The 115,343-nt window shown below is 66.8% G+C and carries 88 protein-coding genes and 2 pseudogenes (1 of these 90 running past the window's edge); 40 read left to right on the top strand and 50 right to left on the bottom strand.

What is annotated here, in order from left to right; genetic code table 11:
• The 3 genes from ACZ60G_RS32225 to ACZ60G_RS32215 form a co-directional block, all read right to left on the bottom strand.
• On the bottom strand, positions 1-16 hold the 5' portion of the coding sequence (locus tag ACZ60G_RS32225) for a hypothetical protein (protein ID WP_465814948.1). The gene continues 1,091 nt to the left of window position 1, outside the view; only the first 16 of its 1,107 coding nucleotides appear in the window; its start codon is at positions 14-16; the stop codon falls past the left edge of the window.
• 514 nt (positions 17-530) lie between these two features.
• A complete protein-coding gene (locus ACZ60G_RS32220) occupies positions 531-1,442 on the bottom strand; it encodes an SDR family oxidoreductase (RefSeq protein ID WP_465814946.1) in 912 nt (303 codons plus the stop codon).
• Positions 1,443-1,478: 36 nt separating this feature from the next.
• Positions 1,479-2,276 carry an SDR family oxidoreductase gene (locus ACZ60G_RS32215; RefSeq protein ID WP_465814945.1) on the bottom strand — a complete coding sequence of 266 codons (798 nt, stop codon included), beginning with the start codon at positions 2,274-2,276 and terminating at the stop codon, positions 1,479-1,481.
• Between the two features lie 60 nt (positions 2,277-2,336).
• Between ACZ60G_RS32215 and ACZ60G_RS32210 the strand changes: the two genes are divergently transcribed.
• From ACZ60G_RS32210 to ACZ60G_RS32195, 4 genes are read left to right on the top strand one after another with little or no spacing between them, the layout of a single operon-like run.
• The gene (locus tag ACZ60G_RS32210; RefSeq protein WP_063047705.1) at positions 2,337-3,110 is read left to right on the top strand and encodes an enoyl-CoA hydratase family protein; all 774 of its coding nucleotides are present in this window, start codon (positions 2,337-2,339) and stop codon (positions 3,108-3,110) included.
• Positions 3,110-3,994, top strand: a complete 885-nt coding sequence (locus ACZ60G_RS32205; RefSeq protein WP_465814943.1) for a CoA transferase subunit A — start codon at positions 3,110-3,112, stop codon at positions 3,992-3,994. Before ACZ60G_RS32210 ends, ACZ60G_RS32205 begins: the two co-directional genes overlap by 1 nt.
• The gene (locus tag ACZ60G_RS32200; protein WP_465814941.1) at positions 3,991-4,749 is read left to right on the top strand and encodes a CoA-transferase subunit beta; all 759 of its coding nucleotides are present in this window, start codon (positions 3,991-3,993) and stop codon (positions 4,747-4,749) included. Before ACZ60G_RS32205 ends, ACZ60G_RS32200 begins: the two co-directional genes overlap by 4 nt.
• Positions 4,746-5,810, top strand: a complete 1,065-nt coding sequence (locus tag ACZ60G_RS32195; protein ID WP_465814939.1) for an NAD(P)H-dependent flavin oxidoreductase — start codon at positions 4,746-4,748, stop codon at positions 5,808-5,810. Before ACZ60G_RS32200 ends, ACZ60G_RS32195 begins: the two co-directional genes overlap by 4 nt.
• Before the next feature lie 382 nt (positions 5,811-6,192).
• Here the strand turns inward: ACZ60G_RS32195 and ACZ60G_RS32190 are convergent, their stop codons facing one another.
• From ACZ60G_RS32190 to ACZ60G_RS32170, 5 genes are all read right to left on the bottom strand, one after another.
• Complete coding sequence (locus ACZ60G_RS32190; protein ID WP_465814937.1) at positions 6,193-7,380, bottom strand: acetyl-CoA C-acetyltransferase; 1,188 nt, start codon at positions 7,378-7,380, stop codon at positions 6,193-6,195.
• Positions 7,381-7,474: 94 nt separating this feature from the next.
• Positions 7,475-8,080: a TetR/AcrR family transcriptional regulator gene (locus tag ACZ60G_RS32185; protein WP_063047702.1), complete on the bottom strand. Its 606-nt coding sequence runs from the start codon at positions 8,078-8,080 to the stop codon at positions 7,475-7,477.
• A 45-nt stretch (positions 8,081-8,125) separates the two neighbouring features.
• Positions 8,126-8,854 (bottom strand): hypothetical protein, encoded by a 729-nt coding sequence (locus ACZ60G_RS32180; protein WP_465814935.1) that lies wholly within the window; start codon positions 8,852-8,854, stop codon positions 8,126-8,128.
• 444 nt (positions 8,855-9,298) lie between these two features.
• Positions 9,299-10,096 carry an SDR family oxidoreductase gene (locus ACZ60G_RS32175; protein ID WP_465814933.1) on the bottom strand — a complete coding sequence of 266 codons (798 nt, stop codon included), beginning with the start codon at positions 10,094-10,096 and terminating at the stop codon, positions 9,299-9,301.
• Positions 10,093-11,322 (bottom strand): acyl-CoA dehydrogenase family protein, encoded by a 1,230-nt coding sequence (locus ACZ60G_RS32170; RefSeq protein WP_465814931.1) that lies wholly within the window; start codon positions 11,320-11,322, stop codon positions 10,093-10,095. Before ACZ60G_RS32170 ends, ACZ60G_RS32175 begins: the two co-directional genes overlap by 4 nt.
• Before the next feature lie 97 nt (positions 11,323-11,419).
• On the opposite strand from ACZ60G_RS32170, the gene ACZ60G_RS32165 reads away from it, so the two are divergent.
• The 7 genes from ACZ60G_RS32165 (at position 11,420) to ACZ60G_RS32135 (ending at position 18,478) form a co-directional block, all read left to right on the top strand.
• The gene (locus tag ACZ60G_RS32165; protein ID WP_465814929.1) at positions 11,420-12,967 is read left to right on the top strand and encodes a FadD3 family acyl-CoA ligase; all 1,548 of its coding nucleotides are present in this window, start codon (positions 11,420-11,422) and stop codon (positions 12,965-12,967) included.
• Positions 12,967-13,854: an enoyl-CoA hydratase gene (locus ACZ60G_RS32160; protein WP_465814927.1), complete on the top strand. Its 888-nt coding sequence runs from the start codon at positions 12,967-12,969 to the stop codon at positions 13,852-13,854. Before ACZ60G_RS32165 ends, ACZ60G_RS32160 begins: the two co-directional genes overlap by 1 nt.
• Positions 13,854-14,996, top strand: a complete 1,143-nt coding sequence (locus ACZ60G_RS32155; RefSeq protein WP_465814925.1) for an acyl-CoA dehydrogenase family protein — start codon at positions 13,854-13,856, stop codon at positions 14,994-14,996. Before ACZ60G_RS32160 ends, ACZ60G_RS32155 begins: the two co-directional genes overlap by 1 nt.
• Entirely contained in the window at positions 14,993-16,024 is a 1,032-nt protein-coding gene (locus ACZ60G_RS32150; RefSeq protein WP_465814923.1) for an acyl-CoA dehydrogenase family protein, read from the top strand. The genes ACZ60G_RS32155 and ACZ60G_RS32150 overlap by 4 nt, the downstream gene beginning before the upstream one ends.
• Before the next feature lie 20 nt (positions 16,025-16,044).
• Positions 16,045-17,124, top strand: a complete 1,080-nt coding sequence (locus ACZ60G_RS32145) for an acyl-CoA dehydrogenase family protein (RefSeq protein WP_465815021.1) — start codon at positions 16,045-16,047, stop codon at positions 17,122-17,124.
• Positions 17,125-17,222: 98 nt separating this feature from the next.
• Positions 17,223-17,687, top strand: a complete 465-nt coding sequence (locus ACZ60G_RS32140) for a MarR family winged helix-turn-helix transcriptional regulator (protein ID WP_465814922.1) — start codon at positions 17,223-17,225, stop codon at positions 17,685-17,687.
• Between the two features lie 38 nt (positions 17,688-17,725).
• Positions 17,726-18,478 carry a DUF427 domain-containing protein gene (locus tag ACZ60G_RS32135; protein WP_465814920.1) on the top strand — a complete coding sequence of 251 codons (753 nt, stop codon included), beginning with the start codon at positions 17,726-17,728 and terminating at the stop codon, positions 18,476-18,478.
• 190 nt (positions 18,479-18,668) lie between these two features.
• On the opposite strand, the pseudogene ACZ60G_RS32130 reads toward ACZ60G_RS32135, so the two are convergent.
• The 3 genes and pseudogenes from ACZ60G_RS32130 to ACZ60G_RS32120 all read right to left on the bottom strand — a co-directional run.
• A pseudogene (locus tag ACZ60G_RS32130) lies at positions 18,669-19,568 on the bottom strand (AraC family transcriptional regulator); the annotation flags it as partial.
• 8 nt (positions 19,569-19,576) lie between these two features.
• Complete coding sequence (locus tag ACZ60G_RS32125; protein WP_465814918.1) at positions 19,577-22,186, bottom strand: helix-turn-helix transcriptional regulator; 2,610 nt, start codon at positions 22,184-22,186, stop codon at positions 19,577-19,579.
• An 81-nt stretch (positions 22,187-22,267) separates the two neighbouring features.
• The gene (locus ACZ60G_RS32120; RefSeq protein ID WP_040696877.1) at positions 22,268-23,557 is read right to left on the bottom strand and encodes an adenylosuccinate synthase; all 1,290 of its coding nucleotides are present in this window, start codon (positions 23,555-23,557) and stop codon (positions 22,268-22,270) included.
• Between the two features lie 301 nt (positions 23,558-23,858).
• Here ACZ60G_RS32120 and ACZ60G_RS32115 point away from each other — a divergent pair, with 301 nt between their 5' ends.
• Positions 23,859-24,521, top strand: coding sequence for a hypothetical protein (locus tag ACZ60G_RS32115; RefSeq protein ID WP_465814916.1), 663 nt, complete (start codon positions 23,859-23,861; stop codon positions 24,519-24,521).
• 2 nt (positions 24,522-24,523) lie between these two features.
• Positions 24,524-25,309, top strand: a complete 786-nt coding sequence (locus ACZ60G_RS32110) for a site-2 protease family protein (protein WP_465814915.1) — start codon at positions 24,524-24,526, stop codon at positions 25,307-25,309.
• 294 nt (positions 25,310-25,603) lie between these two features.
• On the opposite strand, the gene ACZ60G_RS32105 is transcribed toward ACZ60G_RS32110, so the two are convergent.
• Entirely contained in the window at positions 25,604-26,707 is a 1,104-nt protein-coding gene (locus tag ACZ60G_RS32105; protein WP_465815019.1) for an FUSC family protein, read from the bottom strand.
• 48 nt (positions 26,708-26,755) lie between these two features.
• Positions 26,756-27,205 (bottom strand): DUF3151 domain-containing protein, encoded by a 450-nt coding sequence (locus ACZ60G_RS32100; RefSeq protein ID WP_040696903.1) that lies wholly within the window; start codon positions 27,203-27,205, stop codon positions 26,756-26,758.
• A gap of 1,869 nt (positions 27,206-29,074) precedes the next feature.
• On the opposite strand from ACZ60G_RS32100, the gene ACZ60G_RS32095 reads away from it, so the two are divergent.
• Complete coding sequence (locus ACZ60G_RS32095) at positions 29,075-30,541, top strand: Rv0361 family membrane protein (protein ID WP_465814913.1); 1,467 nt, start codon at positions 29,075-29,077, stop codon at positions 30,539-30,541.
• Positions 30,542-30,657: 116 nt separating this feature from the next.
• Positions 30,658-31,728, top strand: a complete 1,071-nt coding sequence (locus ACZ60G_RS32090) for a fused (3R)-hydroxyacyl-ACP dehydratase subunits HadA/HadB (protein WP_465814911.1) — start codon at positions 30,658-30,660, stop codon at positions 31,726-31,728.
• 10 nt (positions 31,729-31,738) lie between these two features.
• On the opposite strand, the gene ACZ60G_RS32085 is transcribed toward ACZ60G_RS32090, so the two are convergent.
• Positions 31,739-33,193: a DUF4185 domain-containing protein gene (locus tag ACZ60G_RS32085; RefSeq protein WP_465815017.1), complete on the bottom strand. Its 1,455-nt coding sequence runs from the start codon at positions 33,191-33,193 to the stop codon at positions 31,739-31,741.
• Between the two features lie 486 nt (positions 33,194-33,679).
• Between ACZ60G_RS32085 and ACZ60G_RS32080 the strand changes: the two genes are divergently transcribed.
• Positions 33,680-34,018 (top strand): excalibur calcium-binding domain-containing protein, encoded by a 339-nt coding sequence (locus tag ACZ60G_RS32080; RefSeq protein WP_465814909.1) that lies wholly within the window; start codon positions 33,680-33,682, stop codon positions 34,016-34,018.
• Positions 34,019-34,022: 4 nt separating this feature from the next.
• Here the strand turns inward: ACZ60G_RS32080 and ACZ60G_RS32075 are convergent, their stop codons facing one another.
• Both ACZ60G_RS32075 and fbaA read right to left on the bottom strand, forming a co-directional pair.
• A complete protein-coding gene (locus ACZ60G_RS32075; protein ID WP_465814907.1) occupies positions 34,023-35,141 on the bottom strand; it encodes a BTAD domain-containing putative transcriptional regulator in 1,119 nt (372 codons plus the stop codon).
• A 31-nt stretch (positions 35,142-35,172) separates the two neighbouring features.
• The gene (fbaA, locus tag ACZ60G_RS32070; protein WP_465815015.1) at positions 35,173-36,207 is read right to left on the bottom strand and encodes a class II fructose-bisphosphate aldolase; all 1,035 of its coding nucleotides are present in this window, start codon (positions 36,205-36,207) and stop codon (positions 35,173-35,175) included.
• A 324-nt stretch (positions 36,208-36,531) separates the two neighbouring features.
• On the opposite strand from fbaA, the gene ACZ60G_RS32065 reads away from it, so the two are divergent.
• Together ACZ60G_RS32065 and ACZ60G_RS32060 are read left to right on the top strand one after the other, a co-directional pair.
• Complete coding sequence (locus ACZ60G_RS32065) at positions 36,532-37,191, top strand: DedA family protein (protein WP_465815013.1); 660 nt, start codon at positions 36,532-36,534, stop codon at positions 37,189-37,191.
• A 19-nt stretch (positions 37,192-37,210) separates the two neighbouring features.
• Entirely contained in the window at positions 37,211-37,894 is a 684-nt protein-coding gene (locus tag ACZ60G_RS32060; protein ID WP_465815011.1) for a DedA family protein, read from the top strand.
• 3 nt (positions 37,895-37,897) lie between these two features.
• On the opposite strand, the gene ACZ60G_RS32055 is transcribed toward ACZ60G_RS32060, so the two are convergent.
• The 3 genes from ACZ60G_RS32055 to ACZ60G_RS32045 all read right to left on the bottom strand — a co-directional run bounded on the left by ACZ60G_RS32055 (position 37,898) and on the right by ACZ60G_RS32045 (position 40,161).
• Complete coding sequence (locus tag ACZ60G_RS32055; protein WP_465815009.1) at positions 37,898-38,986, bottom strand: glycoside hydrolase family 76 protein; 1,089 nt, start codon at positions 38,984-38,986, stop codon at positions 37,898-37,900.
• A gap of 117 nt (positions 38,987-39,103) precedes the next feature.
• A complete protein-coding gene (locus ACZ60G_RS32050) occupies positions 39,104-39,784 on the bottom strand; it encodes a TrmH family RNA methyltransferase (RefSeq protein WP_387286528.1) in 681 nt (226 codons plus the stop codon).
• Between the two features lie 38 nt (positions 39,785-39,822).
• On the bottom strand, positions 39,823-40,161 hold the full coding sequence (locus ACZ60G_RS32045; protein ID WP_063044812.1) for a hypothetical protein: 339 nt from the start codon (positions 40,159-40,161) through the stop codon (positions 39,823-39,825).
• 95 nt (positions 40,162-40,256) lie between these two features.
• Between ACZ60G_RS32045 and ACZ60G_RS32040 the strand changes: the two genes are divergently transcribed.
• The 3 genes from ACZ60G_RS32040 (at position 40,257) to ACZ60G_RS32030 (ending at position 42,853) form a co-directional block, all read left to right on the top strand.
• Positions 40,257-41,621 (top strand): sensor histidine kinase, encoded by a 1,365-nt coding sequence (locus tag ACZ60G_RS32040; protein ID WP_465814904.1) that lies wholly within the window; start codon positions 40,257-40,259, stop codon positions 41,619-41,621.
• A complete protein-coding gene (locus tag ACZ60G_RS32035; RefSeq protein WP_465814902.1) occupies positions 41,618-42,271 on the top strand; it encodes a LuxR C-terminal-related transcriptional regulator in 654 nt (217 codons plus the stop codon). Before ACZ60G_RS32040 ends, ACZ60G_RS32035 begins: the two co-directional genes overlap by 4 nt.
• A gap of 129 nt (positions 42,272-42,400) precedes the next feature.
• On the top strand, positions 42,401-42,853 hold the full coding sequence (locus ACZ60G_RS32030; RefSeq protein WP_040696927.1) for a DUF3592 domain-containing protein: 453 nt from the start codon (positions 42,401-42,403) through the stop codon (positions 42,851-42,853).
• A gap of 59 nt (positions 42,854-42,912) precedes the next feature.
• Here the strand turns inward: ACZ60G_RS32030 and ACZ60G_RS32025 are convergent, their stop codons facing one another.
• The 7 genes from ACZ60G_RS32025 to clpB all read right to left on the bottom strand — a co-directional run bounded on the left by ACZ60G_RS32025 (position 42,913) and on the right by clpB (position 51,150).
• Positions 42,913-43,602, bottom strand: coding sequence for a lysoplasmalogenase (locus ACZ60G_RS32025; protein WP_465814900.1), 690 nt, complete (start codon positions 43,600-43,602; stop codon positions 42,913-42,915).
• Positions 43,603-43,604: 2 nt separating this feature from the next.
• Complete coding sequence (locus tag ACZ60G_RS32020) at positions 43,605-44,663, bottom strand: beta-ketoacyl-ACP synthase 3 (protein ID WP_465814899.1); 1,059 nt, start codon at positions 44,661-44,663, stop codon at positions 43,605-43,607.
• A 146-nt stretch (positions 44,664-44,809) separates the two neighbouring features.
• The gene (gene pyrE / locus ACZ60G_RS32015) at positions 44,810-45,376 is read right to left on the bottom strand and encodes an orotate phosphoribosyltransferase (RefSeq protein ID WP_063044806.1); all 567 of its coding nucleotides are present in this window, start codon (positions 45,374-45,376) and stop codon (positions 44,810-44,812) included.
• 5 nt (positions 45,377-45,381) lie between these two features.
• A complete protein-coding gene (locus tag ACZ60G_RS32010; protein WP_465814897.1) occupies positions 45,382-46,188 on the bottom strand; it encodes an SDR family NAD(P)-dependent oxidoreductase in 807 nt (268 codons plus the stop codon).
• A gap of 37 nt (positions 46,189-46,225) precedes the next feature.
• On the bottom strand, positions 46,226-47,359 hold the full coding sequence (locus tag ACZ60G_RS32005) for a hypothetical protein (protein WP_465814895.1): 1,134 nt from the start codon (positions 47,357-47,359) through the stop codon (positions 46,226-46,228).
• Positions 47,360-47,415: 56 nt separating this feature from the next.
• Entirely contained in the window at positions 47,416-48,249 is an 834-nt protein-coding gene (locus ACZ60G_RS32000) for a DUF5666 domain-containing protein (protein ID WP_465814893.1), read from the bottom strand.
• 342 nt (positions 48,250-48,591) lie between these two features.
• The gene (gene clpB, locus ACZ60G_RS31995; RefSeq protein ID WP_465814891.1) at positions 48,592-51,150 is read right to left on the bottom strand and encodes an ATP-dependent chaperone ClpB; all 2,559 of its coding nucleotides are present in this window, start codon (positions 51,148-51,150) and stop codon (positions 48,592-48,594) included.
• Between the two features lie 233 nt (positions 51,151-51,383).
• Here clpB and ACZ60G_RS31990 point away from each other — a divergent pair, with 233 nt between their 5' ends.
• The 4 genes from ACZ60G_RS31990 (at position 51,384) to ACZ60G_RS31975 (ending at position 55,373) form a co-directional block, all read left to right on the top strand.
• Positions 51,384-52,319, top strand: a complete 936-nt coding sequence (locus ACZ60G_RS31990; RefSeq protein WP_465814889.1) for an NADP-dependent oxidoreductase — start codon at positions 51,384-51,386, stop codon at positions 52,317-52,319.
• Positions 52,320-52,325: 6 nt separating this feature from the next.
• Positions 52,326-53,222 carry an LLM class flavin-dependent oxidoreductase gene (locus ACZ60G_RS31985; RefSeq protein ID WP_465814888.1) on the top strand — a complete coding sequence of 299 codons (897 nt, stop codon included), beginning with the start codon at positions 52,326-52,328 and terminating at the stop codon, positions 53,220-53,222.
• 208 nt (positions 53,223-53,430) lie between these two features.
• Positions 53,431-54,588 carry an FAD-binding oxidoreductase gene (locus tag ACZ60G_RS31980; protein ID WP_465814886.1) on the top strand — a complete coding sequence of 386 codons (1,158 nt, stop codon included), beginning with the start codon at positions 53,431-53,433 and terminating at the stop codon, positions 54,586-54,588.
• A gap of 8 nt (positions 54,589-54,596) precedes the next feature.
• The gene (locus ACZ60G_RS31975; RefSeq protein WP_465814884.1) at positions 54,597-55,373 is read left to right on the top strand and encodes an FAD-binding oxidoreductase; all 777 of its coding nucleotides are present in this window, start codon (positions 54,597-54,599) and stop codon (positions 55,371-55,373) included.
• 413 nt (positions 55,374-55,786) lie between these two features.
• Here ACZ60G_RS31975 and ACZ60G_RS31970 read toward each other — a convergent pair whose 3' ends face one another.
• The 5 genes from ACZ60G_RS31970 to dnaK all read right to left on the bottom strand — a co-directional run bounded on the left by ACZ60G_RS31970 (position 55,787) and on the right by dnaK (position 61,731).
• Complete coding sequence (locus ACZ60G_RS31970) at positions 55,787-56,956, bottom strand: FAD-binding oxidoreductase (protein WP_465814882.1); 1,170 nt, start codon at positions 56,954-56,956, stop codon at positions 55,787-55,789.
• Between the two features lie 655 nt (positions 56,957-57,611).
• Entirely contained in the window at positions 57,612-58,013 is a 402-nt protein-coding gene (locus ACZ60G_RS31965; RefSeq protein WP_465814880.1) for a heat shock protein transcriptional repressor HspR, read from the bottom strand.
• Positions 58,013-59,176, bottom strand: coding sequence for a molecular chaperone DnaJ (gene dnaJ / locus ACZ60G_RS31960; RefSeq protein WP_465814878.1), 1,164 nt, complete (start codon positions 59,174-59,176; stop codon positions 58,013-58,015). Before dnaJ ends, ACZ60G_RS31965 begins: the two co-directional genes overlap by 1 nt.
• 24 nt (positions 59,177-59,200) lie before the next feature.
• The gene (gene grpE, locus ACZ60G_RS31955; RefSeq protein ID WP_387286561.1) at positions 59,201-59,887 is read right to left on the bottom strand and encodes a nucleotide exchange factor GrpE; all 687 of its coding nucleotides are present in this window, start codon (positions 59,885-59,887) and stop codon (positions 59,201-59,203) included.
• Positions 59,884-61,731, bottom strand: coding sequence for a molecular chaperone DnaK (dnaK, locus tag ACZ60G_RS31950; RefSeq protein ID WP_465814876.1), 1,848 nt, complete (start codon positions 61,729-61,731; stop codon positions 59,884-59,886). The genes grpE and dnaK overlap by 4 nt, the downstream gene beginning before the upstream one ends.
• A gap of 342 nt (positions 61,732-62,073) precedes the next feature.
• Between dnaK and ACZ60G_RS31945 the strand changes: the two genes are divergently transcribed.
• A complete protein-coding gene (locus ACZ60G_RS31945) occupies positions 62,074-63,735 on the top strand; it encodes an FAD-binding oxidoreductase (RefSeq protein WP_465814874.1) in 1,662 nt (553 codons plus the stop codon).
• Between the two features lie 2 nt (positions 63,736-63,737).
• On the opposite strand, the gene ACZ60G_RS31940 is transcribed toward ACZ60G_RS31945, so the two are convergent.
• On the bottom strand, positions 63,738-64,223 hold the full coding sequence (locus tag ACZ60G_RS31940; RefSeq protein WP_465814872.1) for a MarR family winged helix-turn-helix transcriptional regulator: 486 nt from the start codon (positions 64,221-64,223) through the stop codon (positions 63,738-63,740).
• Between the two features lie 116 nt (positions 64,224-64,339).
• Here ACZ60G_RS31940 and ACZ60G_RS31935 point away from each other — a divergent pair, with 116 nt between their 5' ends.
• The 3 genes from ACZ60G_RS31935 to ACZ60G_RS31925 all read left to right on the top strand — a co-directional run bounded on the left by ACZ60G_RS31935 (position 64,340) and on the right by ACZ60G_RS31925 (position 67,648).
• Positions 64,340-66,043: an MFS transporter gene (locus tag ACZ60G_RS31935; protein ID WP_465814870.1), complete on the top strand. Its 1,704-nt coding sequence runs from the start codon at positions 64,340-64,342 to the stop codon at positions 66,041-66,043.
• A 1-nt stretch (position 66,044) separates the two neighbouring features.
• Positions 66,045-66,341 (top strand): hypothetical protein, encoded by a 297-nt coding sequence (locus tag ACZ60G_RS31930; protein WP_387286570.1) that lies wholly within the window; start codon positions 66,045-66,047, stop codon positions 66,339-66,341.
• Between the two features lie 146 nt (positions 66,342-66,487).
• Positions 66,488-67,648, top strand: coding sequence for a zinc-binding dehydrogenase (locus ACZ60G_RS31925; protein ID WP_465814868.1), 1,161 nt, complete (start codon positions 66,488-66,490; stop codon positions 67,646-67,648).
• 3 nt (positions 67,649-67,651) lie between these two features.
• Here ACZ60G_RS31925 and ACZ60G_RS31920 read toward each other — a convergent pair whose 3' ends face one another.
• Complete coding sequence (locus ACZ60G_RS31920; protein WP_465814866.1) at positions 67,652-68,266, bottom strand: NUDIX domain-containing protein; 615 nt, start codon at positions 68,264-68,266, stop codon at positions 67,652-67,654.
• 66 nt (positions 68,267-68,332) lie between these two features.
• On the opposite strand from ACZ60G_RS31920, the gene ACZ60G_RS31915 reads away from it, so the two are divergent.
• Positions 68,333-68,605 (top strand): helix-turn-helix domain-containing protein, encoded by a 273-nt coding sequence (locus ACZ60G_RS31915; protein WP_063044829.1) that lies wholly within the window; start codon positions 68,333-68,335, stop codon positions 68,603-68,605.
• A gap of 3 nt (positions 68,606-68,608) precedes the next feature.
• Here ACZ60G_RS31915 and ACZ60G_RS31910 read toward each other — a convergent pair whose 3' ends face one another.
• From ACZ60G_RS31910 to ACZ60G_RS31890, 5 genes are read right to left on the bottom strand one after another with little or no spacing between them, the layout of a single operon-like run.
• Complete coding sequence (locus tag ACZ60G_RS31910; RefSeq protein WP_465814864.1) at positions 68,609-69,250, bottom strand: HhH-GDP family DNA glycosylase; 642 nt, start codon at positions 69,248-69,250, stop codon at positions 68,609-68,611.
• A gap of 60 nt (positions 69,251-69,310) precedes the next feature.
• Positions 69,311-69,622, bottom strand: a complete 312-nt coding sequence (locus ACZ60G_RS31905) for a hypothetical protein (RefSeq protein ID WP_465814862.1) — start codon at positions 69,620-69,622, stop codon at positions 69,311-69,313.
• Positions 69,619-71,172 carry a dynamin family protein gene (locus ACZ60G_RS31900; RefSeq protein WP_465814860.1) on the bottom strand — a complete coding sequence of 518 codons (1,554 nt, stop codon included), beginning with the start codon at positions 71,170-71,172 and terminating at the stop codon, positions 69,619-69,621. The genes ACZ60G_RS31905 and ACZ60G_RS31900 overlap by 4 nt, the downstream gene beginning before the upstream one ends.
• Positions 71,169-73,034 (bottom strand): dynamin family protein, encoded by a 1,866-nt coding sequence (locus ACZ60G_RS31895; protein WP_465814858.1) that lies wholly within the window; start codon positions 73,032-73,034, stop codon positions 71,169-71,171. The genes ACZ60G_RS31900 and ACZ60G_RS31895 overlap by 4 nt, the downstream gene beginning before the upstream one ends.
• 32 nt (positions 73,035-73,066) lie before the next feature.
• Entirely contained in the window at positions 73,067-76,684 is a 3,618-nt protein-coding gene (locus ACZ60G_RS31890) for an IniB N-terminal domain-containing protein (RefSeq protein ID WP_465814857.1), read from the bottom strand.
• A 289-nt stretch (positions 76,685-76,973) separates the two neighbouring features.
• On the opposite strand from ACZ60G_RS31890, the gene ACZ60G_RS31885 reads away from it, so the two are divergent.
• From ACZ60G_RS31885 to ACZ60G_RS31860, 6 genes are all read left to right on the top strand, one after another.
• Positions 76,974-78,797, top strand: coding sequence for an Hsp70 family protein (locus tag ACZ60G_RS31885; RefSeq protein ID WP_465814855.1), 1,824 nt, complete (start codon positions 76,974-76,976; stop codon positions 78,795-78,797).
• Entirely contained in the window at positions 78,797-81,535 is a 2,739-nt protein-coding gene (locus tag ACZ60G_RS31880; protein WP_465815007.1) for a LuxR C-terminal-related transcriptional regulator, read from the top strand. The genes ACZ60G_RS31885 and ACZ60G_RS31880 overlap by 1 nt, the downstream gene beginning before the upstream one ends.
• 44 nt (positions 81,536-81,579) lie before the next feature.
• Positions 81,580-82,704, top strand: coding sequence for a hypothetical protein (locus ACZ60G_RS31875; protein WP_465814853.1), 1,125 nt, complete (start codon positions 81,580-81,582; stop codon positions 82,702-82,704).
• Positions 82,705-82,793: 89 nt separating this feature from the next.
• Entirely contained in the window at positions 82,794-84,158 is a 1,365-nt protein-coding gene (locus ACZ60G_RS31870) for a S1 family peptidase (protein WP_465814851.1), read from the top strand.
• A 223-nt stretch (positions 84,159-84,381) separates the two neighbouring features.
• Positions 84,382-85,584: a S1 family peptidase gene (locus ACZ60G_RS31865; RefSeq protein ID WP_465814849.1), complete on the top strand. Its 1,203-nt coding sequence runs from the start codon at positions 84,382-84,384 to the stop codon at positions 85,582-85,584.
• Positions 85,585-85,760: 176 nt separating this feature from the next.
• Entirely contained in the window at positions 85,761-86,645 is an 885-nt protein-coding gene (locus ACZ60G_RS31860; RefSeq protein WP_465814847.1) for an NRDE family protein, read from the top strand.
• A 52-nt stretch (positions 86,646-86,697) separates the two neighbouring features.
• On the opposite strand, the gene ACZ60G_RS31855 is transcribed toward ACZ60G_RS31860, so the two are convergent.
• Positions 86,698-87,453 (bottom strand): DUF8020 domain-containing protein, encoded by a 756-nt coding sequence (locus ACZ60G_RS31855; protein ID WP_465814845.1) that lies wholly within the window; start codon positions 87,451-87,453, stop codon positions 86,698-86,700.
• Positions 87,454-87,919: 466 nt separating this feature from the next.
• Here ACZ60G_RS31855 and ACZ60G_RS31850 point away from each other — a divergent pair, with 466 nt between their 5' ends.
• Positions 87,920-91,012 carry a (Fe-S)-binding protein gene (locus tag ACZ60G_RS31850; protein WP_465814843.1) on the top strand — a complete coding sequence of 1,031 codons (3,093 nt, stop codon included), beginning with the start codon at positions 87,920-87,922 and terminating at the stop codon, positions 91,010-91,012.
• A 78-nt stretch (positions 91,013-91,090) separates the two neighbouring features.
• On the opposite strand, the gene ACZ60G_RS31845 is transcribed toward ACZ60G_RS31850, so the two are convergent.
• The 5 genes from ACZ60G_RS31845 to ACZ60G_RS31825 form a co-directional block, all read right to left on the bottom strand.
• A complete protein-coding gene (locus ACZ60G_RS31845; RefSeq protein WP_465814842.1) occupies positions 91,091-91,225 on the bottom strand; it encodes a hypothetical protein in 135 nt (44 codons plus the stop codon).
• Positions 91,226-91,244: 19 nt separating this feature from the next.
• Complete coding sequence (locus ACZ60G_RS31840) at positions 91,245-91,823, bottom strand: QsdR family transcriptional regulator (RefSeq protein WP_465814841.1); 579 nt, start codon at positions 91,821-91,823, stop codon at positions 91,245-91,247.
• Between the two features lie 2 nt (positions 91,824-91,825).
• Positions 91,826-92,974: an acyl-CoA dehydrogenase family protein gene (locus tag ACZ60G_RS31835; RefSeq protein WP_465814839.1), complete on the bottom strand. Its 1,149-nt coding sequence runs from the start codon at positions 92,972-92,974 to the stop codon at positions 91,826-91,828.
• Positions 92,974-94,203, bottom strand: coding sequence for an acyl-CoA dehydrogenase family protein (locus ACZ60G_RS31830; protein ID WP_465814837.1), 1,230 nt, complete (start codon positions 94,201-94,203; stop codon positions 92,974-92,976). The genes ACZ60G_RS31835 and ACZ60G_RS31830 overlap by 1 nt, the downstream gene beginning before the upstream one ends.
• 120 nt (positions 94,204-94,323) lie before the next feature.
• Positions 94,324-94,869 (bottom strand): YdcF family protein, encoded by a 546-nt coding sequence (locus tag ACZ60G_RS31825; RefSeq protein ID WP_465814835.1) that lies wholly within the window; start codon positions 94,867-94,869, stop codon positions 94,324-94,326.
• A 149-nt stretch (positions 94,870-95,018) separates the two neighbouring features.
• On the opposite strand from ACZ60G_RS31825, the gene ACZ60G_RS31820 reads away from it, so the two are divergent.
• Positions 95,019-96,341: a UDP-glucose dehydrogenase family protein gene (locus ACZ60G_RS31820; protein ID WP_465814833.1), complete on the top strand. Its 1,323-nt coding sequence runs from the start codon at positions 95,019-95,021 to the stop codon at positions 96,339-96,341.
• A 151-nt stretch (positions 96,342-96,492) separates the two neighbouring features.
• Positions 96,493-97,827, top strand: a complete 1,335-nt coding sequence (locus ACZ60G_RS31815; protein ID WP_465814831.1) for a DUF7159 family protein — start codon at positions 96,493-96,495, stop codon at positions 97,825-97,827.
• A 285-nt stretch (positions 97,828-98,112) separates the two neighbouring features.
• Here the strand turns inward: ACZ60G_RS31815 and ACZ60G_RS31810 are convergent.
• From ACZ60G_RS31810 to ACZ60G_RS31800, 3 genes and pseudogenes are all read right to left on the bottom strand, one after another.
• Positions 98,113-99,381 (bottom strand): annotated as a pseudogene (locus ACZ60G_RS31810) (YibE/F family protein); the annotation flags it as partial.
• 407 nt (positions 99,382-99,788) lie between these two features.
• Positions 99,789-101,045: a pyridoxal phosphate-dependent aminotransferase gene (locus ACZ60G_RS31805; RefSeq protein WP_063044852.1), complete on the bottom strand. Its 1,257-nt coding sequence runs from the start codon at positions 101,043-101,045 to the stop codon at positions 99,789-99,791.
• A gap of 265 nt (positions 101,046-101,310) precedes the next feature.
• On the bottom strand, positions 101,311-102,651 hold the full coding sequence (locus tag ACZ60G_RS31800; protein WP_465814829.1) for a helix-turn-helix domain-containing protein: 1,341 nt from the start codon (positions 102,649-102,651) through the stop codon (positions 101,311-101,313).
• Between the two features lie 233 nt (positions 102,652-102,884).
• Between ACZ60G_RS31800 and ACZ60G_RS31795 the strand changes: the two genes are divergently transcribed.
• A complete protein-coding gene (locus ACZ60G_RS31795; protein WP_387286617.1) occupies positions 102,885-103,334 on the top strand; it encodes a hypothetical protein in 450 nt (149 codons plus the stop codon).
• A gap of 283 nt (positions 103,335-103,617) precedes the next feature.
• Here ACZ60G_RS31795 and dcd read toward each other — a convergent pair whose 3' ends face one another.
• The 3 genes from dcd to ACZ60G_RS31780 all read right to left on the bottom strand — a co-directional run bounded on the left by dcd (position 103,618) and on the right by ACZ60G_RS31780 (position 115,309).
• Positions 103,618-104,190, bottom strand: coding sequence for a dCTP deaminase (gene dcd / locus ACZ60G_RS31790; RefSeq protein WP_465814826.1), 573 nt, complete (start codon positions 104,188-104,190; stop codon positions 103,618-103,620).
• A gap of 104 nt (positions 104,191-104,294) precedes the next feature.
• Positions 104,295-104,969: a DUF6875 domain-containing protein gene (locus tag ACZ60G_RS31785; RefSeq protein ID WP_465814825.1), complete on the bottom strand. Its 675-nt coding sequence runs from the start codon at positions 104,967-104,969 to the stop codon at positions 104,295-104,297.
• On the bottom strand, positions 104,966-115,309 hold the full coding sequence (locus ACZ60G_RS31780) for an amino acid adenylation domain-containing protein (protein WP_465814823.1): 10,344 nt from the start codon (positions 115,307-115,309) through the stop codon (positions 104,966-104,968). Before ACZ60G_RS31780 ends, ACZ60G_RS31785 begins: the two co-directional genes overlap by 4 nt.
• Between the last annotated feature and the right edge of the window lie 34 nt (positions 115,310-115,343).

Raw genomic sequence — 115,343 nt, 5'->3', positions numbered from 1 at the left:
TGCGACCAACGGCCATGCGCCAGCCTTCCCCTCATCCGAAATAGCGCAGATCTCTTGCCCGGTCGCAACACTTCAGTTCCGGGACTTCAACGAACGGGAGCCCATAGTAAACCTCAGCCCAAATCCGCGCAGTGGCTCGGGCCACGCCGGGTATTCGACACGCCCGACCGGCCACACGCCGGTTCTCGGTCGACCGCCCGGATCGGGCCTTCGGGAGTTTCGGCTGTAATCCCGAACATATTTCCGCGTTGATCCCCTACGCGCGCTGGACTAAACGGGCAGACCAGTACGTATGTCGGTGTCGCGCAGCGGCGAATCGGACGCGCCCACAGTGGAACCCGTGTCGGTCCGTTCACCAGGTGACGGACCCACCGCGGACCGCATCCGCGCAACCCTACGACCAGAACACGAATCGAGGGACGCGCCGATGCGACCCCGCCGAGCCGGAGAGATAAATTGTACGGCCGTACCGATCTCTGTCGGGTAAAGCAATCCTCCAGCTTTCGGCGCTGGCGGAACTATTCGGGCGCTCAGGCGCCGTACACCGCCTCCGGCGGGGCGGACTTGGCGATCAGGTCGGCGACCACCGGGCCGAGTTCGGCCGGATTCCAGCGGGCGCCGCGGTCCACGGCGGTGCCGTGCCGCCAGCCGTCGGCGAGCGCGACCTTGCCACCCTCGACCTCGAACATCCGGCCGGTGACAGCCGCGGATTGCGCACTGCCGAGCCAGACCACGATCGGCGAGACATTCTCGGGAGCCATCGCGTCGAAGCCGTCCTCGGGGGCAGCCATGGTCTCGGCGAAGACGGTTTCGGTCATGCGCGTGCGGGCAGAGGGGGCAATGGCATTGACGGTGACGCCGTAGCGCGCGAATTCGGCCGAAGCGGTGAGGGTCAGGCCCGCGATACCCGCCTTGGCGGCACCGTAATTGCTCTGGCCGACACTGCCCTGCAGGCCCGCGCCGGAGCTGGTGTTGATGATGCGGGCATCGACCGGGCGCCCCGCCTTGGACTCACCGCGCCAGTACTCGATCGCATGGCGCATGGTCGCGAAGTGGCCCTTGAGGTGGACCCGGACCACCGCATCCCACTCGTCCTCGCCCAGGTTCACCAACATGCGGTCACGCACGAAACCGGCATTGTTGACCAGCACATCCAGGCCGCCGAAGGTGTCGACGGCCTGGCGGATGAGATTGCGGGCACCGTCCCAGTCCGCGACGTCGTCACCATTGGCGACGGCCTCGCCGCCGAGTGCCTTGATCTCGGCGACGACCTGTTCGGCGGGCGTCTCACCGGTCGCCGCGCCGTTCAGCGCGGAGCCGAGATCATTGACGACCACACGGGCTCCGGCGGCGGCGAAGGCGAGCGCGTGCGCCCGGCCGATACCGCGGCCGGCGCCGGTGACGATGACAATGCGCCCCGCGCAGATCTGCTCGGTGTCCATACCTGTTGTGTCCTCTTCGTTTTCAGGTTCGATTGTTCAGGCCTTAGCGGTCTGCTCGCCGACTTTCGCATTCGACGCCGCGAGGAATGCCGGACGCTCACCGCCGCCGTGCACCAGCAGCGTCGCGCCGCTGACGAAGGCGGCCAGAGATGAGGTCAGGAAGGCGGCGCAGCGGCCGATGTCCTCGGGACGGGCCATCCGACCGAGCGGGACGGTCGCGCCGACGGCGTCGATACCGTCTTGATCGCCGTAGTGCAGTTCGCTCAGTTCGGTGACGACCGGGCCCACGACCAGCGAATTCACCCGGACCTTCGGCGCCCATTCGACGGCGAGCGAGGAGGTCAGGCTGTCGACGCCCGCCTTGGCCGCGCCGTAGGCGGCGGTACCCGGCGACGGCCGGTGCCCGCTCACGCTCGACACCATCACAATGGAACCGCCGCCCGGCTGCTGCTGCATCACCGCATTGGCGGCCTGCGAAACCAATAGGGGTGCAAGCAGATTCAGCTCGACGATCTTGCTGTGGAAGTTCTTGCTGGCATCTGCGGCGAGGGCGAACGGGGCGCCGCCCGCATTGTTGACCAGGTGATCGAGGCGGCCGTGCCGCGCGACGATCGCGTCGACCAAACCCTGTACGGCATCGGCATCGCGCACATCGCATGGCAGGTATTCGATCTCCCGGCCTTCGTGTTCCACCAGCTCTTCACCGGGTCGTCGTGCACAGGCCACGACGGTCGCTCCGGCAGCCAGGAAAGCCCTGCTGACGCCCGCGCCCACCCCGCGCACACCGCCGGTGACCAGGACGACGTTGCCGGTGAGGTCTATTTCGAGTGCCACCGTGCTAACCTACCAAGCAACTGCTTGCTTTGCCACCCCGTACACACGATGGGACTTGCGATGGGGATCAACCGTCACTCCGAATCAACTGGCATCACCGTGGTCACGGTCGACTACCCGCCGGTCAACGCCATACCGTCCGACGGCTGGTTCACGCTGGCGGATGAGATCCGCGCGGCCGGGCGCGATCCGGAGACCAAAGTGGTGGTGTTGCGCGCCGAGAACCGCGGCTTCAATGCCGGTGTCGATATCAAGGAGATGCAGCGCACCCCCGGCCATCAGGCGCTGATCGACGCGAATCACGGCTGTTTCGAGGCGTTCGCGGCCGTCTACGACTGCCCGGTGCCGGTGATCGCGGCGGTGCAGGGCTTCTGCCTCGGCGGCGGCATCGGTCTGGTCGGCAATGCCGATGTCGTAATCGCTTCGGATGACGCCACTTTCGGGCTGCCCGAGGTCGACCGCGGCGCGCTCGGTGCGGCCACCCATCTGTCCCGGCTGGTGCCACAGCATCTGATGCGCGCGCTGTTCTATACCGCGAGCACCATCACCGCACAGCAGTTGCAGCACTTCGGCTCGGTGTACCAGGTGGTGCCGCGCGCCGAACTCGATGCCGCCGCACTGGAGGTCGCCAAGAACATCGCGACCAAGGACAGCCGGGTCATCAGGGCGGCCAAGCGGGCGCTCAATGGCATCGATGTGCAGGACGTGCACCGCAGCTACCGCTACGAACAAGGCTTCACCTTCGAACTGAATCTGGCCGGTGTCGCGGATGAGATCCGTGCGCGGTTCGACGATGATCTGGCCGCGCGCAAGGAAGAGAGCAAGGAAAACTGATGCGGGACAAGCGAATGTCGCTCGACGAGGTCGTCGCCGAGCTGCGCAGCGGTATGACCATCGGTATCGGCGGCTGGGGCTCGCGGCGTAAGCCGATGGCGCTGGTGCGGGCCATCCTGCGCTCGGATATCACCGATCTGACCGTGGTCAGCTACGGCGGACCGGATCTCGGTCTGCTGTGTTCGGCGGGCAAGGTGCGCAAGGCGTACTACGGCTTCGTCTCGCTGGATTCGCCGCCGTTCTACGATCCGTGGTTCGCCAAGGCGCGGACGTCCGGCGCACTGGTGGCACGGGAGATGGACGAGGGCATGTTGAAATGCGGGCTGGAGGCGGCGGCCGCGCGACTGCCGTTCCTGCCGACCCGCGCCGGTCTCGGATCCGATGTCGTGAATTTCTGGGATGGCGAGCTGAAGACCGTCGCGTCGCCGTATTCGGACGGCGACGGACGAACCGAGACGCTGATCGCGATGCCCGCGCTGAATCTCGATGCGGCGCTGGTGCATTTGAATATCGGCGATAAGCACGGCAATGCCGCCCACACCGGTGTCGATCCGTACTTCGACGACCTGTACTGCCTGGCCGCCGAGCGTCGCTATGTGTCGGTGGAGCAGGTGGTGGAGACCGAGGAATTGGTGAAGGCCGTTCCGCTGCAGTCGTTATTGCTCAACCGGATGCTGGTCGACGGTGTGGTCGAGGCGCCCGGCGGCGCGCACTTCACCCTGGCCGCCGACAGCTACGGCCGGGACGAGAAGTTCCAGAAGCACTATGTGGAGTCGGCCAAGACGCCGGAGTCCTGGCAGCAGTTCGTCGACAAATATCTGGCGGTCTCCGAGGACGAATATCAGGCCGCCGTTCGCGAGTTCGCACAGGAGGCGTCGAAGTGACATCCATTGAAACCGTTACGCGGGCCGAGATCTGCGCCATCGCCTGCGCCGAGATCTTCAGCGGTGCAGGGGAAATCATGGCCTCGCCGATGTCGCCCATGACGATCATCGGCGCGCGGCTGGCCAAGTTGACCACCGAACCGGATCTGCTGCTCTCCGATGGCGAGGCGCTGTTCTTCGCCGACACTCCCCCGCTGGGCGGTAAAGCGCCGATCGAGGGGTGGATTCCGTTCCGCAAGGTGTTCGATGTGGTCGCCTCCGGTCGGCGCCATGTGGTGATGGGGGCCAATCAGCTCGATCGGTTCGGCAATCAGAATCTGTCGGCATTCGGTCCGTTGCAGCAGCCGACCCGGCAGATGTTCGGTTCGCGCGGTGCGCCGGGCAACACCATCAATCATCCGACCAGCTACTGGGTTTCGCGGCATACGCGCCGGGTGTTCGTCGATCAGGTCGATATCGTCTCGGGCGTCGGCTATGACAAGGTCGATCCGGCCAATCCGGCGTATCGGTTCCATCACCTGCACCGGGTGGTCACCAATCTCGGCGTCTTCGATTTCGAGGGACCCGACCACACGATGCGGGCGCGCAGTCTGCATCCGGGCGTCACCGCCGACGAGGTCGCGGAGAACACCTCGTTCGAGATCGCCGGACTGGCCGAGGCGGGCCAGACTCGGCTGCCGACCTCGGAAGAGCTGCGGTTGATCCGGGATGTGCTCGATCCAAGGAAGGTTCGGGAATCAGAGGTGCCGTCATGAGTTCGCTGCGGACAGCGCTGACCGATTTGGTCGGTATCGAACATCCGATCGTGCAGACCGGTATGGGTTGGGTGGCCGGGCCGAGCCTGGTGTCGGCGACCGCCGAGGCGGGTGGGCTCGGGATTCTGGCCTCGGCCACCATGACATTCGCCGAATTGGAAGCCGCGATCGCGAAGACCAAGGCGCATACCGAGAAGCCGTTCGGCGTCAATATCCGCGCCGACGCCACGGATGCGCCCGAGCGGATCGATCTGTTGATCCGGGAGAAGGTGGCCGTCGCGTCATTCGCTTTGGCACCGAAGCAGGAACTCATCGCCAAGCTGAAAGATGCCGGTGTGGTGGTGATTCCGTCGATCGGCGCGGCCAAGCACGCGGTTAAGGTAGCGTCCTGGGGCGCCGATGCGGTGATCGTGCAAGGCGGCGAGGGTGGTGGGCATACCGGTCCGGTGGCGACCACGCTGCTGCTGCCCTCGGTGCTGGATGCGGTCGATATTCCGGTTGTCGCGGCGGGCGGATTCTTCGACGGACGTGGTCTGGCGGCCGCATTGGCCTACGGCGCCGCGGGTGTCGCGATGGGTACGCGCTTCCTGCTGACCAAGGAAAGCACCGTGCCCGAGGCGGTCAAGCAGGAGTATCTGAAGCGACAGCTGCAGGACACCGTGGTCTCGCTCAAGGTCGACGGTATGCCGCACCGGGTGCTGAATACCGAACTCGTTGATCGGCTGGAACATTCGGGGCGCTGGCGGGGATTGGCCGCCGCGGTCTCCAATGCGGCGAAGTTCAAGGGCATGACCGGCATGAAGTGGTCGACCATGGTCCGTGACGGTCTGGCCATGCGAAAGGCCAAGGACCTCAGCTGGTCTCAGGTCGTGATGGCCGCCAATACCCCGATGCTGCTGCGCGCCGGACTCGTCGAGGGCAATACCCACGCGGGCGTGCTCGCCGCAGGCCAGGTCACCGGCATCATCGACGACCTGCCCACCTGTAAGGAACTCATCGACCGCATCGTCGCCGACGCCGTCACGCGGATCGACACCATGGCCGCGCTGACTGCGCACTGACACCCCCGGATTCCGTCGACGGTAGTCATATGGCGGTTGGGATCGATGGGTCGAGCCGCCATATGACTGCGCTCGATGACGGTTTGGTTGCGGTGGGCATATTTGGGCTGATCGGGCTGCGGTGGGGCGGTTGACCTGCACCGACATTCCGGGGTTCAGCTGTCCTGGGATGGCTTGCCGTCCCTTGGTTTACCGGGCCATGCTGGGTACGTCGTGTGCCGTACCCGGCGTACCTCCCGCGGTCGCGTAGACAGGCAGCAACTTCCGGCGTGGTCATCTGCCTGTGGTTGCGTCCCGAGCATCTTTTCGGCGAGGGTAGTGAAATGGTGGTTGTGGTCGGTGGGTCGGGCCACCATTTCACTACCCTCGACGCAGACCACTCTTAGCTGAGGCGTTCGATGATGGTGGCGTTGGCGGTGCCGCCGCCCTCGCAGATGGTGAGCAGGCCGTAGCGGCCGTTGCGGCGTTCCAGCTCATTGAGCAGGGTGGCGAAAAGCTTTGCGCCGGTGGCGCCGAGCGGGTGGCCGAGGGCGATCGCGCCGCCGTTGACGTTCACCTTCTCCGGATCCGCGCCGGTCTCCCGCAGCCAGGCGAGCACGACCGGGGCGAAGGCCTCGTTGATCTCGACGGCATCGATATCCTCGATGGTCAGACCGGACTTCTCCAGCGCCCACTTGGTGGCCGGAATCGGGCCGGTGAGCATCATGATCGGGTCGGCGCCACGGGCGCTCACATGGTGGATGCGGGCGCGTGGGCGCAGTCCGTATTCCGCGACGGCCCATTCGGAGGCGAGCAGGGTCGCGCTCGCACCGTCGGAGATCTGGCTGGCGACCGCGGCGGTCAGCGTGCTGCCCTCGGCGAGCACCGGCAGCGATGCCATCTTCTCGAGCGAGGTCTCGCGCGGCCCCTGGTCGATCCAGAAATCACCGACGGGCACGATCTCACCGTCGAAGCGGCCGTTCTTGATGGCATCGCGGGCGCGCTCATGGCTGCGCAATGCCCAGCGCTCCATCTCTTCTCGGCTGATATTCCATTTGTCGGCGATCAGCTGCGCACCGTTGAACTGCGAAACCTCCGCGGTGCCATAGCGATGGTCCCAGCCCTGCGCCCCGACGAACGGTGCGTCGAACCCATATTCCTTGCCCGCCAACATGGCCGCCGAGATCGGGATGGCGCTCATGTTCTGCACGCCGCCCGCGACGATCACCTCGGCGGTGCCGCTCATAATCGCCTGCGCGCCGAAATTGATGGCCTGCTGGGAGGATCCGCACTGCCGGTCGACGGTGACCCCGGGAACTTCCTCCGGATAACCGGCGGCCAGCCACATGGTGCGGCCGATATTGCCCGCCTGCGGGCCGATATTGTCGACGCAGCCGACGATCACATCGTCGACCACCGCCGGATCGATCGGGTTGCGGTCCAGCAGCCCGCGCAGTGCGGCCGCGCCGAGATCGGCCGGATGCACCGCGGCCAGCGCGCCATTGCGCTTGCCGACCGGGGTGCGCACCGCGTCGATCACATAGGCATCCCGCAGCGGGGCGTAGGGGCGGCGAGCGGATGGTGCTGACATCTGGAACTCCTACTTGGTGTTGCCCGGCGGGAGCGACGGGCCCGGAGGCGGCAGCTTGCGTAACCATGGAGGGTCCCGCGACCGCCGAGATCAACTACGGCACGGTCAGGCCGTCGAGCACGATGGTCAGGTACTGCTTGGCGAGGTTCTCGACGGTGATCGAGCCGCCGGGCTCGTACCACCGCACCGCAACCCAAACCGTGTCCCGGAGGAACCGGTAGGCCAATTCGACGTCGAGTTCCGGCCGGAAGCTGCCGTCCGCGACGCCATTGATCAACACCCGGTGCCACAGCTCGCGGAATTCGCGGTTGTAGTCCGCGATATAGGTGAACCGCTCCGAATCGCGCAGGCGCTTGGCCTCGGCCTGGTAGATCGCCACCGCGGCGTGTGAACGGTCGAAGGATTCGTAGGACGCGATCACCAACGCTTCCAAGGTATCTCGCGAACTGAGCCCGGAGGCCACGATCTCCCGATACCGGCCGAACAGATCGTCGAGGAAGCCACGCAGAATCTCGTCGACCATCGACTCCTTGGAATCGAAGTGGTGATAGAGGCTCCCCGATAGAATCCCGGCCGCATCGGCGATATCTCGCACGGTGGTCGCACGCAGTCCACGCTCGGCGAACAGTTGGGCCGCGAGTGCGAGCAATTCATTGCGCCGTGCTGATTTCGAGGCGTCTGGTGCGGTCACACGGCTCATAATACAACCAAGCATTTGCTTGGGCTAGCGGCGTACCTCGATTGGTCAGCGCATCGAATAGCGCAGTGGTGACGACACCGACAGATCCGCCAGGAGTCGGTCGCAGATCACGACCGGTGAGACGCCTGCGCGCGCCATCCGGGCGACCAGTGCGAGTCTGCGCTCACAGCTGTCCCATTCGACGGTCAGCGGGCTGCGGTCCGGGCCGGCGTCCACGGTGGCCATGACGCGCGGTGGGCCGAATGCGACCGGCTCCTCGATGAGTTTGAGGATCATGCCGCGCTGCCAGGCTCGATAGGCATCCATATCCGCGCCGACCACCAGCTTGTCCGTAGCGGCGCACAGACCTTGGGCGATCTCGTCGGCGAATGCCACGCGATCGAAGCGGAATTTGCGGCATTTGCGAATGACGTCGAGCAGATCCGCTCGCACCTCACACAACAGTGCCGTCTGCCGCCGCCGTCTGCGGTCCTGTTCGGATCCGAGCGATGCGGCAGTGAGCCCGATGCGGCAGGCGCGTTCGTAATCGCGTGTCATATCGGCACGCAACGCACCGCGCGGATCACGGGCGACCTCGGATTCATCGATCGCATACTGCTCGAGAATCTGGGCGGTCCGGGTCGCGGTCGCGCGCTCGGACGTGTCGTCCATGAGTTCGGCACCGAGGGTGAGTGCCGCGAGCACCATGCTGTCCAGACGTCGCCTGGCCAGCACGACTTCGCGCACCAATTCGAGTTCCAGTTGTTCGCGGGCCGGTGGGCGATCCTGCCCCATAGCCATCGCCCCTTAGGGGAGTGCGGGATTCGACCACTCCCAGCATTGCACACGTGCACACCCTGCGTCCCGGCCTTTTTTACCTGATCAGACGCCCACCTACCCGACCGCTCGCAGAGGTCGAAGAGCGATCGCACAACAGCGCTGTGACATCGGCAGCGCCTGCGCGCTGCGTGTTCGCGGGCCCCTGGTGTGCGGTGGTGGCCTCGCATTCGCTCGTCCAAGCGCAAGAGACTGATGACGGACTGCGTCCGGCAGCGTTCGATGGGCGCGTCCGACCCTTTCGAGCGACCTGCAACCAGTCGCTAGCGGCGCCGTCGAGACTCGCGACTTCGTCGCATGCACGTCGACGACTCGACTGTGTCCTATGGCCGCGCCTTCGCGCGGACGCGAGACGGCCGCGAACGGTCGCTCTTAAGACTCGCTCCGTCGTGGTTGCGTCGATCAGGCGCGCTGGCTACTGACCGATACCACTTCGCCGGTGAGGTAGGTGGTGTAGTCACTGGCCAGCATGGCGATGGTGGCGGCGACTTCCCAGGGTTCGGCGGCGCGGCCGAAGGCTTCGCGTTCGGAGAGGCGGTCGAGGAGTTCGGTCGAGCTGACCTTGTCCAGGAAGGCGTGCCTGGCGATGCTCGGGGCGACGGCGTTGATGCGGACGCCGAGTTCGGCGGCCTCGACGGCACTGCAGCGGGTCAGGGCCATGACGCCGGCCTTGGCGGCGGCGTAGTGGGCCTGGCCGTATTGCGCGCGCCAGCCGAGCACGCTGGCGTTATTGACGATGACACCGCCGTGGCCCGCATCGCGGAAGTAGCCGAGAGCGGCGCGGGTGCAGCGGAATGTGCCGTTGAGGGTGATGTCGAGGACGCGGTCCCACTGCTCGTCGGTCATATCGACGACCGGAGTCTCGCCGCCGAGTCCGGCGTTGTTGACCATGATGTCGATGCGGCCCAATGCCGTTGCGGCGCCGCGGATCAGCTCGTTGACCTGTTCGGTGCTCTGCACATCGCACACGATCGAGGCGACCCGGCGCTCCGGGAATTCGTCCTTCAGCTCGACCTCCGTTTCGGCGAGACGTCGCTCGTGCCAGTCGGATACGACGACATCGGCGCCCTCGGCGAGCAACCTGCGCGCGGTCGCGGAGCCGATGCCGGTGCCCGCCGCGGCGGTGATCACGGCATTGCGTCCGGTCAGCAGACCGTGCCCCGGAATGGGCTGCGGCGCAATGGAAAGCGGTCCATTCATGGGCGAGCCTCCCGCGGCAGGCCGAGCACGCGCTCGGAGATGATATTGCGCTGCACTTCGTTCGAACCTCCGTAGATCGTGTCGGCGCGGGTGAACAGATACAGCCGCTGCCATTCGTTGAGATCGTGCTCATCGGCCACCAGACCGGCGGGGCCGAGTACGGCCATGGCCAATTCGCCGAGGCCGCGATGCCAGTTGGCCCACAGCAGCTTCGAAACCGAGGCCTGGCCGCCGTCGTCGGCGGTGCTGTCCTGCATGGTCCGCAGCGCGTGGGCGCGCAGCACGCGCAGGCCGACCCATGCCTTATCGATACGGTCGGCGATCAACGGGTCGTCGGCCGCGCCGGTGCGGCGGGCCAATGCCTCGATATCGGCCAGTTCGCGAGCGAATCGGATCTGCTGGCCGAGGGTGGAGATGCCACGCTCGAAGGTGAGCGTGCCCATGGCGATGCGCCAACCGTCACCGGGTTCGCCGACGACTAGGTCCGCGGCGGTGCGGGCATCATCGAAGAAGACCTCGTTGAATTCCGAGGTGCCGGTCAGCTGGATGATCGGGCGGACCTCGATACCGGGCTGATGCATCGGAACCAGCAGGTAGGAAAGGCCCTTGTGCCGGGTCGAACCCTTTTCGGTGCGCGCCACTACGAAGCACCAGTCGGCCACATGGGCCAGCGAAGTCCAGATCTTCTGGCCGTTGATCGACCATTCGTCGCCGTCGAGCTGGGCGCTGGTGGTGATGGCCGCCAGGTCCGAGCCCGCGCCGGGTTCGGAGTAGCCCTGGCACCACAGCTCGGTCACATTCCGGACGCCCGGCAGGAACCGCTCCTTCTGCGCCTGGGTGCCGAAGGCCAATATCGTCGGACCGAGCAGTTCCTCACCGACGTGCGAAACCCGCGCGGGCGCATTCGCCTTGGCGTATTCCTCATGGAAGATCACCTGCTGGCGCACCGAGGCCTCGCGCCCGCCCCACTCCTTGGGCCAGCCGAGGCAGGTCCAGCCGGCGGCGGCCAGATGCCGGTCCCAGGCGAGGCGCTCCTCGAAGGCCTCGTGTTCGCGGCCGGGCCCGCCGAGTCCGCGCAGCGCACGGAACTCACCGTCGAGGTTCTCGGCCAACCACTCGCGCACTTCTGCGGAAAACCGCGCGTCCTGTGCAGCAGTATTGTTCCCACCCCCCTGCCCTTCGGGCCCGCCCCCCTTGTCGGAATCTGACGCCTGGATAGCAACCACGCCGGTAGGATAACCTACCAAGCACTTGCTTTGTTAGAGCCGGACCGCTTTTATCGAGCAAAGGCAGCAAAAGACCCCGCCGACGGTGAGGACACCCGTGACAACCCCTGCACAAACGACACCCATGGCACTGCACGATGCCGCGCGTACCTTCGGCACCGCGCCCGCCCTCGGCGACGGCGACGTTCGGCTGGACTGGGCGCAGTTGCTGGAGGCGGTGCAGGAGGTGGCGCGGGCGCTGATCGCCCGTGGCGTGCAGCCGGGCGATCGGGTCGCCATGTGGGCGCCGAATACCTACCACTGGGTGATCGCCGCCCTGGCCGCGCACTACGCGGGCGCGGCCTTGGTGCCGTTGAATACCCGCTACGTCGCGGACGAGGCCGCCGACGTGCTGGAGCGGGTCGAGGCCAAAGCGCTGTTCATTGCCGGGACCTTCCTCGGAAGGGATCGGCTGGCCGAATTGCGTGCCGCAGCACCGCAATTGCATATCGATACGGTGGTGGTCATTCCGGTCGAGCCGGATACCGACGATCCCACCGCGCTGAGCTGGTCGCAGCTGGCGGAAATAGCCGAGTCCGTCCCGTCGGCCGATGCCGTGAAGCGTGCCGAGGATGTCGACCCCGAGGATATTTCCGACATCCTGTTCACCTCAGGCACCACCGGACGCAGCAAGGGCACATTGGTCGCGCATCGGCAGGCGCTATCGGTGGTGCGGGCCTGGGCCGAATGCACCACCCTCGACAGCTCCGATCGCTATCTGGTGGTCAGCCCGTTCTTCCACAACTTCGGTTACAAGGCAGGCATTCTCGCGTGTCTGGTGACCGGCGCGACGATCATTCCGCAGGCGACCTTCGATGTGCCGGTGACCATGCGACTGGTCGGCGAAGAGAAGATCACGGTATTGCCCGGACCGCCGACCATCTACCAGACCATCCTGGATTTCCCGGACCGGGACAACTTCGACCTGAGCACCCTGCGGGTCGCCGTCACCGGAGCCGCGACCGTACCGGTGGTGCTGGTCGAGCGCATGCGTTCGGAACTCGACTTCGACGTCGTCATCACCGGCTACGGGCTTTCCGAGGCTGCCGGGTTCGGCACCATGTGCCGCGCGGCCGACGATGCCGCGACCATCGCGGGCACCTGTGGCCGGCCGATCGCCGATTTCGAACTGCGGCTGAGTCCGCAGGGTGAGGTGCTGCTGCGCGGACCGAATGTCATGCTCGGCTACCTCAACGATCCGGAAAGCACCGCCGAAACCATCGATACCGAGGGCTGGCTGCATACCGGCGATATCGGCACGATCGACGAGCGCGGCTATCTGAAGATCACCGATCGGCTCAAGGATATGTACATCTCCGGCGGATTCAATGTGTATCCGGCGGAGGTGGAACAGGCGCTGGCCCGGCTCGACGGGGTGGCCGAATCCGCGGTCATCGGGGTGCCGGATACCCGAATGGGCGAGGTGGGCAAGGCATTTGTGGTGCGCAAGCCCGGTGCGGGGCTCACCGAGGAGCAGGTGCGCGCACATGCGAGCACGGTGCTGGCGAATTTCAAGGTGCCGCGATTCATCGAATTCCGGGACCAATTGCCCTATAGCGCGGCCGGGAAAGTGCTGAAACGTGAACTACGTGAGGAGAATTCGTAATGTCCGAGATCCCCTATGAGCCGGACGTCGTCACGTATGAACGGCGCGGGCGGGTCGCCATCGTGACGCTCAACCGGCCCGACTACCGCAATGCGCAGAACTCGGTGATGACCTACGCCATCGACGCCGCCTTCGAACGCGCGGTCGAGGATCCCGAGGTCGGCGTAATCGTCCTGGCGGGCAATGGAAAACACTTCAGCGCCGGGCACGATATCGGCACGCCCGGCCGTGATCACCATGTGCGCTACCAGAACAAGGCCGCGCTCTGGTGGGATCACGTCGACAAGGTCGGCGGTGACCAGCGTTTCGCGCGCGAGCTCGAGGTGTACCTCGGCATGTGCCGACGCTGGCGGGAAATTCCGAAGCCGACCATTGCCATGGTGCAGGGCGCCTGCATCGCGGGCGGGCTCATGCTGGCGTGGGTCTGCGATCTGATCATCGCCTCCGATGACGCGTTCTTCTCCGATCCCGTTGTGCGCATGGGCATTCCGGGTGTGGAGTATTTCGCCCACCCGTGGGTGATGGGTCCGCGCGCGGCCAAGGAGTTCCTGTTCACCGGTGACCGCTTCGATGCGGCACAGGCCAAGGAGTGGGGCATGGTCAATCGCGTCGTGCCGCGCGACCAGCTCCAGACCGAAACCCTCGAACTGGCCGAAAAAATCGCCACCATGCCGCAATTCGGGCTCGCGCTGACCAAGAAGGCGGTCAACCAGGCCGAGGATCTGATGGGCATGCGGGCGGGCATGGATTCGGTATTCGGCCTGCATCACTTCGCGCATGCGCACAATGCCGAGGTCGGCGCGGATTCGCTCGGCGGCATGAACGCCAAGTCGATGAAGGCCAACGCGACGACGGCCTCGACGTCCGAGCAGAACGGGACAACGTAGTGGATCTGGATCTCGATCAGGCGACGCAGGAATTCCAGCGGGAAGTCCGCGAATTCCTCGCCGCCGCCAAACCCGCGAAGCCGCTGCCTTCGATGGATACCAAGGCGGGGTTCGAGGCGCATCGCGAATGGGAGCGCACGCTCGCCGAGGCGCGGCTGTCGGTCGTCGCCTGGCCGCAGGAGTACGGCGGGCGCGACGCCTCACTGCTGGAGTGGGTGCTCTTCGAACAGGAGTACTACGCCGCGGGTGCGCCGGGGCGGGTCAGCCAGAACGGCATATTCCTGCTGGCGCCGACACTTTTCGAGCATGGCACGCCGGAGCAGCTGGAACGGATCATGCCGCGGATGGCGCGCGGTGACGATATCTGGGCGCAGGCCTGGTCCGAGCCGGAGGCGGGCAGCGATCTGGCCGGTATCCGCTCGACCGCGCGACGCACCACCGGCGGCTGGCTGTTGAGCGGTCAGAAGACCTGGAGTTCGCGAGCAACGTTCGCGGACTGGGCCTTCGGGCTGTTCCGCAGCGATCCCGAGGCCGAACGTCATCGCGGACTCACCTATGTGATGTTCCCCCTGTCCGCGGATGGTGTTTCGGTACGGCCGATTCCGCAGCTGGACGGGGAGCCCGGCTTCGCGGAGATCTTCCTCGACGATGTCTTCGTGCCCGATCGCGATGTGATCGGCGAGCCCGGCGACGGCTGGCGGGTCGCGATGAGTACCTCGAGCAATGAGCGCGGACTGTCGCTGCGGTCCCCGGGCCGCTTCAGCGCCACCGCGCAGCGCCTCATCGATCTCTGGCTCGACACCGGCGACCGCACCAATACCGCGCAGCGCGATGCGGTGGTGGACGCCTGGATCGGCAGCGAGGCCTATCGGCTGCACACCTTCGGCACGGTCACCCGGTTGAACGAGGGCGGCAAGCTGGGCGCGGAATCCTCCATCACCAAGGTGTTCTGGTCCGAGTTGGATATCGCCATGCACGAGACCGCGCTGGAGGTACTCGGCGGTGCGGCCGAACGGTCCGGGTCGTGGACCGACGGCTATCTGTTCTCGCTGTCCGGCCCGATCTACGCCGGTACCAATGAGATTCAGCGCAATATCATCGCCGAGCGGCTGCTCGGACTACCGAGAGGGAGCAGCCGATGAGATTCGCGCTCAGCCCGGAACAACTCGACTTCGGCACCAGCCTGCGCAAGCTGCTCGAGGCCGGACGGACACCAGCCGCGGTGCGCAACTGGGCCGCGGGCGATCCCCGGCCCGGACGCGCTCTCATTCGGCAGCTGGCCGGTGCGGGTGCGCTCGGACTTGCCGTCGAGGAGCAGCACGGCGGTGTCGGTGCGGAGCCGATCGATCTGGTCGTCGCATTCCAGGAGATCGGCCGCGCCGCCGCGCCCGGACCGCTGGTAGCGACAGCGGCCGCGATACCCGCACTGCTGCAAGCCCTTCCGGATACCGCACTGGCGGCACGCTGGCTGCCCGAGTTCGCGGACGGTGCGGCACTCGGCACGCTGGCATTCACGTCGGCCGAGCACGGCACGGTCGCGTTGGATGCGGATACCGCCGACGTCGTGTTCATCGCCGACGGTAATCAGCTCCGCACCGGACAGCGCGCGGGTCTGGTGCGATCGGTCGATCCGGCGCGGCGATTGTTCGTCGTCGAATCCGATGCCGTTGTCGCCGAAGGTGAGCAGGTGCTCGAGGCGGTTGGGGCCGCCTTCGATTCCGGTGCGCTGGCCAACGCGGCGCAGTTGCTCGGTGCGGGACGCGCATTGTTAGCCGCCACCACCGAATACGCCAAGCAGCGCAAGCAGTTCGGTAAGCCGATCGGCGAATTCCAGGCCGTCAAGCAGAAGTTGGCCGATGTGCTGATCGGGCTGGACCTGGCCGAGCCGCTGCTATATCGGGCGGCATTGACGATGGGTGAAACCACGCGCGGTCGCGACGTTTCGGCTGCGGTGATCGCCTGCGGCGATGCCGCTTATCGGGCGGCACGCGCGGCGCTGCAGGTGCACGGCGCGATCGGCTACACCGCCGAGTACGACCTGTCGCTGTGGTTGACCAGGGTGACCGCCCTGCGGTCGGCCTGGGGTACACCGGATCTACATCGCTCCCGGATTTCCCGCGCACTGCGCGACGAGGCTGTCCGGGACCGAGCCTTGCGAGGTATGAAATGACTGCATCGCGTAGCGATTCGATGAGGGGTGGTGGTCGGGCGACGGGTGGGCCGAGCACCGAACATCAGGAATTCATCGCCTCGGTCCGGGCGCTGCTCGCCAAGCACGCCGGATCCGCCGCGGTGCGCGCGGCAATGGATACCGAACTCGGCTATGACGAGACGCTGTGGCGGCTGCTGTGCGAGCAGGTCGGTGTCGCGGCGCTGGCGATTCCGGAGGAATACGGCGGATTCGGCGCCAGCTTGGTCGAATCCCTGCTGGTGGTAACCGAATTGGGGCGCACACTGGCCGGGGTGCCGATGCTGGGTTCGGCCGTGCTCGGTGTGCAGGCGGTGCTGTTGTCCGGTGACAGTGCGGCGTGTGAGCGGCTACTGCCCGAGGTTGCCGAAGGCGCCCGCACGATCGCGGTGTGCTGGGCGGGCGCCGGCGGCTGGGATGAGCCGGGTGTGCATTCCGAAGACGGAACACTGTCCGGCACAGCGCATTACGTGCTCGATGGGTTGCCTGCCGACACGCTTGTCGTGGTGACTTCCGACGGACTGTTCGAGGTCGAGTCGGGTGCCGCGGGCGTCACCCGGCGCGCTGTCCCGACCATGGATCCCACACGCAAGCTCGCCGAAATCACGTTTACGGCGGTACCGGCGCGGCGGCTCGCTCCGGCGGACCCGGCGCGCACCGCCCGGCTGCACGAAATCGCTTGGGCCGCAGTGGCTGCCGAGCAGATCGGCGCCGCGGAGCGGTGCCTGGAGATGACGGTCGAATACGCCAAGTCCCGGGTGCAGTTCGGGCGGGCGATCGGCAGCTTCCAGGCGCTCAAGCACCGCATGGCTGATATGTATGTGCTGGTGGAGTCGTCCAAATCCGCGTCCTATGCGGCGACGGTCGCGGTGGCGGAGCAGAGCCCGTCCGCCGCCGAGGATGTCTGGGTGGCGCGGACGCACTGTTCGGAAACGTTCACGACCATCGCGGCCGAGATGGTGCAGTTGCACGGCGGCATCGCCATCACCTGGGAACATGACGCGCATTTGTTCTTCAAGCGCGCGCATGGTGATGCGGAGTTGTTCGGGCAGCCACGCAGGCCGCTCACGCAACCCGCCTGACGGTCACGCGCCCCGGTGGAGTCCCCGGGGCGCTATCGTTTCGGACAGGTCTGGTACACGTCCTCGCCATATATAGTTAGCGTATGTAATAATATTCTATGCAGCAGGCTCGAGCGGCAACAGCAGATGACATCGTGGTCAACATTCTCGTAACCGCAGGCCGGCTGACCCGGCTGGCCGGGGTGATCAGCGGCGACGATCTGCCGCGAGCCGTGATGCGCGCACTGGCGGTGCTCGACGAACACGGCGCGGTACGCGTCAGCGAATTCGCTCGTATCGATCGATGTTCACAGCCGGCGGCAACGGCGCTGATCGGCAAGCTCGTCGCGGACGGATACGCCTCCCGACGCAAGGATCCGGATGATTTCCGGGCCGTTGTCGTCGAGCTCACCCCGGCCGGACGCAGTCGCCTGACGCGGGCCCGCGGCGCCTTCGGCGAGGCGATGGCGGCGGGGCTCACCGGTTTCGATATCGAACGGTTGGCCCGGATGGAAAGCGATATGAAGGAACTGCTGGACGCGCTGAAGAAGTCGGTGCCGCAGCATCTGTCCAGGTCGCGATAGCCGACTCGGCTGGTCGGACCGGAGTACGGTCGGAGAGTATGACCGATGAGAAGCGTGGCCGAGTCAAGGTAGCGACCAGCCAGAAGCGAGTCCGGGTCTACCTCGGCGGCCAGTTGGTCGCCGATACCGCCCGACCGGTCCTGGTCTGGGAGAGTCCGCACTACCCGACCTACTATCTGCCCGCCGCGGATCTGCACGCGAAACTCGAGCCGAACGGCACCAGCGCGAAATCCCCGAGCCGCGGCACCGCGACCGGATACGACGTGGTCGTCGACGGCACCACCGCGTCCGGAGCCGCGGTGCGCTATCACGACTCCCCGTTCACCGAACTGAACGAGCTGGTGCGCCTGGACTGGAACGCCATGGACGAATGGTTCGAAGAGGACGAGCCGGTCTACGTCCACCCGCGCGATCCGTACACCCGCGTCGACATCCTCGCGAGCTCCCGGCATATCCGCGTCGAAGTCGACGGCACCACCGTCGCCGACTCGCACTCCCCCCGCATCCTCTTCGAAACCGGCCTCCCCGCAAGGTATTACCTTCCCCTGACCGATGTCCGCCAAGACCTGCTGAAGCCCTCGGCAACCCACACCAGCTGCCCCTACAAGGGCACCGCCGACTACTGGACCGTCCACATCGACGGCAAGGAATACCCGGACATCGTCTGGGGCTACCGCACCCCACTCCCGGAAAGCCAGAAGATCGCGGGCTTGGCCTGCTTCTACAACGAGAAGGTCGATATCTACCTCGACGGCGAACTCCAGGATCGCCCGAATACACCGTTCAGCTGACGCACGACGCAGCCGTTGGTCCGCTCACTGAGGACGCCGGAAACGTGCCGGTTCGTCATCGATGAGACTCCCATGTTTCGTCGCCGCCGATGCGGTCCTCGGTATCGAAGAACTCGTCGGCCTCCCGCCGCATCCGGGCATGATCTACTCGCGGCAGTTTGCGATGCCGTTCCACGAGTTCCGCAGCGGACTGGTCGTTCGCGCGGCGGTATTGGCCTGGGGCCTGGCCGTATTCGCGTTTGAAGGCCTTGGCGAAGGCGAATTCGGAGGTGTAGCCGACCTTTCGGGCGATGGCGCCGAGGGGGCTGTCGGTGTCGCGGAGCAGGCGGGCGGCGGTCAGCATGCGCCAGCGGGTGACGTAGGCCAGGGGTGGTTCACCGACGGTGGCGGTGAAGCGGCGGGCCAGGGTGGCTCGGGAGACGCCCGCGATATCGCTGAGGTCGGGGACCGTCCAGGTGCGTGCGGGTGCTTCGTGTACGGCGCGCAGTGCGGCGGCGACCGCCGGATCGGCGAAGGCCCCCGCCCAACCGGTGGCGGGTTCGTCGGCGGCCTGTTCGTCGAACCAGGCGCGCAGCATGAACAGGAGCAGGGTTTCCAGGATGACGGGGACAGCTGCATCGCTGCCTTGTTTCGGTTCGGCGACCTCGGCGGCGAGCAGGTCGACAGCGGCGCGCAGGGACGGGTGGCGGCCGGGACGTGCTGGGAGATGGATGAATTCGGGGAGTTCGTCGAGCAGCGGGTGGCTGCGCTGCCTGCCGAGTTCGTACGCCCCGCACAGCAGGGCGGTGCGCGCACCCGGTCCGGTGATCTCGCGCGGCTCCCCCGGTTGCGCCTTCTCGGTGACCGGGCTGTCGAGGCGGTCGAGCAGATCGTGGTCGGCACCGCGCGGCATGAACAGGACGTCGCCGACACCGAGAGCTATCGGTTCGCCGCCGGTCGGTACCGCCCAGCACGAACCCTGCAGCACCACATGGAAACCCGCGCCGGGGACGACCGGATAGGCACGGCCCCACGGTGCGTGCCGGATGAACAGGCCGGAGGTCGGGTTGCCGGTGCGGATGGCGGCGATGGTTTCGCTGAGGATGTCCACCGCCGCGCTCAGCCGACCCCGCCGGAGGACTCACCACGCATCAGCGCCCCGAGGGACTCGCGGTCGGTCACGTCCATTTTGATGCAGGCGCGGTAGAGGTGGCCCTCGACCGTGCGGACGGAAACCGTCAGGCGATCGGCGATCTGACGGTTGGACAGGCCTGCCGCAACGAGATTCGCGATTTCGCGTTCGCGGGAGGTCAGCGGCAACGGCTGGGCTGCCTGGCGCAAAGCGGGCGTGCCGGCACCACCGCAGGCCGCGGCGAGACGGTTCGCGGTGGCCGCGGATTCGAGAAGGCGGCGGCGGTCACCGGCGCGTTCGTGGGCGGATGCGGCCTGGGCGGCGGCATCGGCGGCGGAGAGCATGGCGCCGATGCGCTCGAATTCGGCTGCGGCCGCGTCGAGTCCGGGTCCGTCGTGCGCCGCGAGTGCCACCGCATGCCGGGCCTGGACCTGCACCAGTTCGCCGTCGATCCGGGCAGCCAGGTCGGCGAGCCGGCCCGCCACGGACTGGTCGCCGAAGCGGGCGGCCGTGTGCAGTGCCATGGCCTCGATGGCGTGCTGATGTGCGCGCGCCGCCGCGTCGGCGGCGGCCATGGCAAGTCGGATGGCGGGAGTGACGGTGCCTTCCGCGGCGGCCGCGCAGGCGCGCGCGATCTCCAACTGCGGGTCGTAGACCGCGCTGTGCCTGCCGCCGCGAGCGGCCGCCTCGGCAATGGATTCGGCCGCCTCCGGAGCCCGCCCGAGTGCCGAATATGCCTCGGCCAGACGAATTCTCGCCGGAATGTGCCAAGCGGCGGCCCCCTCGGCGGTGAGCGCGGCCAGCGCCTGTTCGAGATGTTCGATCCCGTCCAGGAAGCGGCCCTGCGCCACGTCGACGGTGCCCTGCAAGATCTTCGACATGCCCCACGCCAGGTACTGACCCGGTGCCGAGTAGCCGAAATACCCCGACGCGCGCTGGCGTGCGGCCTCGAGATCACCGGTGCAGATCAGCGCGAGCACCTCGGCATGGGTCGAGATGAACCGGTTGAGTCCGTCGATATGCGACTCCACCTGATGCCCACGCGTCGCGTACTGCCGCGCCGCCTCGCCCTTACCCATCAGCGCCAGCGCCAGGCCGCCGCCGAAGGCTGCCCACCAAACCGCCCACGGCGGTGCGCCTTCGGTCTCCATCACCGACTCGGCCCCGGAAAACGCTTCCTCGAGCAGATTTTCGTGGACCGCGCACGCCGCGGCCAGGCCCTCGAAGGTGGCGATGGTCTTCGGATGCTGCACCTTGCCACGCAGCATCGCGAGCACCTCGTCGGCACGCTCGGCATCGCCCATGGCCCAGAACAGGTTCGAGACCCGGGTGCTGCCCCAGCGGCCCAGTTGCACCTCGTTCATCTGATCCGGATCGAAGCTGGCGAGGGTGCGCTCGGCCTCGATGCGATGGCCCTGCCACAGCAGCGCCCGAGCCAGCAGATCCGCGGCCTCCACCCCGCCGCGACGTTCCACCGCGGCCCTGGCGAAACGCTCACCGAGCGGCAAATTGGCCAGCCCGATCGCATCGGCGGCAGCCGCCTCGAAGAGTTCGAGATCCGCGGATTTATCGCTGTCCAAGGCCAATTCGGCCAGCCGGATGCGGTCCGGCGCGGAATTGATCGCCCGTTCCTTCAGCGAGGAGTACAGCCGACCGCGCAGCCGCCGGGCCGAGGCGATGCCGAGCCTGCGCCGGATGACCTCACCGAACAGCGGATGGTTGTAGCGCACGATCAACTGGTGGGTGTTCTCGACAACCCTGATGAGACCGCGGGTTTCGGCGGCCTCCACGGCTTCCTCCCCCGCCAGCTCGGAGAGCACGTCGAGATCGATGGGCTCGCAGAAGGTGAGCAGTTCGAGCACCCGCAGCACCGGTTCGGGCAGCTGCTCGACCCGATCCTCCAGTAGCGCAGCCAATTCCGAGGTCACCGCGGCCCGGCCGCGCAGCTGCCAGACGCCGTTCACCTGCCGCAGCGCGCCCGCCTCCAGCGCACCCTCCACCAAATGCCGCAGAAATAGGGCGTTTCCGCCGGAGGACTCCCACATCAGGTTGGCCGTGAAGCCTTCCAACTGCCCACCGAGCATGGACTCGACCAGATCGACGCTCTGCTGCTGCGTGAACGGAGTGAGGTCGATGCGCAGCAGATGGCCGTCTTTCCATAACGAGGTCACCGCATCTGGCACCTGCACCCCGCTGCGCACGGTCGCGACGATATGCGCGGCCTTATCGATGGCCAGCTGCAACAGCAGTGTGGCCGAAAGCTGATCGAGCAGGTGCGCGTCGTCGACACCGATGATCGCGTGCCCATCGGCGAGCAGCGCCTCGCGCGCGGCGGACATGAATGTCACCGGATCGTGTGCCGTATAAATGCCGACCATATGGGCGAATACGCCCAGCGGGATGCTGCGGGCCGATTCCGTACCCGCCACCCACCGGACATTGCCGCCTACCGCAGCCGTCGCCTGTCTCGCCAGCGTCGTCTTCCCGACTCCGGCGTCGCCCGTCAATACCGCACCGACGTATTCAGTTCCGGTGAGTGCCGCGCGGATCGCTTCGAACTCGGTCTCGCGCTCGATCATCGGCCAGTTCCGAGCCATAGCTCTTACTGTAGTTCGTCACGGATCATGATCGATGACAACGAACCATGAACGGGCGCACCGGCTCCGCTGTTTCAGCCCCTAACCGAGCACGTCGTGGCGCACAATGGTCTGGTCGCGCCCCGGTCCGACGCCGATACAGGAGATGCGGGCGCCGGACAATTCCTCCAGGCGCAAGACATAGGCCTGAGCGTTGGCGGGCAGTTCCTCGAACGTCTCGACATGTGAAATGTCTTCCCACCAACCGGGCATCTCTTCGTAAATCGGCTTGGCGTGGTGGAATTCGGTCTGCGTGGTCGGCATCTGCTCGACCCGCTTGCCATCGATTTCGTAGGCGACGCAGATCGGCACCCGCTCCAGACTCGACAGGACGTCCAGTTTGGTGAGGAAGAAGTCGGTGACGCCGTTGACCCGGGTCGCGTAGCGCGCGATGACCGCGTCGAACCAGCCGCAGCGGCGGGCCCGGCCGGTGGTCACGCCGACTTCGCCGCCCTGCTTGGCCAGGAATTCACCGAAATTGTCGAATAGCTCGGTCGGGAACGGACCCGAGCCGACGCGGGTGGTGTAGCACTTCAGGATGCCGAGCACCGTCGTGATCTTGTTGGGACCGACGCCCGCGCCGACCGCCGCACCACCCGAGGTCGGGTTGGACGAGGTGACATACGGGTAGGTGCCGTGGTCCACATCGAGCAGGGTGCCCTGCGAACCCTCCAGCAGTACGGTTTCGCCGCGCTCGAGCGCCAGATTCAGTTCCAGGCGGGTGTCGGCGATGCGGTGCTTGAAGCTCTCCGCCTGTCCGAGTACCTCATCCACCACCTGCTGCGGGTCCAATGCGCGACGGTTGTAGATCTTCACCAGGACCTGGTTCTTGAACTCCAGGGCCGCCTCGACCTTCTGGGTCAGGATCTTCTCGTCGAGCACATCGGCGACGCGCACGCCGACGCGGGCGACCTTGTCCTGATAGCACGGACCGATGCCACGACCGGTGGTGCCGATCTTCTTATTGCCGAGGAAGCGTTCGGTGACCTTATCGATGGCCACGTGGTACGGCATGATCAGATGCGCGTCGGCCGAGAGCAGCAGGCCGGAGGTATCGACGCCGCGCTCCTCCAGTCCGGCCAGTTCGGCGAGCAGGACGCCGGGATCGACCACGACACCGTTGCCGATGACGTTCGTCACGCCCGGCGTGAGAATGCCGGACGGGATCAGATGCAGCGCGAACTTGTCGCCATTGGGCAGCACGACCGTGTGACCGGCGTTGTTACCGCCTTGGTACCGGACCACCCATTGCAACCTGCCACCGAGCAGATCGGTTGCTTTGCCCTTGCCCTCGTCGCCCCATTGGGCGCCGATCAGGACGATTGCCGGCATGGTCGTGTCTCCTACGGTTCGACGCGCAACAGCCATCTGTTGCAGCTACCTGCCGTATCGAGGCGGTGGCCGGAAGCACAGTCTACCCAAGTCCTTCGGGGCGGCATCGAACCGGATCGCAGGCAACCGTCGCGACCTACGTCCCCACAACGGAGCGAGTCTTACGAGCGACCCGTTCGCCGCGCCCGCGCGGCCAAAAACACAGCTATGGTTGCGAGGCACTGGCGGACCAGGGGTCCGCCGACAGGTGACGAGGGTGACCGACGGGTTGTCGGCCGAACCGAGGAGGGTGTACGGCAGTTTGAGTACCCACGTTCTCCGTTGCGACGGCGCACCGGTACCCATCGCCCTCGCGTCGCTACCGCTCTCGCAGACGACCGCCATCCCGGAAAACAGCGTCATCGACGAGCTATTGCCCGTCCTCGCCGCCGACAGCCTGCCCCGGCTGATCGTGCTCGGCGACGATGCCGCCCTGGCCTCCGTGCTGACCCATCTGATGCGGACCGAGCGACTGCATGTGGAGATCGGGTACGTGCCCGTCGAAAAGACCTACGGCTCGCGCGCCTACCAGACCGGCACCGGCAATGCCGCCGCCAAGCGGGCGGTGAAGGGCCGGCCCGTCGAAACCCCGCTGATTCGCGACGACACCGGAACCGTGCTGGTCGGACGGGCCGAGATCACCGGGCCCGGTGGCGAGAAGCTCGAGGGCGAGGCCTACGTGGACGACGCCCAGTTGTTCTCCGGCAAAGTCGACGCGATGATCGTCTCCCCCATGCTGGATATGCCGGGGGTGCGGGCGAGCGTGCAGAAGAACATCATCCGCAGGCGCCGCTGGCTGGAAGGGCGGGCCGCACAGCTCGGCACGCCGGGGGCCGTGGTGACCAGGGACGGCATCGCCAACGATCGGGTGCTGCCGCGATCGTCGTTCTATCGGCATCACGAAAACTGGCTGCTGGTGCGTTGACGATGCGTTTCCCGAGAGACGGCCGCCCCGCATCGGGTGTTTCGCGGCGGCCGAGCCCGATATTCCTGCTGGTGATCGCGATCGCGGTGGCCGGTGGCGTGCTCGCATGGGACGCCGACGTGCAGTCGACGCGGGCGAAGTTCGGGGTATTTCTGCTCGTCGTATTCGGCTGGATCGTCACGCTGTGCCTGCACGAATTCGCGCATGCGTACACGGCGTGGCGGGCCGGCGATCGCGAGGTCGAGTTGCGGGGTTATCTCACCCTGAATCCGCTGAAATACAGCCATCCGCTGCTGTCGATCGTGTTGCCGATGGTGTTCATCGCACTCGGTGGTATCGGCTTGCCGGGCGGTGCGGTGTACGTGCACACGCACAACGTGAGCGCGCGCATGCAGCGGATCATCAGCGGCGCCGGACCCGCGGTGAATGCGGTATGCGCGGTGCTGCTGCTGGTGGTCGTGCGGTTCTTCGGCAGTGACACTTCGCATCGCGCGTTCTGGTACGGCCTGAGCTTTCTGGCGTTTCTGCAGATCACCGCAACGCTTTTGAACATTCTGCCGCTGCCCGGGTTGGACGGATACGGCGTGGTCGAGCCGTCGCTGAGTTATCAGACCCGGCGGGCGCTCGATCAGTTCAAGCCGTTCGGAATGCTGATCCTGTTCGCGCTGCTCTTCACGCCGTCGATCAACAAGGTGTTCTTCGATGCGGTGTACTCGCTGTACGAGTTGTCCGGGGTCGATGCGGACTGGTCGCGGTACGGCAGCTGGCTGACACGGTTCTGGACCTAGCCGATGTCCCGGCCGCCCGATCCGACCTCCCGGACCGGGCGACCTCTTCGCACGACCGCTGCGCGCCCGTACCCGCCCGGCCACCACACCAATGGCCGGTAGGGCGGTTCGCCGTCGGGCGAAGCGTCCCAACCGCGCTACCCCTCGTAACCGCGGTTGCCTCTCGAGGCTATGACCGCAGGCAGCCGCGAACACGAGTAGCGGACTACGTGAAGATCGTGATTCGGGTGCCGGGGGCCGAGCATGCGGTTCCGCAGCGGCGGAGATATGTCCGAAATCCGCTGAGTAGTCGGCTCATTCCTCCGGCGGCACGTGCGGATTCGGGACCGTCGGGGGCAGCAGCGCCATGGCCGAGATGCGCTGCATGCCGCAGACCTGCATGAGATCGACCAGCATGGAGCGCATCTGCGCGAAGACCACATGGGCCGAAAGTCCCGCGCCCTCAACGAGTTCCGGTCGCGCGGCCTTCGCTATACCGCGCAGCACCCGGGCGGCCTCGGCCTGATCCGGCTGCTGGCCGGGATCGGCGAGCATCATCCGGCGCACCACCTCGACGGCTTGGGCCAGGCGCTCCAGTCCCTCGATCAGTCGCGGGTCGAGGATTTCGTCGTCCTCGACCAGGGTGAGGGAGCGGCGCAGCAGCACCCTCGTATTGCGGACGGCATTGTCGAGCGGGTCGGCAGTGGCACGGATACGGTCGAGGCGCTGGCGCGAATTCCAATAGAGCGGAGAGATCCGGCTGATCTCGCGGCCGCCCTCCAGGGTGGAGCGCAATCCATCGATCTGGGGCTGGGTCGCGCGGGCCGCGGTCAGGGACGTGCGGATCTTCTCCGGATCCTGTTCGAGCAGACCGTCGGCGCAGTCGTGCAACGACTTCGCCAGTACCGCAAGGACTTCCGCGGCTTGCTCGCGGGCTCGACGCACCGGATGCAGTGGTATCGACGCGACCACGACCACGCCGACCAACCCGCCGACGAGCGCGTCGATCATGCGCGAGAAGCCGCCGCCCGCCGACGGCGGCAGCAGCGTCGCGACCAGCACCGCCGAACCGGCGGCCTGCATGGTGATGATCGAACCGCCGTCCAGGAATACCGCCAGCGCCATGGCCACCGCGACAACGAGGGCGATCTGCCAGACGCCGGTCCCCGCGCGGGTGATGAACAGGTCGCCGATACCGATGCCGACCGCGACGCCGACCACCAACTCCACCGACCTGCGCAGCCGGGCGCCGAACGAAATGCCGATCGAGACCACGGCCGCGGTCGGTGCGAAAAAGGGCTGGGTGTGCCCGACTATTGTGTGCGCGATAAACCAGGCCAGCGCCGCGCCGACCGCGCACTGCAGAATCGGCAGCGCGGACAATCGCAACCGCGCCCACGAGCTGCGCAGCTTCTCCATGCTGCTGTCGCGGGCGACGCCCACCGGGGAATTCGGGTCGATCAACTGTTAGTCGAGGCCGAGCTCACCTGCGGCGCGCGGGTCGCAGTCTTCCAGCAGATCGAGGCAGCGTGCGTACTCTTCGGTCTCGCCGACTGCCCTGGCCGCCCTGGCCAGTGCGGCCACACTGCGTAGGAAACCGCGATTGGGTTCGTGGCTCCACGGCACCGGCCCGAAACCCTTCCAGCCATTGCGCCGCAACAGGTCAAGGCCGCGGTGGTAGCCGGTGCGCGCGAACGCGTACGCGGCGACGATGTCGTGATTGACCACCTGCGTATCGCCCTCGGCCCCGCCACGCTCCAACGCGGCCTCGGCGAGATGGGCCCAGGCGATCGAGGCCGACGGATGCGCGGCCGCGACCTGCACCGGATCGGCATTGTTCAGCAGCGCCTCCTCCGCATCGGAGTCTTCGGGCAGGAGTACCGGTTGCGGTCCGAGCAAGTCACCGAACGAGGTCATGCGGTTCATTGTGCACTGCGCGCGCGTGTCGCGCCGACACGGCGTTCCCCTGGCTGAGCAGTGCCCAGCCCACCTCTCCCGTCCACCCGCCGATGTCGAGCCGGGCGAGGCGGAGTACGGCGCAGGGGAATCCTGACAGTCGATGGAATTGCTGGCTAGGCTGGCCGTCGAGTTCAACTGTTCCGCCCGACCGAGGGGTTATAGGTGTCCGACCCGAACGACGAGAAGAGCCCGGCACAAAATGCCGGCCGCCCCGCCGAAGCGGCGGCTGACCCGCGCCCAGCCGCGCCCGCAGACCGGACACCCACATCGCCCAACCCCTCCGAACGGGGTGCGCCCTCGCGCCCCGGTCCGGCCACAGGCTCCGGCACCCAGCCGGGGACGGGAAGCCCCTCGGGAGCCGGGGCCGACGCGAAGGAAAGCGCGGCTGACGCGACCCGACCGTTCCCCTCACCGTCAGGGCCCAGCTCCAACGCCCCCACACGCCCTGGTCCGGCCACAGGCTCCGGCACCCCCTCGGGGCCTGGTGCTTCGGGCGGCGCCGGCGCGGCCACTGCTCCAACCCGACCGGCCCCCGCCTCGTCGGGGCCGAGCGTATCCCGGGGATCCGGTTCGCCATCGGGAAGCGGTTCGGCTGCGAAAGAAGGTGCGGCCAGCGCACCGACGCGGCCAGTTCCTGCAGCTTCGTCGCCGAAGCAGCCGTCGCCCGGGCGGTCGGGTGCGGCGACCGGGGACATCGCCGCGCTCGGAAAGCCCGCGGCACCCAGCCCAACCAATGCGCCGTCATCAACATCCGCCCCGGGTGGCGCAGGTCAACGGCCTGGCGGCGCAGCCCCATCCGCTCAGACGGCGAGCGACGTCACAAGGCAGGGCCAGCGAGATACCGGCGCAGCCTCGCCACCCGCGCCGGGCAACGCAACCAGGCCGGGCACCGCAACCGCAGCACGCGGCGCAGGCCAACGAGATAGCGGCAGCACCTCGCCTGCCCCCGCGCCGGGCAAGACAGCCAATCCGGGCGGCGGGGGCCAAAAAGGTGTCGGCGCAACACCATCCGTTCAAACGCCGAGTGGCGCCCCCGGGCCGGGCGGCGCAAGCCAGCGAGACAGCGGCACAGCCTCACCTGCTTCCACGCCGAGCGGCGCAACCAACCGCGGCGGCGCGACCCAGCGAAGTGGCGGCAGTCCATCTGCTCCCACACCGAGTAACGCAACCAGGCCAGGCAGCGCAACTAGGCCGGGCGGCGCAGGCCAACGAGATAGCGGCGCCTCATCCGTTCCCACGCCGGGCGGCGCAACCAACTCCGGCGGTGCGGGCCAGCGAGGTGGCGGCAGCCCATCTGCTCCCACGCCGGGTAACGCAACAAAGCCAGGCGGTGCGGGCCAGCGAGACAGCAGCACAGCCTCACCTGCTCCCGCGCCCGCCGGCGCAGCAAACCCGGGCAGCGTGGGCCAGCGAGGTGGCGGCGCAGCCTCATCTGGACCACCGCGGGGTGGCGCAACCGGGCCGGGCGGCGCAGGCCAGCGAGACAGCAGCACAGCCTCACCTGCTTCCACGCCGAGCGGCGCAACCAACCCCGGCGGCGCGACCCAGCGAAGTGGCGGCTCATCGGCTCCCGCGCCCCGCGGCGCGGGCCAGGGAGATCGCGGCGCGGCTCCATCTGGACCTGCACAGAGCGGCGCAACCGGGCCGGGCGGTGCAGGCCAGCGAGACAGTGGCACAGCCTCACCTGCTTCGGCGCCCGGCGGCGGAACCAGGCCGGGTGGCGCTGGCCAGCGGGATGGCGGCGCGGCCTCGGCTGCGCCCGGTTCCGCGAAACCGGGCGCAGCTGCCGATGCCACACGGTCCGGGGGTGACGCGGCGAATTCCGAGGTGAAGACCACGGAGATCTCGCGTGGTGGCGTCGAGGGCAAGGCGGCTTCCACGAAGGCGCCGGGTGCGGCAGCCCCGGGTCAGGGGACGCCAGTTGGCGGCTCCGGCGGAGCAGCCAATACTGGCTCCGGGCCGAATGCACCGACCGTCGTGATCAAACGAGGTGGTCCTGCCGCCCAGTCTGCTGCCGGTACGGCGAAGTCCGCCGCTGCTGCTGCGGCCGGTGGAACTGACGCCGCGGCCGCCGCTGGATCCGACGCCGACCCGGCCGACGGGTCCGCGGCACCCACCGCAGGGGCGACCGCATCAAGTGCGGCCAAATCGACAACTCCGACGGGAGCTGAGCCACCGTCTGAAACCCCCTCACCCGGTGACGCCCCCGTATCGGCGACCGGATCCGCTGCGGAAACCGCTGTAATCCAGCGGGATTCGGCTGCAGCCAAGCCTGCGACCGACAAGGTCGACGATGCCGCGGGTGCGGATGCGGCGACCATGGTGATGCGACGGATCGATCCAAAGGCGAAGTCGACCGCGAAGGAAGCGACTGCTGCTCCGACGCAGGATGAGCCGGATTTGGCGGGCGCGGACGACAAGACCGTCGCCATGCCGGTGATTTCGAAGCTGGATGCCGAGCAGACCGTCGCGCTGCCGATTCAGAAGCCGGCCGACAAGGACGCCACGGAGCGAATGCGGACCGATGCCGGGACCAAGCCCGGTACCGACCGCGTCGTTCCGCCCGCGGCGCGGCCCGGTCCGATCACCAAGCCGCCGAGCACACCACGTCCGGCGGCGGGTCCGAAACAGGCTGGGGCGCAGGGACCTTCGCAGAGTGGGCCGGGGGTCGAGGAGACCGCACCCTCCGCACCGCGCGGGCCGGGACGGCCGCGGCAGGTCGCGTCGGCCCCGTCACCCGCGGACACCCAGCTGACTCGACCCGCGCAGCCGGTCACCGGATCACGGATGGCCCAGCCGCAGCGAATCACGCCGCCCGGTCAGCAACCGGCGGCCGCCGAGGCACCGGCCGAGCGCTCGAAGCGCTGGTTGTTCCTCGGTGCGGCCGCGGTGGCGCTCATCGCGGTGATCGGGCTCGCGGTCGCGCTCATCGGGGGCCGGGGCGACAACTCCCCGGAGGCCAAGGTGCGCGCCACCATCACCGATTACACCCAGGCGCTGAAATCCGGCGATCTCGCGGCGCTGCGCAACACCACCTGCGGACAGTTGCACGACTTCTATCAGGGCATTGCGGCGGACCAATTCGCGGGCGTGCACCAGCTGTCGATGGATCGCAAGAACATTCCCGTGGTGGCGAGCGTCGATGCGATCAAGATCACAGATAAGACGGCGATCGCGCAGGCCACCGTGTACACCGACGCCGATCCGACGAAGCGCTCGGCGCGGACTTTCGATCTGGAGCAGACCGCCGACGGCTGGAAGGTCTGTGACCCGCCGAGTGCCGGGACGCCCTAGCCGAACGGTGACGCCGAGTCCAGCAGGACATAACCAAAAGGTAAGCCCTCTAACCGGTAGCGAACGTCACACTCACCTGGTCATGGGACCGGTTCGCCAGTAGCATGGCCCGGATCATGGTCAGGGAGCAGACAATCGAAAAGCCGGAAGTCGAAGTGGTCGAGCGGACAGCCACGCTGGCGGGAAGCCGGTTCCGGGTGCGCGAACACTATTCGGTCGGCCGGGAGAAGGTCCGCGAGTTCGCCCGCGCGACGCAGAGTCGCCACGGTGCGCATTACTCCGAAACCGATGCGCTCGAGCTCGGTTACGACGGCATCATCGCGCCGCCGACCTTCGCCTCGGTCATCGGCATCAATGCGACCAGGGTCCTGCTGGATACGGTGCTCACCGAATACGACCTGTCCCAGATCCTGCAGACCGACCAGGTCTTCGAGCTCACCCGCCCGATCCTGGCGGGCGACCGGCTCAGCACCGAGATCGTGATCGACTCGATCCGCCAGTTCGGCGATAACGACTTCATCCTGGTGACCTTCTCGCTGACCAACCAGCAGGGCGAGATCGTGGTGTCGGGTTCGACCACCATCGTGGCGCGCCGCGGTGTCGAGGTGGATCCGAATATCGCGGCCGCCGTCGAGAACATCATGATGCACGCGCGCCCGGTCACCGTAGGTGATATCGCGGTGCCGGACAGCGGCCCGCTGGTCGCGGTGCCCGCGGATGCCCCACCCCCCGGACAGCCCGCGGTGCGGAGCGCATCCGTGCGCTCGCTCCCGGACTTCGACCAGCTTGCCGTCGGCGATCAGCTCCCGGCCGAGACCGCGCAGGTGACGCGCGGTGATCTGACCAACTATGCGGGCGTTTCCGGCGATCCCAACCCGATTCACTTCAGCGAGCGCGCGGCCCAGCTGGCCGGACTGCCGACCGTGGTGGCGCACGGCATGCTGACCATGAGCCTGGCCGGTGATTATCTGACCTCCTGGCTCGGTGATCCGACCGCCATCGAAAAGTTCAGCGTGCGGTTCTCCGGATTCGTTCCGGTGACCGCCGAGGCGCCCAGCGCCGTCGAATTCAGCGGGAAGATCAAATCGCTCGATCCGCGTAGACGGACCGCGACCATCGTGCTCGCGGGTAGTTCGGAGGGCCGCAAACTCTTCGGCCGGGCCATCGCCGAGGTTCGCTTCGCCTAGCTGCGTAACCTCATTCGATGGTGGCGTGCACGAGATAGACGTTGTAGTCGCTCCAGGTCGAAACGTTGAAGTACAGGTCCGAACCCGAGGACCAGGGGTGGATGAATCCGCCGTACAACTCGGGATATTCGCGCACCGTCACCGTCGGTGTGCCATCGGACCATACGCCCTGCGGTGAATTCGCTTCGCGGACGACCAGTGCCGCTTTCGCGGTATCCAAATAGCTCATCTGCCAGACGTTTCGGGAGGCGTCGAAGCGCACCGACAACTCACCGACGGGCGCGTCGACGATCGGGCTGGCGGAGCCGAATCCGCCTACCGGAGTCCAGTTTCCGTCTCGCCAGTACTGATATGCGGTGGTGTTGAGGAGCTGATCCTTCGGCACTCGTGCGAGGCCGACCGAGCCGAGGCGGGTATTGGGCGTGCCGAACATGTACACGTAGTCGCCCTGCGGAACCATCGCGCTCACTTGGAAATTCGCGAGGCCGAAGATGTTGTCCCAACGCGCGTAGGGATCCTTGGTCCACGTCTGACCGTGATCATCGGAATAGGCGATGCCGCCGTAATTGGTGAAGAACGTGCCCGGAATGCTGTTCCAGGTGCGAATCGACATATAGCTCAGGTACTGCCGCGCACCGAGTGCGAATCCGGAGGTCGGAATCGTGGTGACCTCGATATTGTCGAGTTTGCGGCTGGAGAGCACCTCGGCCGCGTGGCAGCGGTCGTCGGTCACCATCCGGTCGTAGGTCATGCCGTCGGTGAGATCGCGATCGGTGCTGAATGCGAGCACATTGCTGCGCCAATCCGATCCCATTCCGCCCGGTGGATGGAAGCCGCGTCCGATGGTGTCACCGAAGGCGGTTGCGATCTCACCCGGCGCGCTCTCCCACATGATGCCGAGATCGGTGCCATCAACCTGCCAGCGCTTATCGGTCCGATTGACCGAATTCGCGCCGGTCTGCTTGGCCACCTCGGTGACCGCGCCGACCCGCGGTGTCGGCCGAGCCGCAGTCGAAGGGGCGGGCTCGGTCGACGGATCCACCCGCGGCGGAGGCGGCGGCACCTGACCGGGGTCCGGTCCCGGTCCCGGAATCGCGAAATGGAAAGGCTTGGGGCTCAACAGAATTTCCGGAATGCCGAGTTGGCTCGCCGGACTCGGTGGCAGTGCCGGTAAGTCGGTCAGATCCGGGCACGGATTCGTGCAGGGATCCGACGGCAACTGCATCTGCGTCCGAACCGGCGCGGGTTCGGGCCGATCCGGCGGCAGTACGGTGATCACCGGATACGGAATCGGCACGTCGAGGGTCTTGGGTACCAAGCCTTCATGCGTCGCGGGCGGATCCGTCACACACGGCCCCGCCACCGGCCCCGCCTCCTCCGGCGCGGCACCGGCTCGTACCGCGCACGTCAACGCCCCGGCCGCACATACGACCACACCGAACACCGCAACCCACCGCCGAGCCATCCGCAACCCCTCGATATCTCGCGCAAAATTGGACACCCGCCGCATCAATGCTCTCCGCGATGCTATGCACCAGCGCCCGACCCTACCCGTTTTGCCCGCTTCGCCCCGCCCGACTTACCGACCGACTCCCACTTGTAGCAGTCACCGTTTGGCGCCAGAACGTGACATCGTGGTGCAGATTCGAGCCCAGTCGGATGGCGGCGAAAACCAAACTGCCAGTCGATTATTCGTTACATTGCGTCATCGTCCAGGCGAGTTGCGTCGGACATTGAAAGCTCGCTGGAAACCGTGTAAGACCCGGCTGAGGCCAGGCGGTGGTACTGCCACGAGCAGACCTGCGACTCCGGTTGCAGGCCAACCCTGCAGAGTAATCCGTCAGGTCTCTGGGATGTTTCGACATGTTTCAGGGAACGGAGCAAAGGGCCTCCGGTAGGTACTTATCCCACCACACGGACACCGGCCCGAAAGCGGAGCACGATGGAGAATGTGAAAGCTTCACTGATCTGTCGCCACGTTGTACCTGTGCTCGGTGCCGCCGGTCTGGTGATCGGCGGCCTCTCGATCGCGTCGCCGATCGCCGCCGCCGATTCGTCTGCCGTCCAATTCGTTGCCGGGCCCGATAGTTCGCTTCCGGTGCCGTCCTATCGGCCGGGGCCGAAGGGGTCGAATGTGCCGCCACCGGAGAAGTCGAAGGAGGAGGAGTCGCCGGGGTACTACACCGATTGCGATCAGGTTCGGGCCGAGGGGAAGTTGCCGCTCTATCGCGGTCAGCCCGGTTACAACCCGTATCTGGATCCGGATGGGGACGGCATCGCCTGCGACTGAGCGATTACTGGACGGCCTGGAACACCAGAACCGTTGCGCCGATGCGGATATTGTCGCCGTCGGCGAGCAGCGCGCCGCTCTCGATCGCCTCGTCGTTGACGTACACGCCGTTGGCCGAATGCAGATCCTTGATCAGCAACCCGGCCCGGCTCGGCATGATGTGCGCGTGGTAGCGACTGGCCTTCGGATCGTCGAGGACCAGATCGTTATCGGTCATCCGGCCGATTCGCATGCCGCCCTGCGCGATTGCCGTGACCCGGCCGTCCGGCATGCGCAGCTGACCGCTGCGGACCGCACGCGGCATCTCGGTGACCGTCTCGGTCATCGCCGCGGCCAGCCGCTCGGTGCGCTTGAGTTCCATCGTGCTCAGCGGTTCCTGCCGCAGCACCCGCTGTTCGAGATCGACCAGGACCGGCCCCGGATCGATACCGAGTTCGTCCGCGAGCACCGTGCGCACCCGACGGCACGCGTCCAGCGCATCGGCCTGTCGGCCGGATAGGTACAGTGCGGTGATCAGCTGACCCCACAGCGGTTCGCGCAGCGGATGCTCATTGGTCATCGAGACCAACTCGCCGATCACCGATGACGCACGCCCACATGCGATTTCGGCATCGATACGAGCCGAGGCGGCCTGCAGCCGCTCCTCGTCCATCGCGGTCGCGAAACCGTCGGCGAACTGCAATCCGGCCAGATCGGCCAGTGCCCGGCCGCTCCACTCGCGCAACGCGGCTCCGAGCAGTTGCGACGCGCCCACATGGTCGCCGACCTCGGCGGCGCGGGTGCCCGCATCCCTGGCCGCCTCGAAGCGGCCGAGATCGCAGGCATCCTCCGGGATCTCGAGTCGATAACCGGATGATTCGGTGCGCAGCACCAGGGCCGGATCCACACCCGAATTACGCAGTGCCTTACGGATATTCGAGACGAATACCTGCAGGCTGGCGGCGTAGGAATCGGGCGGATCCTCGTTCCAGACCATATCGGCCAGCGCAGCCGAAGCCACCGCACGCCGTCGATTGACGGTCAGCGCGGCGAGCAAGGCTCGCGGCTTGGGCCCGCCGACCGCCACCGGTTCACCACCGACGAGCAGTCGAACGGGCCCGAGCACGCGCACATCCAAAACCATGTGCTCAATGCCCCCCGAAGGGTAAATAGGGTCAGGCGCTGATCGAGCGACCCGCGGACTTCAGATCATTGCACGCCTCGACGACACGTGCCGCCATGGCCGATTCGGCCTTCTTCAGGTAGCTGCGCGGATCGTAGGCCTTCTTGTTGCCGACCTCGCCGTCGATCTTGAGCACACCGTCGTAGTTGGTGAACATGTGCGCGGCCACCGGCCGGGTGAACGCGTACTGGGTGTCGGTGTCGACGTTCATCTTCACCACGCCGAAGCGCAGCGCATCCTCGATCTCCGACTTCAGCGAGCCCGAGCCGCCGTGGAAGACGAAATCGAACGGCTGCGCGTCCGCCGCCAGACCCAGCTTGGCCGCCGCGACGCGCTGCCCCTCGGCCAGCACCTCGGGCTTGAGCACCACATTGCCCGGCTTGTACACGCCGTGCACATTGCCGAAGGTCGCGGCGAGCAGGTACTTGCCGTTCTCGCCCGAGCCGAGCGCGTCGATGGTCTTCTGGAAGTCCTCGGGGGAGGTGTAGAGCTTCTCGTTGATCTCGGCCTCGACACCGTCCTCTTCACCGCCGACGACGCCGATCTCGACCTCGAGGATGATGTTCGCGGCGTTGGTCGCCTTGAGCAGCTCCTTGGCGATCTCCAGGTTCTCGTCGATCGGGATCGCCGAGCCGTCCCACATATGCGACTGGAACAGCGGGTGCTTGCCCGCGTTCACCCGCTCCTGAGAGATGGCGATCAGCGGCCGCACGAAGGTGTCCAGCTTGTCCTTGGGGCAGTGGTCGGTGTGCAGCGCGATGGTCACGTCGTAGCGCGCGGCGATCACATGCGCGAATTCGGCCAGCGCGACCGCGCCGACGACCATATCCTTCACACCCTGGCCCGAACCGAACTCCGCGCCGCCGGTGGAGAACTGGATGATGCCATCGCTGCCCGCGTCGGCGAAGCCCTTGATGGCCGCGTTGATGGTTTCCGAGGAGGTGCAGTTGATGGCCGGGAAGGCAAAGGAGTTCGCTTTGGCCCGACCGAGCATCTCGGCGTAGACCTCCGGAGTCGCGATGGGCACTGTGAAGACCTCCGTGTTGTGCGGCAAAAGACAATTCTGTCAGCCCACAGAGTAGGCCAGCGGGCTTTCGCGCGATGTGCGGGGACCGCTCTGTGCGGCGGGTTGACAATACGGACCGGCCGGTCGGACGAAGCGAACTTTTCGCACAGCAAGAGGTTTCTCAGTTGGACCCGGTACTGTTGGCCGCGTAATTGCGCTGGCAGCTTCCGATGCGGTGGCAAGCAATGCAGGCCAGCCGTACCCGGGACAGGAGGCCGCGTGATTCTGCTGGCAGCGACAGAATCGGTGACGAGCAACGTCGCATTGACCCAGTTGCTGGACCCGATGCACCTGCTTACGGAGACGTGGCTCAAGAACGCGGTGCTCCCGGCGATCCTGGTGATCGTCTTCATCGAGACCGGTCTGCTCTTCCCGATCCTCCCAGGCGATTCGCTGCTGTTCACCGGCGGCCTGCTTTCCGCCACGGACAACCCGCCGGTATCGATCTGGATCCTGTTGCCCGCCGTCATGGTGACCGCCTTCGCCGGTGATCAATGCGCGTATTGGATCGGCAGGGCGATCGGGCCCGCACTGTTCCACAAGGAAGACACCCGGTTGTTCAAGAAGCATTACGTCACCGAGACGCATGCCTTCTTCGAAAAGCACGGGCCGAAGACGATCATCCTGGCCCGATTCGTGCCGATCGTGCGCACGTTCATGCCGGTGCTGGCGGGTGTGTCCAAGATGGATTACCGCAAGTTCGTCACCTTCGACATCGTCGGCGCCGTCCTGTGGGGCGGCGGTGTCACGGTGCTCGGCTACTTCCTCGGCAATATCGAATTCATTCGCAAGAACATCGAGCCGATCTTCCTGCTCATCGTCCTTATCTCGATCCTGCCCGGCATCATCGCGGTGGCCAAGAAGCTGCTCAACCGCGGTGCGGACGAGGCCGCTCAGCACGACGACGCCGCGCTGACCGCCTCGACGAACGAGCCGACCCACTGAGCCGGTGGCCACGGCGCAGTTGCCCCTAGCAGTGGGCAGTTTCGATCCGCTGACCTCGGCGGGACCCGCGCTCGTCTGGACGGTGGTGCTGACCTTCGTCTTCCTCGAATGCGCGTTGATCATCGGGTTGTTCCTGCCCGGCGACTCGATGCTCATCACCGCGGGCATCGTGATGGCCTCCAACGCCGCGGGCGAAGCCCACGTCTGGGCGCTGTCCATCGGCACGATGATCGCGGCCATCGCGGGCAACCAGGTCGGCTACGTCATCGGGCATCGCACCGGCCATCATCTGGTGGCCAGGAAAAACGGCCGCTACATCAACACCCGCAATCTGCAGCGAGTCACCGACCTGCTACAGCGGCACGGTTTCCTCGCGGTGCTCATTGCGCGCTGGATCCCCTGGGTGCGCACGCTGTGCCCGATGGTCGCGGGCGCGGCGCGGATGGATCACCGCAAGTACACCGTAGCCAGCACGGTCGGCGCCATTATCTGGGCGCCGGTGCTGCTGCTCATCGGCTACTACGCGGGCAGTTTCCTGGACCGTGTCCCGTGGCTGATGCCAGGTGTCATCGGAACCCTGGTGGTCGGGCTGATCATCGGAACCGCCATCGGCATCCGGCACTACCGCCAGGAGATCGCCAAACCCGCCGAGGATTTCGATTTCGAAACCGCGCCCACCGGCGTGCTGGAGTCCGAGTGCTGACGCCTACAACCCGGCGGCGCTGACCTGGTAGGCCGCTTCCATCAGCAGCCAGCCCGACAGTTGCACCGACATATCGCGTTCGGGCACCCGCGAGGAGGTCACCGAACCGCCCGCGGTGAAATGTCCGGCATCGGACCGGCCGCCGGGTAACTGGGCGGGTTTGCTCCAGTCGTGCCCGAACAGCGGTTCGCCCTCGACGTCGAGCCGGTTCGCCCAGGCGGCCGCGGCGCTGGCGCGCACAATGGCCGCCGCGGTCCGACGATCGGCCACCTGTTCGCGCTCATCGCCGGGCAGCATCAGCGCGACCACCGCGAGATAGCGGGCCAGGATTCCGTTGAACAGGCCGCCGTCGCCGCCACCGCCGCCATTGATCACCCCATTGGTGGTCATCTGCTCCTCGACCGCGGTGAGCAGCCGGTGTACCCGTTCGCTGTGGCGCGGCTCGCCGGTGTGCACCGCGAGTTCGGCCTCCAGGCCGAGCACCACGCCCTGGCAATAGGTGAAGGTCGGGCTCTCGATCTCGCCGGAGGGCAGGTGGATGCCGTCCAGGATCAGGCCGGATTCCTTGTCGTACAACGTCGCATCGATCCAGTCCGCCATTTCCTGCGCGCGGACGTGGCGGCCGAGGCGCAGCAGCGCGATCGCGGCCGGTCCGTTGGCGGGGGCGTTGAAATAGTCCGCGCCGACCCGCCATGGCACACCGCCGCCACGCGCCGGATCCCAGGCGCCGTACAGCTCCTTCTCGAGTGCGATCAGACCGCCGCGCGCCTCGGTGATGCCCTGGGTCCGCTCGGCACGCTCCAAAGCGATTGCCAGCCAGGCCATATCGTCGTAGTAGTTATTGGTCCAGCCGGTGATATTGCGCAGCCGATGCGCCCGCGCGATCGCGGCGATGCGGTTGCGTCGCGTCGGCGTCGGCACCCGGTTGGCGGCATCGACCGCGCAGTCGATCAGATGCGCCTGCCACCAGTAGTGCCAGGACGCGAAGGCCCGCTCACGACGGGTCGCCGGCCAACCGACGACACCCAATTCGGTTCCCGGGACGGCCCATAGCGCGCGTAGGTGCCGAGAGACGATCGCGGATTCGGCCATATCCGCGCGCTCGGACCACAGCGCGGGCGTGGGGGCAGCATCGCGCCCGGTTTCCGGACTCCGCGAGGTCATGGGTCAATGGTGCCAGCTTCGACCCGTTTAATACCGATCTTTTCGTTACCAAGCTGACGTCAAATCGGCATGTTGCCGGATCCATGCGTGCATTGCGATGCCGGCCGCGACTCCGGCATTGATACTGCGGGTCGAACCGAACTGCGCAATCGAAACCGTCAGTGCGGCCGCACCCTTGGCATGTTCGGTGACACCCGGCCCTTCCTGCCCGAACAGCAGCAGGCAGCGGCGCGGCAACTCGACGGTTTCCAGCGGAACCGAGCCGGGCACATTGTCCACGGCGACCACGGTCAGGTTTTCCCGCTCGGCGAAGGCGAGTAGCTCGCCGATATCGGTGTGATGTTCGATGTGCTGATAGCGGTCGGTGACCATGGCGCCGCGGCGATTCCAGCGCCGCCTGCCGACGATGTGCACGGCGGCCGCGGCGAAAGCGTTGGCGGTGCGCACCACCGTGCCGATATTCGCATCGTGGCCGAAGTTCTCGATGGCGACATGGAACGGATGCCTGCGGCGGTCGATATCGGCGATGATCGCCTCGCGCTTCCAGTAGCGGTAGGCATCGACGACATTGCGGCGGTCACCGCCGGCAAGCAGCTCCGGATCGTAGTGGGGATCCTCCGGCGGGGCTTCCCCGTGCTCTTGCGCCCATGGTCCGACACCGTGCGGGTGCTCGCCCCATTCGGTGGGTCCTGGCTGCTCGGCCGTATCCGGCGCGGGGTGGTTCACCCCGACGATGCTAATTCCGGCCGCCCCGCCGACACGATTCAGTACGTCGAGGACGAGGAGCCGAGGACGCCGACAGCGGCGAGGACCACCATCAGGATGACGAACAGAATGGTCAGGATCAGCAGTATCGAGGCGATCATGCCGCAGATATATCCGGCCTGGACGCTGCCGCGACCACCGATGGCGCCGCCGGACGCATCGATCTCGTTGAGCGCCTTCTTACCCATCACCCACGCGACCGGGCCGAGGAACTGGCACAGCAGCAGGCCGAGAATGCCGAGGATCATGATCGTGATGGCCTGCGGATGATCCTGCGGCGGGCCATAGGCTGGGTAGCCGTACGGCGAGCCGTACTGCGGTGGCGGCGGATAGTTCATGCGCAGGATGGTAGTTCGTGGTGTGGCTGGCCACACCTCCGATTCGGCGGTCAGCTCGATCGAATGCCGCCGTGCCCGCGACAACCATGGAGTCCATGACCGAGACACAAACCCTCGTACTCGACGCGCCGACCGGCAAGACCGGTCCGGACGCGCGAGAGGTGCTGCGCGCGGTGCTGCGCGCGCCGATCCAGGCCCGGACCTGGAAGCAACTCGTCTATGTATTCACGGTTTTCGTCATAGGCATGCTTGCCGTCTGCTATCTGTTCTTCGGTTTCGGCGGCGGTTTATATGCCTCGATTTTCCTGATCGGCATCCCGATCCTGGCACTGGTGATTCTGGGCGCGCGGCTCTGGGCGAAGGTGTATCGCGCGCTGGCCAGAGATCTGCTGGATACGCCGGTCGACGCGCCGCCACCGTATGTTTCGCAGCCGGGCTTTTTCGGATTTCTGAAGAGCGCGTTCACCGATCGCGCGAGTTGGCGGGCCATTCTGTTCCTGTTCGCGCAGGCCGTACTCGGTGTGGTCGGCGGCTATCTCGTGCTGATCGTGGTGGCCGTGACGGTATTCACCGCGCTCTCGCCCATCCCCTGGGTGCTGTTCAACCCGACGAATATCGACGACAACGGCGTCGAGCACCATTCGCTGGCCCAGTTCGGATCCTTCTATATCGACACTTGGCCAAGGGTTTTGCTGATGTCCGCGGTCGGCATCATCTGCTGCTTCGCACTGCCGTGGCTGCTGCGCGCGGTGTGCTGGGTGCACGGACTGCTCACCACCGCCTTGCTGTCGGCGACGGCGCGGGACCGGCAATTGGTCGAGTTGCGTGCGAGTCGGCGTGCGGCAGTCGAGGATTCGGCGGCGACGCTGCGCCGGGTCGAGCGCGATCTGCACGACGGCACGCAAGCGCGCTTGGTCACCATTGCCATGGCCCTTGGCCGGGCCGAGGAGCGGATATCCCTCGGCGGTGACGCTCGCGACCTGATCGCCGACGCACACGCCAATGCCAAGGAGGCGCTGACCGAATTGCGTGAACTGGTGCGCGGAATCCATCCGCCCGCACTCGAATTGGGGCTCGAGCCGGCACTGGAAACACTGGCTTCGCGGTGTGCCGTTCCGGTGGAGCTGCGAGTCCATCTGCCGCAGCGGCCGAATCCCGCGATCGAGGCGATCGCCTACTTCTCGGTTGCCGAACTACTCACCAATGTGGTCAAACATGCTAATGCCACCAGTGCGTGGGTGTCGGTCGTGCCGACCGATGCGCACACCATCGCGGTCTCCGTGCGCGACAACGGAATCGGTGGTGTACTGCAGCCGATGGACGGGGAACATGCTGCGGGCAGCGGACTTTCCGGATTGGCCGCGCGGGCGCGTGCGGTGGACGGCACGCTGACCGTGCAGAGTCCGACCGGCGGACCGACCGTGGTGACCATCCTGCTGCCGACGGCCGGGCCACGATGAGTACGCCGTTGCGGGTGGTCATCGCCGAGGACAATGCGATCCTGCGCGACGGGCTGGCGGGACTGCTGACCGAGCGCGGCCACGAGGTGGTCGCCATCGTCGGCGACGCCACCACCTTGAGCGATGTGGTCGGCACCTACAACCCCGACGTGGCCGTGGTGGATGTGCGGATGCCGCCGACCTTCACCGACGAGGGGCTGCTCGCGGCAATCGAGTTGCGCCGCAAATATCCGCTCACCGGCGTGCTGGTGTTCTCGCAGTGGATCGAAACCCGCTATGCCACCGAACTTCTCGCCGGTGGCGCGAACGGTGTCGGCTATCTGCTCAAGGATCGGGTGGCCGACGTCCGCGACTTCGTCGACGCCCTGGACCGCGTCGCCACCGGCGGCACCGCACTCGACCCGGAGGTGGTGAGTCAGTTGATGGGTGCCGCACGCCAACAGGATTCGCTCGCCCGCCTCACACCCCGCGAGCGCGAGGTCCTCGAACTGATGGCACAGGGACTGTCGAACATCGCGATCGCAACCGCACTCACGGTCACTGAGCGCGCGGTCGAAAAGCACATCGGCAATATCTTCACCAAACTGGATCTGCCGCCGTCGGACACCCACCACCGCCGAGTCCTCGCGGTCCTGCGCCTGAAGGGCTGAACCGGCTCATCCGTAGAATGGGGGGTGGGTGTGGCAGGGACGAGCAGGTCACGGTTGTGGTCAAGGCGGGTTCACGGTGGGGTGGGCGGTCCTATTCTGGAGGTGCAGGGCAGTCGGGTGGAGGCTGGCATGGATCACGCACGCGTTCTCCGCACAGTGCTCGGGGTGACCACCGGGTATTTGATCGTGCTCGGATTCTGGCTTGGCTGGCTACTACCGCATACGCCGCCGGGGACCGAGCCATTTCAGATCGTCGCGCTGGTCGGGCTGTTCGGATCATGCGTGGGCGTCGGAATGCTATTGGCGGCTCGGCCATCGCGCGCGGATCGGCAGTTGTGGCGGCACGGGCTGGAGGGGTGGGCCACCATCGAGGGCGCGCACACACTGCAGCGCACCGATCATCACACCGAACTGACCGAATTCGATCTGGAGCTCGTTGTGCCGGGATCCGAAAGTTACCGTGGCACCATTGTTTTCGATGTCACCCCGGCCGATAAGCCGCGGCTCGCGGTCGGCGAGACCATCTCCATCCGGGTCGATCCGCAAAATCGCGATCGGATCATTCTCGTTCTGGGGCAATAGCTTTCGACCGCCCGCGCGGGCCAGGCCGATCTCGCATTTCCGAATCGACGGGCGAAAGGTCAGTCCCGCGCGTGCGCTCGCGGGTCGGCGAGCAGATATTGCGCGGCCGCGTAGGTAGCCAGGATGACACCCTCGGTGACCCGCCGGGAACGCTCGCTCCGCGCGAACAGCCGGCGCAGCACGATCAACCCATCGGAAACCGTGAACAGCAATGCACCCAGGCCGAGCCGACTACGCGGATCGGCACTCGGAATATTCAGTCCGGCAACATTTTTCGCACCCGGAGCCAATCCGGGATCGGAGGCGAGCACCGCAGCACTGCCCAGCGTCGCACCATAGGCGGTCAGCGGAGCCGCGACGGTCGGCGCCTTGCCCCGCATCAGCAGCGCGGCACCGAGCCAGGCCAACACCCGTGGCACGGCGATCTCCGGACGCGGCCGCCCACCGCGCCGCCACCACAGCACCGAATATCCGGTCTGCATCACCGCGAACGACGACGCCCCCGCGATCAGCCGCCGATCATTGTCCGGCTCGATCAGCAGCACATCACCGATGGTCGCGGCACCGAGGGAACCCAGCAGAACCGTCCGATCAACCGGCTCCAACACCGCCTGGTCGGTCGCCACATCCGCCGCCAACAGCGGCATCAGCAGCGGCTTCGCCACCCACTGCACCTTCTCACGGCCGGTGACCGCGCCGTACACGGTCGCCGCCGCTGCCGCTAGAAATGCGGCTCGCAACGGTCGCACAATCAAAAGCTCGGCTCTTTCGGGGCGGGCGGCAGTGTGACAACCTGGCCCGCATAGCTCAGACCCGCACCGAAGCCGAGCAGCAGCGCCACCTGGCCGCCCTTGGCCTTACCGGTCACCAGCATTTCCTCCATCGCCAGCGGGATGGAGGCGGCGGAGGTATTGCCGGTGTTCTCGATGTCATTGGCCACCGGGATGTCATCGGCAAGCCCGAGGTTCTTCTTCATCAGCTCGTTGATGCGGGCATTGGCCTGATGCGGAATGAAGACCTCGATATCTTCCTTGGAGACACCGGAGACCTCGAGCGCCGAGGCCAGCGCGCGCGGCAAAGTGACCGCCGCCCAACGGAATACCCGCGGACCCTCCATCCGCAGCGACATCCGGCCGATGGGCTCGACGGCCGGATCGGTGCCCTGCAGCCGCTGTGCCTTCTCCATGTATTCGAGGAAGTTGACGTCCTGCTCGATCGCCGAGGCATTCTCGCCGTCGCTGCCCCACACCGTCGGGGAGATGCCGTTCTCCTCGCTCGGGCCGACCACCACCGCACCCGCACCGTCGCCGAAGATCATCGCGGTGCCGCGATCGGTCGGATCGAGTCCGACCGTCATCGTCTCGGCACCGATGAGCAGCACGTATTCGGCCGATCCGGAACGAATCAGGTCGGCGGCGACGCCGAGGCCGTAGCCGAAACCGCCGCAGCCGGAGGTCAGATCGAAGGCCGCGATCCCGTTCATCCCCAGGTCGTTGGCGACCTTGGGGGCGCCGTGCGGGGTCAGCGTCAACCAGCTCGAGGTGGCCAGGATCAGCGCACCGATCTTGGACCGGTCGATGCCGCTGTTGACGATCGCCCGCTCACCGGCGGCCGCCGATATCGACTGCAGCGTTTCGTCACCGCTGATCCACCGGCGGTTGCGCACACCGGTGCGCTCATAGATCCACTCCGGGGTCGAGTCGAGAACCTCGCACACCTCTTCATTGCTGACCAGGCGTTTCGGACGGTAAGCACCGATGCCGAGCATCGCGACATTCGCACGGCTCTTATTGACTGCAATGCTCACCACAGGTAACTCCACGACCCTTCACTGTCTCGAACGCATCGACGCGCTCGACGTATACGTCCTTTTATCGAGTCGCACCGCTGTCGGCGTTTCAGCGCAAGGCGAAGCGCCGACCACCAGCGATTGCGACCCAGGACCGCATTCGCAGCTTAACCGAGGGCCAGATCCTTCAATCCCAGGATGGACCGGTACTCCAGGCCCTCGGCCGCGATCACCTGATCGGCACCGGTCTCCCGGTCCACCACGGTCGCGACACCGACGACGGTCGCGCCCGCCTCGCGCAGTGCGCGCACGGCGGTCAGCGGCGAATTTCCGGTGGTCGTGGTGTCCTCGACGACGAGCACCCGCTTGCCGACGATGTCCGGGCCCTCGATCTGGCGCTGCATGCCGTGTGTCTTGGCGGCTTTACGCACCACGAAGGCGTCGATCGGACGGCCGGGTGCGTGCATGACGGCCAGTGCGACCGGATCCGCGCCCATGGTGAGCCCGCCGACGGCCTCGAAATCCCAGTCCGCCACGAGTTCGCGCAGCAGCTTGCCGATGAGCGGTCCGGCACCGTGGTGCAGGGTGGCGCGGCGCAGGTCGACGTAGTAGTCGGCCTCTTTGCCAGAGGACAGCGTGACGCGGCCGTGCACGACAGCGAGCTCGCGCACCAATGCGGCCAATCTATCTCGGTCGTCCGTCGAAACGGTGGCCTTGTTCGCCTGGTCGATCATGTCTGTCAAGTCCTTCCGCGTGCGTTGAACATGCCGCGATTCAGTCGGGCCGCCAGGGCTCGCGGGATCATCCCGGCGGCGGTGGTTAGCACTTTGTACTGCACACCGGGCACGCTGAGCACCCGGTCCTTCTCCAGATCACGTAGCGAACCGGCGACCACCTGGTCGACGCTCAACCACAGCCTTTTCGGCAGCGAGGACATCTCGATACCGGCCCGCTCGTGGAATTCGGTGTGCACGAATCCGGGGCACAGGGCCTGGACCCGGACTCCCGTTCCAGCCAGTCCACCCGCCAGCCCTTCCGTGAAGGATACGACGTAGGCCTTGGAAGCCGAATAGGTCGAGCCGCGTCCGGGGATCAGACCCGCGACGCTGGCCACATTGACGATGGAACCCTTCGCGGCCGCGATCATCGACGGCAGCGCGGCCCTGGTGAGTTGTACCACCGCGGTGACATTGACATCGAGTTGGGCTTGCACCTCGGCGGGCGGCTGCGTCCAGAACTCCCCCGATTGACCGAATCCGGCATTGTTGACCAGGAATTCGATGCCGTCGGCGGCGCGGGCCAGCACCCGATCCCGATCGTCGGCCTTGGCCAGATCGGCGACGAGCACCTCCGAACGGGTCGCGAATTTCCGCTCGAATTCCGCGGCGAGTGCGTTCAGCCGGTCGGCGTCGCGGGCGACGAGCACCAAGTCGTAGCCGAGTGCGGCCAAACGCACGGCGAATCCGTGCCCGATGCCGGAGGTCGGTCCGGTGATCAGCGCGACGGGGCGGGTGGCACCCGGCAGGCGCACAGGACTGTCAGTCATCGCAGCACAATCGGTGTCGGGAGGGCGTCATGCCCGCTCACTGCGGCACAGGTCCCTGATACGGGCGGAATCCCGGGTGGAACGGACCGCCGGGCGGTTCCGGTGTGTGCTCTGCCGACTCCCAATCGTCCGCATCGGGGTCGGACCGGACGGGCTCGGGCTTGGCGGGTTTGCGCTGGGCCGAGCGGTCTTCCGGCGACCAGTCGTCCTCCGGTTCCGCTGCCCAGCGCTCGTCGCGGGCCCGCGAGCGGGAGTCGGGGACGACGGCAAGACTGGGGCGGCGGGGCGGCTCGGGGGTCACCGGTTCGGCGACCGGTTCGTCGTCGTAATAGTCGTCGTCGGAGTACTCGCGGTACTTCGGCCGGTCGAAATCGTCTTCGTCATAAGACGATTCGTCGTAGGCGGAAGCCTCGTAGTCGTCGTCGAAATCCTCGCCCTTGCGCAGATCCGCCGACGCGACCCGCGCGGCCACCGGACTGTCCGCATCTTCTCGGTCATCCGCCCGCTTGCGCGGATGCGGCCGTCCCGGATCGTGCCCACCGGAATCCACCCCGCGCACATCGCTGACCGGCGGCAGCACATGCAGCAGACCGGACAGGCGAAGCACCGCATCGATGGCGGTCTCCCAATCCTTGGCCACCGTCCCGACATTCAGCATGCCGAGGGTCCAGTTGCCCTCACTCCACAGCATCTGCACGCTATCGGGCAGCGATTCGATGAAGGCGACCATGCGCTGGTCGACGGCGTGCCTGGCGATTTCCGGATTGGTCGCGAACACCACCCGATCGCCGATCGCGCCGAGCAGTTCCAGATCGGCGTCCTTCGGCGGGGACGCGGTCTTGAGCCGCATATCCACATCGATATCGGAGCCGATCTGCCTGCGCACCGCGACCAGTGTCGCCGCGTCTTCCAGATCGAAGAGGACGAATTTCTCGCCCTTGCGGATGCCGGACACCACATCCACCGCGGACAGGTAGCCGAGCTTGGCCAACGCACCGCGGCGCCAGGTGGACGCCAGCGCCGGTTCCACCGACACATACGTATAGCCCTGCGCCTTCGCCCACACCTGGCGCGCATGACCGGTCCGCTGTCGCTGGACCCGATCGAAATACAGCAGCACGATCGCACCAACGAGCGCGATCGCCGCCAACCCGAACCACATTGCCGTCATCGTCGCCTACCCTATAGAGCCGACAGGGCTATTGCGCATCACTGCCCGCTGATATTTCACCGCGTGCCCCCGGGCAGTGCGGTACTGATGATGATCTTCGCGTCGATCGAACCGTCCGCGGCCTTATCGCCCTGCACCACGACCATGTCGCCGACCGGAAGATCGGATGCCTTGGACCCGGTCAACGAGATCACCTGGGTCTTGTCGGTGGTGCGCACCGTCACGGCGGATCCGCCGAGGGTGTCGAGGGTCAATTGGCCACCGGCATTGGCTTTGATGGTGCCCATGGTCGCGCCTAGGTTATCGATGCCGCCGAGTCCCGGAATGCTCGGCAGGACCTGGGTGGACGACGGACCGCCCGAGGGCGCGGTACCGGGGGATCGGCCCGCGGTCGGGAAGGCCGAGGTGCTCGCGGCGGAACTCGACGAAGTGTCCTTACCGCCCATCAGCACACCCGCGAGCACGCTGACCGCGCCGATCAGCAGAAGCACCCCGACTCCGAGGGCGATCCACAGGCCGGTATTGCGCTTGCGCGGCGGTTGCTGATCCGGGGGTAGGGGTCCACCCGGTGGGCCGGGCGGATACTGCGCGCCGGGCTGGCCGTATGCACCGACCTGGGTCGGCTCCTGCCACGCGCCACTTTCCTGCCCGCCCCACTGGACCTGGCTCTCGTACGGCGGGAACTCCTTGGTGGCATTGACCGGCGGCGGCCCCCACGGCTCGTATTGTTCGGTCGACGGATAGACCGAGGTCGCATCGCCGTGGCCGAACGCCTCGGTGTATTCCGTCGTAGGCGACGAAGGCTGAAATCCCGACTTACCCGACGGACCGATATGTTCCGTCGGCGCATCCTCCGGTCGCTGTGCCCAGGGATCGTTGGGATTACTCATGGCCTCCAGCGTAGGCTCTGTGTCTTTGGCCGCGCCTTCGGCGCGGCGTGTTCGCGGCCCCCTGGTGTCTCGCGTCCGAGCCGTCGAGACTCGCGACTTCGTCGCATGCGCTTCGACGACTCGGACGCGAGACGGGCCGCGAACTCCTCGCTCGTAAGACTCGCTCCGTCGTGGTTGACGGGGCGGGGCGTTCCGCACCTGGTGCACGCCTGCCGGATGCCGCGCCTGTGCTTTGGCGGCTCGGACGCGAGACGGGCCGCGAACTCCTCGCTCGTAAGACTCGCTCCGTCGGGTTCACCGGGGACGCCCAGCTGCGGGTTGATCGCAAGCTGGGCCACTCGGTCAGCCCCGTCCGACGATGAGACTTTCGCCGTTCGGGCTCACGTTGACCGCGACGGTGTCGCCGTCGGTGACCTCACCAGCGAGCAGCTCCTTGGCGAGAGTGTCGCCGATGGCCTGCTGGATCAGCCTGCGCAGCGGGCGGGCACCGTAGACCGGATCGTAGCCGCGCACGGCGAGCCAGAACCGGGCCGAATCGCTGACGTCCAGCTTCAGCCTGCGCTGCGACAGCCGCTTCTGCAGCTGGTCGAGCTGGATATCGACGATGGATTCCAGCTGTTCCTCATCGAGGCTGTGGAACATGACCACATCGTCGAGGCGGTTCAGGAATTCCGGTTTGAAGGCCGAGCGCACCGCGTTCATGACGAACTCCGGATCGCCACCCGCACCCAGATTCGAGGTCAGGATGAGGATGGTGTTGCGGAAGTCGACCGTGCGGCCCTGGCCGTCGGTCAGGCGACCCTCGTCGAGTACGGCGAGCAGGATGTCGAAGACATCCGGATGCGCCTTCTCGATCTCGTCGAAGAGCACGACGGTGTAGGGCCGACGCCGGACCGCCTCGGTCAGCTGACCGCCCTGGTCGTAACCGACATAGCCGGGCGGGGCGCCGACGAGCCGAGCGACCGAGTGCTTCTCGCTGTACTCGCTCATATCGATGCGGACCATGGCGCGTTCGTCGTCGAACAGGAAGTCCGCCAACGCCTTTGCCAGCTCGGTCTTACCGACACCGGTCGGGCCGACGAACATGAACGAACCCGTCGGCCGGTTCGGATCCGCGACACCGGCGCGCGCCCGGCGCACCGCATCGGAAACCGCCTGCACCGCCTCGGTCTGGCCGACCACGCGCTTGCCCAGCTCCTGCTCCATCCGCAGCAGCTTCTGGGTTTCGCCCTCCATCATCCGGCCGACCGGAACACCGGTCCAGGACGAGACCACCTCGGCGATATCGTCGGGGCCGACCTCCTCCTTGAGCATCACTTCGCCGTCAGCGGCTGTCGCGGAAGCCTTTTCGGCCTCGGCGAACTGCTTCTCCAGCGCCGGAATGCGCCCGTAGCGCAGTTCCGCGGCCTTGCCCAGATCACCGTCGCGCTCGGCGCGTTCGGATTCACCGCGCAGGGATTCCAATTCCTCCTTGAGGACGCGCACCTGGTCGATGGCGCTCTTCTCGTTCTGCCAGCGGGTCATCAGCTGGTTGAGCTTCTCGCGGTCGTCGGCGAGTTCCTGGCGCAACTTGTCCAGGCGCTGCTTGGATGCCGCGTCGGTCTCCTTCTCCAGCGCGACCTCTTCGATCTCCAGCCTGCGCACCGCACGCTCGACCTCGTCGATTTCCACTGGGCGCGAGTCGATTTCCATGCGCAGCCGCGACGCCGACTCGTCGACCAGGTCGATCGCCTTATCCGGTAGGAACCGGGAGGTGATGTAGCGGTCGCTGAGCGTGGCGGCGGCGACCAGCGCGGAGTCGGTGATGCGCACACCGTGGTGCACCTCGTAGCGATCCTTGATGCCGCGCAGGATGCCGATGGTGTCCTCCACCGACGGCTCACCGACCAGCACCTGCTGGAAGCGGCGCTCCAGGGCGGCATCCTTCTCGATGAACTTGCGGTATTCCTCCAGCGTGGTGGCCCCGACCAAGCGCAGCTCACCGCGGGCGAGCATCGGCTTGATCATATTTCCCGCATCCATCGCCGATTCGCCGGTCGCGCCCGCGCCGACAATGGTGTGCAGCTCGTCGATGAACGTGATGATCTGTCCCGCACTGCTTTTGATCTCTTCGAGTACGGCCTTGAGCCGCTCCTCGAATTCACCGCGGTACTTCGCGCCGGCCACCATCGCGGCCAGATCGAGCGAGACGACGGACTTGCCGCGCAACGATTCCGGCACGTCACCGGCCACGATGCGCTGGGCAAGGCCCTCGACGATCGCGGTCTTGCCGACGCCTGGTTCACCGATCAGCACCGGGTTGTTCTTGGTGCGACGGCTCAAAACCTGTACGACACGGCGAATTTCGGTATCGCGCCCGATGACCGGGTCGAGCTTGCCCGCGCGGGCGGCGGCGGTGAGATCGGTCGAATACTTCTCCAGCGCTTGGTAACTGCCCTCCGGATCGGCACTGGTGACGCGCGCACTGCCGCGCACAGTGGTGAATGCGTCGCGCAGCGCGTCGGCGGTCGCGCCGTACTTCTTCAGCAGCATGGTCACATCCGAATCGCCCTCGGCCAGGCCGACCATGACGTGTTCGGTGGAGACGTATTCGTCGCCGAGTTCGGTGGCCAGGCGCTGGGCGGCGGTGATCGCGGCCAGTGCCTCGCGGCCGAGTTGGGGCGCGGTGGTCGCACCGGTCGCTCGCGGCAATTTGTCCACGATGTCCTGCGCCTCGCGTCGAATGGTCGCCGGATCTACCGCGACGGCCTTGAGCAACGGAGCAGCGATGCCATCGGTTTGGTCCAGCAACGCCACCAGCAAGTGCGCCGGACGAATCTCCGGATTGCCCGCGGCCGAGGCGGCCTGCAGGGCGGCGGTCAGGGCCGCCTGGGTCTTGGTGGTGGGATTGAACGAGTCCACAAGTCACCTTCCTACTAGTCGATTCGCACTATCCAACGTCCGAAAGGTTGAGTCTGTTCCACTCAACTTCGATTTCTCGAGCGGACCGCTCGACACGGAACAGACTCGATTCGAACGCTACGCCGCGACACTGCCGAATGGCATCAATCGCCGGGTCTAGGACACCGCGATGCCTACGATGGCCTTGGCCGTTGGTTGATGCATCAAATCCAGCCCGACTCGAGGAGCGAATGATGCGCGCGATCGTGGTACGAAGCTTCGGAGCAACACCCGAACTGGCCGAAATGCCGACCCCCGAACCCGGCGCGGGTGCGGTCAGAATCCAGGTCGAGGCGGCCGGTGTCAACCCCTCCGACGAGAAGATGGCAGGCGGCATTCTGGATGGCAAGCTGCCGCACGATTTCCCGATGATCCTCGGCGTCGACGGTGCGGGCACGGTGGCCTCGGTCGGCCCCGGCGTCACCAAATTCGGCGTCGGTGACCGCGTCGTCGGCAAATTCCTGGTCCCGCCCGCGGGCCACGGCAGCTTCGCGGAGTACACGGTACTGCCCGAGGACGCCATCCTGGTCCCGATCCCGGACCGGGTGCCGACCGTCGCGGCGGCCGCCCTGCCGACCGCGGGCATCACGGCGCAGGACATCGTGGACGCCACCAAGATCGAACCGGACCAGAAGGTATTGATCGTCGGCGCCACCGGCGGCGTCGGCTCCTTCCTGGTGCAACTGGCGAATATCGCCGGAGCGCATGTCATCGCGACGGCGCGCGGGGCGGTCGCCGATCAGATGACCAGGCTCGGTGCTGCCGAGACCATCGATTACACCCGGGATCCGGTCGCCGAACAGGTCGCCGCCGCGCATCCCGACGGCGTCGACGCACTGTTCGATCTGGTGAGTCCACCCGAGGTGCTGGCCGAACTGACCGCGCTGGTCCGCGACGGCGGCACCGTCTACTCCACCATCTGGTCCGCCGATCCGGACGCACTGCGCGATCGCGGCATCAAAGGCGGAAATATCGAATCCTCCGGGCGCGGACCGGAACTGACCCGCCTGCTCGATCGGGTCGCCGCAGGCGATGTGGTCGTGCCGATCGACGCGACCGTCCCGCTGGACCAGGGCCCCTCGGTCCTCGGCGCGACGGGGGCGCGGGGCAAAACCGTGCTAGCCATCTGAGCCGAGGTGAGCCGCAAAAAGGGCTCACGCCCACCTGAATTCGGCCTCTTCCTGATTCCGGAGGCCGATAACTACCAGCAGCTCACCGAGCTGACGACATATGCCGAAAGCGCCGGACTCGACCTGATCGGCGTCCAAGACCATCCCTACCAGCGACGCTTCCTCGACACCTGGACCCTGATCACCGGCCTGGCCATGCGGACCGAGCGACTCACCTTCTTCCCCGATGTGGCCAACCTGCCACTGCGCAATCCCGCGGTACTCGCGAAATCCGTTGCCTCCCTCGACATCATGACCGGCGGCCGGATCCACCTCGGACTCGGCGCGGGCGCGTTCTGGGCCGCCATCGCCGCCATGGGCGGTTACCACCTGAGCGCGGGCGAATCGGTCCAGGCGCTCGCCGAGGGCATCGCGGTCATCCGGGCCATGTGGAGCGACGAACGTTCGGTCCGGGTGCCCGGCACCTACCATCTGCTCGCCGGAGCCCACCCCGGACCGCAGCCGCAGCACGAGCCAGGCATCTGGCTCGGCGCGAAGGGGCCGCGCATGCTCGCCCTGACCGGACAGCGCGCCGACGGCTGGTTGCCCTCGGCGGCCTGGGCCCCACCCGAATTCCTGACCGAGGCGGGTAAGCGCATCGACGATGCCGCCGCCGCGGCGCACCGCGATCCGCGCGCCATCCGCCGGGTCTACAACCTCTCGGGCACCATCACCGCCGACGGTACGAACTACGGCTTCCTGGAGGGCCCGCCCGAGCGCTGGGTGGACGATTTATCCACACTGCATCGTGACCAGCGCATCGACGGCTTCATCTTCTGGCCGACCGAGGGCGACCCCGTCGACCAGGTGCATCGCTACGCCGAATTGGTCGCGCCCGCGGTGCGCGCGAACGTCACCAGTTGACCCGGCGGTAACCCGGAGCGAGCGAGGTCGCGATATCCTGCATGTCCGGCCCAGAGCAGCCCCGATTTGCCCACGGATTACCCGTGAGCGCGGGCGTGATCGGCCATACCCACACGACCATGTGATTTTCAGGGATACTTGTCGGCGGAGGACCGCCGGTTACGGATATGTCCCTGGGCAGATTTTGAGGGAAAGGAAGCTCCACGTCGTGGATGCGCGTTCGGCAGCGCTGGTCCGCGCCAACTTCCGAGCGGTGATCGAGTCACCGAACGGACCCGAGCGGTTGATCAGTGCGTTTTATGGTCACCTGTTTGCGGAGAAGCCGCAGCTGCGGGAATTGTTCCCGCCCGCGATGGAGATGCAGGCCAAGCGGGTGGTGACCGCCATCCATTACGTGCTCGACAATCTCGAGGACTGGGAGCGGGCCCAGAGGTTCCTGGAACAGTTGGCGCGCGATCACCGCAAGTACGGTGTCATCGCCGCGCACTACGACATCGCGGGGCGAGCGCTGCTGGCCGCCTTCCGGGTCTTCAACGGTCCGATGTGGAATCGCGCGCTCGAGGAGGGCTGGCGCGATATCACCATCCTCATCTCCGCCTCCATGGCCATCGGCGCCAATTCCGACAAATCGCAGCCGTACTGGGATGCGACCGTGGTCGGCCATCGCCGGGTGCTCGAGGACCTGGCCATCGTGCGGCTGCAGACAGACAGCCCGATTCCGTATCAGGCCGGGCAGTACGTACCGATCTCGCTGCCCCAGCGCCCCAAGATGTGGCGCTATCTCTCGCCCGCGATTCCCGCGAATCCCTACGGCGAGATCGAATTCCACGTGCGCAAGATCCGCGGCGGTTGGGTGAGCCCGGCCGTCGTCAACGAGACCAGGGTCGGCGATCGGTGGATGATCGCGGGTCCGCTCGGCGGTCTGCACATCGATCGCGACAGCGGCCGTGACGTGCTGCTGATCGGTGCAGGCACCGGCATCGCCCCGCTGCGCGCGCAGCTGATCGAGATGGGTCAGCGCGGGATCAATCCGCGCGTGCACTTCTTCATCGGCGGTCGCTACCCCTGCGATCTGTACGACGTGGAGAATATGTGGCAGCTCTCGCAGAGCAATCCGTGGCTCACCGTGGTCCCGGTCTGCGAGCAGAAGACCAACCCGTGGTGGTATCCGCATCCACCACAGGACGAGCCGTATGGCATGCACCGCCGCCTGATCGGAAATCTGGGCGCGGTCGTCGCCAGCTTCGGTTCATGGTCCGACCGGCAGATCCAGATCGCCGGTTCGGCCCGCATGATCGCCGACACCCGCCGCGCACTGATGGCGGTGGGCACCCCCGAGTCGGTAATCAGCTCAGATCCCGTGTGAGAGAAGTAATGACAATTGATCCGAGCCCGCACGGCAATGGTGCGGCGCCCGAATGGAAGTCGACCGTCGTCGGTCATCACCGGCTGCGCCACGACATCGCGGTTATCCGTCTGATCGGTGAGTACGTCCCGTTTCTCGCGGGACAGTCGGTCGAGGTCCGGGTGCCGCAGCATCCGGGGATGCGACGTCGGCTCTCGCCCGCGCTGCCGCCGTCGCTGGACGGCAAGCTGGAATTCCACGTGCGCACGGTGCCGGGCGGCTGGTGCAGCGGCAGTATCGTCGCCGACACCCACGCGGGCGACGAATGGCAGATCAGCGCTCCCCTCGGCACTCTCGCCGTCGACCCGTACGGCGACGAGGTGGTGATGATCGCGGGCGGCACCGGGCTGGCCCCGATGCGCTCCCAGATTCTCGATCTCGCCCGTCACGAGGATCCGCCGCCCACCTACCTGTTCGTGGGCGGGCGCTCCCCGCGCGACCTCTACGCCGATGACATGCTGTTCCTGCTCTCGAACGAATTGCCTTGGCTCACGGTGATTCCCGTGATCGAGGGTCCGGAGGATCCCGGCTGGGTCGACGAATGGTACGAGCAGTCGCGCGTGGATATCGGCTTCCCGCTCGACGATATGCTCTTCGGCACGCTCGCCGATGTCGTCGGTTCACACGGCGCATTCGACCACCATCAGGTGCTTGTCTGCGGTTCACCCAATATGGTCCGCGTAACTCTGGATCGGCTTGTCGAGACCGGAACTCCTGCTCCGGCAATACAATTCGAGGGGCTTTGATCGACGGCCCGACCACCACGGAGCGAATCTTACGAGCGAGGTTCGCCAGGGGTCGCGAACACGCTGCGCCGCAATCAGACAGAGCCCGCGAACCTGCCGCACCGAAGGCGCTGCAATCAACGCCACAGCACGCGGCACCCGATCAGGGGCTGTTCAAGCACTGGTCCCCCGTCCGGAGCGAGTCTTACGAGCGAGGAGTTCGCGGCCCGTCTCGCGTCCGCGCCGAAGGCGCGGCCATCGAACACAGCCGAGTCGTCGAAGCGCATACGACGCAGTCGTATGTCTCGACGGCGCCGCTAGCGACTGCTTGCAGGTCGCTCGAAAGGGTCGGACGCGAGACACCAGGGGGCCGCGAACACGCCGCGGCCACGCGGCCAAAGATCGAGCACACGCCGCGCCGAAGGCGCGGCCAATCAAAACAGCGGATCGTGGCGGATGTTCTTGGTCTGCGTTCCGGCGGCCATCAAGCGGAACTTGGTGGTCTGCACCATCGAGGGTGATCCGACGATCTGCACATCCCGGTCGGACCAGGAGCCGTAGCTCGCGACGACCTTGCCGATCTGGCCGGTCATCCGGGCTTCCAGTCCCGGCCAGGTGTGCTCCGGGTCGCCGGAATCCAGGTACCACCAAGGGTTTTCATCGCTCTCGGTGACCGGCGTGACGGTGAGCCATTTATTGGCGGTGGCCAGTTGGCTCAGGATCTCCAGATCGTAGAGGTCACACGGGTGGTGGCCGCCGACGAACAGATGCACCCGCGGATTGACGCGCCGTTGTGCCATCGCCATGAGCTGGGCGCGCAGGGGTGCGATGCCGGTACCGCAGCCGACCATCAGCATTTTGCGTTTCACATTGCGCGGCACGCCGAGTCCACCGAGCGGTGAACCGAGCAGCCACTGGTCACCGATATTGGTGTGGCCGACGATGGCCGGACTGACCCAGCCGCCGAGCACCCCGCGGATGTGGAATTCGATCTCCCCGTTCGCATTCGCGGGCACCGCCGGGGACAGATAGCGCCACATGCGCGGCCGGGCCGGGATCTGCACGCTGATGTACTGGCCGGCGGCATATTGCATCGGCTGATTCAATTGCAGCCGCACCACGGCGAGATTGCGCAGGACCTCGCGGCGCTCGACGACGGTCCCGCTCCAGACCGGCGGCGCCGATTCCTGTTCGGCCGCGCCGATCATGGTGTCGCCGATGATCTTCAGGCCCTCGTCCCAGGCCCGGTCGACCTCGTCGGTCCACATCTCGGTGCCGGCGAAGATCCGCATCGCGGACTTCAACGAGGTCGCCACGGCGGTGTAATGCGCGGCCTGCACCCCGTACTTGCGGTGATCGCGCCCGAGTTGGGCGAGGAATGGCAATAACTTATTCGGCTCCTCGAGCCGATCCAGCGCGTAGGAGATGGCCTTGACCAATCTGTCACGCTGGGAATCCATCGCTGCGGGGAAGAAATCCCGGACGGCGGGATAGTCCGTGAACAGAATTGCGTAGAACGAACTGGCCAGCTTGGCCGGACCCCCCTCCTCTGCAGCAACCGCCTTGAACGTTGTTCTTATCAAAGCGACGGTCCGCGAGTCCATTTGTGTCACAACCCCTTTTGCACTCGAACACAAACCCGTGCCGGCGAGTGAGGTGCTGCGGGACACTCGACAGCAGCCGATGCGTAACGAGTGTAGGCGAGGTTTGCCAGCCGCGGTATCAGTCGCATAAACATCACGTATGTAATTCCCCCGAAACGAGGAACCGCACTACGAAAACCCTTGAAAACAAACCGAAAGAACGAACACGACGGCGAAATCCGTCATATATTCACCGAATTCGGATGGCCCGGTTTGCAAGATTCATCCCATCCGGTATCTCGGAGCGATCGCGCGGCAACCCGCCATCCCGGACCACCCATCCGGCTCGAGCAAACCGCAGGCGTCGGCCGACCTGGCGACCGACGGAATCGGCGGCGCGATCCGGCACATTGTTTGCCGAAGCAAGGGCCACAGCAAACTTCGCAGCTCGGCACATCGTTGGCAACCCTGCCGAACCACATGCCGACACCCACGAGGGGCTGAACCGGTTGTCGGGTAATGAAACCCGATTCCGGAGTTTGCTCGAGCGCTGCCGGCGGTTATTCGGGTCCGCAACCCTATTCGGCGTCGCGAAATAACGCATTCACTTATCGGCACGAAATGACAAAAGGCTCCGGGCTCGGCCGAAACCGAATCCCGGAGCCTTTCGCGGTTGTCAGCGCCTATTGCGCGGCTTCCACACCACCAGTGCGGTACTGCGTTGCGGCGGCGCGAGATCGGGGCGATACCCCGTGCGCAGCCGATCCAGCTCGGCCGACATCTCGGCGACGCGCTGTTGCAGTTCCTCGACCTGATTGGTGAGTTCGATGATGCGCTTGACGCCCGCCAGGTTGACCCCCTCGTCCTGGGATAGCCGCTGCACCTCGCGGAGCAGTTCGACGTCCCGTGCCGAATAACGTCGACCGCCACCCGAAGTCCGTTGCGGCGTAACCAGTCCGAGGCGGTCATACGTGCGCAGTGTCTGCGCGTGCATCCCCGCCAACTGGGCCGCCACGGAGATCATGAAGAACTCCGCCCGCGACGCCCCGCCGGACGCCTGCTTCGGATTATCGGACATCACGCACCTGCCCATCCCGCACGTGGATCGAACCCGCTGGTCTTCTCTGCCTCCGCGTAGCGCTTGAGCGCCTCGGCGGCATTGTCGTCCAGCTTCTGCGGCACGGCCACCTTGACGGTGACGAGCAGATCGCCCGCCCCGCCTGCGGGACCGCGCTTGGGCACGCCCCGGCCGCGCACCCGCAGGATGCGACCGTCCGCGGTACCCGGAGGCACCTTGACACCGACGCGCCCTTCCAGCGTGGGCACGGAAACCGTTGTGCCCAGCACCAATTCACTGTAACTGACCGGCAGCACCAGGGTCAGGTCGTCGCCGTTGCGGCCGAAGACCTTGTCCTGGCTGACGTGCACGGTCACATAGAGGTCACCCGAGGGCGCACCACGCAGTCCGGCCTCGCCCTGTCCGGCCAGCCGGATCTTCTGCCCATCGCTGACACCGGGGGGAATCCGCACCGTGATGGTGCGGGTCCGATTCTGGATGCCGCTGCCGTGGCAATCGACGCACGGATCGTCGATGATCGAACCGCTACCACGGCATTCGTCGCACGGCTCGCTGAAGCCGAACGCGCCCTGGTTGCGGCTGATCACGCCGTTGCCATTGCAGACGGGGCAGACTCGCGGGCTGGTCCCCGGCTTGGCGCCGCTGCCGTGACAGGTCGTACACGGCGACGGACTCGTCATCCGCAGCGGAACCGTGACACCCTGTGCGGCCTCGCGGAAGCCGAGGGTCGTCTCGGTCTCCACATCGGCGCCGCGGCGCGGACGGCTCGCGGTGCGCGCGCCGCCCCGGTTGAACAGGCCGCCGAGCAGGTCACCGAGGCCACCGTCGCCGGCACTCGCCTGGCCGAAGATGTCCCCGATATTGAAGTCCTGCGAAAAGCCGCCGCCCGCACCGGGAGTGAAGCCACCGCGCCCGTATCCGCCACCGGCGAACAGCTTTCGGGTCTCGTCGTATTCCTTGCGCTTGGCCGAATCCGACAGCACGGCATGCGCCTCGCTGACGGATTTGAACCGCTCCTCGGCCTTGGTATCGCCGGGATTGGCATCCGGATGCAGGTCACGGGCGAGCTTGCGGTACGCCTTCTTGATCTCGTCCTGCGAGGCGCTGGAGGAGACACCCAGCTCCTTGTAGAAGTCCTTTTCGATCCACTCCCGTTGGCTCACCGGGCATCTCCTCCTCTCGGGTTCCTATTGGTTGTTCGCATTGGCATCAGCATCCGATGCCTCTTCTTCGACCAGATCGGCCACGCCATCGGTTACCCCGACGAGCGCGTGCCGAAGCACTCGATCGCCGAACCGATAGCCCTTGCGCATGACAAGGCCGATTACCGGATCGTGTCCGGAGCCCTCGTGCTGCACGGCTTCGTGCAGGGTCGGGTCGAAAGGCTCACCCTCCGTACCGAATTCCTGCAGCCCCTGCTTGTGCAGCGCGTCGGCGAGCTTATCCGCGACCGACTTGAGTGGTCCGGCATCGAGATCGCCGTGCGCCCGCGCACGATCGAGATCGTCGAGTACACCGAGCAATTCGGAGACCACGGCCGCCTTGGCCGAATCGATGGTGGCCTGGCGGTCCCGCTCGACCCGACGCCGGTAGTTGGCGTATTCGGCGGTCAGCCGCTGCAAGTCGGCGGTGCGCTCGGCCAGTTCCTTGGTGATGGCCTCGGCCAGGATCTCGGCGCCCTCATCGGAACCGATGACGGGTTCGGTGCCGTTCCCGGCTTCGGGACCGGGCCCGGCGGCAGACTGTTCCGCCGCCGGTTCCCGGATCTCACCGGCCTGCGCCGTCTGGTCGCTCCGCGGGCTCCGCTCCTGCGGATCGATCTTGCGATTGTCGACGAAGGTGATCGGCTCCTGTTCGGAGTTTCCGTCGCTCACTTCTTCTCCGTGTCGACCGGCTCGTCAACGACCTCGGCATCCACGACCTGGTCATCGCTTGCGGAACTCGACGCGCCGTTGCCGGACGCGGCCTGGTCGGCGGCCGATGCCTCGTAGATCGCCTGACCCAGCGCCTGCGACTCGGTCGCGAGCTTCTCCACCGCGGACTTCACGGCCGCGATATCGGTGCCCTTGAGCGCCTCGTTGGCCTCGGCGATGGCCGCCTCGACCTTGGTCTTGACGTCCGCGGGGACCTTGTCCTCGTTCTCCTTGATGAACTTCTCGGTCTGGTGCACCAGCGACTCGGCCTGGTTGCGGGTCTCGGCCTCCTCGCGGCGGGCCTTGTCCTCGGCGGCGTGCGCCTCGGCGTCCTTGACCATCCGGTCGATCTCCTCCTTGGACAGGCCCGAGCCGTCCTGGATCTTGATCGTGTTCTCCTTGCCGGTGCCCTTGTCCTTGGCGGTCACGTGCACGATGCCGTTGGCGTCGATGTCGAAGGTGACCTCGATCTGCGGCACACCACGCGGGGCCGGCGGGATGCCGGTCAGCTCGAAGGAGCCGAGCAGCTTGTTGTGCGAGGCGATCTCGCGCTCACCCTGGAACACCTGGATCTGCACCGACGGCTGGTTGTCGTCGGCCGTGGTGAAGGTCTCCGAGCGCTTGGTCGGGATGGTGGTGTTGCGCTCGATGAGCTTGGTCATCACGCCGCCCTTGGTCTCGATACCCAGCGACAGCGGGGTGACATCGAGCAGCAGGACGTCCTTGACCTCACCCTTGAGCACACCGGCCTGCAGGGCGGCGCCGACGGCGACGACCTCGTCCGGGTTCACGCCCTTGTTGGGCTCCTTGCCGCCGGTCAGCTCGCGGACCAGGTCCGAGACGGCGGGCATACGGGTCGAGCCACCGACGAGCACGACATGGTCGATATCGGCGACATTGATGCCTGCGTCCTTGATCACGGACTGGAACGGCGCGCGGGTGCGGTCGAGCAGGTCCGAGGTGATCTTCTGGAATTCGGCGCGGGTCAGCTGCTCGTCGAGGAACAGCGGGTTCTTGTCGGCGTCGACGGTGATGTAGGGCAGGTTGATCGAGGTGCTCTGGCTCGAGCTCAGCTCGATCTTGGCCTTCTCGGACGCCTCACGCAGGCGCTGCATGGCCATCTTGTCCTTGGTCAGGTCGATGCCCGCGCTGGCCTTGAACTTGTCGACCAGCCAGCTGACGACACGCTCGTCCCAGTCGTCACCACCGAGGTGGTTGTCGCCGGAGGTGGCGCGGACCTCGACGACGCCCTCGCCGATTTCCAGCAGCGAGACGTCGAAGGTGCCGCCACCGAGGTCGAAGACCAGGATGGTCTGTTCCTTGTCGCCCTTGTCCAGGCCGTACGCGAGTGCGGCCGCGGTGGGCTCGTTGACGATGCGCAGCACGTTCAGACCGGCGATCTGACCGGCCTCCTTGGTGGCCTGGCGCTGCGAGTCCTCGAAGTACGCGGGCACGGTGATGACCGCGTCGGTGATCTCCTCGCCCAGGTAGGACTCGGCGTCACGCTTCAGCTTCATCAGCACGCGCGCGCTGATCTCCTGCGCGGTGTACTTCTTGTCGTCGATGGCCACCGACCAATCGGTGCCGATGTGGCGCTTGACCGAGCGGATGGTGCGGTCGACATTGGTGACCGCCTGGTTCTTGGCGGGCTGACCCGTCAGAACCTCTCCGTTCTTGGCGAACGCGACGATCGATGGGGTGGTGCGCGATCCTTCAGAGTTCGCGACAACGACCGGCTCGCCGCCTTCGAGAACGGCGACGACCGAGTTCGTGGTCCCGAGGTCGATTCCGACCGCACGAGCCATGGTGGTTCCTCCTAGTTGACGTAACTTCTTGTGTCGGTGCTGGGTAATCGCGGTTTTCGGGCGATCTGCCCGCTCTGCGACATCCGCCCGGGTCAACCGGGTCGGGTGCCACGAGACCTCGCCCCAAGCACCTCACGGAGCACGGTCCCAGCAACGCTGAGCGTGGTCGGCTCAATCCTGCACCCATTCGACACCGGGCGTCAACTGAAACTTGAGCCGAACACACTCAACACTGTCGATGAGCTCAACCGACGGCCCACGCGGTTCTATTCCCGATGCCCCGATTCCGTCCACCCCGGGGCACCTGAAGCGGGTTGCCCGTGGATCCGGTGGTCCACGAGGATGGCGGTGACGGCGGTGTCGAGCGCCGTCGATCCGCCGAGAGGAGTGGATGTGCCGACGAAGACGCGGTCCTGGTGGGGCTGGGGCAATATCGAGGACGCGGTCGTCGGCGCGGAGCGGGACGCACTGACGGCGCGGGTCGCGGCGATTCTGCCCGGTGCGGATCTCTCACCACACGAACCGCCGTCGGTCGAATCGCTCGGGCTGCCCGAACCGCGGGTGAGCGCGCCGGATTCGCTCGCCGAGCTGGTGTCGACGGATCCGGCCGATCGGGCGGCGCACGCGCACGGTCAGGCGTTTCGCGATGTGGTGCGCAATCTGCTCGGTGAGGTGCGCAATGTGCCGGATCTGATCGTTCGGCCGCGCACGGAGGGCGAGATCGTCGACGTGCTCGACTGGGCGACCGGGGCGAATATCGCGGTAATCCCGTTCGGGGGTGGAACTTCCGTGGTCGGCGGGGTCGAGCCGAGGTTGCCCGCACGGTCGACCGGATTCGCGGGGGCGATCAGTCTGGACCTCGGTCGGCTCGATCGGGTGCTGGAGATCGATCGCACCAGCCGGGCGGCGCGAATTCAGGCCGGAGTCTTCGGTCCGGCACTGGAGGATCAACTGCGCGGCGCGAATCTGACCCTGCGGCATTTTCCGCAGTCTTTCGAATTCTCCACACTCGGCGGCTGGCTGGCCACCAGGGCCGGTGGACATTTCGCGACGCTGTACACCCATATCGATGACCTGGTCGAGTCGATGCGAGTGGTAACCCCGACGGGCACAAGCGAATCGAGGCGGCTGCCCGGATCGGGTGCTGGGCCGTCACCGGATCGGATGTTCCTCGGATCCGAGGGCACACTGGGAATAATCACCGAGGCGTGGATGCGCTTGCAGGACCGGCCGCGTTGGCGCGCAACGGCTTCCGTGCACTTCGACGACTACGCCCAGGCCGTGGCGGCGACCAAGGCCGTCGCGCAGTCCGGCCTCTTCCCGACCAATTGCCGGCTGCTCGATCCGGCCGAGGCATTTCTCAATGCCGGTGCCGCGACGAGGGGCGGTGTGCTGGTGCTCGGATTCGAATCCGCCGATCACCCCACGCGCACCTGGATGGAACGCGCACTCGACCTGGCCGCCGACCACGGCGGCACCCTTCCCGAACCCGCGCGCTACACCGAATCGACCGAGCACAAGGGAGGTTCGGGCGCGGCCGACACCTGGCGTTCGTCTTTCCTGCGGATGCCCTATCAGCGCGACGCCCTCGCGGCCCGTTCGATGATCACCGAAACCTTCGAAACCGCCTGCACCTGGGACAAATTCGACAATCTGAAGGCAGCGGTGACCGAGGCCGCGAATGCGGCCATCCGATCTGTCGGCGCCACCGGCGTGGTGACCTGCCGCTTCACCCATGTGTATCCGGACGGTCCGGCACCTTACTTCGGAATCTACGCCGCAGGTCGCTGGGGCAGTACGATCGCGCAGTGGGATGACATCAAAGCCGCCGTCTCCGAGGCACTCTCGGCCGCGGGCGGGACCATCACCCACCATCATGCGGTGGGCCGAGACCATCGGCCCTGGTACGACCGCCAGCGCCCCGACCCGTTCGCGAATGCGTTACGGGCAGCCAAGTCCGCGCTGGATCCGGCCGGAATCCTCAATCCCGGCGTGCTGATCTGAGCTCAGCACTTGTCCACCGGGCGGGACAGGCCCGGGTGAATGCCCGGGATGAGTCCGTTCGCCGCCGCGGTGCGCTGCAGAAGGCCGACCAGGGTGGCGCGCTCGCCGGGTTCGAGCGCCGCCGTGACATCGGCATCCAATCCGGTCACGATCGTCTCGGCCCGGGTGAGCAGCTCGTGCGCCGCCGGAAGTAGATACACCGCGTGTGCGCGCCGGTCGGTCGGATGTTTGCGTCGCTCGACGAGTCCGCGCTTCTCCAGTTCGTCCACCAGCCCGACCATCACATTGCGGTGGATCCGCTGCGCCTCGCACAGCTGCTGCTGTGATTGGCCATCGTTGGCACTCAATATTCGCAGCGTGCCGTAGTGGCGCGGGCTGATGCCGAGCGGCGCGAGCAGGTCGGTGAAGCGCGCAGCGACATGGAACCCGAGCTGTCCGAGCAGGAAGGCGGGGTGCTCGGACAGCGGCACGAAGGTCGGTTCGGTCACGCACCGAGCATACCCCGGTCAATGCACTCTTAGTGATTGCACACTTGATTGATAATCACTTCATGTGCATAGTTTGAGATGTCGTCCTACTCCACCGATTCGAAAAGAGCCTTCTCGTGGATACCGACATCTCTCCGGGCGCAGACGCGCCACTCGACCCGCGCCGCTGGATCGCCTTCGCGGTCGTGCTTGCCGCGGGGTTCATGGATCTACTCGACGTCACCATCGTCAATGTCGCGGTACCGAGCATCCAGACCGATCTGGGCGCCCAGTATTCGCAGATCGAATGGATCATCGCGGCGTATGTGCTCGCCTTCGCCGCGGTGCTCATCACCGGCGGCCGACTCGGCGATATCTACGGCCGCAAGCGGATCTTCCTGATCGGCATGACCGGATTTACGCTGGCCTCGGCCGCGTGCGGCTTCAGCTCGGATCCGACCATGCTGATCACCTCCCGGTTCGTCCAGGGCGCGATGGCCGCGCTGATGGTGCCGCAGATCCTCGCCATCATCCGGGCCACCTTCCCGCAGGAAGAGCGCGCCAAGGCCATCGCGATCTACAGCGGTGTCGGCGGCTCGGCCTCCGCGGTCGGCCTGTCACTCGGCGGACTGCTGGTGCAATGGAATCTGTTCGATCTGGACTGGCGGCCGATCTTCCTGGTCAATGTGCCGGTCGGGATCGCGGCGCTGATCGCCGCGACCATCGTCATGCGGGATTCCCGCTCGCCAGCTACGCCGCGGCTGGATCCCATCGGCATGGCGCTGGCGATCTCCACGGTGCTGCTGCTGGCCTATCCGCTCACCGAGGGCCGCCGATTGGGTTGGCCCGCATGGACTTTCGTCATGATGGCGAGCGCCGCGGTGGTCTTCGGCGCATTCGTCGTCTTCGAGCGGCGGCGGGCGCGCACCGTCGGATCCCCGCTGATCGATCTGGAGCTGTTCCGGTCCCGCCCGTTCACCGTCGGCCTCGCGAGCTGGCTGCTGTTCTGGATCGGGCTCGGCGGGTTCTTCCTGATCTGGACGCTGTTCATGCAAGCCGGGCTGGGCTGGTCGGCAATGCGGGCCGGGCTCACCGCAGTCTTCTTCGCGGTCGGCGCGGGCATCGGGGCCGGAGTTTCGGTGAGTGTGCTCGCGCCGCGGTTCGGGCGCATCGTGCTGGTCGCCGGTGGTGTGGTGAATGCCGGTGGATTCGCGCTGTACGGGTGGCTGGCCGCCCATTACGGTGCGTCGATCGCGTCATGGCAGATGGTGATTCCGCTGATCGTCACCGGTGTCGGATTCGGCATGGTGGTCGCGCCGACCATCGACCTGCTACTCGGTCAGGTGCCCGCACGTGAGGCGGGGGCGGCGTCCGGACTGCTCAATACCGGACAGCAGCTCGGCACCGCGCTCGGTGTCGCATTGGTCGGCGTGGTCTTCTTCGGTCAGCTGGACCATGATTCGACGCGCGGAGTCGAGGCGGTCACGCCGCAGGTGCGCACCGAACTCTCGACGATCGGCCTTCCCGAACCCGCACAGGACCAGATCATCGCGAATTTCCTTGCCTGCGTTCATGATCGGTCGGCACAGGTGGATCCGACGGCGGTCCCGGCCAGTTGCCAGAGCTCCGCTGCGGGCAATTACGCTGTGGCACAGGTGCTCACCGATGCGGGCGAACGGGCCAATGCGGTGAATTTCGCCAACACCTTCCGCTACACGCTGTGGTACGGCATCGGCCTACTGGCCGTCATGTGCCTCGGCTTCCTCGTGCTCCCCAGGGATGCACGGCTCGAGCAGCACGAAATCGACGATCCTCTGGAACTGGTACCGACAGGAGTTTGAGTTGAAAGTACTTGCCGTCGGACGCGAACAAGCCGTCGTCGACACCGCCACCGAATTGTTGCGGGCCAAGGGTTATACCGCCGTCGGTACCGTCGCCGACGCCGAGGCGCTGCGGGTGCTCGATACCGGTGAGATCACCGATCTGATCATCGGTGGTGGCGTTGAACCGAATTCGCGTGCGGCACTGAAGCGGAAAGCGGCCGACCGGCATGTCACCGTGCACGAGGCCAAGCGTGGCGGTCGCGGTATCGAGGATTATCTGAACGAGGTTGTCATTCCGACGCTGGAGCATCAGTAGTAGCCAAACGGCGGTTCCCGCACCCCCGCGGGAACCGCCGTCCTAGGCCAGACCCTCATTTCCGCTGCATCTTATATGTGCGCAGTAGGGTGGCGTGGGGAGGCTTCGGCCGCCTCACCGCGCGCCGCCGATCCGAGGAGTTCGTTATGAGGGCCGCCGTCGTCACCAATACCAAGTTTTCGGTGGAGGAATTGCCGACACCGACGCCCGGGCGCGGGCAGGTGCTGATCAATGTGTCGCGGTGCGGCATCTGCGGGTCCGATCTGCATGCCCGCACCCATGCAGACGAGATGGCCGAGCTGGCCGCACGCACCGGATACGACCAATTCATGCGTGCGGAGCAGAGCGTGGTGCTCGGGCACGAATTCAGTGGCGAGATAGTCGATTACGGGCCGGGCTGCCGCAAACGCTGGCGCACGGGTACGCCGGTGGTGGCACTGCCGATCGTGCGCCACGACGGCGCACCGCAGCTGACCGGACTCTCGACGGCCGCGCCCGGCGCGTATGCCGAGCAGGTGGTGGTGCAGGAATCCATGACAATGCCGATCCCGAACGGACTTTCAGCCGAACATGCCGCACTCACCGAACCGATGGCCGTCGCCTGGCACGCGGTACGCAAGGGGCGAGTCGGCAAAGGGCAGACCGCATTCGTAATCGGCTGCGGCCCCATCGGTTTGGCCGTTATCAGCATGCTGAAGGCGGCTGGCGTGCGCACGATCGTCGCCAGTGATTTCTCGCCGCGCCGCCGCGAACTCGCCGTCGGCTGCGGCGCCGATATCGTCGTCGATCCCGCGACCGAATCCCCGTGGGAGGCGGCGCCGAAGCGCAGGCAGATCAATGGTGTCACCGATATTCTCAGCCTCGGTTTCGACACCATGGAACGGCTGCGCCGCATCCCGAATCTGCCCTGGTGGTACGTATTCCGGCTGGCGCACTCGCTCGATGCGGGTCCGGCGGGTCCGGTGATCTTCGAATGCGTCGGTGTGCCGGGGATTATCGATCAGATCCTCGCGGCCGCACCGCCGCTGTCGCGCGTTGTCGTGGTCGGCGTCTGTATGGAGACCGACCGCTTCCAACCGGCGATGGCCATCAACAAGGAAATCGAACTTCGCTTCGCCTTCGGCTACGACCCGGGTGAATTCCGCGACACGCTGCATATGATCGCCGACGGAAAGGTCGATCCGGCCCGCTTGATCACCGGAACCGTCGGGCTGGACGGTATCGATAATGCATTCAGCGCGCTGGCCGATCCGGAGCAGCACGCGAAGATCCTGATCGACCCGGCCAGTACGGCGACGATGCCCTGACGCTCAGCCGAGGTGCCGGTCACGATCGGGCTGCCGATCGAGCCATGAGGGCGCCACGGTGTCCGGGTAGCTGAGCGCGGGCTGGCCGTGCTCGAGGTAGACGGCGTGGCCCTCCATGCGGGCCCGGAAGGCCTGCCAGACGCGGCGGCACAACTCGGGCCGGGCGAAGGTGTCCACGGTGTCGACACGGACCCACTGCCAGCGGTCCAGTTCGCTCGCCCGCAGTTGGATGGCCGATTCGTCGCCGAGTTCGCCGCAGTCGAAGATGTAGAGGATCGTGTCGCCCGCGGGTTTCTGTGCCCAGTCGTGCACGAGCAGGCGCTGCGGCGGGCGGTCGAGGCCGAGTTCTTCGCCGATCGCGCGGCGGCAGGCCGCTGCGGGCGATTCGGCGGGCCCGACAATGCCGCCCGGAATGTCCCAACCGCCCCGATCGACCGAATGGACAAGCAGCACGTCCTCGCCGCGCACGAATAGCGCCCCCGCAGCCAGTCTCACCTGGGCGAACGGTTTCGCGTCACGGTCCGACATCACCTCACGACCTTCCTTCGCCGGGTCCGGAAATACGCGGGTTCGGCGGAGTTGCCGCCGTTTGACCGCACCTGCTGCGACGATGGGCACGGTCTCTCCACTTCTACACCAGCAGCGCACATACGTCCTCGAACAGCTCGAGAAGGTGGGCTAAGCATGGCCGAGAAGATCTTCGACATCGTGTGGGATGCGATCGACGACATCCGAGGCGACGTCGAGAACATGCGGCTGCGGTCGCAGTTGATATTCGAACTGACCGACCGGATCGCGGCCCAGGGCTGGAGTCCGGACGCCGCCGCCGAGCACCTAGGCGTGACCGCCGCGCGGATCTCCGATCTGCTCGGCGGCCGAACGCAGCTGTTCAGCCTGGACGCGCTGGTCAACATGATCGCCGCGGCCGGTCTGCGGGTGCAGGTGCTGATCACCTGATCCTCAGGTGGCCGCGAGCACCTGATCGGCGATCTCACGGTCCAATGCGACCCGCACCAATGCCGCGGCCAGATCGGCGGTGTGGTTTTCGGGGGCCAGATCGGCCAGGCGGTCCGGATCCTTCGGAAGCCGGACGCGTTCGGCGCCGCGCAGCGCGCGTTCGTCGAAATGCGGACGGGCCCAGGTCCATACGTCCTGGACTTCGCGCAAGAAGATATCGCTGCCGGTCGGGCCGATGCCCTGGAATTGTTGCAGCAGTTCGGCGGCGCGGGTCGGCTCGTGCTCGGCTTCGTCGGCGAGTTTGCGCAGATCACCGCCGTAGCGGTCGAGCACGCGAGACGCGTTGGCACCCAAGCGTGACGCCGTACTTTCGTCGTAGCGCTTGTAATGGGCGCGCCCGAGTGCGTCGACGAGTTCCTGCCAGTCGGCGTCCGCGACCCGGTCCGGGGTTCGATATCCGGTTCTCACCAGCTCCTTGGCCGCGGCGACGGCGATATCGGCGGAGATCCGGGTGCTGAGCAATTCCGCGAGCATGAGCAGTTGGAACAGCGGAGCGGGTTTATCGGCCAGGGTGATGCCGGCCTCGGCCGCGTAGCCGGTGCCCGCCCGGTCCAGCAAAGCGTTCACCACATTCTTTTGAGTCATCGCACGCTCCTGGGTTCGATATCCGGGGCGTACCCAGGGGTCGCGGGTCCACACCTGCGACTACGCTGCGTAATCTTTCGCGGCGACCGTGCGGGCGACCTTCTGCGGAGCACCGCCGATCAGACCCCGCCACGGCAGATACGGCAGCAGACGGACATTGAGATTGCGCATGCGGATCATCGAATTGCGCGGCGGCGCATACCATTTGCCGACGCTCTCGGCGAAAGCCTGACAGGCCCGCACCATCGGCAGCATTTCCGCGCGATAGCGAGCGAAGGCGATGGTGTGATCACCCCCCACGGCGGCGAGCTCACCGGCCAGGATGTAGGTGCCGACCAGCGACAGGTCCGCGCCCTGACCGGATCTGCTCACTCCGGCAGCAGGCTGAGGGTGCCTTCGGCGCTGCGGGCTGCGGTGAGGCAGGCGGTGGTCGTGAACTGGTCGGCCAGGGGGTGGCGGGCGCGGGCACGCCATTTGCGCACGGCGGCCATGGCCTCGGCGCGCTGTATGGCGGAGTCGGTGCCGAACGGCAGGCCGAGTCGCAGATGCGGGGCGACGCCGGAACCGCCGATCAGTCGGTGTAGTTCGGCGAGATCCGGTGCGGGCAGGGCCAATTCATCGGTGCGCAGGCGGCCGAGGAGGCGGAGTTCGGCGAAACCGTGCACGTCGGCGAGCAGCGTGCGAACTCGGGGTAGCAGCTGGTCGGCGGGGGTACCGGGGTATGCGGTGAGGACGCGGGCCAGGGCGGTGAGGGCCGAGTGCGCCTTGAGTTGGTCGGCGCGCTGGCCGAATTGGACGTCGAGTACCGAGCGGAGTTCGTCCACACCGCTGCGGTTGGTCAATTCCGCTGCCAGCGAGGCGGAGTCGCGCACACCGAGACGGATCAGGGTGACCGCCATGCGAATTCCGAACAAGCCGAAACGTGCCGCTAACTGGGCGCGGAGTTCGGGCGGGACCGGGAGCGGAATATCGGGGCGGGCGAAGCGATCTGCCGAGAGCAGTGCGGCGCTCAGCTCGTCGACCGGCACCCGGGCCAGCGCCTCGAAGGCGGTGAATTCCTGCTGACGCAGGGTCGCCGCGGCGAATGCGAGCAGACCGGCGACCGGAATTACGGCCTGGCACAGTCCCGTTCGCTCCAACTCGCCCGCGAAACGTGCCGCGACGTCGCGCGCTGAATGCAGTGCGTCGATTCGGCCGGCCCCGATCTCGTCGGCACGCGAGACCACGCCGATAACACCTAGCGGCCCCGAAATACCCTGCGCACCAGCAGTTCCGGCACCGACCTGTTCGAGGAACCGGACATCGGCATCGTCGAGCCGACGCAGCAGATAGACCACAGCATCCGCGCCCGGAATCGAGACGGCCGCCATGTCGTCGGCGTCACCGGGCGTGAGCAGTCGCGCAGTTCGCAATGACACTTCCCGCGACAGCGACGATGTGCCCGGGGTGTCGATGATGGTGGTATTCGCCAGCGCGGCAGCGGGCCACTCGACCTCGAGGTGGTCCACCTCGCGGGGGCCCGGCGCATTCCAGTTCAGTCGTTCCAGGTCGAAGGTGAGCCCGTGCGTGCCGCTACCGCGGCGCACCACCACATTCGCCGTCGAGCCGTCCGGCGCGTAGGCCGTCACGCTCGGGGTCGAGCCGTTGCGGTACCAGGTGACCACGCGCGTGCATTCGGTCGCATCGGTCGGGGCGATGTCCTGGCCGACCAGGGAGTTGAGCAGAGTCGACTTGCCCGCCTTCAACGAACCCGCCAGCGCCACCCGCAGCGGTTGATCCAGGCGGCGGGCACAATCGGCCAGCAGCGCACGCGGTCGCGGCTCACGGGGAAATGCCTGCCTGGCCGCGGCGACCAGCTGATGCGCCTCGGCGACAATGCCGGGCGCCCGCCGAGCATCATGCCGGGTCACGTCTCTTCTCACGGGGTTACCGTACCGGCGGCCCCTTTCCGCGGCGCGGCGATGGCAGGTTGCATAGCATCCGCATAGCGTCGCAGCTCGGCGACCATGTGCAGCTGCCGATCGAGCACCGCGCAGCGCTCGGTCCGGCGGGCCGTTTCCATATTCGCCGCCTCCTGCGCGGCCCGCAGCGAATCGTCGATGGAGCGCAGGCTGCGTTCGGCGACGCCGGTGTAGTGATCGCGCAATGCCCGATGGATGCGGTGCAGGCGATCCTTGGATTCCTTGCCCGCCTGGAAGGCGACGTCATCGATGAAGCGCCGGATGGCGACCTTGGCCTCGTTGCGGCGCCGGGCCAGCCTGGCCTGCTTGTCATCGCGGAAAGCTTTGCCGCCCACCAGGACACCGGCACCGATGGAGATCGGATTGAGCATCGCCAGTCCGGCGAAGGTGGTCGCTAGCCCGACCATCAGCACGCCGCCGTAGGAACCCCGCATGCCGACCAGAATTTTGCTGCCGAAACCGATATCGGGCTCCAGATCGGCGAGGGTGCCCCCGCCTGCGCGGCTGTCCTCGGTGTGCAGGCCGGAGCTGACATCGGGCAGTTCGACCATGCCGATCTCGGTGAAATGCTCGGCGACCCGCTCGGCGAGTTCCACGGCGCGGGTATGCGTCCAGAGCAGGTTATCGCCGAGGGCGGTGTCGATATCGCCGGTGAGCCATTCGGCAATCCGATCCCAATGGCGGCCCGGATCGTGTTTGTCGATCCATTCCTCACCGGTTCGGGCGATCTCGCGCAGGCGCTCACGCAGATCGTGATCGACATCGCCGGCCAGATCGGTGATGCCATCGGAGAGGGTCAGCTGCCAGGCCGAGGTGCGCCGATGCAGATCCTCGGCGGTGGTCTTCGCGATCTGCAGCTCACGGACCGCCATCGCGCCCTGGCGGGGATCGCGCAGTGCGACCAGTTCACTGCCGAGCGCGAGCGCCAAATGCTCTGCGGCGGACTGGATATCGTGCGCCACCGCGAGCAGGGTGGCGGCCTGGTCGCGGGCCACGACCTGTTCGCGGAGGAACTGATACAGCACACCGAAGCCGGATTCGGCGCCGAGCTGCTGGTCCTGCAACAGCATCGCGTGCCTGCGCAGTACCGCGGAAACCGGGATGATCGGCACCTCGACTCGCGCTCGGCTCAGATGGCCTTCGTCGGCCTGATGCACCTGGCGCCAATGCGGATACAGATCGAGCTTGGTGAGCAGCAGTGCGGTGGTCGGGCACAGTTCGCGGACCTGCCGGAGGAAGGCCAGTTCCGGTTCGGTGAGTTCAGTGGAGGCGTCCGAGAGCACCAGGACCGCGTCGGCGGTCGCGACCAGGCCGAGTACACCTGCCGCATAACCACTTCCGTGACCGCCGACGCCCGGTGTGTCCACCAGGACGATGCCGTCGGCCAGCAGCGGATTCGGGAGCTGGATCTCGATGCGCAGCACTCGTCGGCCGTGTGCCTGCGGTGTACGGACGTTGATCATGCCGATCTCGTCGACCGGCAGTGGAACTCGCGCCTCCTCGGTTCCGCTCGGACCGGCCAGCACCAGTTCGGCATACGGTTCGGGACCGTGGGCAAGCAAGGTCGGGACAGCGGTGGTCGCGTCATCGCCGACCGGGCAGATCTCCAGATTCAACAGGGCATTGACGAAACAACTCTTGCCCTGACCGAGCTGTCCGACGATCACGATGCGGCGCCGCGGATCGCGGACCCGGTCGGCCGCCATTTCCAGGCGACCGACCAGATCATTGCGACCCGCGGCGCGCGCCGCGGCGATGGTTTCACCCAATACCGTCAGCAGCGGTACCGCGGGCGGTTGAGCATTGACTGCGGGTGTCCCCATCGAACCTCTTTCGTACGAATATCCGCTGCCTCTTAGTGCAGGAAGGCGTCGCCGCCCAGATCGCCGCCGGCATGTCCGGCCAGATCGGTACCCGCATGAGTATCGGTGAAGAGGCTGGAATCGCTGTGTCCGGTAACCGACGAGTCCAGATGCGAACCGGCCGAACTGTCGAGTCCGGAACCGAAGGCATTCGAAACGTCCAGCGACGACCAGGTATTCGCGGTGGACCCGACGGTCGAGGCGGCGCCGCCGGTCAGTGCCGAACCGGCGTGACCGCCCAGATCCGCGGCGCCGTTTGCGGTGCCCTGTGCCGCGGCGCCGGAGTGCACCGTGGAGTCGACGCTCGACGAGAGTCCGCCGCCGAGGCCCGCATCCGCCGAGCCACCGACACCAGTGGAAAGGCCTGTGGCCAAACCGGTTCCGGCGTGCGCGCCACCGCCGAGGCTGGTTTCCAGGCCGCTGCCGGCCTGGACGCCACTGCTGATTCCGCTGGAAAGACCGGTCTCCAGACCCGTCCCCAGATGTGTTCCGGCGTCGACGGCGCCCTGCGCTCCAGTGGACACATTGCCGCCGAGCCCGGTGGCCGCACCGGCTCCGGTGGACAGCCCCGTCCCCAGACCGGTAGCCGCATGGCCCCCGGCATCAACGGCACCGCCCAAACCTGTGGAAAGCCCCGCACCGGCCTGCGCCCCGGCGCCGACCGCACCGCTCACACCCGCACCGAGCTCCGAACCTGCGTGCGCACCGACGCCGACAGCGCCATTCAGACCCGAGGACAGGCCCGCACCGAGATCGGCGCCCGCCTGCGCGCCGGCGCCGACCGCACCGCTCAGTCCGGATGCCAGGCCGCCACCGAGATCAGCACCAGCCTGTGCACCGGCGCCGACCCCCGTGGACAGCCCCGCACCGGCCTGCGTCCCGGCGCCGACCGCACCGCCCAGACCCGTGGACAAACCGCCGCCCAGATCAGCCGCGCCACCGATGGCACTGGAGAACCCGGACGTGGCGTGCGCACCAGCGTCACCGAGATCCGATCCGACCTGCGCACCGCCGCCGAGAGCACCACCGAGACTGCTCGACAACCCGCCACCGAGCTCAGTGCCCGCACCGAGCGCCGCACCAGTAGCCAAACTCGACTCCAGCCCCGTCGTCACCTGAGCACCGGTGCCGATCGCGGACGAAGCCCCGCTCGACACGCCGCCACCGAGCCCGGCCCCGGCATCCACCACACCGCCGAGCCCAGCCTCCAGCCCACCCCCGAGCCCACTTCCCGCATGCGCCCCCGCATCGAAAGCTCCCTCGATCCCCGAAGTAGCCTGCGCCCCAGCATCCACAACCCCATTCGCCCCTGTGGACAACCCACCCCCGACACCCGCACCGGCCTGCGCAGCCCCACCGATTCCAGTGGACAACCCCGCTTCCAGACCGCTCGCCGCCTGAGCACCTGCGTCGACAGCACCACCCAGACCGGTAGACAAGCCACCACCCAGATCGGCACCTGCCTGCGCACCGGCACCAAGCGCACCGCCGATTCCAGTGGACAGACCGGTTTCCAAGCCACCAGCAGCCTGCGCACCACCATCAACAGCACCACCCAGACCTGTGGACAAACCGCCGCCAAGGTCAGCACCAACCTGCGCACCGGCACCAGCCGCGCCCTCGAGACCAGTCGACAAACCGCCGCCGAGCTCAGAACCCCACTGCGCACCACCACCGATTCCAGTGGACAGACCGGTTTCCAAACCACCTGCAGCCTGCGCACCACCATCAACAGCACCACCCAGACCTGTGGACAAACCGCCGCCAAGGTCAGCACCAACCTGCGCACCGGCACCGGCTGCGCCCTCCAGACCGGTCGACAAACCGCCACCGAGCTGAGACCCCAACTGCGCACCACCATCGAGCGCGCCACCGATTCCGGTGGACAACCCGGATTCCAAACCACCAGCAGCCTGCGCACCAGCATCAACAGCACCACCGAGACTGGTGGACAAGCTGCCACCCAGATCGGACCCCGCCTGCGCACCGCTGCCAACGGCACCACTCAGACCCGTGGACAGGTCGGCACCCGCCTGGGCACCGGCACCCGCGGCGCCCCCCAGGCCGGTCGACAGACTGCCACCCAGATCAGCGCCAGCCTGTGTACCAGCGCTGACAGCGCCGCCAAGACCTGTGGACAAACCGCCGCCGAGGCCAGCACCGGCACCTGCCGCGCCCTCCAGACCAGTCGACACACTGCCGCCGAGCTCGGAACCCAGCTGCGCACCACCATCGAGTGCGCCACCGATTCCGGTGGACAAGCCGGTCTCCAGACCACCCGCCACGTGGGCGCCCGCATCAACAGCGCCACCCAGACCGGTGGACAAGCTGCCACCCAGATCGGAGCCCGCCTGTGCACCCGCGTTTACCGCCCCTGTCAGGCCTGTGGACAGATCGGCGTTCGCGTCGGCTGCGGTGCCGATTGCGCTGGAGAAGCCGGTCGATGCCTGGGCACCGGCGTCCAATGCGCCACCCAGGCTGCCACCGAGATCGGCGCCCGCGTCGACTGCGCCGCCGAGCCCGGTCTCCAAACCCGAAATCGCTTGTGCCCCTGCACCAATCGTGCCGCCGAGACCGGCACCGAGATCCGCACCGAGCTGACCACCCGCACCCACAGCACCATCGAGGCCCGTCGCGGCCTGCGCACCCGCATCAACCACACCACCCAGACCAGCACCCAAATCCGCGCCAACCTGACCACCCGCACCCACAGCACCACCGAGACCCGCCTCCAGACCCGCGCCGGCCTGCGTGCCCGCATTCACAACGCCGTTGAGGCCGGTCGAAAGGCTTGTGCCCAGGTCAGCGCCCGCTTGGGCACCGACGCCAAGGGCACCGCCGAGGTCGGCACCCAACTGGGTGCCCGCTCCGATGGCGCCGCTCAGCCCGGCACCGAGATCGGCACCCGCGCCGACTGCGCCACCGAGACCCGTCTCCAAGCCCGAAATCACCTGCGCGCCGCCGTTCAGGCCCGCGCCGAGAGCCCCCTCCAGACCCGCTCCGACCTGTGCTCCGGCACCGAGTGCACCCTCCAGACCAGTGGTGAGATCGGCGCCGGCCTGCGCTCCCGCGCCGAGCGCGCCACCCAGCGCAGCGCCGAGACCCGTCACGGCCTGTACACCGGCGCCGATGACGCCGCCGAGGCCGGCGGTCAAATCCGCGCCCGCGCCGACAATGCTGCCGAGACCGGCGCCGAGGTCGGCTCCGGCCTCCAGGCCCGCGCCGATCGCGCCGGTGAGCCCGGCACCCAGGTCGAGCCCGGCGCCGACGCCGAGGCCCAGGTCCGCGCCGAGGTCGATATCGGTGCCGAGGTCAACGCCCGCGTCGGCGGCCGCACCGAGTCCAACCGCGGCGGCGGTATTGGCGCCGGCGGCGGCACCGGCATCGACCGCCCCGGCGCCACCGGCCGCCACGATCGCCGACAGCTGTGAGCCGCCCGCGATCAGGGCCGATTCGGCGACCATGGGGGCGACGGCGGCGATATCCTCCGGCGTCACGGCGGGCAAACCGGCAGCTGCCAGTGCCTGGCCGGGGTTGGCGCAATAACCCACCGCGGCCTCGTGGTCACGGAGCAGGTTGAGAATGAACTCCAGAATCGCGTTGGGTGTCATCGAAATCATCTCCTGGATGAGCGGACCCTCGCGATCCGCAGTCGTTGGAATGCATTTCACGCTAGGGACGCCCGGCGTTACTCCGAAACGGGGCGCACCCCTACTACGAACCGCACGTTCCCGTTAGGGACCCCCGAACCATTAGGGGAATTTCCCCGCACCTTCCCCGACTCGGTAACGGCTGATGCCCAGCAACCGACAGAAGTGTTGCGGCTGGCAGGTCCATTGCGCCTTCCCGTCTATACAACAGCGACTACCGGGCCACACAGTTTTCGAACGGGGTTCTCGAATGACAGAGCGTCTGGCGCTCGGCATCACTGTCGGAGCGTCGAATTCGGTCGCCGTGGCGACCCCGGGGGACGGCAGCGACTATGACAGGGGTCACTCCGGCGACACTGTCATCACCCATCCGAGTGTGTTGCGCCTCGCCCCGCAGGCGGCGCCCGCGTTCGGGAGTGGCGCTCGCCCCACCGGCAGGCACTCCAGTGACGTTGTACTCGAGGGCTTCCTGGCCCGGGTCGGCGATCCGGTGGATATCCTCGCCGAGGACGGAACCGCCCACTCCGCAGCGGATCTCGTGGCCACCGCGGTCGGCTGTTTGATCGATGAGATCGGGGCCGGTGCCGCGCACTCCATGGTCGCCTGCCATCCGGCGTGGTGGTCGCGACATACCGTCGACGTGCAGCGGGCCGCGCTGGATCGCGCGGGCCTGCGCGAGGTGACCTTGGTTCCGGAGCCGACCGCGTCGGTGCGCTGGCTGGAGGCCGCGCACGGCCCGCTCGGCGACGGCACCGTTGTCGTATACGACCTCGGCGCTTCCGGTCTCACCGTCTCGGTGGTCCGCACCGGTGCGCAGGCGGCCGTGCTCGGCGCGCCATTGCGCACCACCGATGTCGCCGGTGCCGAATTCGATCTGTTGACCATGCGCTATGTCCTGGCTAATGCCTTACGTGGAAATGATTTCGATCCGTTCGATCCGGTGGTGGAACGGGAATTGTCGGCATTGCGCGATCGCTGCCGATATGCGAAAGAAGAGCTTTCCACAAATACCGCGACGGTTGTCCCGGTCCGTTTGGACCCGGACGATCACCACGCCGAAAATATCCGGCTGGTCCGCGACGAACTCGAGGACCTACTGCGAGGCCCCTTGCTCACCTCGCTCGATCTCATCCGCGACGCGGTACATCGCGCCGGACTCGATATCGGCAATATCGGCCGGGTGCTGCTCACCGGCGGCGGCGGCGCGATCCCGCTGGTGGCCGAGTTGATCTCCACCGAATTCGCACTTCCCGTGGTCGCGGCCCAGCAACCGCGGCTGACCAGCGCGCTCGGCGCCGCCGAACTGGCCGCGGACTTGATGTCGGTCACCGTGGATCGCACCCCGGTCGCAGTCATGGGCAGCAACGCGAAAACCGAGGAGCTGCCCACTGTGCCGCGGCCGGCCGAAAAGTCCGCGAACAGCTCCCGCGTGACCAACAGCGCGGTGGCAAGCGGCGGCCTTTCCCACGATGACACCGTGCCCAAAAAGACCCTGCCCGGCACGAGCGAGCGGCCCCGCCGCAGGCTCAGCGGCCGCCGGCGCGCCGCCATCATCGCGGGTGCGGCACTGGTGCTCGGCGCACTCGCGACCGGCACCGTCGCCATCGGCACCGGCGCGCAGCCCGGTCCGACCTCACCGGCGAGCTCCGATCCGACGACAACGCCGGGCGCTTCCGTCGTCGCGGCGACCAGTGACGGAAATCCCACCGGCTCGGCGACGACCTCGGCAAAGGATTCGCCGGTCGGCAGTCCGAAACCGAAACCCGCTGCGGGACAACCAGGTTCCGCCGCGACGAGCACCGTCGCGGTGGCGAGCAGCCAACCCGTCGCAGGCGAGTCCGCCGACGGCCAGACCACCCAGAGCCAACCGGCTCCCGCACCTGCCACGCAGCCGACGGCGGAAGCTCCGGCGACGCATACCCAACCCGCGCCACAACCGCAGCCGGCCCCGCAGACACCGACGCAGGTGCAGGTCCCGACCGTTCCGCCCGTGCAGACCAACTTGGGCGACACCTTGAGCGACACTCTCGGCGGCGTCCAATCCGCACTGCCCAAGATCCCCGGAGGCAGATGATGGGTGACATCGCCTTCGACACGCTGCCCTGCGCACGCGAGATCTTCCGCGAATTGGACTCCGCGGACCGGGAACCCGTCGTCTATCTGATCAGGGGCCGCTCCGGCTCCGGCAAATCCACCCTCCTTTCGGTGATCCGGGCCCGCCTGCGCGCCCACGGCATCCCGTTCCGAGACGACCCCGCAATGCCCGAACACCTTGCAGCACAAGCCGGCTCGGTCAACGGAGCGCATGCGATGGCAGACGCCCACCGCGCCGACGGGCAGCACCCTGACCACGACGATTCGCACACCATCGGTGCGGCCCACGCCACCGGCAACGGCCACGGAACCCGAACCGCCGAGAAAACCGGCATCATTCAGCGCACCGATAACGGAGCGCATCCGATCCACCGCCTCGACGGCGCACACCCACGGACACCACGCCCGGCCCTGATCATCGACAACGCCCACACCCTGAGCGACTCGGATCTCGAATCCCTCTGCGCGACCATCGAATCCGGCCGCTACACGGTCATTGTCGCGACCCAGCCACGCCCGCACGATCCGCATTTGCGCACACTCACCGATACCGTGGCCCGCCGCGGCCGAGTGGCCGATCTGCGCGCACTCGGTGTCTCCGATATCGCCCCGTTCGCCCGCGAGCTGGGTATGGCGGTGCCGCGCCCGGTCGCCCAGCACATCCATCGTCAGACCGCGGGCAGCCGCGGTGGCGTGGTGGCCGCGCTGACCGCCGCCTGCTCGGCCCGCCTCGATGCCGGCATCCGCGCCGTCGACGACGCCGTCGCCGCCTGGGCGCGCGCCCTTCTGGACAACCTCGAGCCCGATCTGCTGGAAACCCTGGTCGTCGCCACCACCGGCACCGGCCTTGACTCCTCCGAACTCACCGAGGTCCTCGGCGTGGACACCGCCGCGGCCCAAGAACTGATCGACCGGGCCAGGGCCAGTGCGCTGGTCACCGATGCCGATCTGCTGCTCGAACCCGCCGTCACACCGCTGCGCACCCTGCTCGGCGACCGCCGCTTCGTGGCCGTGCAGCGTCGTTTGCTCAACGCGCGACTGGATGCGGGCCTGCTGCGCGATCACACCGCGCTGCTGCTCGCCGAATCCGGCGTCCGCGACCAGCGTCTGGCCGAATTCCTCTGCGCCGCAGCCGAAAAGGCGGGACGTGAGGCCGTGCGCTACTACGCCGCCGCGGCGGCGACCGGCGCGGACCTCGACGTCATCGCGTTGCGCTGGGCGGAGGCGGCCGCATGCACCGGCGACGGCGATACCGCCATGCGACTTGCCGAACCGGTGCTGGCTCGTCCCGGTGTCACCGGCGCGGAACTGGCTGCGGCCGTGCGGATCTGCGCGGCGGTGCTGACCCGCCGCGGTCTGGTCGGGCGCGCGGCGCAACTGTATTCCTGGCTCGGCGCGCATCGGGTCGGTGCGGATTGGGCGGTCGGCGCGACCGTGCAGTATCTCGCCGGTGAGGTGACCACAGCCGCGGAGCTGTCCGAATCGGCGACGCAGTGGCCGCCGACCGAGGCCAACGCGCACGCACGCCTGATCGCCACGGCACTCGCGCGCACCATCGTCGAACACGGAACCGGCACCGCCACAGCCGTATCCGCGCTCATCCAGGCCGCGCAGGCCGATGCGGGCACCGATCGGTTCCTGCCGTGCACCGCGGTCTCCATCGCGACGCTGCTGTGCCTGAGCACCGGCGAACCGCGCCGTGCCGGTGAGGCGCTGCGCCGGGCCACCACCAGCGGTCTGCGCTGCCACCAGTTGCAGGTGCTGACCGCATGGGCGGCGATGCTCGGCGGCGACGAACAGGCCGCCGCGACCGCCGTCGCCGCGCTGCAAATGGATTCGCTCGATATCCGCGACCGCCTGCTCGCGCACGGTGTCGCGGTCGGTCTGGCCCGCCGCGGCGGCGATCACGCCGCACTCACCCGCGCCTGGCAGGCCGCCTATCCGCTCTTCGACGACGTCGACGCCGACCTGCTCACCCTGCTGCCGATCGGCGAACTGTGGCTCGCGGGCATCCGGCTGCGCGACGAACGCCGGATCGCACCGCTGGTCGACGCCAGCCTCGCGCTGCTGCGCCGACTCGACCAGCCGCCCGCCTGGGCCAATGCCTTCCACTGGTACGGCGTGCAGGCCGCGATCGCACACGAGAGTCCGGAGGAACTGCTCCCGCACGCCCGGCTGCTCAAGGCCGCGGCCGAGTCCGGCGACCGGCATGCCGCGATCCTCGCCGACGCGGGCCGCACCTGGGTGCTGGTGCTGCGCGGTCAGGTCGCCGCGGCCCCGGTGCAGGCGGCGGTCGCCGGACTCAGCGAGATCGGGCTGACCTGGGATGCCGCCCGGCTCGCGAGCGAGGCCGCACTCGCCGCCGCCGATTCCGCGACCGCGACCACCCTGCTGAAACTGGCCAGAACCGTCCGGGCCGACGCCCGTCCGCAGGAGCCCGCGGCTCGCCCGGCCGCAACGGCCGCGACCTCGGGCGACGGTCAGGCCGCCGCCCCGGAACCGGTCGCCGACGCGGCGATTCTCAGCGAACGTGAACGCGAGGTCGCCGAACTCGTCCTACTCGGTTTGACGTACCGGGAGATCGGCGCTCGCCTGTACATTTCCGCCAAGACGGTGGAGCATCATGTCGCCCGGATCCGACGCCGGATCGGTGCCCGTTCTCGTTCGGAGTTATTGTCGATGCTCCGCGCCATGGGACACGGCTCGCTGCTGGTGTGATCGGGGTGCGGCCCGATCCGTGACGCCGAAGCGAGGTATTGAGGATGGCCACTGGGGTGGGCCTGCGCATCGCCGAGGACAACTGCACAGCGGCCATCGTCACCGATAACGGCGAACCGACGTTCATCGTCCGCGAGTCGATCCTGCATATGTCCGATGACGGCGACACCGTCCTCGGCGGACCGGCCCCGGCCGGTCATACGCATTCGATCACCGGTTTCGCATCCTCGGTCGGCGATCCGGACGGTATCTCCGTCGACGCGGGCGAGGCCTACCGGGCCGAGGATCTGGTCGCGACCGCACTGTTCTGCCTGATCAATCTGACCGCCGAACATCTGAACGGCGCCGCCGAGTTCTACGCGACCTATCCCGCGGGCTGGCCCTCGGAGTACGTGCTCTCGCTCCGCGACGCACTGGACTACCTGGGCCTGAAATCGGTACTGCTGGTCAGCGAGGGCGACCTTCCTGGCAGCGACGCCGTCGCACCGGAAATGGCCTACGCCTACGACGCCGCGCGCGCCGCGCTGGCCGCGGTGCTGGCGACCCCGGCGGGCGCGACCCCGCCGGATCCGAGCAATGCCGAGAACTCGACCGTGGTCACCGATGTCATCCCGGCGGTGCCGACGCCCGAGGTGCAGCCGCAGGCCTATTCGGCGGCGATGCCGGTGGCCGCACCGCTGGTCGCGGCGACCGCGGTCGAGGCGACCACCCCGGAGCCGCCGCCGGCCGCGACACCCAAGAAAGACCGCGGCACACCACTGCTGATCGCGGTCGCGGTCGGCATCGGCCTGATACTCGGCGGCATCGGTGTCGCCGTGCTGTTCCGTGATCCTGGCTCGACACCGGTGCCGCCGGTGCGTGACGCCAAATCCGACCAGGTCTCGACGAGCCCGACCCCACAGCCGCCGGTGGACCTACCGACCGTGCCGGAAACCACGCCGCCGACCACCGAACCGCCCGTCGTCATCACCAGCAGCGAACCGGAGACCACCGAGCCGCCGACGACGACACCGACCACCACACCCGCACCGACCACGACGACACCGCCGACCACCACCCGGCCGAGCCGGACCACGACCACTCGTCCCGGCTTCCCGTGGACGCCGCCGACGTGGACGCAACTGCCGTGGCAGCAGCCGATTCCGTTCGAGTTGGCGCCTCCTGGTTGATTTCGCAGCGACCTACCGGGGTTTGTGCCTTAAAGTGATCCGCTGACCGGTGTAGTGGGTGGCACATCTCGTGCCGACGAAGGGACTTCATGCGCAAGTTGGTGGCGCGCAGCGCCGCGGTCAAGGCAGCTTCGATCGGATTCGCCGCGACCGTTTTCATCGCACCCCTGCTCGTCACCACCGCCGCTTCGGCCGAACCGACAGCACCCGGGCAGCTTTCCGCCGAGAACCTGCCGCCCGAACTCGTCGAGGCCATTTCCCGCGATCTGAAGATGACGCCCGCGGAGTATCTGGAACGCTCCGCCAAGGCCCAGGAGCTCAGCGAATACGCGGAGTCGTTCCGCAGCGAGCGCCCCGACACCTACGCGGGCGCCTGGCTCGGCACCGACGGTAAGCCGGTCGTCGCGGTCACCTCGGTCGACGCCGCCAAGATCGCCGCGGCCGACGGCTACCAGACCCATCTGGCCCCGATCTCGGCGAACGGCCTGGAGAACTCGCTGATGCAGCTGAATCAGTGGATCAACACGCTGCCCAAGGAGATCTCCCAGTCGATCAACTCCGTCGCGGTCGACTTCCTCAACAGCCAGCTCGTGCTGTCGGTCGCCAATACGCCGGTTGGCCACGCGCTGAACCTGCCGACCCTGATCGCCAACGTCAAGGTCATCCTCTCACCCAATAGCGGCGGCCCGATCGAACGCCGTCCGATGGGCGGCGACACCTACATCACCGCGCCGACCTCGCTGAAGGACACCTCGCTGCGCGGCGTCGATGTCTGCTCGTTCGGCTTCAACAGCGTGGACGCGGCGGGTAACGCGCTGAACATCAGCGCGGGCCACTGCGACCCGAACCTGGAAAAGGACGACCAGCACGCCGCGGTCTACCTGCCCAATGTCAGGGACATCCCGAACAGCATCGAGCTCGGCAATTTCGTCAAGGCGCGCCTCGGCGGCCCGACCGCGCTCGACTACTCCGTCATCAAGCTCAACGAGCGCTCGGTCAATGCGGGCATGGACCAGCCGTCGGTGCGCGGCTCCAATGGCACCACACTGACCATCACCGGCACCGCCGAGCCGGTCACCGGCGCCCCGATCTGCAAGTCGGGCCAGTCCTCCACCTTCACCTGCGGGTTCGTGGTGGCCGATCGGGTCGAAACCCAGCTGTACACCGCCGAGGGCGTGAGCAAGACCGTGCGCGGCTTCGCCAGCTCGGCCTGCACGCTCGGCGGTGACAGCGGCGGCGCGATCGTCTCCGGCACGTTGGCCCTGGGCATCACCAGCGGTTCCAATGCCGCCGACGCGCCCGACTGCAACGAGGCCAATATCGCCCTCGCCCAATACGGCGGCACCGCGACGCTCGGTATCCCGATCCGCTCGATCCTGGCCGATATCGATGCGTCCGCCGGCGGCGGCGTCGGCACCGGCATCGCGCTGCGGACCCGTCCGAACGCCGGGTGAGAGGGCTTGTCGGACACCGTATTTCCGACAAACCGACCGCCGGTCCATTAGTGGGCCGAACAACATCTCGACATAAGTAGGCATAACCGGCCGGACACTTTAAGGTATGGGCATGCTCCTGCCACGTATAGGTCAGTTCCGATCAGCAGCGCGACAGACCCGGGTCCGAAAAACAGTTATCGCCGCCTCGGCGGCGATTCTGCTGTTCGGTCCAACGGCAGCAGTGGCGAACGCAGAACCCGACCAGCCGGCCCTGCCCGCCGACCTGGCCGCCGCGGTCGCGCGCGATCTGAAGATCTCCCCCGAGGAGTACCTGCACCGGGCCGATCTGGCTCAGCAGCTCGCGGCCTTCGCCACTACAGCGCAGCGCCAGTTCCCGCAGGTCTTCGCGGGTTCGTGGCTCGCTGACGGCGGCAAAGCGGTAGTGGCGCTCGCACAGGGCCCGGGTGCCGACGAGGCGCGCCAGGCGGCCACGTCGGCCGGATTCGAGGTCCGCAATGTCGCCAAGAGCGAGGCGGCGCTGCGCGGCGAGAAGAGCGCGTTCGAACGCTGGCTGGAGGGGCAGCCCGAGGCGGTCTCCGCGCTGGTGCGCGGTGTGGTGGTCGATCCCGTCAACAACAGCATCGCGGTGCGGGTCGAGCAGGCCGGCCTGCCGATGCCGAACTTCGTCGACCCGTCGCGGGTCATCGTGACGGTCCCGCCGATCGCCGGTGAGCAGCTGCAGACCACCCCGGTCGCGGCTGCGATGCAGACCGGTCCGCTGGCCGGTGGCGACGGCTTCGCCTCGATCGCCGGGAAGACGTCGCTGCGCTGCTCGCTCGGCTTCAACGGCACGGACCGGGCAGGCAACGTCGTGAACATCACCGCGGGCCACTGCAATCCGGACATTCCGTCGGCGGGTTCGGGGAATGCGGCCGGCGTCTACGAGCTGGCCGGCGATCGGGCAGGTGCGCAGGTGGGCACGTTCCAGAAGTCGGTGCTCGGCTCGCAGGACTACTCGATCATCCGGATCAACGATCAGGCCAAGGACCGGTTCAGCAACAACTTCGTGCGCCAGCCCGGTCAGCCGGTCGCGGTCGAGGGCGTTGCCGTGCCGGTGGTCGGTGCTCCGGTCTGCAAGTCCGGTGCGCGCACCGGCTTCAGCTGCGGCATCGTGAACGCCGTCGACCAGACCGTGCAGGTCGGTGACCGGGAGCTCACCCAGGCCTTCTCCGCCAACATCTGCGCACTGCCGGGTGACAGTGGCGGCGCGATCGTGTCCGGCCGGATGGCACTGGGCATCTCCAGCGCGTCGTCGGTGGCCGACTTCCCGATCTGTGAGATCCCGAATCTGATCGGTGCACTCACCGGCAATGCCCCGCAGCTGTTCGCCCAGCCGGTCAGCGTCGTTCTTTCGGACAACCCGGGCCTGAAGGTCAACAACTAGCAGAACTCCCGCGAAGGGCCGACAGCAGCAATGCTGTCGGCCTTTTTGCTGTTCCTTGGGCTCGATCCACTGAACTTGCGTTGCCCGAGACCGCCGCTGGCGACTGCTTGCAGGTCGCTCGAAAAGGTCAGCAAATGCCCTGTGGGGCCCGGCGACCTTCCGGCATCCTGGAATGCATGTGTTTGGTGTTGATCGGTTGGCGGGTCCATCCGGAGTATCGGTTGATCGTCGCGGCCAACCGCGACGAGTTCTACTCTCGCCCGACCGAGTCGATGCGATGGTGGTCCGAGGTGCCCGGACTGCTGGCCGGGCGGGATCTCGGGGCGCTGCGCAAGGTCGCGGGCGATCCGCCGGGTACCTGGCTCGGGTTGACGCGGGAAGACAAGGGCCGCAATCGATTCGCCACCGTCACCAATGTGCGCAATCCGAAGGACGAACGCGGCGATGCCCGTTCGCGCGGCGCGCTGCTGATGGATTTCCTGCGCGGCATCGGTGACCAGCGTGAACTACTGGGCCCGGAGCAGTATGTGCTCGACGTAGCCGCCGCCCCCGACGACTACAACGGCTACAACGTGCTGGTCTCGGATCTCGAATCGCTGTGGTGGCACTCCAACCGCAGTGCACGACCGCCCCAGGAGCTGACACCGGGCTTCCATGGCGTATCCAACGGCATGTTCATCACCTCGGCCGCACCGGGCCCGGGGGCGGCATTCGAAGCGCCCCAATCCATTTGGCCCAAGGTACGCGACGGTCTCACCGACCTGCGCACGGTGGTCGAATCGGATCCAGGCAATGTCGCGCGCTACTTCGCGGTGCTGGCCGACCGCACCGCAGCACCCGATGATCTGTTGCCGCACACCGGAGTTCCGCTGCGGCGCGAGCGTGCGCTCTCGGCCAGATTCATCGCCAACGCACTGCACGGGACCAGGGCGAGCACGGTCTTACTGGTGCGCGAGGACGGTTCGTTCGAGATGGCCGAGCGTTCCTTCGGGCGCTTCGGACGGCACAGGGGCGAGGAAATCTTCAGCGGCAGTTTGGATTTGCGCGAGCACCAGGCCTGAAACGCAAACGGCCCGCTCCTGATGGGAGCGGGCCGGTCGAGTTCGATCGAGATCAGTTCGGCTGCTGAGCCGGCACCGGCTGCTGAGCCGACGCAGGCTGCTGGGCCGGCACCGACTTCTCGGCGAACTTGGTGGTGCCGGGCGCCGCCTGCAGAGTGTTGACCAGGTCGATGCCCGCGAGGGTCAGGATCGGACCACCGACGGCGAGCGTGCCGAGGATGCCACCGATACCCGCGCCCGCGATCGCGGCCGGAATGCAGCCGACACCGAGCAGTGGCAGGCCGAGGATGCAGCCGATGACACCACCGGCGACGACACCGATGGCGGTGCCGACGAAGCCGCCGACCGCCGTGGCGATGCCGAACTGAGTGGAGAACTCGTTCATTGCCCGCTGGTCTTCATCCGGGGAGGCGATCGGCTTGGCGACGGCGTTGACCGTATTCACCTTTTGCTCGATCTTGACGCTCTGGTCCGGGGTCAGTTCGAGGACCTTGCCGTCGTCCTTCACAACCGGCTTGACGTCGACCGGGGTCTGGTCGACATCGACGTCGAGCGGCACCGAGACGACGGTGTTGCCGAGTTCATCCTTGACCGTGTAGAGGTCTGGTTCCTTCAATTCCTCGTCGGACTTCGTCAGCTCGAAGGTCCCCCCCTTGAGCGTGGCGACGACCGTCTTGTCCACGAGCTTCACGGAGTAGCTGATCGGTTGAGCTGCCGCGGGGGCGGGCTCGGCGTGAGCAACTCCGAATCCGATGGTCATCGCGCCGATGACCATCGTGGCAGCCGCGGTGGTGCTGCGGAGATTCATTCAGTTTCCAATCCATCATCAGGGTTGTCCGCGCGCCGCTTCCGTACACGCGAGAGCGCTCATCAACCCGAGGTGGTCGGACCCCGGATTCTCCCCGAGCAGTGTGAAAGACAGGCACATCAAACAGAACGTGGTGAGCGTAATCGAACCGACATGAAGATGCGAGATCGACTATTCCCACTGTGATCTCGGCGTGACATAAGCCTGTCCTTACCGCCGAGCGGGCACCGCGCATTGTTTACGGTGGTTGTCGCCCCGAACCACCCCCGGATCGCGCGATCTTCGTGAAATCCATCACAGGCGAAAATCCGGTCAAGCCCCAGGAAGAGGGGGCAAGAGCCAACCGCCGATCGTACGATAGACAGGTAAGTTACCGGTGGGTAACTTACCTGCAGTTAGGATACGAGCCAACCGGGTGGCGAGATCGCCGCCCACGCTCGTGTTGCCTCTAAAGAAAGGTCGCGACATGAATGCCCTGACATTGACGCTGGGCACGATTGGTGTGGCGTTCAGCCTGCTGGGTTGGGCATCATTCGTCGGTGGCGTCGGCAAAATGACCCGCGCGATCATGATCGGCCAGCCCGCGCCGGATCGTTGGCGACCATTCTTCCCGCGCTTGAAGACGATGATCGTCGAATTCCTCGCCCACACCCGGATGAACAAATTCCGCACGGTCGGCTGGGCGCACTGGCTGGTGATGATCGGCTTCCTCGGCGGTTTCATCCTGTACTTCGAGGCGTACGGGCAGACCTTCGATCCCGAATTCCACTGGCCGATCATCGGCGGCTGGGGCATCTACCACCTGTGGGACGAACTGCTCGGCATCGGCACCGTGATCGGCATCCTGGTGCTGATCGCCATTCGCCAGCTCAACCACCCGCGGGTGCCCGCGCGACTGTCGCGATTCAGCGGTTCCCGGTTCGCTCCGGCCTATGTCATCGAGGCGATCGTTTTCCTCGAGGGCATCGGCATGGTCATGGTGAAGGCGGGCAAGATCGCCACCTACGGCCACTCCGAGGCGTGGACCGACTTCTTCACCATGCAGGTGGCCAAGCTGCTGCCCTCCAGCGTGGCGATGGTCGCCATCTTCGCGTTCATCAAGATGGTTTCGGGCAGCACCTTCCTGCTGCTGGTCGGTCGCAATATCAACTGGGGTGTCGCCTGGCACCGGTTCGCGGCCTTCTTCAATATCTACTTCAAGCGTGAGGACGACGGCGGCGTCGCACTTGGCGCCGCGAAGCCGATGATGTCCAGGGGCAAGCCGGTCGATATGGAGACCGCCGACCCGGATGTCGACACCTTCGGCGCGGGCCGGGTCGAGGACTTCTCCTGGAAGGGCTGGCTGGACTTCACCACCTGCACCGAATGCGGTCGCTGCCAGTCGCAGTGCCCGGCCTGGAATACCGGTAAGCCGTTGTCGCCCAAGCTGCTGATCATGTCGCTGCGCGACCACGGTGTCGCCAAGGCGCCGTACCTGCTGGCCGGTGGCCGCAAGGATATGGGCGGCGACGAGATCGGCCTGGTCGACGGCGACGGCAAGCCTGACGAGGCGAAGCTGGCCAAGATCTCCGAACTGGCCAAGGCCGAGGCGGAGCGCCCGCTGGTCGGCGGCGAGGACGTCAACGGCATCATCGACCCCGAGGTGCTGTGGAGCTGCACCACCTGCGGTGCGTGCGTCGAGCAGTGCCCGGTCGATATCGAGCATGTCGACCACATCATCGATATGCGCCGCTACCAGGTGTTGATCGAGTCGGAGTTCCCCTCCGAGCTGGCCGGTTTGTTCAAGAACCTGGAGAACAAGGGCAACCCGTGGGGCCAGAACGCCAAGGACCGGCTGAACTGGATCAACGAACTCGACTTCCAGATCCCGGTCTTCGGCCAGGATGCGGACTCCTTCGACGGGTACGAGTATCTGTTCTGGGTCGGCTGTGCGGGTGCGTACGAGGATCGCGCCAAGCGCACCACCAAGTCTGTCGCGGAGCTGCTGGCCACCGCGGGCGTGAAGTTCATGGTGCTCGGCGCCGACGAGACCTGCACCGGTGACTCCGCGCGCCGGGCGGGTAACGAATTCCTGTTCCAGCAGCTCGCGCAGCAGAACATCGAACTGTTGAACTCGGTGTTCGAGGGTGTCGAGCAGTCGCGCAAGAAGATCGTCGTCACCTGTGCGCACTGCTTCAACGCGCTGAACAACGAGTACCCGCAGGTCGGCGGCACCTACGAGGTGGTGCACCACACCCAGCTGCTGAACCGGCTGGTGCGCACCAAGCAGCTGATCCCGGTCGCCTCGGTATCGCAGAATGTCACCTACCACGACCCGTGCTACCTGGGCCGCCACAACAAGGTCTACAACGCACCGCGCGAGTTGATGGAAGCCTCCGGCTCCACCCTCGTCGAAATGCCCCGGCACGGCGAACGTTCCATGTGCTGTGGCGCCGGTGGCGCGCGGATGTGGATGGAAGAGCAGCTCGGCAAGCGGATCAATATCGATCGCGTCGACGAGGCGCTGTCCACCTTGAACGGTGGCAACGAACCGTCCAAGATCGCGACCGGCTGCCCGTTCTGCCGCGTCATGCTCACCGACGGTGTCACCGCCCGCAAGGACAGCGGCGAGGTCGGCCAGGGCGTCGAGGTCGTCGATGTCGCCCAGTTGATGCTCGATGCCATCGACCGGGTCGACCCGTCGAAGCTCACCGAGAACCTGACCGTGGTGCAGGAACCGAAGCAGGTCTCCGAGCCGGAACCGGTTGCCGCCGAGCCCGAACCGGCACCGGCGGCCGAAGCGCCCGCCGAACCGAAGGCGGCTCCGGCTGGTGGTGGTCTTGCGATGAAGGGCGGTGGCAAGGCACCCGGTGGTCTGGGTATGAAGGGTGCGGCCAAGGCACCAGGTGGTGGTCTCGGCATGAAGGGCGCCGCGAAGGCGCCCGGCGCCAAGGCGACCCCGGCTCCGGCCGAGGACACCGCGGCAGCGGCGACTGCTCCGGCCGCACCCGTCAAGGGCCTCGCGATGAAGGGCCCCGCCAAGGCACCGGGCAAGGGCCTCGGCATGAAGGGCGCGGCAAAAGCGCCCGGCGCCAAGGCAACTCCCGACGCCGCCACCGAAGCAGCACCCGCTGCCGAGGCACCGGCAGCACCGCCGGTCAAGGGCCTGGCAATGAAGGGTCCGGCGAAGGCACCGGGCAAGGGGCTCGCCATGAAGGGCGCGGCAAAGGCACCCGGAGCCAAGGCACCGGAAGCCTCGGCCCCCGCCGAAGCGGCCCCGGTAGCGGAAACCCCCGCGACCGAACCGGTTTCGACCCCGACCGAAACCAAACCGTCCATCCCCGCCAAGGGCCTGGCCATGAAGTCCGGTTTCAAACGCCCCGGCCCCAAGGCCCCCGGCACGGCCACCCCGGCTCCCGCCGAACCGGCCTCCGCCACCCCGGAAGCCGCAACGGAACCCGCCGACGAACCGGCCCAGCCCACCAACGGCAACGGCACCCCAGCCGTGGCACCTCCACCCGCCAAGCCCGGCGGCCTCGGCTTCAAATCCGGCGCCAAGGCCCCCGGCCGCAAGAACTGACGGGTAAGCGGAAACAAGTGAGCGGCCCGGGTGCGCATTGCGCACCCGGGCCGCTTGCTTTTCGTTGACCGCTCGGTCCTACGCCAACCAATCGTCCAGGGACGGGAGTTCATCGGCCATCTCGGTGGTGAAACCGTTGCGCGCCTCGGGTCGATTCAGCGTGATCGTGGCGATCGCATCCGCAACGCGGTAAGCAATGGTGCTATAGGACAATTCGGCTCCCGACTTCGGTTCAGCGCTTGCCGGACGCGGCGGAGATGAGCAACTCGACCATGGCGGTCGCTTTTTCGGACTGCGGCGGGTCACCGGTGATGACATCGCTCCAGACGAAAGCTTCGCCGATGCGCACGATCGCATAGGCGAGATCGCGGATCTCGATGCGTGGATCCAGATCGGGCAGCCCGGCCAAACGCTCTGCGACCCAATCGATCATTCGGGCCTGCACCACGGTGTAACGCGAGGTCAGGACGCGCAGTCCGTACTCCGGATCCTCGGCGACGAAGCGCGACAGCGGTTCGAAGGTGCGCACGGTATCGGCGAGCTTGCCGAAATTGCGGACGAAACGTGCGGCAGGCGCACCGTAACCGCGCGCCTCGACCCGGGTGATCGCCTCCGCGATCACCCGCCACACCACCTCCCCGACCACCACTTCCCTGCTGCCCCACCAGCGATAGAGCGTGGCGCGGCCGATACCGAGTTCGCGCGCGAGCTGCTGCATATCGATGCGGCGGCCGTCGAGGAACCAGCGGTGCGCGAGGTCGATCACATCCGCACGCGCCGGTTTCGATACGACCGCCGCCCCGTCGGACACGACTACGGCCTCGTCAGCGCCGCATAACGAGCGAGATGCTGGTCGCTGGAACCGAATTCGTATTCGATCGCGGTCAGTCGCTTGAAGTAGTGGCCGATCGCGAGTTCCTCGGTCATGCCCATGGCACCGTGCAGCTGCACGGCGTTCTGGCCGATGAAGCGCGCGGCCCGACCGATGGTGACCTTCGCGGCCGAGACCGCCCGCGCCCGGTCCGCCGAGGAAGCACCCAACGAGTAGACGGCGAGATACACCGCGGCAATGGCCTGCTCGAGCTCGATGAACATATCGACCATGCGATGCTGGAGCACCTGGAAACTGCCGATCGGCTGGCCGAACTGCTGCCGCTGTTTGGCGTATTCGACGGTGTCCGCCAACACCTTTCGCATGCAGCCGACGGCCTCGGATGCGATCGCGGCGATCGCCTCGTCCGCCGTTGCATCGATCGCGTCCCATGCCGCACCCTCGGCACCGAGCAGCGCATCGGCGGGCAATCGGAATCCGGTAAAGGTGATATCGGAGCCGACCCGGTCATCGATCGTCCGATACGAGTGCACCTCGACACCGGCAGGCAGATCAGCGGCATCGAATTCGGTAAGGAATAGCGAGATTCCGTCCTCATCGCGCCGATCACCGGCGGTGCGCGCGGTAATGAGCAGATGCGTCGCCAGCGGCGCACTGGTCACGACGGTCTTGACGCCATCGAGCACCCACCCGTCACCATCGCGGCGCGCGGTGGTCGATACGTCGTGCAGCGTCTGTCCCGAGCTCGGCTCCAGCGCCGCGAACGCGGTCCGTGCCGCACCGGAAACGATCTGGCGCAGTACCGAATCCGCGTGCTCGCCACCGGCGCGATTCAGCAGACCGGCGCCGACCACCACGGTGTCGACATACGGCTCGACGACCAGCGCGCGGCCGAGTTCCTCGGTGATGATCATCAACTCGACCGGACCACCGCCCATTCCATCGACCCGCTCGGGCAGGGTGGCGCCGAGAATGCCCAGCTCCTCGGCGAATCCGCGCCACACGCCCGGCTGCCAACCGGTATCGGATTTCGCCGCGCCCCGGCTTTTGTCCAGTTCGTAACGAGCGCCGAGGAATCCGGCCACCGCGTCGCGAAGCAGTTCCTGCTCATCGGTGAAGGTGAAGTCCATCAGAGCCCCAATGCTGCCTTGGCGAGAATATTTCGCTGAATTTCGTTGCTGCCCGCATAGATCGAGCCCGCTCGGTCGTTGAAGTAGCGCAGCGGCGCGACCGCCTGCCAGTCCGCGCCGCTGCGATATCCGTCGGCGGGCGGGGTGAATTCGGCGATCGGGCCGCCCGGCGCGGTGGCATGCGGCTGATAAACCCGGCCACGCGGACCGGCCGCCTCCAGCGCCAATTCCGTGAGCCGCTGACTCAATTCGGTGGCCAGGATCTTGAGCATCGAGGACGCCGGACCCGGATTCTTGCCCCGCGCCATCGCCGAAAGCGTGCGGTACTCCAGGATTTCGAGCACCTCGGTACGAATTCGAGCCTCCGCCAACTTCGCCGCGAATGCCGCGTCATCGATCAGCGGATTGCCGTCGGGTCCGGTCTGCTCGGCCGCCGCGGTGGCCACATCTTGCGCCATGACCTGCAGCATCGGCGCTGCCGCACCGCCGCGCTCGTGCACGAGCAGATATTTCGCGACGGTCCAGCCGTCATCGATCCGGCCCAGCACATTGGCCTTCGGCACCCGGACGTTATCGAAGAAGACCTGGTTCTGCACCTGTTCGCCGGAGGTCATCACCAGCGGGCGGATCTCGATACCCGGCGTGGTCATATCGATCAGCAGGAAGGTGATGCCCTGCTGCTTCTTCCCTTCGCGCGAGGTCCGGACCAGGCAGAAGATCCAATTCGCCTCGGTGGCATGGGTAGTCCAGATCTTGCTGCCGGTGCAGACGAAATCGGCGCCGTCGTCGACGGCGGCCATGGTCAGCGAGGCCAGGTCCGAACCGGCCTCCGGTTCCGAATAGCCCTGGCAGAAGAAGACTTCCCCGGTCAGGATGCGCGGTAGATAGAAGGCCTGCTGCTCCGGCGTACCGAATGCGACGATCGCGGGCGCGACCATCCGGATGCCCATCGGCGAGAGCGACGGCGCACCGGCCAGCATCGACTCGCGATTGAAAATGTAGTGCTGGGTGAGGCTCCAATCGCAGCCGCCGTGCTCCACCGGCCAGGCCGGTGCGGCCCAGCCGCGCTCGTGCAGGATGTGCTGCCATTGCATGCTCGCCTCGTGGTCCGGGTACACGCTCGTCGCCAAGCGCCCGGCCCGCCGCAGCTCCGGCGTCAGCTTCTCGCCGAGAAATGCGCGAACCTCGTCGCGAAAGTCCAGATCGGCCGCTGACCAGTCGTAATCCATCTGCCCTCCCGGAGGGATCTGCGTCATTGCATCGGGTCGCTCTGCGGCCCCACGAGACACAATGTACGTCTGTCTCACGCCGGAAATCAAACTGATGCCACCTGCCTGCACTTGCGGGCGCTAGCAGTCTTCGAACAACGCCTTGACGTATCCGGTGGACTGGTAGACGTAGTCGTAGGCCCACCTGGCGACCGAAAGACGCGGCTGCGGATCCACCATCAGCACCTCACCGTCCCAGCATTTCCCGAGGATGTAGCGGGCTCGCGAGATATGCGGCGTGAAGGTGATGACGATGACTCGACGCCAACCTTCCGCCGCGGCGAGTTCAGCGAGTTCACGACCTTCACCACGCGTGGTGCGCGGCGAAGGATCGAAGCAGGTGACCTGAAAGCTGTAGCGGCTGTGGCAGATTCGGTTCATCACCGCACTGTTCTCGTACGGGTCCGAGAACAGCACCCGGGGCGCGTACCCCGCACTGGCCAGCCGCAGCCCCAGCTTCTCGCGCCCATCGTGCGCGCCGCCGAGCACCAGGATCGCATCGGCCTTCGCGGGCATATCCACCTGCGGCCGGACGTAAACCGGCCACAGACCAGCGATCAGCGCCACCACCGCAACGCCGAGTACCACCCAGGCGCTGCGGGCCCGGATGCTGCGCTGGCGTCGCACGAGATAGATCGTAACCGGGCCGTCATCGGATGAGTTTACGCAGGTCAGAACGCTATCCGTCATTCATGTCGCCACATGTACATCTGCTGTTGCCGAGACCCTTGCCTCGCTGACGTGGGGTGGCCATCGGCGGGACCTATCAATCGATCATGCGATGCACAGTCTTCGGAACCGGGTACCTCGGGGCCACGCACGCGGCGTGCATGGCCGAGCTCGGACACGATGTGATCGGCGTGGATATCGATCCGGGCAAGGTCGCGAAGCTGTCCGATGGTGTGGTGCCGTTCTACGAACCCGGCCTGGAGGAGGTGCTGCGCCGGAACCTGGACGCCGGTCGGCTGCGCTTCACCACCTCGTACGCGGAAGCCGCCGACCACGCCCAGGTGCATTTCCTCGGGGTCGGGACACCGCAGAAGAAGGGCGAGTACGCCGCGGACCTGAAATATGTGCACGCCGTGGTCGATACGCTCGCACCGCTGCTGGAGCGGCCGTCGGTGATCGTCGGGAAGTCGACGGTGCCGGTCGGAACCGCCGCCGCATTGGGCACGCGGGCCCGCGCGCTGACCGACGCCGAGGTCGAGGTGGCGTGGAATCCGGAGTTCCTGCGTGAGGGTTTCGCGGTGAAGGACACACTGCGCCCCGATCGACTGGTGCTCGGCGTGGATCGCGAACGCGAAAGCGCCGCCTGGGTCGAGGAATTGGTGCGCGAGATCTACGCGGACCTGATCGCGGCCGAGGTGCCGTTCCTGCTGACCGACCTGGCCACCGCCGAATTGGTCAAGGTCTCCGCGAATGCCTTTCTCGCAACCAAGATTTCCTTCATCAATGCCGTCTCCGAGGTCTGCGAGGCGACCGGCGCCGATGTGACCATGCTGGCCGACGCACTCGGCTACGACGCACGCATCGGCCGCCGATTCCTCAATGCCGGACTGGGTTTCGGCGGCGGCTGCCTACCCAAGGACATCCGCGCGTTCATGGCGCGCTCCGGCGAACTCGGCGCCGATCACGCGGTGGCCTTCCTGCGCGAGGTCGACAACATCAATATGCGCCGCCGCACCAAGATGGTCGATATGGCCGCGCGGGCCTGCGGCGGATCGCTGCTCGGCGCCAATGTGGCGGTGCTGGGTGCGGCCTTCAAACCCGAATCCGACGATGTGCGTGACTCACCCGCGCTGAATGTGGCCGGGATGATCCAGTTGCACGGCGCGGTGGTGACGGTGTACGACCCGAAGGCGGCGGAGAATTCGCGACGGGTCTTCCCCACGTTGAACTACGCGACCTCGGTGACCGAGGCCTGCGATCGCGCCGATGTGGTGCTGGTGCTGACCGAGTGGGACGAATTCGTCGCATTGCGTCCGCAAGACCTCGATCCGGTGGTTCGCAAACGGTCGATCATCGACGGCCGGAACTGTCTCAATCGAGCCACCTGGAGAGATGCCGGATGGGTGTACGCCGGACTCGGCACACCGTAGAGTTGCCTGCGACGCGGGGGCGACGCCGGAACGATCAGATCCTGCCTTCGGGTCTGTCGGACGTCGGCGGTAGGGTCCCGAGAGCGGGCCGATCCCCCGGCGGGCGGCGCGGGCTCGCATGTCGTGATGTGTGAAACGGGATGGGCAGCTGATGAGTTCGGTTCTGGGAGTTTCGGTGGGGGCCGGCGCCGTCCGTATGGCGCGACCACACACCGCGAGCCCCCACGGCCCCATCGCCCCGCATTCCTTCGATCTGCAGACCATTCCGGTTGTCGAGCACCAGGTGGAGGAGCTGGCCGCCGAGGCGATCGGCGTGACGCTGGAATCCATGCCCGGTATCGCGGCCACCGCGATCGCCTACCGCAGTGAGCAGCATGCCAAGGCGCTGCGCGCGGCCATGGCGCGTCAGCAGCTCACCAATTACGAACTGGTGCCCGAAATTGTCGCGGCGGTCGAATTCGCGCAGGCCACCGGGGATATCCGCGGCATCTCCTCACTCGTCGTCTACGACCTCGGCAGCTCCGGACTGACGGTCAGCGTCGTCGACACCCAGACCCGTGAGATCCGCCACAGCGAACGCACCAGCGATATCAGCGGCGACTACCTGGATTCGCTGATCCGCGAACAGCAGATCGCCTCGGGCCGGATCGCGCATCCGCCGGATTCGGCGGGGCTGGCCGCCCTGGACGCACTGTGCCGCGAGGCCAAGGAGCAGCTGTCCTCGAATACCGCCGTGGCGCTGCCCAGCGAACAAGGGCTGGTACTGCTGGCCCAGGAGAATTTCGAAGCCCTCATCATGCTGGCGATCGAATCGTCGGCGCGGATGGCACGCGATGTCATCGTGCGCTCGGATCGTCCGGTGCACGGTGTGCTCGCGATCGGCGGTTGCGCGCGAATTCCGCTGATCGCCAAGGTCCTCGAACGCTGGATGGGTGTGCCGGTCATCGTGCCCGACAGCCCGGAGACGGTGGTCACCCGCGGTGCCGCCCTGATGGCGCGGCCGGTGCGCACGGTCGTCCAGACCCCGCAGCAGCACGCGTCCGCCGCGGATTCGCTGCTCGATGACGATGAACTCTCACCCGCTTGGCTATCCGCACCGCCCAAACGGCGCCGCGGCAAGCGGGAAATCAATGGTGCGGTGTTGACCGTCAGCGCGCTAGCTGTCGTCGCGGCGATCGGACTCGGACTCGGTTACGGCCCACAGGTTCTCACGCGCGATTCGCAGAGCAGTGACCACCCGACCTCGGTCTCGCCGACCAACCCGCCGCGCACCACCACCCTGGACCCGCAGATCGCCGTCGCACCGGCCAGCACCACCGAGTCCGCCGAGTCGGTGGCCGCCCCGCCCCCGTACCGTGCGACGACCACGGAGCCGCCCCCGTCCACGCCCGGCCCGAATACCATTGTCGTGCCAGGACTTCCGCCGATCGTGGTGCCGACGATTCCGCCCGTGATCCTCCCCTTCCCGCCACCCGCGCCGCGCTGAACCGGTGACCTGCTACCGAGAGGCAGGGCCGTCGTCGTCCCAGGATCTGCGCGGATCCGGGCGGCGGTAGCCGCGCGGGTCGGTGTCGTAGTCGGGTTCGTAGTCCCGCGGGTCGGCGCTGCGGTAGTCCCGACTGCGTTCGTATGCTCGGGGATTCGAGGGTTGGTCGTTCCAGGCAGCCGGGCCCGGCTCGTCATCCCGGGCCGGGGTTGAGGTCCGTTGGCGGCCGGGAGCCGCGGCGGAGGAGCGCGACGGCGAGCGACGGGAAGGTGCGGACGCCTCGGACTTCGCATGCCGCGAGTGCCGCGCTGGAGCGGCGGGTTCGGGCTTGTGACCGAAGGGCCGGGCGAGCATGACGGCGATGGCAGTGGTCAACGGGACCGAAAGGGCCAGCGCGATACCGCCGACGGAGGAGCGGGCGATTTCGATGGCGACCGCGTCGCCGGTCAGGACATCGCGAATGGAGCGGCCCGCGACACTGAACAGCAGCAGCAACGGAAGCGCGCCACCTGCGTAGGCCAGCACCAGGGTGTAGACCGTGCTCGCGATATGGTCCCGGCCGACGCGCATGGCGGCGGCGAAAACCTCGCGGCGCGAAGCGGATTCATCGATGGCGGCGAGTTCGAAGGCGGCCGAGGCCTGGGTGATGGTGACATCGTTGAGCACACCGAGCGAACCGATGATGAAGCCCGCCAGCAGCAGACCGGTAATGCTGACGTGCTCGATGTAGGTGGCGACGTTGGTGTTCTGTTCCTCGGATAGCCCGGTCAGATGCGTGACCTCGATGGCGACCCAGGACAGCACCGCCGCGACGATCATCGATGTCAGCGTGCCGAGCAGCGCCGAACTGGTGCGCAGATTCACACCATGCGCCAGGTACAGCACGGCATACAGGATCATCGCACCCGCGACCAGCGCGACCGGAATAGCGGGCCTACCGTCCAACAGTGCGGGCAGCATGAACAGCACGAGCACCGCGAAGGCGAAGACCAGCCCGAGCAATGCCCGCAATCCGCGCCAGCGTGCCACCACGATGACCACGACCACGAAGGCCAGCACGATCAGGGTCAACGGCAGCCCGCGCGAGTAGTCCTCGAACGAGTACAGCGGCATTCCGCTCGGATCGGTCTGCCGCACGATCCGGATGTGGTCACCGGCGTGCAGATCGGGTTGTCCTGGGCCGGGCGCGATTTCGAGCAGGGTGTGATTGCCCTTGTGCGGACCGGAATCGATGCTGATCAGACTGCGCTGACAGGTGTAGCCTGCGGCGCGCGGCTGCTCGGGCTTATCGATGAACACCTTGCCGATCGAACTGCTGCCGCACGCACCGACGTCCTGCATCACCACGGTTCCGGCCTCGGTCTGCACCGCGCCACCGCCCGCGTTCTGCATCGGCAGCGGGATGTCGATGTGCTGGCTGCTCGGCCACAGCACGATCGCGGCGATCACGACCACGACACCGATCGCGGCGAGCAGTCCGACGACCACACGGGCCGCGGTCGCGCCGATCGCGATGGGGCCGGAATGGTCGTGGTGATGGTGATGATCACTCATGGCTCACCGGACTCCTACCTTTTCGTCTGTAGTCCAGGGTGCGAGCTTAAAGGATTTCATTTTCAAGATCGGATTCACGGACCGACAACGAACGACGACGAGTCAGGAAAAGGTTCCGAATGGAAATCGGGAGGGGGCGGCGGAGAGCAGGGGGATGTCTCCGCCGCCCGCAGGTTGGCGCCCAGGGGGGTAGGCAGCCTAACCCGAGGTCAGGTTGTCCAGGGGGGGTAGACAACTTGACCGGGCACTTGAAGTGCCAAGAGACACTGTACACAAAAAGTCTCGTTTAGCGCTAGCTAGTAACCAAAACTCGCAACTATCCGTACACCGGGTATGTTTTACCCCCGGAAGCGGGGCGATCCGGTAACCCAGCGCACGCTGACGAGGAGGTCCGGACCGCCCAGTTCCTACTGCCGGTAACTCGACAGGAAGTTCCCGAAGCGCTCGATCGCCACCGCGAGATCCCGTGCCCACGGCAGCGTGACGATCCGCAGATGATCATGATTCGGCCAATTGAACCCGGTGCCCTGCACCATCAAGATCTTCTCCTGCAGCAGCAGATCCAGGATCAGCTTCGAATCATCGTGAATTTCATAGACGTTCGGATCCAACTTCGGGAACGCGTAGAGCGCACCCTTCGGCTTCACACAGGAAACGCCCGGGATCATATTCAGCCGCTCCCACGCGACATCGCGCTGCTCGAGTAGCCGGCCGCCGGGCAGGATCAGATCCTCGATGCTCTGATGTCCGCCGAGAGCCACCTGAATCGCGTGCTGCGCAGGCACATTCGGGCAAAGCCTGGTCGAGGCGAGCAAATCGATGCCCTCGAGGAAACCAGCCGCATGCTCCTTGGGGCCGGTGATCGCCAACCAGCCGGAGCGGTAGCCCGCGACCCGGTAGGCCTTGGAGAGTCCGTTGAAGGTCAGGCAGAGCAGATCGGGCGCGAGCGTCGCCAGCGAAATGTGCTTGGCGTCGTCGTAGAGGATCTTGTCGTAGATCTCATCGGCCAGCAGCAGCAGCTGATGCTTGCGCGCAAGGTCGACCAGTTGCTGCAGCACCTCGGTGGAGTACACCGCGCCGGTCGGGTTGTTCGGATTGATCACCAGCAACGCCTTGGTCTTATCGGTGATCTTGGCTTCGATATCGGCGATATCGGGCTGCCAACCGTTGGATTCGTCACACAGGTAGTGCACCGGGGTGCCACCGGCCAGACTGGTCATCGCGGTCCACAGCGGATAGTCGGGTGCCGGGATCAGCACCTCGTCACCGTTGTCGAGCAGTGCCTGCATGGTGATGGTGATCAGCTCGGAGACGCCGTTGCCCAGGTAGACGTCGTCGACATCGAGCTCGGGAAAGCCGGGGACCAGCTCATAGCGGGTCACGATGGCGCGCCGGGCCGAGAGAATGCCCTTCGATTCCGAGTAGCCCTGGGCATACGGCAGCGCGGCGATGATGTCGCGCATGATCACATCGGGCGCCTCGAAGCCGAACGGCGCGGGATTGCCGATATTCAGCTTGAGGATGCGATGCCCCTCCGCCTCCAGCCGTGCCGCATGTGCGCCCACCGGTCCACGAATTTCGTAGAGGACGTTCTGCAGCTTCGTGGATTGCTCCAGCACGCGCGGCGGGTGATGCGGTAGATGGCTAGGACTCACCCTGCCTATGGTGCCATCTCCGGCAACTGGTTAATCGGTGCCTGATGGCAGCGCCTTCGGCGCTGCGTGTTCGCGGCCCCCTGGTGTCTCGCGGCTGACCCTTTCGAGCGACCTGCAAGCAGTCGCTAGCGGCGCCGCCGAGACTCGCGACTTCGTCGCATGCGCTTCGGCCACTCGGACGCGAGACGGGCCGCGAACGGGTCGCTCGTAAAACTCGCTCCGTGGTGGTCGCCAGTGCTTGTAGCCGCAGTTTGATCCAGTGCGCTCCGCCGAATCAGGCCGACGAGTTGCCCGGCGGGATGCCTTTGGCCGCAGTGGTTTCGCAGAACTCTTCGATTTTCTCGTCGAGGAACCGCGCCTCGACGGCGTCGCGGAACTCCGGTCGGGCGATCCGCCGCCGCAGCCCGACGAGCCGTTCCTCCAGTTGGGCGATGCGCTTGTCCTCGGCCAGGCCGAGCACCGGAACCAGCGCGGCGGCCGCACCGTCCAGACTTCCGTTGATCAGATGCGCCGCCGCGCTGTCGACCCGGGCCATCGCCTCGGTGCCATAGGAACGCCGCTCGGACGGGCCGTTCGCGTACAACTCGATGGCCTGTTGCGTCGCGGCCAACGCGGGTTCGGCCTGACCGAGATGGATATAGGTCGCGCCCGCGTAGTAATGGGCCTTGGCCTCGTTGAAGCCGAAGACGCCACCGACCTCGTCGTGCAGCGAGTCGGTATCGGACACCTCGCGGGCATCGTCGGCGGCCCGGATACAGCGATCGGCGTCGGCGTCACTGCCCAACCGGGACCAGATTCTGGCCTCGATATTCAATAGTCGAACCTTGGCCGTGGCCGATTCGGCGAAGTCATGCCCGCTCTGTGCCAGCAGCACTCCCCGACGCGGTCGATCGGACCAGTATTCGATCAGCGCGTGCATGCCGCGGGTCCAGGCACGCAACCCGTTGTGACCACACAATTCCGAATAGGCCCAGGCCGCTCTGATCTGCTCGCCCGCGGCATCGAGATAGCCGAGGTCGGTGCTCGCATTGGCGAGCAATCCCGACAGCGTGCCTGCCAGCAGATACAGATGGCTGGTATCGGCGGGGCGCTGATGCCCCTCCAGCAGCCGGTACACCCGGCGTCGCACTCGCAGCATCTCCACCATCATCGGTACCGGCGGGATGTGCACATATTCGTTCGCGATGCGCGTGACATCGGCATCGAGCTGCTCCAAGGTGGTGGCACCCACATTGGTGCTCTCGGCCTGGCCGGCATGCTCGCTCGCCTCATGGGCAGCCGCCATGATCAGATCCCTCTCCGAAATCGCCGCTAACGCATCACCTCTCATCGCACCGGCGTCTATGAGAGCCAAAAGATCCGCGTCACTCGAATAATTGGCGCGAGCCGAGGTATCGGCCCGCCTTTCGAATCCGGGCGCGGTCGGTCGATCGAATACGGGTTGATCGATCATGGCCGCAAACCGCGCCCGCACAACATCGTCGGACCTGGCCAGGGATGTATCGAGGGCGGCTTGATTCACCGGACGTGGATGGACCCGTGCGCCGCCGGCCTCCCACTTCGATACGAGCCGCTCGTGCACACCCAGATGCGCTGCGAACTCCCGGATACTCATCCGCCTGGCATCGCGAAGGGCACGGGCCTCTTTACCTGACCACTGCCGGACCACGACGTCATCCCTTCCGACGAACTCCTTCCCAGGGTACGAGCGCTTTGTGAGTGCGGCCACAGGCAAAAGCCGTCCGCTATCAGAGGCAGCGGAATGGCAGTAGAAGGCGAGCGGGTGGGCGATTCCCGAATCGCCGTCCGGCACAGGACCCTTGGATACGAGGAGGCAAGGAGTTGGCCGTGAACGTGGAGAAACTCAGAACAGTCGATGATTGGGTGGCCTATTACCGGCACGAGTTCGGATTACCGGTCACCGAACGCGGCGGGTTCGTGATGCTGCCCATCACCGGCCGGGTCTGCGTTGTCCATCTGCCGACGATTCGGGCCGAAAAGGTCAGGGCCGCACTGGAACAGCAGGGGACGAGGGGCCCCATGCTGGCCAGACAGATTCGCTGGAGCTTCCTCGCCGAGCCGGACAGTCGGCCGGGCGCGCAGGTATTGGAGGTGCTGAACCGTCTCGATATAGGCATACCGGCCATCGGCAGTGCCGTGATGTTGCCGACCGGGCTCGGTCGGTGGACCCGGGAAGGGTGCTTCTGGGTCAACCCACCGAGTCGCGGCGACACGCTCCCACCGTTATCCGTCGTCATCACGACGGCACTCGCGGTGGGGGCGGGTGGCGGGGACTGAATGCGTCGTCGGTCCCCGCCGCCGGGCCTACCGAGTCCGCCCCTCTACTGGCAGTCGACAGGGGCGGGCTCGGTCGGGTGTTTTTCGGGCCGGATCCGCGCGATCCAACGTAGGCGAAGAGGCAGCGAAAGGGCAGTGGGGTTGCGTCCTGGAGCCGAAACCCGTACGCATCTGCAAGATTCGAGCGAGACGAGGAAGCTCGTTCGGATCGACGCCGATGCGTACGGGTCGCTGCCGCTGGTCGCGACTATTTCCGGCCCGCCGAAACCCGCACTGCCACAGACTAAGTGGCCAGCGGGAAGTTCAGATATGAGCGGGAGGGGGTCGGTCCACGCTGGCCCTGGTATTTGGAGCCCGCACTGGTGCTGCCGTAGGGGTTCTCGGCGGGGCTGGTCAGGCGCAACAGGCACAGCTGACCGATCTTCATACCCGGCCACAGGGTGATCGGCAGATTCGCGACATTCGACAGTTCCAGTGTGATGTGGCCGCTGAAGCCCGGATCGATGAAGCCCGCCGTCGAGTGAGTCAGCAGGCCGAGCCGTCCGAGACTGGACTTGCCTTCGAGCCGACCGGCCAGATCGTCCGGCAACGTGCACACCTCCAGCGTGGAGCCGAGCACGAATTCGCCGGGGTGCAGCACGAAAGGCTCACCCGCGTCGGGCTCGACCAGACTGGTCAGCTCATCCTGACGTTGCGCCGGATCGATATGGGTGTACCGCGTGTTGTCGAATACCCGGAACAGCCCATCCAGCCGCACATCGATACTCGACGGCTGGATCAGGTTTTCCAGGAGCGGCTCGACGCCGAGACGCCCAGCGGCGATCTCCGCACGGATGTCACGATCGGAAAGCAGCACGCCGACGAGCGTAGCGCCTGCTCGATACCGCTGCTCAGCCGCCGCATGCTGACGAGCCGCCGCCGCGTTGTCGATGGCTCGGTTGCCTTGTCCGGGACCCGATCTCAGTGATTTCCGTCCGAGGCTTCGGTTGTCTGCACGAGTCTGTCGGACATGGCGCTGGTGATGAACTTGGGGATCGCGGGGGCGAATATTTTGAGATAGGAGTCCACCCATTCATGGCGGGAGCTGAGGAATGGGAAGTCGGTGGCGGCCATATGGCGAATGGCGAGCATGGGCAGGGGCGCGTCGAGTGCGGGGAAGGCCGGGTTGCGTAGCCCCGGGACGGTGCAGCCCGGATAGAACTGGCCGAGCATCAGACCCTTTGCGACGAACCGGGACTTCTGGTCATGTTGCACCGCGTCGATGTCGGCGTAATCGGTGAGGTTCGGGAAGACCGCGAGGACGGCCTTGAACTTGCATTCGGGTTCATCCTGGGGTGGCAGGGCGGGGAACATGTCGTACAGATCGTCGATGATCGCGGTCAGGCACTCGGCGTCGACGGAAGGGCGCTCGAAGAACGCGGCCCAGAGCGACTGGTTCGCGATGGCGTGGCTGGTGTAAGGACAGACCGGACCGGACCGGCCGAGGTCGGGGTGCGGCTGGCACAGGTATTCGCGAGTCCACCTACGCAATTCGGCAGCACGGGGGTGCGGGTCGATATGCGTCGACGGATCGGGAGCGAATAGGTTGACCGGCTCGATGCCGGAACGTGTCCCGACGATTCGGTGCGGGTTCATGATCGGCTTGTCCTTGCGGAGGTGGCGGGTTCCATCGGGGTGGTCCGGGCTGAGCGGAAGTGCTCGGTGAGGACGAGTCCGATCGCGCGCAGCGACTCGGGTTCGATCATCCGCTCGTGCCGGACCGGAATGTGATGGTCGATGATCCGGCCGTTGATCAGGTTGTGCCATGCGAGGGCCGGCGAGGGGCCGTCGTCTGTGTGGGCGCCGGCGCTGAAGTAGATCAAGTCGCCGTCGAAGGGAGTCGGCCGGTGGTTCCAGGTGAGGTCGACGAGCCGGGTGTAGTCGTCGTGCAGGATCACGAGGTGCTCGGGGGTCACGGCGGTGAAGAGTCCGCCTTGTCGGTGGAGCAGTTCGGCCGCGGCCGCGGCGGTGAGATCGGCCGCGCCCGGTGGCACATCGAGGCCGGCGAACTCGGCGAGCAGCTGCCCGATGGAAGGAGTGGGCACCCGGACGGTGTCGGCGGTGACGACACGGGTGTCCATCATGGCCAGGGTGGCGACGGACTCGCCATCGCCGCGGAGTTGGACCGCGATCGCGTGCGCGATGGTGCCACCGAGCGAGTAGCCGAGCAGCTGGTACGGGCCGTGCGGCTGGACAGCCCGGATCTCCTGGACATAGCGGGCGGCCAGTTGATCGAGCGTCTCGAACTCCGCGGTGGCATCGCTGAATGCCGGGGATTGCACCCCGTACACGGGGCGGTCGGGATCGATGTGCTGCACGAGTCCGCTGAAGCCCCAAGCCAATCCGATGGCTGGGTGCACGCAGAACAGCGGCGGCTCGTTTCCAGCGGCGCGCAGCGGAAGCAGGACGGACAGCGCATCGCCGGGGTCCTGCTCGTCGAGCCCGTGACGGCGCATGTCGATTCGGCGGGCCAGCGACTCGGGCGTCGGATCGGTGAAGATCCACTGAACCGGCACGTCGACACCGGTCGACTCGGCAAGGCGCGCCACCAGTTCGGCCGCGGCAAGCGAGTTGCCGCCCAGGGTGAAGAAGCCGTCGTCGAGGCCGACCCGCTCGATGCCGAGGGTCCGGGTGAAGGCGTCGCAGACGGTGCTCTCGAGTGCGGTGGACGGCGGCCGGAACCGGGCGGGTCGCCATTCGGGTGCGGGTAGGGCCTGGTAATCGACTTTGCCGGTGGGGGTGAGGGGTATCCGGTCGACCGTGCGGATGGCCGTGGGGATCATGTGCGTCGCTAGTCGCGTTGCGAGGTGGGCGGTCAGTGCGGCGGTGCCGGTCGTGCTGCCGGGAGCGGGCACCACGTAGCCGACGAGTTGACTGCTGCCGCTGGGGCCGGTGTGCACCGTGACGGCGGCATGGTCGATGTCGGGGTGGGAGCGGAGGGCGGCCTCGATGTCGCCGGGTTCGATGCGATGGCCGTTGATCTTGAGCTGTAGGTCGCTGCGACCGGAGAATCGCAGTGTTCGATCGGTAGTCCAGCTGACCAGATCGCCGGTCCGATACATGCGTGTCCCCGCCGGTCCGTACGGGTCGGGGATGAATCGGGTTGCTGTGGTTGCAGGTTGGCGATGGTAGCCGCGAGCGAGGCCCGGTCCGGACACGTACAGTTCGCCGACCACTCCGGCCGGGACGGGGCGCAATCTGCGGTCGAGTACGACGGCGGTGAATCCGAGCACCGGCCCGCCGATTGTCATCGGGCCGCCCTTGGTCGTGGTCAAAGGAGCATGACCGCAGCTGACGATTGTGGTTTCGGTAGCCCCGTAGGCGTTGAGCACGGTACGGCCCGGCGTCCACTGTGCTGCCAGATCGGGTGGACAGGTTTCGCCGCCAAGGATCAGCGTGTCCAGGGTGTCGACTTCGTCGGCGTGCAGTGATGCGAGCACGGTGGGAGTGACAGCGGCATGGGTCACCTGTTCGGCATTGATCAACTCGGCCAATGCGGCGCCGGCGACTACCGATGCGGGGGCCACGACCAGGGTCGCGCCGGTGGCGGTCGCGCTGAGCCATTCGAGGATCGAGACGTCGAAGGTCGGTGCAGCGGCGGCCAGCATCCGAGAAGCCGGGGTGAGGCCGAACCGCTCCCGTATTTCGGCGGCCAGGTTCGCTATCCCGGTATGGGTGACTACAACTCCTTTGGGAGTCCCGGTTGAGCCCGAGGTGTAGATCAGGTAGGCCGGGTGCTCCGGCCGTAGCGGAGTTGCGCGCTCGGTGTCATCGATCGCCGTCGGGTCCGTCTCCGCCGTCATCGCGACGAAGGCGGGATCGTCGAGGGCGACCCATTCGAGTGCGTCGGGTAACTGCTCTCGGTAGGTGTCCAGGGTCAGCCCGACCGCGGCACCGGAATCGTTTTGAATGCGCGTGATCCGGTCGCGCGGATGGGTGGGATCGATCTGCACGAACGCGCCGCCGGACTTGGCGACCGCCCACACGGCGATGACAGCGTCGATACAGCGCGGAAGCGCAACAGCAACCATCGCTTCCGGACCGATTCCCATATCGATCAATACGCGCGCCCAGCGGTTGGAGGTCTCGTCGAGTTCGCGATACGACAGCCGCGCGCCGTCGCAGACCAGCGCTTCCGTGCCGGGCGTCATCGCGACCGCATCCGACAACACCTGCGGCAATACCGACGCCACCGGGCCGGGCCGACCGCGGACGGGCACCAGCGCGGCCTGCTCGACGGGCGAGAGCAGCTGCAGTTCGGTGAGCGGGAGATCAATATGCGCGGCGACGGTGTCGAGCACACGCAGCACCCGGTCGGCGAGGGCGTCGATCTGCTGTCGAGTGAACAGTTCAGGCAGGTATTCGAAGGTCAAGTGCAGCCGGGTGTCGTGGTGCACGACCAGGCCGAGCGGATAGTGCGCGGCGTCTCGTCCGTCGATGCCGCGGACGTGCATTCCGGCGATGTCGATGTCTTCGGACAGCCCGGCCCGGTCCACCGGGTAGGACTCGAAGACGGTCACCGTGTCGAACATCGCGCGGGCACCGGCCACCTGTTGGATCCGGGCGAGTCCGAGGTGGTGATGGTCGAGCAGCGCGGTTTGTTCGGTTTGGATTCGCCGCAGTAGCTGGGCGAGGCTTTCGCGGTGATCGAGCCGGACCCGAACGGGCACGGTGTTGACGAACAGTCCGATCATCGATTCGATACCGGGAAGCTGTGGCGGGCGCCCGGAGACGGTGGTGCCGAAGACCACGTCTTCGCGGGCGGTCGCGTTGGCGAGCACGAGCGCCCAGGCCGCTTGGACGACGGTGTTGAGGGTCGTCTCGTGTTGGTGAGCCACCTCGACCAGCGCCGCAGTGTGGTCCTCGCTGAGCTGCACCCGCACTTCGCGCGCCGCGGCGGTGGTTCGGCGGCCGCGGTCCTCGGGGGCCAGCAGAGTCGGCTCCGCGACGCCCTCGAGTGCTTGGGCCCAGGCGGTTTCCGCGCCGGTCCGGTCTTGGCTGTTCAGCCACATCAGGTAATCGCGGTAGGGGCGCACCGGAGGCAGTGCCGCGGCGTCGCCGTCGCCGGCGTAGAGGATCAGCAGTTCCCGGATCAGCAGTGGTGTGGACCAGCCGTCGATCAGGATGTGATGCATGCTCAACACCAGCCGGTACTGCTGGGGGGCGATCCTGATCAGTGTCAGTCGTAGCAGCGGCGCCGCGGTCACGTCGAAATGACGGTCCTCGGCCATGACCTGTTCGAGTGCGGCCGCGGTGTCGTCGTGCTCGGCCAGGTCGACCTCGGCGAACGGCACGTCGACATGCCGGCACACCACCTGGACCGGGTCGCGGGCGCCGTCGCGCACGAATGCGGTCCGCAGGTTCGGGTGCCGTCCGAGCAGAGTCTGCGCGGCGCGGCGCATCCGGTCCGCATCGACGCGCCCGGCGAGTTCAATACGGAGTTGCACGATGTAGGCGTCGAGTGCGCCGTCGGCGAGCTGGGCATGGAACAGCAGCCCCGCCTGCAGCGGCGTGAGCGGCCAGATGTCGTCCAGCGCCTGGTGTCGGGTCTCCAGCCGGTCGATCGCGGCCTGGTCGAGATCGACTAGGCCGACATCGGAAGGGGTCAGCCCGCCGACACCGGGCCGGGACGCGTGGGTAGCCAGAGCCGTCACGGCGTCGCGCCACAGTTCAGTGAGGTCGGTAACTTCGGCGCAGGTGAGCAGGCCGGACGGGTAGTCCCAGGCGGCGGTCAAGGCGGGGCCGTCCGAGGTGTCCGTGGTGACCGCGTTGATACCGAGCACGGCTGCCGCGGCCGCGTCGGGATTCTGGTTGCCGCCGCCGGTGTCGCCATCGGCGGGCAGCCATCCGCTGGCGCGCAACGCCTCGGGAACGGTGTCCAGACGACCGAGATAGTTGAAGCTCACCTGCGGGGCAGGCAGCGCGCGCAGGATGCGGGCGGTGTCGGCGTTGAGGTAGCGCAGCAGCCCGTAGCCGATCCCACGGTCGGGGACCTCGCGCAGTTGTTCCTTGACCGATTTGATGACCGCCGCCGCGGCAGCACCCGCGGCGAACGCGTCGTCGATATCGATACCGGACAGGCCGAGCCGGACCGGGTAGGCGGTGGTGAACCATCCGACCGTGCGGGTGAGGTCGGCGCCGGGGAGCACCGTGTCGTGGCGGCCGTGGCTTTCGAGCGTGAGCAGCGTTTCGGTCACGTCGTCGCCGTGGCGCTGCCGCCATCGAGTCAGTGCCAGTGCGAGCCCGGCGATGAGGGCGTCGTCCACACTGCCGCGGAACACCTGGGGCAGGGTGGTGAGCACAGCGCGGGTCACCGAGGTCGGCAGCATCACCTCGACGGTCGCGACGGTGGACTGCACGTCGAGCTCGGGGTCGATCGGGCGAGCGCCGATCGGCGGATCGGCGGCGCCGAGCGTGGATCGCCACCAGTCGAGCTCATCGAGGCTCTCGGCGGCGGCGTTCAGGCCATGCGCCCAGCGGCGCATCGAGGTGCCGACGGGCGCGAGCCGCGGCCGTTGCCCGGCACCGATCTGGGCCCAGGCCGTTGCGAGGTCGGGAATCAGGATCCGCCACGACACCGTATCGACGACCAAGTGGTGTGCGACAACGAGCAGCCGTCCCGGCCGCTGCGCCCAGTCGAACCAGACCAACTGCAGCATGATGCCCGCGCCGGGGTCGAGTCGTTCGGCGGCCGCATGCGCCTCGGCGTCGGCGATCGCGGCGAACTCGGCGCTGTCCGGCGCCGCTGCCACCGGCACGCGCCGGATCAGCCCGGCGATCGTCGCGGTCGACCGCACCTGCAATGCCCACCCGGACGGGTGCGCAGGCTCCGGCTGCAACCGGGCCCGCAGCATGTCGTGCTGATCGATCACCGCTTGCACGGTGGCCTCGATCCCGTCGACGTCGATACCGCTCGGCAGCGTGAGCATCACCCACTGGCAGAAATGGTCGAATCCGCCGCGTTCGAACATCCAGCACATGATCGGCGTCAGCGGCACCTGGCCGACGCCGCCACCGGGGAGTTCCGCCGGAAGAGCGGCCGCCGCGGTGCTGTCCTCGACTGCGACCTGGGCCAGTCCCGCGACCGTCTTCCGCTCGAATACCTCCCGCGTGGAGAGCACCACACCGGCTGCCCTGGCTCGGGTCACCAACTGGATCGACATGATGCTGTCGCCGCCCATGGCGAAGAACGAATCATCGACTCCGACCCTGTCGATGCCCAATACCTCGGCGAACAGTCCGGCCAGCGTCCTTTCCACCTCGGTGCCCGGCGCCCGGAATTCGGCACGGTCGGTGGTGAAGTCCGGCTCGGGTAGCGCCGCGCGGTCGAGCTTGCCGCTCGCTGTCACCGGCAAGGTGTCGAGCACCATCACGGTCGCGGGCACCATGTGCGGGGCCAGCCGCTGTTCGGCGAACGCGCGGACCGCGGACGGGTCGAGCTCGACGCCGGGCTCGGGCACCACATACCCGACCAACCGGTCACCGGCGGTTGCGCCCCGGTGGACGGTCGCGGCCGCTCGCGCGACACCGGCACAGGCCAGCAGGCCCGATTCGACCTCGCCGAGTTCGATACGGAAACCACGGAGCTTGACCTGGAAGTCGGCCCGGCCCACATAGTCGAGCGTCAGATTCCCCTCCGGTAGCCGCAGCCAGCGCACCAGGTCACCGGTCCGATACATACGCCGGCCCTGCTCCGCGAACGGATCGGCGACGAAGCGCGAGGCCGTCAGCGCCATCCGGTTGCGGTAACCACGAGCCAGAGCCGGGCCTGTGAGATACAGCTCGCCGACAATCCCGACGGGCACCGGCCGCAACCAGGCGTCGAGCACGACGTGCCCGACCCCGCGGATCGGTCCGCCCACCGTCACCGGCTCACCTGCCACCAGCGGCGCGCTGGCGTCGGTCTGGATCGTGGCCTCCGCCGGACCGTAGGTGTTGAAGAATCTCCGGCCCGGCGCCCACCGGGACACGAGGTCGGGCGGGGGCGGTTCGCCACCGACCACGACCGTCGCGAGGTTCTCCAACCCGGCCGGGTCGACGGTCGCCAAGGCCGTCGGCGTCAGTGCGGCATGGGTCACCCGTTCGCTCGACAGGATCCGCGCCAGCTCGTTCCCGCCGTAGACGGTCGGCGGCGCGATCACCAGCCGCCCACCCGATGTGAACGCCCAAAGCAGTTCCAGGACGGCCGCATCGAAACTCGGCGACGCGACATGCAGCACCCGCCCGCCGGGCTCGATTTCGAACCGGGAACACAGCTCGGCCACCAGGTCTGCCAACCCTTGGTGCGACACCACGACGCCTTTGGGCACACCCGTCGAACCGGAGGTGTAGATCAGGTACGCCGCGTGATCGAGCCGGATCGGCCCTGTTCGCTCCGCATCGGTCACCGGCGCCGCCGATGCCGCCGACGCCTCGGCGTCGACCGCCGCCTCGTCGAGGACCAGCCACGGCACCGATCCGGGCAATCGAGACCGCCACTGTGACAAGGTGATTCCCACTGCCGCACCGGAATCGGCGAGCATGTGCTCGATCCGGCCGGTCGGATACTGCGGATCTATCGGCACGAATGCCGCCCCCGACTTCGCCACCGCCCACACCGCAAGCACCGACTCGACCGATCGCGGCAGCCCCACCGCCACATCGGCCTCCGGCCCCACACCCCGATCGATCAACAACCGTGCCAACCGATTCGACTGCGCATCGAGCTCGCCGTAGGTCCACTGCCGATCCTCGTACACCACCGCGATCGCCCCCGGATCCCGCCGCACCGTCGCCGCAAACAGCTCCGGCAGCATTCGCCCCGGCACCGCCGGGGAACCCGATACCGGCGTCAACTCCCGGTATTCCGCGGGTGAAAGCAGATTCAGCCGGGCCAACGGCAGCTCCGGGTCGGTTGCGACGACACCGAGCACACGCAGGATGCGCTGCAGGGTCGCGGTTATCGTGTCGTGGTCGAAGAGTTCGGGCAGGTACTTGATCTTCAGGTGCAGTCGGGTATCGATCCGCGCGACCACTCCCAGCGGATAGTGCGCGCCGTCCGTACCCGTGACATCGACTACTCGCATCCCCGCGATATCGGTCTCCGCCGTCAGCCCGAAACGGTCGATCGGGAACGATTCGAACACCGTCATCGTGTCGAATACCGCCCCCGGCCCGGCCACCCGCTCGATTTCGGTGAGGCCGACGAACTGGTGGTCGAGCAGGTCCGCCTGTTCGGTCTGGATTCGGTCGAGCAGTTGTCCCAGGCTCTCGGCGGCATCGAGACGGACGCGCACCGGCACGGTGTTGATGAACAGTCCGATCATCGTTTCGATGCCCGCGATCCGCGGGGACCGTCCGGAGACCACGGCACCGAACGTCACATCGTCCCGAGAAGTCAACGTGCCCAACACAATTGCCCATGCCAGCTGGATCACGGTGTTGACGGTGATGCCGCGGGCCCTGGCCAGATTCGTCAGCGCCGTTGTCTGCTCCTCGGTCAACTCGCCGAGCACATCGCGTGATTCGGTGTAGCGGCGACCGGGATCGGCCTGCGCTATCAGAGTCGGCTCCTCGGCGCCGTCGAACGCGCCGGCCCACGCGTCGAGCGCCGCAGCCGAGTCCTGCCGGGCGATCCAGGCAAGGAAGTCCCGGTACGGACGGACTTCGGGCAGCACGGTGGCGTCGCCGTCGGTGGCGTAGAGCACCAGCAAGTCCTTCAGGAGCAGCGGCGTCGACCAGCCGTCGAGCAGCAGGTGATGATTGGTCAGTACCAGCCGATAATGCTGCGGCCCGGTGGTGACCAGCATCCAGCGCAGCAGCGGAGCACGAGCCGGATCGAACCTGGTTGCCCGGTCCGCGGCCAGGAGCAGTTCCCATTCGCGATCGCGGGCACTGTCATCGAGGTCGGACAGGTCGAGCTCCGACCAGGCGGCCTCGACATCTTCCTGGACGACCTGCACCGGACCGACATCGGTGTCGAAGGCGGTGCGCAGATTCGCATGTCGGTCCAGTAGCACTTGCCCGGCTCTGCGTAGCCGCTCCGGATCGACCTGGCCACGCAATTCGACGACCAGTTGGGTCAGGTAGGCGTCCACCGATTCCTCGGACACCAACGCGTGGAACAGCAGCCCCTCCTGCAACGGCGTCAACGGCCAGACATCGCTCAGAGTCGGGTACCTGTGCTCGAGCCGCTCGATTTCGGCCTGCCCGAGCCGGACCAGATCCAGATCGGATGGTGTCCGTCCCCCGCTACCGGCCCGGCGGGCGTTGGTCGCCAACGCGGTCAGTGCTCGGCGCCAGGACTCCGCCGCCGCACGCACCTCCTCGGGGGTGAGTACCTCGGCGGGATAGGACCAGATGGCCCGCAACTGCGGCCCTTGTCCGTTGTCACGGCTGCGGACATCGATGTCGAGCACCGCTGAAACCGGCATATCCGGATGCTGCGCATCGGTGAACTCGCCGCCGTCCACCGGCCGCCATCCGGCCGTCCGTTCCCCTTCGGGAACCCCGGTGGAGACCGGGCCGAGGTAGTTGAAGGCGATCTGCGGCGTCGGCAGCGCGCCGATGTCGTCGTCGAGATATCGCAGCAAGCCGTAGCCGATCCCGTGGTCCGGGACGGCGAGCAGCTGTTCCTTGACGGACTTGACCGCTGCGCCCATGGCCGGCCCGCCTGCGCATGTGTCGTCGATATCGATGCCCGACAGATCCAGACGCACTGGAAAACTCGTGGTGAAACAGCCGACCGTCCGGGTCAGATCCGCGCCCGGGACGACGCCTTCCTCCCGTCCGTTCCCTTCGAGGCCGATCACCACATCCGTCAGCCCCGCGGCGGCGGGCTCCCGTTCGCGCCGCCACTTCGTCACCGCCACCGCCAGCGCGGCCAGTAGCCCGTCGCCCACCTCGCCGTGGAACGTCGCGGGCACGTCGGTCAACAGCGCCTCGGTCACCTCGGGGGACAGCTCGACCTCGAGCGTCCGAGCAGTTGCGGCCACGTCCACCGCGGGGTCGAGGGCCCGCGACCCGATCATCGGGTCGGCCCCTTCGGCCATCGCTCGCCACAGTTCGAGTTCAGCTGCCCGCTCCGGCCGTCGGGCCGCCTCGACCAGCCCATACGCCCACCTGCGCATCGAGGTCCCGACCGGGGCTGGCTCGGGTGGCTCGCCGGACTCGATCCGCGCCCACGCGACCGCGAGGTCCGACACCAGCACCCGCCAGGAAACCCGATCGATCACCGACTGATGGACCAGCACCAGCGCCCTGCCCGGTTCGGCCGGATTCGCCGGATCGAACCAGACCACCTGCAGCACGATCCCGGCGTCCGGATCGAGCCGGGCCGCAGCGGAAGTCAGCTCCGCCGCCGCCAACGTCCGGAACTCGGCACTTGCCTGCATCGGCACCCGGTGGATGACGTCGGCGGCGCAAATCGTGCCGACCGGCGGCACATCCCACGCCCGACGGCCATCGTGGTCCGAGCACAGCCGCGCGCGCAGCATGTCGTGCCGGTCGAGGACCGCCTGCACCGTTTTCGCCAGCCGGTCCAGGTCGATTCCGATCGGCAGATTCAGCATCGTCGCCTGCGAGTAGCTGGCGAACTCCGGACCGGACCGTTCGAGCAGCCTTCGCATCATCGGCGTCAGCGGTACCCGGCCGACGCCGCCGCCGGGCAGTTCCGTCAACTGGGAGGCTGCGGTGCTGTCGTGGGCTGCGATTTGGGCCAGTCCGGCGATCGTCTTCCGCTCGAACACGTCGCGTGCGGAGAACGTCGCACCGGCCGACCTGGCTCGGGCCACCAACTGGATCGCCATAATGCTGTCGCCGCCCAGGGCGAAGAACGAATCATCGAGACCGACCGTGTCGGCGCCGAGTATGTCGGCGAAGGCTCCGGCGATGATGTGTTCGGTTGGTGTTCGTGGTGCTCGGAAGGGTTTGCGGTCGGCGAAAACCGGCTTCGGCAACGCCCTTCGGTCCAGCTTGCCCACCGGCGTCAAC

Source organism: Nocardia sp. NPDC102475 (assembly GCF_055584605.1).
Note: the sequence above shows the minus strand (reverse complement) of the source record. Positions and strands in the feature narration are given on the sequence as shown.

Excerpts from the sequence above, each read along its gene's own strand:
- ACZ60G_RS32220 (WP_465814946.1), bottom strand. The coding sequence starts at position 1,442 with ATGGACACCGAGCAGATCTGCGCGGGGCGCATTGTCATCGTCACCGGC.
- ACZ60G_RS32210 (WP_063047705.1), top strand. The coding sequence starts at position 2,337 with ATGGGGATCAACCGTCACTCCGAATCAACTGGCATCACCGTGGTCACG.
- ACZ60G_RS32205 (WP_465814943.1), top strand. The coding sequence starts at position 3,110 with ATGCGGGACAAGCGAATGTCGCTCGACGAGGTCGTCGCCGAGCTGCGC.
- ACZ60G_RS32195 (WP_465814939.1), top strand. The coding sequence starts at position 4,746 with ATGAGTTCGCTGCGGACAGCGCTGACCGATTTGGTCGGTATCGAACAT.
- ACZ60G_RS32190 (WP_465814937.1), bottom strand. The coding sequence starts at position 7,380 with ATGTCAGCACCATCCGCTCGCCGCCCCTACGCCCCGCTGCGGGATGCC.
- ACZ60G_RS32185 (WP_063047702.1), bottom strand. The coding sequence starts at position 8,080 with ATGAGCCGTGTGACCGCACCAGACGCCTCGAAATCAGCACGGCGCAAT.
- ACZ60G_RS32180 (WP_465814935.1), bottom strand. The coding sequence starts at position 8,854 with ATGGGGCAGGATCGCCCACCGGCCCGCGAACAACTGGAACTCGAATTG.
- ACZ60G_RS32175 (WP_465814933.1), bottom strand. The coding sequence starts at position 10,096 with ATGAATGGACCGCTTTCCATTGCGCCGCAGCCCATTCCGGGGCACGGT.
- ACZ60G_RS32160 (WP_465814927.1), top strand. The coding sequence starts at position 12,967 with ATGTCCGAGATCCCCTATGAGCCGGACGTCGTCACGTATGAACGGCGC.
- ACZ60G_RS32150 (WP_465814923.1), top strand. The coding sequence starts at position 14,993 with ATGAGATTCGCGCTCAGCCCGGAACAACTCGACTTCGGCACCAGCCTG.
- ACZ60G_RS32145 (WP_465815021.1), top strand. The coding sequence starts at position 16,045 with ATGAGGGGTGGTGGTCGGGCGACGGGTGGGCCGAGCACCGAACATCAG.
- ACZ60G_RS32140 (WP_465814922.1), top strand. The coding sequence starts at position 17,223 with ATGCAGCAGGCTCGAGCGGCAACAGCAGATGACATCGTGGTCAACATT.
- ACZ60G_RS32135 (WP_465814920.1), top strand. The coding sequence starts at position 17,726 with ATGACCGATGAGAAGCGTGGCCGAGTCAAGGTAGCGACCAGCCAGAAG.
- ACZ60G_RS32125 (WP_465814918.1), bottom strand. The coding sequence starts at position 22,186 with ATGGCTCGGAACTGGCCGATGATCGAGCGCGAGACCGAGTTCGAAGCG.
- ACZ60G_RS32120 (WP_040696877.1), bottom strand. The coding sequence starts at position 23,557 with ATGCCGGCAATCGTCCTGATCGGCGCCCAATGGGGCGACGAGGGCAAG.
- ACZ60G_RS32110 (WP_465814915.1), top strand. The coding sequence starts at position 24,524 with ATGCGTTTCCCGAGAGACGGCCGCCCCGCATCGGGTGTTTCGCGGCGG.
- ACZ60G_RS32105 (WP_465815019.1), bottom strand. The coding sequence starts at position 26,707 with ATGGAGAAGCTGCGCAGCTCGTGGGCGCGGTTGCGATTGTCCGCGCTG.
- ACZ60G_RS32100 (WP_040696903.1), bottom strand. The coding sequence starts at position 27,205 with ATGACCTCGTTCGGTGACTTGCTCGGACCGCAACCGGTACTCCTGCCC.
- ACZ60G_RS32090 (WP_465814911.1), top strand. The coding sequence starts at position 30,658 with ATGGTCAGGGAGCAGACAATCGAAAAGCCGGAAGTCGAAGTGGTCGAG.
- ACZ60G_RS32085 (WP_465815017.1), bottom strand. The coding sequence starts at position 33,193 with ATGGCTCGGCGGTGGGTTGCGGTGTTCGGTGTGGTCGTATGTGCGGCC.
- ACZ60G_RS32075 (WP_465814907.1), bottom strand. The coding sequence starts at position 35,141 with ATGGTTTTGGATGTGCGCGTGCTCGGGCCCGTTCGACTGCTCGTCGGT.
- ACZ60G_RS32065 (WP_465815013.1), top strand. The coding sequence starts at position 36,532 with ATGCACCTGCTTACGGAGACGTGGCTCAAGAACGCGGTGCTCCCGGCG.
- ACZ60G_RS32055 (WP_465815009.1), bottom strand. The coding sequence starts at position 38,986 with ATGGCCGAATCCGCGATCGTCTCTCGGCACCTACGCGCGCTATGGGCC.
- ACZ60G_RS32045 (WP_063044812.1), bottom strand. The coding sequence starts at position 40,161 with ATGAACTATCCGCCGCCACCGCAGTACGGCTCGCCGTACGGCTACCCA.
- ACZ60G_RS32040 (WP_465814904.1), top strand. The coding sequence starts at position 40,257 with ATGACCGAGACACAAACCCTCGTACTCGACGCGCCGACCGGCAAGACC.
- ACZ60G_RS32035 (WP_465814902.1), top strand. The coding sequence starts at position 41,618 with ATGAGTACGCCGTTGCGGGTGGTCATCGCCGAGGACAATGCGATCCTG.
- ACZ60G_RS32030 (WP_040696927.1), top strand. The coding sequence starts at position 42,401 with ATGGATCACGCACGCGTTCTCCGCACAGTGCTCGGGGTGACCACCGGG.
- pyrE (WP_063044806.1), bottom strand. The coding sequence starts at position 45,376 with ATGATCGACCAGGCGAACAAGGCCACCGTTTCGACGGACGACCGAGAT.
- ACZ60G_RS32010 (WP_465814897.1), bottom strand. The coding sequence starts at position 46,188 with ATGACTGACAGTCCTGTGCGCCTGCCGGGTGCCACCCGCCCCGTCGCG.
- ACZ60G_RS32005 (WP_465814895.1), bottom strand. The coding sequence starts at position 47,359 with ATGACGGCAATGTGGTTCGGGTTGGCGGCGATCGCGCTCGTTGGTGCG.
- ACZ60G_RS32000 (WP_465814893.1), bottom strand. The coding sequence starts at position 48,249 with ATGAGTAATCCCAACGATCCCTGGGCACAGCGACCGGAGGATGCGCCG.
- ACZ60G_RS31990 (WP_465814889.1), top strand. The coding sequence starts at position 51,384 with ATGCGCGCGATCGTGGTACGAAGCTTCGGAGCAACACCCGAACTGGCC.
- ACZ60G_RS31975 (WP_465814884.1), top strand. The coding sequence starts at position 54,597 with ATGACAATTGATCCGAGCCCGCACGGCAATGGTGCGGCGCCCGAATGG.
- ACZ60G_RS31970 (WP_465814882.1), bottom strand. The coding sequence starts at position 56,956 with ATGGACTCGCGGACCGTCGCTTTGATAAGAACAACGTTCAAGGCGGTT.
- ACZ60G_RS31965 (WP_465814880.1), bottom strand. The coding sequence starts at position 58,013 with ATGTCCGATAATCCGAAGCAGGCGTCCGGCGGGGCGTCGCGGGCGGAG.
- dnaK (WP_465814876.1), bottom strand. The coding sequence starts at position 61,731 with ATGGCTCGTGCGGTCGGAATCGACCTCGGGACCACGAACTCGGTCGTC.
- ACZ60G_RS31945 (WP_465814874.1), top strand. The coding sequence starts at position 62,074 with ATGGCGGTGACGGCGGTGTCGAGCGCCGTCGATCCGCCGAGAGGAGTG.
- ACZ60G_RS31925 (WP_465814868.1), top strand. The coding sequence starts at position 66,488 with ATGAGGGCCGCCGTCGTCACCAATACCAAGTTTTCGGTGGAGGAATTG.
- ACZ60G_RS31915 (WP_063044829.1), top strand. The coding sequence starts at position 68,333 with ATGGCCGAGAAGATCTTCGACATCGTGTGGGATGCGATCGACGACATC.
- ACZ60G_RS31910 (WP_465814864.1), bottom strand. The coding sequence starts at position 69,250 with ATGACTCAAAAGAATGTGGTGAACGCTTTGCTGGACCGGGCGGGCACC.
- ACZ60G_RS31895 (WP_465814858.1), bottom strand. The coding sequence starts at position 73,034 with ATGGGGACACCCGCAGTCAATGCTCAACCGCCCGCGGTACCGCTGCTG.
- ACZ60G_RS31890 (WP_465814857.1), bottom strand. The coding sequence starts at position 76,684 with ATGACACCCAACGCGATTCTGGAGTTCATTCTCAACCTGCTCCGTGAC.
- ACZ60G_RS31885 (WP_465814855.1), top strand. The coding sequence starts at position 76,974 with ATGACAGAGCGTCTGGCGCTCGGCATCACTGTCGGAGCGTCGAATTCG.
- ACZ60G_RS31880 (WP_465815007.1), top strand. The coding sequence starts at position 78,797 with ATGGGTGACATCGCCTTCGACACGCTGCCCTGCGCACGCGAGATCTTC.
- ACZ60G_RS31875 (WP_465814853.1), top strand. The coding sequence starts at position 81,580 with ATGGCCACTGGGGTGGGCCTGCGCATCGCCGAGGACAACTGCACAGCG.
- ACZ60G_RS31870 (WP_465814851.1), top strand. The coding sequence starts at position 82,794 with ATGCGCAAGTTGGTGGCGCGCAGCGCCGCGGTCAAGGCAGCTTCGATC.
- ACZ60G_RS31860 (WP_465814847.1), top strand. The coding sequence starts at position 85,761 with ATGTGTTTGGTGTTGATCGGTTGGCGGGTCCATCCGGAGTATCGGTTG.
- ACZ60G_RS31855 (WP_465814845.1), bottom strand. The coding sequence starts at position 87,453 with ATGAATCTCCGCAGCACCACCGCGGCTGCCACGATGGTCATCGGCGCG.
- ACZ60G_RS31850 (WP_465814843.1), top strand. The coding sequence starts at position 87,920 with ATGAATGCCCTGACATTGACGCTGGGCACGATTGGTGTGGCGTTCAGC.
- ACZ60G_RS31835 (WP_465814839.1), bottom strand. The coding sequence starts at position 92,974 with ATGGACTTCACCTTCACCGATGAGCAGGAACTGCTTCGCGACGCGGTG.
- ACZ60G_RS31830 (WP_465814837.1), bottom strand. The coding sequence starts at position 94,203 with ATGGATTACGACTGGTCAGCGGCCGATCTGGACTTTCGCGACGAGGTT.
- ACZ60G_RS31820 (WP_465814833.1), top strand. The coding sequence starts at position 95,019 with ATGCGATGCACAGTCTTCGGAACCGGGTACCTCGGGGCCACGCACGCG.
- ACZ60G_RS31815 (WP_465814831.1), top strand. The coding sequence starts at position 96,493 with ATGAGTTCGGTTCTGGGAGTTTCGGTGGGGGCCGGCGCCGTCCGTATG.
- ACZ60G_RS31800 (WP_465814829.1), bottom strand. The coding sequence starts at position 102,651 with ATGAGTATCCGGGAGTTCGCAGCGCATCTGGGTGTGCACGAGCGGCTC.
- ACZ60G_RS31785 (WP_465814825.1), bottom strand. The coding sequence starts at position 104,969 with ATGAACCCGCACCGAATCGTCGGGACACGTTCCGGCATCGAGCCGGTC.